A 115343-nucleotide genomic window follows, 5' to 3' on the forward strand; every position below is an offset into this window, starting at 1 on the left:
TGGTCTGGATCTGACAAGAGGGGCATTTTTTGTTGTCGGCCTTGCTCCATAATAACTATATCATGATATAGTTATTATGGAGCAAGGCCGACAACAAAAAATGCCCCTCTTGTCAGATCCAGACCAATTCATACCAATCAAATTCGCAGGATTCTGTCGAGCTCGCGACAAAAGCCGCTGTAAAACCATCCGGTTCGGCTGTTTTGGCTACTTTATCCCATTCCAGTCGAATCCACCAAAAAACAGGCGCGCACTCAGCTCTCTATATTTTATATGTTTGCTTCCCTGAAACTCCTCGTATATATCGCGATCGCGACGGGCCTCGCCATTCATGAATGGAATAATATTCTAATAAAAAAGAATATATATACGTAATGATCGGCGCACTAAAGAAATACATTCCTATTATGCACGCAGACCAAAACCAACAAAGCGACCAAGAGGAGAAACAAACAGTGAAGCTGCTCTTGACAAAGCTTTTCATAGGTCAACGAGTGCGATGCGCTCAGGCCGTCCATCCGCCCCCATCGCGACCTTCTCTTTCTCATCGCCTGCGCAGCTTTTTTCGGTCATTACTCCCAAAAGATGGGAATTAATCGAACATCTCCAGAAGATCTGGTCCATCCAGCATACGCGGGCTTGCCAAATCCGTCCAACGTAATGTCAAACATGTGCATGAGGATGTCTTCGCTTTGTCGGATTGGGGATCTTCGAACAAACCGAAGACGGAAAGGTTCACGGACCCTATGACGTGATCCGCGCAAATTTCGACACCGCACAACAGTAGCAATAAGACTGCGGAGAGTATATTCCTCCGCGCACGACAGATTGGCCAGCGCGCTGTTTTCTGTCTCACTGTCGTCGCTTCACCATCGAGATTCCTGACGCCTTGCCGGAGTGGGATTATGACGTATCCTCCCAAGAAGCACGCTCGTGCCATAAAAGGTATGGGCGCTACAGCCCTGTATCTATTTGGATCAACGGCCCGTGGTGAAGGACGATACTCAAGTGACCTCGATCTCTTCATTGATTACGATCCGGCCAAGAAGTTTTCGCTTCTGGAACTGGTTGGCATCAAGCAATTCCTCGAAGAAAAGCTAGCTGTAGAGGTAGACGTCACCACCCGTAACAGCCTCCATCCGATGCTTCGCCGAGACATCGAGCGATCTGCTGTTGGGTATTTTAAAGGTAAAGCGAAAAGTCGCGCCAGTTCAGGCCGAAATACTGGAAGCGACAGAGGACATTCAGACCACCCGTAAGACGCTAGCGGATTTTGAACGGGACTGGCTTCTCAAGCTTGCCGTCCAGCGGGCGTTGGAAATCGTCTCCGAAGCATCGCGGCACATTCCTGACCAATTGCTCGTGATAGCTCCCGATCGTCATCGGGTGAACCCAAGCGCCGCACAAAAGCAACCGCCTTGCTGCGGCAATTAAAACGATTATTTCAGCAGCATCTGAAGCGATAAAGCATCCAGAGGGCGTTTAAAGTAATAACCTTGACCATAAAGACAGCCCTCGTCGCGCAAAAAATCCGCTTGGTCCACCGTCTCTATCCCCTCAGCAATAACATCGATATCGAGCGAACGAGCGAGTTGGATCATGATTGACACGATAGCACTGTCCTTGGATTGGTGAGGCAAGTTTGTCAGAAACGATCGATCAATTTTTATACACGACAAAGGGAATGTTTTCAGCATGCCAAGGCATGAGTAGCCCATTCCAAAATCATCAAGCGCGAGACTGACACCCATATCCTTGATGGCACGCATGACAATGACGGATGCATCAACGTCCTGGATGATCAGTGTTTCGGTGATTTCAATTTCAAGCGATGATGGATCAAGACCGGTCTCGTCGAGCGCGTCCCTGATTTTCGCCACAAGTCCGCTCTGGAACTGCCGAGGCGAGACATTGACCGCCATTTTTACAGGAGCAAGCCCCAATTGACGCCACAACTGCGCCTGTCGGCACGCTTTCTTCAGCACCAACTCCCCGAGCTCGACGATGAGGCCGGTTTCCTCTGCAAGGTCGATGAACTCACCGGGACCGAGCAGCCCTTCGGATGGATGCTGCCAGCGCACCAGCGCTTCCACGCCGAAGATTTCACCTGTATCGAGATTGACCTGTGGCTGATAGTGGAGAACAAACTGATCGGATTCGAGTGCTGCGCGCAGTTCTTCGATACGCGTGAATTTCTTGCGTAGATCCTCCGCCATTTTGGGCGAGAACGTTACGATACTGTCGCGACCAGCGTGTTTTGCTCCATACATGGCAAGATCAGCAGCAGCGACAATTTCCGCAGTTGTCTCGCCATGCTCTGGAAAGAGCGCCATACCCACACTGCAGGTCACCTTCATATCGTAGTTTCCGACACGAACGGGCTTGGAAACAGCAGTCCTTATTTCTTCAAGCCTCGGTTCGAACCCATCTTGCTGGCATTCGAGTACGATGACAAATTCGTCGCCGCCAACACGTACAACGAGATCGCCGCGCTGCAGGACACGAGCAATACGTTCGGCTGTTTTCGCCAACAGCTCGTCGCCCAGACTGTGGCCGAGTGTATCGTTGATCTGCTTGAAATTATCGAGGTCCAGGAAGCCAATCCCGACGGCCTTAGATGCTTTCGATGCACTTTCGAGGATCTCAGGGAGTTTCGTATCCAGAAATCGGCGGTTGGGCAGGCGCGTCAGCATATCGTGGTCGGCAAGGAACAGAATCTGTGCCGCGGCACGCTTTCTATCAATCGCGAGCCCTGCCATGCGTCCCGCGGCTGCTACAAACTCGACAAGCCCGGCATCCGGGTTACGGTCAGGCAGCATACACCAGACAAAACCGTGTGGCGCACCGTCGCTCGCAGGAATTTCGGAACCGAAAACGGATCCTTCGCTTGGGACGGCGATACCGGATGGCTCGTCGACAACCGAGATCGTATCGACAAGATCCAACGAGATCGTGCTTGTTTCAGAGGCGTAGAGCGTGCGCTCGCCTGGCGCGGCATCGTAGACCCGCACGACGCAATTGAGCCCCGATGCCAGACTTTCGATGGCTTCAACAAACTCACCAAGAAAATGGTCGATATCGGTCGCGGCAACGATCATTTGTAGAATACGTGCCTGCGCCTGCAAAAGGCGTTCCGAGGCTTTCTTTTCGGTAATATCGCGAGAAGCACCGACGACACCGACGACATTTCCGTTCGTATCTCGCAAAGGCACCCGCGACATCATCAGCCAGCGATCGACCCCGCCGCGCATCGCACGCTGCTCGAAGCCGAGATCCGGCTCACCGGTACGCATAACGCGTTCTTCAGTGTCCGGGATCAACGCAAGACTTGCGGCTTCGCCATGGATGTCGACATCGGTCAAACCGATAAGTTCTTCGACAGAAGAAAATCCGTTGTTCGTGACGACGGCCCGATTGGCGAACAGGAAGCGCCCTTCCCTGTCCTTTGCATAGATCAGGTCCGGCACGTGATCGATCATGGCTTCAAGCAGTGCATGGCGACCGGAAACTGTTGTCACGCGCTCGGCCGTCACCGGTCCAGAGCTATTGGCATCCACGATAGCGTCTTCACGCCGTGAAACCGACGCCTGATCATCCAAGGTTGATTTCACATCACTGGAACTCACACGCTCCGCCTCACCGCTCACATCATATGGGCCGGATAGTAAGAATACAGGTATTATGTAAATGTGAACAGGCGCTACCAGTTTACGCCTCGAAGGGCGCAAATATTTATAGTTGCAGCAGATTTTGGGGCAACGAATGCGCGAAGCGCGGCAGGAGATCTTCCTGCCACGACCCGTTTGTTAAAGAACCGGTGTGGGGATCGGCTTACCCGCAAAATGCGCGTCGAGGTTGGCAAGAACGAGATCCGCCATTGCACGACGCGTCTGATGTGTTCCGCTACCGACATGGGGAGCAAGCACAACGTTTTCGAACGCAAAAAGGGCCTCTGGTACGCGAGGCTCATCCTCGAACACATCAAGCGCGGCGCCACCGATCACGCCATTCTTAAGAGCCTCGACAAGTGCTCCTTCGTCCACCAGAGAGCCACGGGCTACATTGACGAGGGTTCCCTGCGGACCAAGTGCCTTTAGGACACCGGCATTGACGATGTGGCGCGTGTCGGCGGTTGCGGCAGCCGCAATCACCAGTACGTCGCAGTTGGCCGCGAGTTCCTCGATTGTCGCATGGTATTCATAGGCGACATCGCGCTTGTTTCTGGCGGTATAGGAAATGCGCGCATCAAAGCCTTCAAGGCGTGTTGCAATCGCCTGACCGATACGACCAAGACCGAAGATGCCGTAACGGCGTCCAGTGACACGCGTTGAAAGCCCCATATCGCCTTTCAACCATGCACCGGTCCGGACATGCTGATCCGCACGCGGGAGCTGGCGAGCCTGTGCGAGAATAAGACCGAGTGCCAGGTCAGCAACGTCGGCGGTCAAAACATCCGGTGTATTCGAGACATGGTAACCACGGCGCTTTGCTTCTTTGAGATCAACCTTGTCGAAACCGACGCCGTTGATCGAAACAATCTCGAGGTTTGGCAGGCCGGCGCCAATATCTGCCGGCAGACCGATATGCCCGCCGGTGACGACACCACGGATCGCGGCACCTTTTTCAGCGAGGTATGCCGCTTTGTCTTCCGCTTCGAAGTAGCGATGAACGGTGAATCGTTCAGCAAGCTCCTTCTCCAGGGCCGGGATCAGCGGGCACAATTGCAAAATTTCGGTTGTCATCAGTCTTCCTTTTGCGCCGATGTTACTTCACATCGGCCTTTACGAATTGCCGGAGTTCCGGCGTTTGCGGATTGGCAAAGAGTTCGGCGGAGGGCCCCTGCTCCCAGATCGTGCCCTTGTGCATAAAGATGGTCTGAGTTGCAACGCGACGGGCAAACGCCATTTCATGGGTAACGAGGATCATCGTCATCCCATCCTTGGCGAGGTTTTCCATGACCGTCAGAACCTCTTCAGTCAGCTCTGGATCGAGCGCGGATGTGACCTCATCAAAGAGCATCACCTTGGGACGCATGGCGAGCGATCTTGCGATCGCAACGCGCTGCTGCTGACCACCCGACAACTGGTCCGGATAGGAATCGAACTTCTCCGAAAGGCCAACAAGCTGCAGCACTTCGCGGGCGATCGTCTGTGTTTCCGATTTCGCGACATCCTTGACGATGCGGGGGGCGAGCATGATGTTTTCGCCAACCGTGAGATGCGGGAAGAGATTGTAGCTCTGGAACACGATCCCGACGTCAGTGCGCAACTTGCGCAGTGCCTTGGCGTCCTCGCCAAGTGCGTGACCTGCTATTTCAATGCGGCCGGAATTGATTTTTTCCAAACCGTTCATGCAGCGCAGGAGCGTACTTTTTCCAGAGCCCGAACGGCCGATCAGAGCAAAGACCTCACCGCGACCGACAGAGAGCGAAACACCCTTGAGCACTTCGAGCGCACCGAAGCTCTTGTGAACGTTTTCAACGATTACTTCCGGCATGAAGCCTCCTTTCCAGCCAACGAGAGAGCTGGGACAACGGGTAGCAGACGATGAAATAAAGAACCGCAACGGCAACAAAGACGCGGAAGGGCTGGAACGTAGCGTTGTTGATCAACTGCCCCGCTCTTGCCAATTCGACGAAACCGATGATCGATGCGATTGACGTATTCTTGACGACCTGGACGGCAAAGCCGACGGTCGGGGGTAAGGAGATGCGCATGGCCTGCGGAAGGATGACGTATCGGTACTGCTGTGCCCTTGTGAGCGCCAGCGATTCCGAGGCCTCCCATTGTTGCTTTGGCACTGCCTGGATACAGCCACGCCAGATCTCTGCAAGGTAGCCTGATGCATAAACCGTCATGGATGCGCCGGCCGCAATCAGGGGCGGCAACTCAAATCCTGCAAGGCTCAGCCCGTAGTAGGACAAGAACAGGATCATCAGTACCGGTATGCCCTGAATGATCTGGATGTATGTACCGGCGGCAAAACGTAGAGCCTTGATGTCGGACGTACGGGCAAGAGCAATCAGGAAGCCGACAATGCCTCCACCGACAAGTGCAAGGATCGTCAAGAGTACGGTCCATTGCAGGGCGGTCAGAAGGAATCCGAATTCGCTCAGACCAAAAGTTCTAAGTGTCATGACTGCACCTCCGGCAAAGCGGACATCGTCCTTCGGGCAACACGGCGGCCAAACAGCCACATGCCAACAAGGGCAAGGACAAGCCGCAGGCAAAGAGCGAGCGCGAGATAGATGAGTGTGGCGACGATGTAGACTTCGAAGGAACGGTAGGTCTGCGATTCCACGAAGGCCGCAGCGGCTGCAAGTTCATGGGTCGAAATCGCCGAGCAGATGCTGGATGCCAGCATCATCAGGACAAACTGACTGCAAAGCGACGGATAGACCTTGGCGATCGCCGGGACAATGATGACATGGCGGTAGATCTGGAATTTTGTAAAACCCAGAGCCTCACCTGCCTCGATCTGCGACTTGTGGACAGCCTCGATGCCGGCCCGGATAATCTCGGTTGAATAGGCAGCGAGGTTGATCGTCATGCCGATCAGGGCAGCCGTGTCAGCACCGACACGAAACCCTAGCCCCGGCAGGCCGAAATAGACGATAAAGAGCTGCACGAGGAAAGGTGTATTGCGAATGATCTCGACGTAGGCATCCACAAGTACGCGGACGATACCGCCATTTATGGAGCGCAGTGAGGCCAGAAGAATACCAAATGCACAGCCGAGCACGATCGACAGGACCGACAGCTTGATCGTCAGCCATATGCCGTTCAGGAGCTCGTTTTGATATTGGGCGAGAGCGCCAAATTGAAACGTATAGGACATGCACCACTCCGTTGACATTTCCCGGCCCGCCGAAAGTTTTTATCCGGCGGGCACGCTGAAAGGCTCAATCAGAAGTTCGGCAGTTGCGGCATTGCGCGACCAGTCCACTTCATCGAAATACGGTCGAGGTCACCGGACATTTTCATGAGGTAGATGGACGTGTTGAGCCACTGACGAAGTTCGAAATCTTCGATTTTCGTGGCCATCGAATTGCCCTGCTGGAAGAACGTAAATCCGACCTGCAGCCCGGCCTCGGGACGTTGCTTGATAATCGCTTCACCTACTGTCGATGGCAACGCAACCGCGTCAACCTGTCCGGCGAGAAGAGCCTGCGCGCTGGTGGAGTCGTCTTCGTAAACGACAACCTCGAGACCTTCGACGTTAGCCTTGCGAAGAGCGGTTTCCTGCGACGAACCACGGTTCACCGAAACGCGCTTGCCCTTCAGGCTCTCCAGATTTTCAAACTTCTGATCCGGACCGGAAATGATATCCATATTGAAGGCGCTGTAGGGCTGCGTGAACATGACGGTTTTCGCACGTTCACCGGTTGGAGCCAGTGTCGCCACCAGGAAATCGACCTTGCCCGTCTGGAGGGCCGGAATACGTGCCGGCGGCGTCAGCGGAACGAGTTCAACGGGTAGATTGAGGTATGTCCCGATGAGGTTAGCAACATCAACGTCATAACCGGACGGGTTCCCCTTCTCATCAACCATACCCATTGGCGGCGCGCCTGTCAGAACACCGATCTTCACCGAACCGCGCGACATGATATCGCTGATAGAGACGGCGTGCGCCGATGTCGTCGCAGCAAACGACGCGGCCGCAACACCAACTGCAATCGTGACGTTCTTCAAAAATCTCGAAATACTCATGGTTTCTCCTCCAACCCTGAAAGCCCCGTCCAACCATCGAACGGCGCCAAGAAAGACCGGCAAAATGTTCTCGATAACATCGAGGCTTCCTTCGCCATAAAACTCCTCCCAAGCGGACGAAAAGATGTGAAATAAGCGAATAACTCCCGATTTCAGCCCGTTTCCGACACGATATCGATTTTCCTCCAATCAACACCCTTCCCCGTTCTTGGCACGATGAATAATGCATGTTATCGGTATCATTGCAAGTACGAACTCAGCTATCAAGCTCTGTTAAATTTCGGGAGGAACCATGTACACGCGCTCAGCCATTTTCGAAGGCACAATTCACCCTGGACGAGAAGACGAGTTTTTCCGCATCGTGGAAGAGCGTCTTTTGCCGGTTTGGAAGAGGATGCCGAATGCACAGGCAGTCCGGGTTATGCGCACCCAGCGCACAGATCCGGATGCAGCACCGATCATCATGGTTCAGGAAATTGACTATCCCTCGATGGAGGCAGTCGAGGAGGCACTCGTGTCCCCGGTCAGACTGGAGGGCCGTGTCCTGACGGATGAGATGATGAGCATGTGCGACGGGCGGTTCTATCACCTCGTTTATAGCCGCGTCGCATAAAAACCGGTGCACGTTGCGTCTGCATAATCCGACGTGACGTGCTTTCTCCCTTAGTCTTCGTGTATGTCTAGCCGAAAGTCGTTTCATATTCGGGAGACATGCCTTGGTGGAGCACACGCCCTTGGCCGCTGCGACAGTCGCATCCAAAAAAGCAACGATGAATGACGTCTCGAAACTTGCTGGCGTCTCGAAGATGACCGTGTCCCGCGTGCTTGGCGATCCCTCGCTCGTCTCTGAAGAGACCCGGCTGAAGGTGATGAAGGCCATTGAAAAGCTCGGATACGTCCCGGACCGGATTGCGGGCTCGCTTTCGTCGCGACGGACGAATTTCATCACCGCCATCCTGCCGACACTGACGAACTCAAACTTTGCTGACAGCGCACAGGGTCTTGCCAATGCCTTGCGCGCTGCAGATTATCAGTTGCTGATCGGTTACACGATGTACGACCTGCAGGAGGAGGAACGCGTTATCAAGACAATGATGGAGCGCCGGCCAGACGCAATCGTTGTCGCTGGCACTGTCCATACAAAGGCCGCGAGTGAAGTTCTCGTGCGTGCGGGCATTCCGATCGTCGAAATCTGGGAGGTGCCGGAGCACCCTATCGATCACGCTGTCGGCTTTTCCAACTACGAGGTTGGAAGAACGGCGGCCAGGCATCTCATGTCGCTCGGCTTTACCCGCATCGGTGCTTTAGGCTCAAGGGCAGACGGCGATGTCAAGGATTGGCGTGGTGAGGCGCGTCTGCTTGGATTTGGCGCGGCATTGCGCGAGGCTGGCCTTTCCGACGAATTCATAACACGCGAGGGCCATGCACCGGTTTCTTACGACCACGGTGGCAAGACGCTTGGTGTCCTTCTCGAAAAGGCACCGGACATCGAGGCCGTTTTTGCGGTATCTGATATTTCTGCCGTTGGCGCACTCATGGAATGTCACCGCCGCGGCATAGATGTTCCCGGCAGGATTTCGATCCTCGGGTTCGGCGACTTCGATATCGGCAGACAGTGTTTTCCCGCAATCTCGACGATCCGCGTCGATGCCCAGACGATCGGTCGCAGGGCTGGTGAACTGCTTTTATCCATTCTGGAGCCGGAGAAAGATGCGACAGCCCCGGAAAACGCCCGTATCGATGTTGGCTTCGAATTGATCATTCGGGATACAACCAAGCGCATTGCCGGTTGAGGCGCGCTCCCGGTCTGTCCATCTTGCAATAGACAGACCGCATCGCATGCGATTGGCGTCTTAACGCGCACCCCATGTGTCGGTGAGACGATAACCTTCCGGCCATGGATCGGAAGGATCGAGCATGTGCTGATGGATTCCCGTCACCCAGCCGCGGCCTGAAATCTCAGGCAGGACGGCCTTGCGATCACCGACCGTCGTTTCGCCGAGAATGCGCCCGCTGAAGGTTGAGCCGATGACGGAGACGGCGGTCAGGGTCTCACCCTGCTTCATTTCCCCACGTGCGTGGAGCACGGCCATGCGTGCCGAAAGCGCGGTGCCTGTTGGTGAGCGGTCAACCTTGCCCGGTTGAATCGCAACCGCAGCTCCTGCCCTCAATCCTTCTGCAGTTCGCTCCACCCGACCTGCAAAAAGGCAAAACGAAAAATGCTTCCAGTCGGGATTTTCCGGATGGCTGAAGCCAAGCGATCGGTTCGCGGCATTGGTGATGCGGACGCCGAGCCGGGCGATATCATGCGCCTCGTCAGGTTTGAGACTAAACCCCAGCGCCTCTGCATCTACGATTACGAAGCTGTCGCCGCCATATGCTGTGTCGACAGTCAAGGTTCCAAGTCCCTCGACGTCAAGTTTCGCATCCAGCCGATCGGCAAAACTCGGCAGGTTCTGAACGAAGATCCGCTCTGCCTTACCATTTTTGCACTCGGCACGGACCCGGACAAGTCCGCCCGGTGCTTCGAGCACCATGTGTGTTTCCGGCTCCTGCATCGGCACAATCCCGCCATCGAGAAGCACGGTCGAGACACAGATCGAGTTCGACCCGGACATGGGCGGCGTATCTTCCGGTTCCATGATAATGAATGCGGCATCCGCATCGCGGTGCTTTGGCGGAACCAGAAGGTTGACATGGCGGAAGACACCGCCGCGCGGCTCGTTCAACACGAAATTGCGCAGTGTCTGGTCGCGGGCAATAAAACGGCTCTGCTCCCAAATGGTGTCGCCAGGCGGCGGCAGAACGCCCCCAACGATGACATCACCCACTTCGCCTTCCGCATGAGCGGAGATCACGTGAACGGTTTTTATGCTTCGCATGAGAAATTCCTTATGAAAGCCAGGTCGGAAGAGAAACGTTGGCGCGTCCTGTCAACGCCGCATCGACGCATTGAGCAAGAGATCCGAACCGGACGGCACGACCGCTGAGGCCTGGACCGTAATGCGCATATTTCCCGGAATTGGTCATCAGGGCGCGTGTCTTCGTTGGGAAAACCGGTTCCGATATCGAGCACCAACAGAGATCGGGAAGGACCTGGATACCGCTTTCCACGAGCCGCTGGAACGTGCCCTCATCTTTTGCCGCATCGATTACCTGTTGGCCTGCGGTGACGATCACTGCGACACCCGCATGGTGCTTTCGGCCGGCAAATGCATCCGCGAGCGCACGGCACTCGGCAAGCGAGGCATGCGGACTGCCGATCGCCACGAGCTGAACGTCCTCCGGCCCTTCATTCAGCAACCTCCAGGCAGCGGCCATGTCACGATCGGTAATCGTCACGAAATCGGCCCCCGCAATGGGTGCGAGCGAGGCTTCGGGGGTGACCCCCTCGATATGGAGCATGGGTGATGCCGATGTTGTTCCAAAGGCCGCACAAAGCGCCTTGAGATCGTCCTTCGACGGGCGTCCTTCACTGAGGCCACGAAGGACGGGGATACAATCGGGCGCAGCCTTGCCTGCGAGATAACCGACGAGCGGCCAGAACGCGTCATCGATGTTGGCTGGCAGGGAGACATCGATAATGCGCTGAGGACGCCGGTTCTCCTCCAGATAGACGCCAGAGAGCGGGGCACGTCCGGTTAGTGCGATACAGAGATCTAGAAAATCCGGATGCTTGGCGGTACGTGCGCCCAGCACGGTATTTGCAAAGATGACGGCATTCGATTCCGCCCAGGCGATTGATTCACCCATCCTTGGGGCACTGTCGAGGAGATAGGGTGAGCAGGTAAAAGTCGGACGGCAACCCATGCGGACGTAGGCGTCGGCCAATCGCGCCGCAGGATCGCCGAATGTCGTCGGCACGCCCTGCGACTGCCAATTCGACTTGTCGACGGAAATCGCATTCATGGTTGTGGGCACGCGGACTTTCGCGCCCATTTCGGCCATCTTCTCCGCGAAGGTTAAGTTGGCAGGGCTCGCATAAATACAGCCGTCGATGTGCCCCTGGGTCACGTCGACAAGACCTGTGGCCCCTTGCTGTGCAGCCATGGCAACAATGATGCGCATCGCCTGTTGAACGGCAACCCCATCGCGGCCATCGAGCATGGCACCGTCGTCTGTCGCGAGGTCAAGCTCGCTCGTTGCTGGCGGCGCTAGAGGTAGCGAGAATTCACCACCTGATATGGAATGACCGTCAATCCGGACTTTCCCTACACCAGAGAATTTATCGAAACTCTGCTGATCGAGGCGCACGACCGGCATGGGGCTGCCGAACATTTCGCCAGCGATCAGCGCACCAAGCGTCAGGACGTCTTCGGCTTCGCAAAATACCAGTGCAGCAGGCCCGCGGCCGGTGAGGATCAGATCGAGCAGGACCCCCGAGCCTGTGCATGAGCCGCGGCTCGTGGGCATGAAAAGGATGGCGCCCGTAAGGCTCTCGTCATGCAGCGGATGATGCACATCGATGACCTTGCCGGTGGCTGGATCGACACCACCCCAGAAGCTGAGCGCTTCGGTTGTCGCAATGACCCGACCTTCCGCTGAGCCTCGAAGAATACTTTGTGCAGCAACAATATCTGAAGTGCGCGCGACCATCGAAATGCTCCTGTCAAAAACGCTGCGGCGAGAATGGCGCCAGATCCACCGGTGGCTTTTGGCCGGTCAGCAGGTCTGCAACAATGCGAGACGTACCCGCCGATTGTGTCAGGCCCAGATGTCCGTGGCCGAAGGCATAGACAACACGGTCTGACTGCCGTGCATGACCGATTGCAGGAAGGCTATCTGGCAAGGACGGACGGAACCCCATCCATTGCCGGCCGCCATCCGATTTCAGCCCAGGAAGGAAAGCCTTGGCCTTATTCAAAAGGGCTTCCGAGCGTGCAAAATTGGCCGGCAGTTCCAGCCCGCCGAGTTCCACTGCGCCTCCGACGCGGATGCCACTCGTCAGTCTCGTGACGACAAAACCGTGCCCGCCAAAGGTAATCTGCGTACGAAGGTCAAATGCCGCGCCTGGCAGCGTGGTATTATAGCCCCTCTCGGTTTCGAGCGGTATTTTTTCGCCAAGGGAACGGGCAATTCTATGGGAGAAAGCACCTGCTGCAACGACGGCCTTTGCGGCTCTCAACTTGCGTCCATCCAGGCCTGTGGCCTCGACCCCTTCACCCTCTATACGAAGGCTAGTGACGTCAAGCTTTTCAATCGTGCCGCCGGTGGCACGGAAATGTTCGGCGAGAGCAAGTGTGTAGAGTTCAGGGTCTGCGATTGAATACCAGCCTGGTGTAAAGGTACCGCTGATAAACCTTGGTGCAATACCCGGTTGGATTTCGGCCATCTGTTCAGCATTGAGGTGCCTGAATTCAATGCCGTGGCGGGTTCGTGCCTTCCATCCGGCCAATGAAGCTTCAAACTCAGCCTCGCTTTCATAGACCTGAAGGTTTCCCTCCTTGCGCAGCATGGAGATTGTGCCTGTTTTTCTCAAAAACGGTTCAAGCTCAGCTCTGGAGAGATCCATTATTGCCGTCTGCGCGGCGGTAGAATGCTCGACCCGCGAGGCAGCGCATGCCCGCCAGAACCGCAACATCCACGGTGCGATTTTCAGAGCATAGGCCGGTGGAACACTAAGTGGCCCAAGGGGGTCCATAAGCCATTTAGGAGCCTTCCACAAAATACCTGGCGAGGCGAGCGGCAGAATATCCGTGAAGGCAAACGCACCGGCATTCCCAGCGGAAGCACCGGCGGCAGGCCCCTGCCTGTCAACGACGATGACGGAAAGGCCGCGTGCCTGTGCGGCGATTGCCGCAGACAGGCCAACGACACCAGCCCCAATGACGAGAACATCGGGACTGGCCATTAACGGACGCTCGCGAGGAACTTCTGTGTTTCTGCCTGTTGAGGTGACCCGAAGAGCTGCTCGGGCGTTCCAATCTCAGCCATGACCCCTTGATGGAAAAATGCGACACGGTTCGACACATCGCGCGCGAAAGCCATTTCATGGGTGACACAGATCATCGTCATCCCCTCTTCAGCAAGCATTTTCAAGGTATCGAGCACCTCGCCCACGAGCATCGGATCCAGTGCCGATGTCACCTCGTCGAACAGCATGTATTCCGGCGACATCGCAAGTGCGCGGGCGATTGCCATTCGCTGCTGCTGTCCGCCAGACATCCTGTTCGGATAGACTTTCAGTTTCTCGCCGAGACCGACATGGGTGAGTTGCTTGACTGCAATCTCTTCTGCCTGCTCTTTCGAAATCCCGAGCACTTTTCGAGGTGCCAGCATAACGTTTTCCAGGACCGTCAGGTGGGGAAAGGCGTTCCACTGCTGGAACACGATGCCGACCTTACGGCGCAGCCTGTTCAGGTCCGTCGTCTTGGCGTGAACCTCGGTCCCGTCAATAACGATCTTGCCGCTGTCGATCGGTTCGAGACCGTTGATGCAGGTGAGAAGTGTCGATTTTCCAGAGCCGGAGCCACCGATGATGGTGACCACCTCGCCTTTGCTGACGGTGAGGTTGATCCCCTTCAGAACTTCCAGTGGGCCGAAGGATTTGCGGACGTTTTCGATCTCAATCATTGGGGGACCACCGTCTTTCGAGATACCCGCCGAACCGGGCGATGGGGAAGCTGATAATAAAGTAGATGGCACCGCAAATCAGAAGGATTGTAAGCGGTTCCTGGAGGCGGGTGACAAGGATTTGCGACGCCCGCAAAAGCTCGATCAGGCCGAGCCACAGCACAAGTGCAGAATCTTTCATGACACCGAGTGTCAGACCGATCCACGACGGGAGTGACACGCGGGTTGCAAGCGGCAGGACGATATAACGCATGTCCTGCGACCACGTCATGCCGAGAGATCGGCAGGCACGCCTTGTATTGGACGGCACTGAGGAAATACCGCCGCGGACGATCTCTGTGCAATAGGCTGCGGTGTAAAGCGACAGCACGACACAGGACGTGGTGAAAGGCGGCCAGCCAAGCTTGGCGATCGACTGAAACGCATTGCCGAGCACGAGTTGGATGAGCAGCGGCACAGAGCGGAACACATCAAGCACGAAGGTCAAAGGCAATGACCAATATGCACCGAGCTGAACGCGGATAATACCGAAGATAATCCCCATGACCGTACCTGCCGTAACGGCAACTGCCGTAACGGCAAGGGTCATTCCTGCCCCTTTGGCAAGAAAGGCGAGATCACTCCAGGTGAGAGCGGTTTCGAACATGGCTCACCTCTCTCAGTAACGGAACAGACGCCATGCCAGAACCCTGGCGGCGAGCGTGACGATCTTGGCAATCACGTAGTAGATGACTGCTGCAAGTGCGAAAAATTCGAAGGTGCGGAATGACTTGGCATTCAGCGCCTGGGTAACACCCGCAAGGTCGGTATTCATTCCCACAGTCACGCCAAGCGAGGTCATGAGGATTGCCCAAACCATCTGGTTGGTGGCCGGCAAGAACGCGACGCGCAGCATTTGGGGCAAAATGATCAGCCGGAAGGTTTGCATCGACGTCATCCCAAGCGATCGGCCAGACCTGGTCTGGGTATCCGGGATAGCTTTCAAAGCACCGCGGAAATTCTCCGCGAGATATCCGGCATTGTTGAAGGCGATGCCAACGAGCAGAGCCGTGTATGGGCTGAGGTGGATGCCGAAGTTACCAAGGCCGAAATGCGCCATGTAGATCTGGAACAAAGCCGGCGTGTTGCGGGCAATTTCGACCCAGGTTGCGGCAAACGCGCCAAGGGCACGATTTTCCGATAACCGGAACAGGGTGAGCATGATTGCGCAGGCCAGTCCGATCACCATGGACAGGATCGCGACCTGGAGCGTCACCACCGCACCGTCCAAGAGCTGCGGCAAAGCCTTAAGCGCCTGGTTCCAGTGGAACGTGTAATTAAACATAACCGTCTCACCTTTCAGAAACGATCAACGGCGCGATCATGTCGATCGCGCCGTTTCAAAAAGTCCTGATTAGCGATAGACGCCGTTAACCGCGAGCGACGGCGCTTCGCCGCCCACCCACTTCTCGTAAAGCTCGGCGTAACGACCTGTACGTACCTGCTGGTTGATGAACAGGTTCAAGTAGTTGATGAGGCCGTATTCGTCGCGGTTGGTGAAAAGCGCAACGTAGTCGATATCGTAGGGCGCCTTACCGACAACGGAGATACCCCCGAATTTGCCGCTCTTGACGTTGGATTGCGCGACAGTCGATGTGGAAACCGTTGCGTCGATCTGACCCTGGCTCAGCGCAAGGAAGACATCGGCTTGCGTCTGATAGGGACGGAACTCGCCAACACCCCACTCCTTGACGGAGTTCTCAAGTGCAATTGCTTCAAACGTACCTGCGGTGGCACCGACTGTCTTGCCCTTCATGTCTTCGAAAGACTTGATACCGGACTTGTCGTTGGCAGTAACAGCCATTTCGAATGCGAAGTACGGAACGGTCATACCGACAGTCTTCGCACGCTCCAGCGTATCGGACGTCGATGCGACGCCCACATCGACACGCCCAGACATCAGAGCCGGAATACGCTCTGGGAAGGGTGTTTCGACGATTTCGGCAGTAACGCCGAGCGCCTTGGCAAGATCGTTGCAGTAATCGACGTCGAAGCCTTCCGGATTGTTGTTCGCGTCACGCGAACCCATCGGCGGGAAATCGAGCACAACAGCGCAACGCAGCGTACCCGAGGAAATGATGTCGTCGAGCTTGTCGGCCTTGGCCGGTGTCATGGCGGATGCGGCGGCCAGCAGGCCGGCGAAGATGACCGTTTTTCTCATTCTTGATTTGCTCCCAGCAATTGGTCTGCCCTTGAAGGCAAGGACACTATTTCCTCAAGAATACGAGAAATCAACATAAAAAATACAACACGTATACAAAAAGAATTTTTGCACCTGCGAACAAAACGCGGACGCCTGCACGAACAAACAGAACTAACGCTCTGAAAACAGACATGCTTCCCTGCGGCTGGACCAGCGGCATGCCGTTTGTCCATCAGACTTTCTAACCATGCCAACGACACATCCGCTGCGAGGAACGTTTGCCTCCCGAAAATCGCACGTTGCATCCCAGTTAGCTTTGTATACTTTATGTATCCAGAAAGACACGAAAGACATTCCAGAGGTAACAATGACAGGTCAAACGAATCTCACGATCGCTTCCCTTGGCGAACGGGTTGAGGCGATTTTTCTGAAGGCCGGACTGAACGCGATCCAGGCCGGGGCTCTGGCAAGGGTTATTGTCGCGGGAGAGCGAGATGCCTGCAAATCTCATGGTATTTTCCGGATTGAAGGCGCGCTGCGCACCGTGAAGGCCGGAAAGGTCAAGCCGGACGCCGTGCCGGAAATACTGCCCGATGAAGGTACCGCGATCGTCAAGGTCAACGCCCGGGGCGGCTTTGCCAATCCCGCTTATGAACTTGGGCTTCCTGTCCTGGTGGAGCGTGCGCGCCGGCTTGGCGTCGCAGCGCTTGCGATCAACGACTGCACGCATTTCTCGGCTTTATGGCCAGAAGTCGAGGGATTGACGACGAACGGCCTCGCCGGTCTTGTCATGTGCCCAAGCTACGCAACCGTCGCACCGACCGGAGGCAACAAGCCGCTTCTTGGAACCAACCCGTTCGCGTTCGGGTGGCCGCGTAAGGATCAGCCACCCTATGTCTTCGACTTTGCCACCTCTGTTGCGGCACGCGGTGAGATCGAATTGCACCGGCGGGCGGGCAAGCAACTGCCAGAAGGATGGGCCATCGATCGCGATGGTAACCCTACGACGGACCCGGATGCCGCCCTCGACGGCTCGATGCTGCCTTTTGGCGGACACAAGGGGTCCGCAATCGGCACGATGATCGAACTTCTCGCTGGCATCATGATTGGCGACCTGACAAGTCCTGAGGTCCTCGACTATCTCGGCACAACCACGCTCGCACCGTTCCACGGTGAATTGATCATTGCCTTCTCGCCGGAAGCCTTTGCAAAGGGCCGCCCCGGAGATCCGTTCCAGCGCGCGGAAATACTTTTCGAAGCGATCGTCGGACAAGGCGCCCGCCTCCCGTCAGGCCGCCGTTTCGCCGCTAGAGCCAAATCCGAAAGCGAAGGGATCACATTGACCGAAGCAGAGCGATCGAGCCTCGATCACCTTCTCGAAAAAGGTCTAGATGCGGTCTCCTGACCGCTTACCTCGCAAAAACGAAGGGCCCGCATGACGGGCCTTTTTTTGCGCGACGATATTAATGGGGCCTCGGCACGGCACTGTCCGTGACAACCTGCCTGGGACTTAGCTAAACAGCCTTGACGTTCGTCATGCCAAATGGCCCCGGACCGAAGCCCGGGGCCATAAAGCGAAGAGAGCGATCAGCTGGCAATCAGGCTGCCTTGCAGGCCTGCACTGCACCGGGAAGCTTGCTCCAGTCGGCATACCAGCTGTTGAACAGCTTGAACTGTGCCTCTACGTAGCCACGCTGGCTGTCGGACAGAACATCCGTTTCGTTGAAGTGCAGCGAATACTCCTTGTCTCCCTTCAGCACCATCATGCGCTTGAAGTAGAGAACGAGATCTGGGCCTTCGTCGAACGACGACAGTACGGCCAGTGCCTGCTCTAGTTCGAGCGCACGTGCGCGCGCATCGGCATCGCCCTTCGCTGCAGCCTGCGACAGATTGCAAAGGTGGATGACTTCCTTCGGAAGAACGTTACCGATACCGGTGATCGCACCCGTCGCACCGCAATTGACGAAGCCGTGGAAAACGGCCGTATCGACGCCGATCATCAACGTAACCTCATCGTCACGGCTGGTGATGTTTTCGGCGGCATAACGCATGTCTGCCGGGCCACCGAATTCCTTGAAGCCGAGGAGGTTCTTGTGTTCTGCGCGCAGCGCGAAGAAAAGATCGGCGCGCGTTGCAAAACCATAATAGGGGCTGTTGTAGATCACAGCAGGAATTTCAGGGGCGGCAGCAAGGATCGCCTTGAAATGTGCTTTCTGAGCGGAAATGACCGAACCGCGCGACAGAACGCGAGGGATGACCATCAGTCCCTTCGCGCCAACCTTCTGTGCGTGCGCTGCATGGGCCACTGCGGATGCCGTGTTGACGGCACCGGTTCCGACGATCACCGGAATGCCTGCCTTCACCAGGCGTTCCACGCCTTCCATGCGCTGTGCATCGGTCAGAAGCGGCCAGTCGCCCATCGAACCGCAGTAAACAACCGCAGACATGCCGTCCGCGATCAGTTCCTTGCCCTTACGGACGAGCGCGTCGAAGTCAGGGGTACGATCGTCCTTGCAGGGCGTCATCAGCGCAGGGATCACACCAGAAAAAATGCTGGCCGTCATTACAAGCTCCTCATCAATGTCTGTTCGTGGCTACGGGCGCGCGCCTGCGCCACCCTTTCGAAGGACACATTATCGTCTTGTATTTTATTTGTCGACAAGAAATCGACAAGTCAGAGCGATATTTCCAGACGATCTTCACGCACCAGCAATTTCTGCACTTGCCGCACAATTTGCTCGGCATGCTCACGGGCAAGTTTCTCTGAAAGAACAATGTCGCGCGCGGCGATCGCGGCAATCATTTCATCATGATCTTCCACGTACCGTTTCGGGAGCCGGTCTTCGTAAGACTGGTAATAAAGCCGCAGGATGCGTCGTCCTTCATCAAGCAGGCGCTTGAACAGCGTGATGAAATACGGATTACGGCCAGCTTCGGCGATTGCAAGATGGAGGGCTGCATTGGTCGATATCATTGCAAGCGCGTCTTGCTTTTCGACCGCTTTAGCAAACTCCGCCTGGTGTGCGCGGATACCGACGAGATCCTCTGGCCGATGATACTGGGCGGCAAGCTGCGTGGTGACGCGATACATCAGCACCAACGCATCGAAATAGGTATGCATGTTGAGAAAATCGATGTTCGACACCATTGTCGACCGGTTCGGCAGGGTATCGATCAACCCCTCACCGGAAAGGCGAACCAAGGCCTCCCGAATGGGTGTCCTGGACATTTTGAACCGCTCGGCAAGTTGAACTTCATCGATAGGACTACCTGGCGGCAGCACCAGATCTAGAATTTCGTCGCGCAGCAGATCGTAGACCATCTTTACGCCAGAGCCGCGCTTGCGCTCGGCAGAAGCACCAGTATCCGTCATCTTTGAATCCTTTTTGTCGACATAAAGTGTACGATCATATTTTTTTGTTATCAACGCTGACGACGCGCTCTTCACCGCTTATGGTGAAACAATCATGCGGCACAAATAAAAAACCGTCGCGAAATTATCCGCAACGGTTGTTTTTTATTCGGAAAATGTCGGTTTGTGGCGATCAGGTCCGCAGGCCGGTTGCAACAACCGAAATCTTGAAACCGCCATCGAGGGTCGGGTCGAACGAAGCACCCATCACGACGTCGGTTTCTTCGCTGACAGCTTCACGGACAAGCGTCATTGCTTCGTCGATCTCGTAAAGGGTCAAGTCGTTACCGCCCGAAATAGAAACGAGCGCCCCGCGCGCTTCTTTCAGGGAAGGCTCGCCGAGCAGTGGATTGGCGATCGCAGCAGCTGCTGCCTCAGAAGCGCGCTTCTCGCCCTTGGCTTGCGCCGTCCCCATCAACGCACGTCCACCGTTCTTCATGACATATCGGACGTCTGCGAAGTCGAGATTCACCAGACCTTCGCGCAGGATCAAATCGGTAATACACCTGACACCGAGTGAAAGAACCTTATCCGCGGTCTTGAGCGCATTTTCGAATGTCGTTCCCGCATCCGCAATTCGCAAAAGGTTCTGGTTGGGAATGACGATCACGGTATCGGCGGTATTGAGCAGATTTGAGAAACCGTACTCTGCTGCCCGCATGCGACGAGCGCCTTCGAAACTGAATGGCAGCGTGACGACACCGACCGTCAGGATGTTTTTGGCACGGCAAGCTTCGGCAATCACCGGCGCAGCACCTGTCCCCGTGCCGCCACCCATACCTGCGGTGATGAAGCACATGTCGTAGCCGCTCAGGTGATCCATGATTTCGTCAAGGGAATCGAGAGCAGCCTGCCGGCCTACCTCCGGATCGGCACCGGCGCCGAGACCGCCTGTCAGTTCCGAGCTGAGCTGGACCAAGCGAGGCGCATTGGTTTTCTTCAGCGCCTGCGCGTCCGTGTTTGCTGCAATGAAATCAACGCCACCGATACCTTCGGCGATCATGTTGTTGATTGCGTTCCCGCCACCTCCACCGACGCCGACAACGGCGATATTGGGCGTATTGCGGGCAATAGAGGCGTGCGGGGACTGGCTCATCGTCTGGTTCTCTTTTCTAAGTCTTCTCGATTCCGGCGCGTTCGGGCCGGAATGCCTGCGGAAAAAGGCGAAAGTCCGGTAGCAGGCATGTTTCTCCGACCACTTCCCCCGGATGAAAACCAAACCGAATCAACTGCTTCGCTTTCGCAGTTGATAGCCCAAAACCGAGAATGTTTACACTCCATTCACCATGTTTCTCTCAAATTGGAACGACCTGCCGTGAAAGGTGTTTGCCTCTTGCCGAGACTAGAGAGCACACAATGGAGGCAAGCATATGTTGGCGAACATTCTCCAGCACGGAAACGATTTGATGGTGAAACAGCCCAAGGTGCTGATCGTCGAAGACGAGTTCCTGATTGCAATGGACATTGAAGATTCCATTCTCCAGGCGGAAGACGACGCCGATGTAATCGGCATTGCCAACCGCCTCGACCAAGCTGTCGCACTCGGTCGTGACGCCGACATCGCCTTTGTGGACGTGAACCTGGCGGACGGTCAAACAGGTCCAGAGATCGCCAAGCGCCTGTCTGACGACGGAGTGATCGTCATTTTCATGACGGCAAATCCAGAAGTGGTTGTTAATCTCGGGATCGGCGCAGGCGTTATTACAAAACCTGTTCCCTTCGACGCCGTCGAACAATGCCTGGCTTATGCAGTCGCCAAACGGAATGGCACACGTGCGGTCACACCTATCGGTATGATGGCATTCGATTGAATATGTCTTGAGAAACAAAAAAGCCTGCCGCGGGAGGAGGTGCGACAGGCTTTTTAAAAAGGTCGAACAGCGAGTTGGGAGGAGGTAACCGCTGTTCAGTGGGCGCCTCTGGGAGGAGGTAGAGACGACCCGTTCACCAAACGGACTGGGAGGAGGAGTGTCCGTCTGATGATCTTAAGATAGCATTTTCTTGCGCGTTTCCTAGGCACAACTACGCAGCACAGACATGCACAATACGCATAACTCGATCAACGCGCAGGCCCTGGAAATGCAAAAACGCCCGCAAAGCGGGCGTTTCAAACATCATCTGATATGATCGTACCTTAGATCAGATACCGACGGCCTGGCGCGCGACACTAGCGATCTGGCTGCGATCGATACCCAGATCGTGCAGTTCACGAGTGCTCATACGGCCGAGTTCGTTGACGGTCTGACGATATTTGCGCCAGTTATTGAAGGAGCGTGCTACGTTCATGACATTACCCTTTCCTGAGGTTTGGTGACGTCAGTAACGTTTTCGTTCCGGCGTCCTTTGATGACCCCTATATGCTCGCTTTCGCGGCGATTTAACAGGCAGATTACGTCAACACACCCATGCGCTAAATGCAGAGGTCATTGCGAATCCCATGCGGAGGACTACCGGTTCGCCAATTTTTCAGCCACCTAAGGGCTAAGTTTACCGTCCGATCGCTCCGTAATCGGTCACAAGTACTCTGTTCGCATTGCTGATCTATCACACCAGCTGCCAAGAAACGGTACATGAAGAAATGACGAGGACAGCCCTGCAGCCGCCCTCCCCGATAGTTCACCCGAACGCCCGTCTTACTGCGAAAGCACGGCAGCTTTGATTGTATCGATATTATTGTTGATCATATCGATATAGGTTGAAGCGGGGCCGTCCATGGTCGAAAGCGCGTCAGAGTAGAGGGTCCCACCAACCTTGAGGCCGGTCTCTTTTGCAATCTGCTCGATCAGTCGCTTGTCGGTAATGTTTTCCACGAAGATCGCCGAGGCCTTATCTTCCTTCACCTGATCCACGAGCTTGGCGACATCCGCAGCAGATGCTTCCGATTCCGTTGAAACGCCCTCGGGGGCCAGAAACTCCAGGCCATATGACTGTTCGAAGTAACCAAACGCATCGTGCGAAGTGATGATCGTGCGTTTCTCTTGCGGAATGGCGGCAACCTCTGTCTTCACATGATTTTCGAGTCCCTGAAGCTTGGCAACATAGGCTTCCGAATTGGCCGTATATGTTGCGCAACCGGCCTTGTCTGTCTCGCAGAATGCGTCGGCAACGTTCTTAACGTAAATGATGGCGTTGCTGACGGATTGCCAAGCGTGGGGATCAAATTCGCCGTGATGATGATGCCCGTCTTCATCGCCGTGGGAATGGTCATGTCCGTGACCGTTTTCCGCCGCCTCATCCGCTTCTGGATGTGCGTGCCCTGCCGGTTCCTCAGAGAGTTTCAGTGGTTCGACACCCTTTGTCAGCTCGACAACCGGTGCCTTCGTTGCACTTGTTTCGATCAACCTTTTCAAAAAACCTTCAAACTCAAGCCCGTTCACAAGTACAACATCGGCTTTGCTGACCGCAACCGCGTCTGCCGGCCGGGGTTCATAGACATGGGCGTCACCATCTGGCCCAACAAGCGTTGTGACCGTCACCCGGTCACCGCCGACATTCTTGGCGAAGTCCGCAATGATGGAGAAGCTGGCGACAACTTTCAGATCTTTTGCCGACGCCTGTGTGGCCAACATCGTCGAAAGCGTGAGGATGCTTGCGCATGTGGCAAAACGTAACGTTGAAAGCACGGGTATATCTCCTTTGAGAGTTTGTATTTCAGGTGGTTTTGAGGCGGATCGCGTTAACGGCATCCCGAACGATGCCGCGTGGCGCGAAAAGAATGGAAAGGACGTAGATCGCACCGGCAGAGAGAATGATCGCCGGTCCAGACGGCAAGGACGCGTGGTAGGAAAGAAGGAGGCCGGCGCAAGATGAAACCATGCCAATGCCGATCGATACGAGGCACATGGGGAAAACCCGGCTTGCCCAAAAACGGCTTGCGGCAGCCGGCAACATCATCAAGCCGACGGAGAGTAATGTCCCCAAGGCCTGAAAGCCGCCAACGAGATTGAGAACGACAGCTGCGAGAAAGAGGAAATGAACCGGCGCACCCCAACGGCTGACTGAACGCAGGAAAAGCGGATCAAGACACTCGGCAAACAGCGCACCACCGAAAAATCCCATGATCGACAGGCTGATGACGCAGATCCCCAAGATCAGACCGAGTGCTTCGTTGTTCAGGGCAAGAACCGTACCGAAAAGTACATGCATGAGATCGATGCTCGATCCACGCCACGATACGAGAAGCACTCCTAGCGCCAGTGAGATGAGATAGAACGCAGCCAAAGATGCGTCTTCTTTCTGAATCGTTACGCGGGAAATTGCGCCTGCGCCTAACGCGACCGTCAGGCCCACAACAAGCCCGCCTATGGTCATCGGCAAGATCTCCAGGCCATAGAAAAGAAAACCGAGAGCAGCGCCCGGCAAAATGGCATGAGACATCGCGTCTCCCGTCAGGCTCATCCGTCGCAACATGAGAAAAACACCGACCGGACCACAACTGACAGACAGAAGCAGGGCGCCTGCCAGCGCACGCTGCATGAAGGCATAATCGAGGAAGGGAGCGAGAAACATTTCAAACAGCGGCATGCAAGCCTCTCACCGAGTGTAAATTCCGATAGGAGGACATTTGCTCGGCCGGTTCGCACCAGAAAGCAGTTTCGCCTTCGGTTTCGTAGAGCCGCCTTGCCTGACGTAAAATGGCGGGCTGCAGAACCTCCTCGGTCGGGCCGAAACCGACGAGACGACGTGCAAGAAGCATACATGTGGAGAAGTGCTGACGAACGATGTCGTAGTCATGGAGGACCGTGATCACGGTCCGGCCTTCTCCGATCCACTCGCCGATGACAGCCATTAGCTCGGCAACGGTCTTCTCATCGACGGCGTTGAAAGGCTCATCAAGAAGGATGAGATCTGCCTCCTGCAGGATGGTCCTGGCGAAGAGCGCGCGTTGAAGCTGCCCGCCGGAGAGCGCATCAATCCCCTTGCGCTCGTAGCCCGCAAGGCCGACTGTCGCCAGCGCCTCGCCTATGGCATCTCGATCACCGGACGTGATCCGGCCAAGAAGGCCTCGTCTCGGCCACAAGCCAAGTGAAACGAGATCACGCACCTCTGCGGGAAAGCTGCGGTCTAATGCAGACTGCTGCGGCAGGTAGGCGACAGAGACACCGGAAGCCTTGAGGCATTCACCCGAGAGCGGAGCGATAATTCCCGCTATCGACTTCAAAAGGGTGGATTTCCCCGAACCGTTCGCGCCGACGATCGCCGTAAGCGAACCCTTTGAGATCTCGGCATGCAGGCGCAGCAAAGCGGGTTGTCCGTTATATCCTAAAGTCAATTCCTTGAATGAGAGGCAAGGATCGTCCATCGATCACTCCGTCGGGTATTCAACTCAGCCTCTTCACTTATGTAATGTTATTACACCGGTCAATCGGGATGTAATGAAATAACATTAAATTTTGGAAATGAAGCGTGCGGGCAGAAATTCCGCAGATTGAGTTTGACAGGATCGCATTATGTTATGTTATTACATAACTGCAATGACATGCGCTCAGGACGAAATCATTTCGCTGTGCGTAAGAACCAGGAAAAGAGAGATCGTGTTAAAAAAACTTCCAGTCACCGTCCTGTCTGGCTTCCTTGGCGCCGGAAAAACAACCCTCCTCAATCATATTCTTGCCAACCGCGAGGGTTTACGGGTCGCACTCATCGTCAACGACATGAGTGAAATCAACATTGACGCTGCCCTCGTCCGGGACGGTGGCGCCAATCTTTCAAGAACGGAAGAGGAACTCGTTGAAATGACCAACGGCTGCATCTGTTGCACATTGCGTGACGATCTCTTGACCGAGGTGCGGGCGTTGGCTGAGCAGGACCGGTTCGACTACCTTCTGATCGAATCGACCGGTATCGCGGAACCCCTTCCCGTCGCGGCAACCTTTGACTTTCGTGACGAGGATGGACGCAGCCTCTCAGATGTCGCAAGGCTCGACACGATGGTGACAGTCGTGGACGCCGCCAATCTCCTGCAGGATTACAGCTCCTCCGATTTTCTGTCTGACCGCGGTGAAACGGCTGGTGACGACGATAACCGCACGATTGTTGACCTTCTGGTCGAGCAGATTGAATTCGCCGATGTCGTGATCCTCAACAAGGTCGCCATGGCAACTGCCGAACAGCTCGATGCAGGACGCAAGATCGTCGTCGGGCTCAACCCGGATGCCAAGCTCCTTGAGGCCGATTTCGGCAAGGTGAATCTGAAGGAGGTTCTGGGGACTGGCCGTTTCGACTTTCAAAAGGCAGAAGAGCATCCCTTATGGTTTAAGGAATTGCATGGATTTAAGGACCATGTTCCCGAAACTGAAGAATATGGGATACGCTCTTTTGTGTATCGGGCGCGCAAGCCGTTCGATCCGGTTCTCTTTCAACGCTTCATCGATCGCTCCTGGCCGGGCGTGGTTCGTGCAAAGGGTTTCTTCTGGCTGGCGACACGTCCCGATTGCGTCGGCGAAATTTCCCAGGCAGGTGCACTGGTTCGTACCGGAAAAATGGGGCTCTGGTGGTCTGCTGTGCCCAAAGAGCGCTGGCCGCGCGAACCCGAATTTCTTGCTATGATGAAGCCATATCTCGATCCGGTTTGGGGTGACAGACGGCAGGAGATCGTGTTTATCGGCGCAGACCCGATGGACGAAAAGGACTTGCGAGCGCAACTCGACGCATGCCTGCTCGATAGTGCTTCCTTCAAACCGGACGACTGGCGTGATCTCCCCGATCCGTTCGCATCCTGGGAGCGAAATGCCGCATAATGCTTTTCAACTGTGCGGTGGTCGTCACCAATTATGGCTACCGCATAGTCTGGCTTCGGGGATACCATTAAACCGGCAATCACCTTGAGAAGCACGCGGGAGCTTAGAGAACGTTCACCGTTATTAGAGCGAGTACGACGTAACGGCCGACTTTGGCCAAGGTGACGAGCAACAAAAAGATCCCGAACGGCTCCCTCATGATACCGGCTGCAACCGTGAGGGGATCGCCGACCAGTGGCGCCCAGCTCAAAAGCAAAGACCATTTCCCGTAGCGGTGATACCAGGCCTGAGCGCGGCCAAGCGCTGCTCCTTTAACCGGGAACCACCGCCGATCGCGTAAATGTTCGATGCCGCGCCCCAGCAGCCAGTTCACGATCGAACCTGCGACGTTTCCGAGACTTGCGACCACAACGAGCAGCCATACGGGGTAAGATTTCAGAGATATCAGAGCGACGAGCGCGGTTTCGGATTGCATCGGCAGGATTGTTGCGGCCACGAAGGCGGCGAAAAACAAACCCGCATAAACCCCCAGACTGGTTATCATTATCCCGGCACTTCCCGATGATCACGTTACGTCAAGGTGACCTGACGCAAACAAAGTCCAGGGTCAAGCACACAGTCAACCCGCCCTAACGGAACCCCGCCATTGAAGCTCGGCATGCAGCAGGATCGACGGCGTCGTTTCGCCCAAATCCGGCTCGCGGCTAAGCCAACTGACAGCCGCATCGGCAATTTGGATCACGGGTTGTGCAAAGGTCGTCAGATCGTACGAGGACCAGCTGCCCTGTTCGATATCATCGAAACCGATGATGCAAAGTTCACCGGGTACGTCGATCCCGAACTTATGGCGTGCCGCATCCATGAAACCGCAAGCGACCAGGTCGGTGACGCAAAAAACTGCATCGGGTCGCTTGGCACCGGTCATGATACGCTGCGCCAACACGACACCGCTCTGATATGAGGTCGGTCCATACCGCTCCACCTTGACTTCAATGCCGTGCTCTCTGGCAGCGCTCAGGAAGCCTTCTTCGCGCGCCATCAGGCTTGGCGTCATTGCCGCAGAATTTGCAAAAGCGAAATCGCGACAACCGGCCCTCATGAATGCGAGTACAGCGCGTCTTGCGGCTTCACGATCATCTAGATTGATCCGTAAAGGCCCGTCTTGCCGATCATCGCGATTGATGAGAACGAGACGCTGCCCGTTGCGAAGGCAAGTATCCGTGATCGATTTGTCAGGCATGCCAGAAAGGATGACAGATGCGTCAGCCCGGTAGCGGATTGCCTGCTTCAAGGCTGCCTCGACACTTCCGTCAGTCCGGTCGGTATCGATCAGCATTGCGACCTTACCTGCGGCTTGCAGCCGTTCCGTGAGCGCACGGATCAGGGAAGAGCGATAGGGCGTACTGAGATCTGAAACGACAAGGCACACAATCCCGCTTTCGTTGCGCATAAGACCACGGGCGAGCTGATTGACATGGTATCCAAGCGCCTCCGCTGCCTCCGTGACACGTCTGCGTGTATCGGGCGATACGCTGGCACCGGGCGTGAACGTGCGCGACACCGCAGAGCGCGAGACGCCAGCGTGCTCGGCCACTTCCTTCGCGCTCACAAAAACCTTGCGTTCCTTCATCGCCCCTCACCGCTCCTCACATCAGCAATGCCATAAGATTGCAAAGCTGTGCAACAAAATGATGTCAAGGTGAGATCCCATTTATTGATTTTAATATCATTAACGATTGACATCCCGCTTACCATGAGGAACTCTTTGCACACGCTTGCAAAGCGTGAGGCGTGGAGGCGCCTTTCAAATCTGGGAGGAAATTATGGGTGCAACGCATATTGCAGCAGCCGGTCTTTTGGCTGGCTTTGCCTTTCATGCTGGCACGGCCTTGGCGGCTGGCGACCTTAATCTCATATGCTCGGCAGATGTTGTTATCTGCGAACAGATGAAGGGAATGTTCGAGAAAGAGAAGGGAATTACCGTCAATATGGTCCGTCTGTCGTCAGGCGAGACCTATGCAAAAATCCGTGCAGAAGCGAGAAACCCGAAGACCGACGTCTGGTGGGCCGGCACCGGCGACCCACACTTGCAGGCCGCATCTGAAAATCTGACGCAGGAATACAAATCCCCAATGCTCGACCAACTTCAGGATTGGGCGAAAAAACAGGCGGAAAGTGCCGGCTACAAGACTGTCGGAGTTTATGCGGGCGCGCTTGGGTGGGGATACAACACCGACATCTTCAAAACCAAGGGCTATGCGGAACCGAAGTGCTGGGCGGACCTGTTGAACCCTTCCTTCAAGGGTGAAATCCAGATTGCCAATCCGAACTCATCGGGCACAGCCTATACGGCACTTGCCTCGCTCGTACAGATCATGGGTGAAGACAAGGCGTTCGAGTATCTCGGCAAGCTTAACGCCAATATTTCTCAGTACACGAAGTCCGGGTCCGCGCCTGTGAAAGCTGCTGCCCGCGGCGAGACGGCCATTGGGATCGTCTTCATGCATGACGCCGTGGCCCAGATCGCCGAGGGCTTCCCGGTCAAGGCAGTCGCTCCTTGCGAAGGAACCGGTTACGAAATTGGCTCAATGTCGATCGTCAAGGGCGCCCGCAATCTGGAAAACGCCAAAATCTGGTATGACTGGGCACTCACCGCCGAGGTGCAGTCGCATATGAAGGATGCCAAATCCTTCCAGCTCCCTTCAAACAAGAACGCGGAAGTCCCCAAGGAGGCTCCGAAGTTCGAGGACATCAAGCTGATCGACTACGACTTCAAAGTCTATGGCGACCCCGAAAAACGCAAGGCATTGCTGTCGCGTTGGGATAGCGAAATTGGCGCCAAAGCCAACTGATCGCTGAGGTCTTAGAGGCGTCGTTGGGAGACCTCGGCGCCTCCATCCACCCGATTTGACGTCGCCATCTGGAAGCGTGCGATCACGTGCGCGTTCATGGCATGCTATCGAAGGGCCCTGCAATATGGATTACCGGAACCGGCGACTGGACTTCACGCTCTGGCTTGGGCTAGCGGCATTTCTCTTGCTGCCATGGTATCGCATTGAGAGTGGATTTTATGCCTTCCGATGGGCTGCAGATTATCCTCTGGCGCCATCCGCATCACCGGCACTGCTCCAGATCCCCCTCCACGGCAAATTGTGGCTCGCCTTTAACCTTGCCCTCTTCCTGGCCTCATGTGCTGCACGCTTTGTCAAAGATCCGACGCTGCGTGCCAGGCTCCTGTGCTGGTCTGGATTGCTCGGTCTGCTTTTCCTTGCTTTGCAGGGACTTGCGATTGGCATCACCGGTTGGAACTGGACGATCGCTGAAACGCTTTTTGGCCAGATTTCCGACGGCCAGCCATCAATGGGCGCCGGCGCCGTACTCGCTGCAATCTCCTATGTCCTTATTTTTTCGTTCGGTCTCGCTGAACGTGGCGCGATGAAGGGCGACGCCTTCATCATTGCGACAATCTCGCTCCTCATTTTCCTCGTCGTGGTTTTCGTTTTCTATCCGATCGGCAGCATGTTCGTTGGCGGCTTCCAGGATTTTGACGGCTCCTTCAATTCGGATGGTTTTTTTCGCAACGTCACGGACGGCTCAATCTGGAGCCTTGGCTGCATCACCGATGGATCGCGTTGTGGTGTTGCCTGGCGTACCCTCGTTCTTGCGATCATGACCGCGAGCGCATCGACATTGCTTGGTCTCGCGTTTGCCCTGGTTGCGACCAGAACCCGCTTTCGGTTCAAGAAGGGGCTACGGCTTCTGACTGTTCTGCCGATCATCACGCCACCGTTCGTCATCGGCCTTGCCCTGACCCTCCTGTTCGGCCGAGCGGGCATCGTCACCACCACACTTTCGGATCTCTTCGGGATTGAGCCAAGCCGATGGCTTTACGGTCTCACGGGCATCTGGATTGCCCAGGTGCTCTCGTTTACACCGATCTCGTTTCTCGTTCTCATCGGAGTTGTCGAGGGCGTTAGTCCTTCGATGGAGGAAGCCTCGCAGACGCTACGGGCCGGGCGCTGGCGTACCTTCTGGGCCGTGTCGCTGCCTCTGATGAAGCCTGGACTTGCCAATGCCTTTCTGATCGGTTTCATCGAAAGCATGGCTGACTTTGGAAACCCTCTGGTCCTTGGCGGCAGCCACGGTGTCCTCTCAACCGAGATTTTCTTTGCGGTCGTCGGCTCACAAAACGATCCATCGCGCGCGGCAGTCCTCGCTATGATCCTTTTGTGCTTTACGCTCACGGCTTTCATTGCCCAGCGCTTCTGGCTAGCCGGGAAAAACTTCGCAACGGTGACCGGCAAAGGAGATTCCGGTCAGCATGCAGCCTTGCCAAAGCCGGTCTCTATTCTCGTTCATATCATCGTCATTCCCTGGATGGCGTTCACGGCTGTCGTCTATGGAATGATTGCGTTCGGTGGCTTCGTCAAAACCTGGGGCCTCGACAATTCACTTACCCTTGATCATTACCGGCGCGCATTTTCCTTCTCGGTTGTAGATGGCGGCATCGCCTGGACCGGTGTTGCCTGGAACTCGTTCTGGACGACAATGGAGATTTCGCTAATTGCAGCGCCCCTGACCGCGGCGGTCGGTCTTGCGACCGCCTATATCATCGTGCGGCAGAAATTTGCGGGTCGCGAGCTTTTCGAGTTCGCACTGATGATGAGCTTCGCCATTCCGGGCACCGTGATCGGCATCAGCTACATCATGGCCTTCAACCTGCCGCCATTGGAAATGACCGGCACGGCCTTAATCCTGATTGCCTGCTTTGTGTTCCGCAACATGCCGGTTGGCGTACGCGGGGGTATCGCGGCCATGTCTCAATTGGACAAAAGCCTCGATGAGGCCTCTGTGACCCTACGTGCCAACAGCTTCCGGACCATCCGACACGTTATCCTGCCGCTGTTGCGACCCGCGATCACAGCAGCCCTCGTCTACTCCTTTGTCCGCGCCATAACGTCGATCAGCGCAGTCATCTTCCTTGTTAGCGCGCAATACAACATGGCGACGTCCTACATCGTCGGACTTGTCGAGAACGGCGAATATGGCGTGGCAATCGCATATTCCTCAATGCTCATCGTCGTGATGATCGTCGTCATCACCGGCTTCCAGCTCGCCGTCGGCGAACGTCGCTTGCGACGCGAGAACCGTGTGGCGGGCGTTTCGCCTGCTCAATCTGAAACTCTGGAGAAAACGGCATGAACAATCGCCCCGGCTCGGTAACCTTCCAGAATGTCAAAAAGCAGTTCGGTGCCTTTACCGCCATCCACGATCTGTCATTGACCATTGAACCAGGAACGTTGGTGACGCTGCTCGGCCCCTCCGGCTGCGGTAAAACCACCACGTTACGGCTGCTTGCGGGGCTTGAACATCCAACCGCTGGCAAGATCGTAATCGGCGGCAAGGACGTCACAATGCTGCCCGCCAATGAGCGCGACGTCTCCATGGTCTTTCAGTCCTATGCCTTGTTTCCACACATGTCGTCACTGGAGAACGTCGCATACGGACTGGTTTCGTCGGGGCTGCCGAAAACACAAGCGCGACAGAAGGCTGAACACGGCTTGGAGCTCGTCGGTCTCGCAGGTATGGGAAACCGGCTTCCTGCTGAACTGTCCGGTGGCCAACAACAGCGCGTTGCGGTCGCTCGCGCTCTCGTGCTCGAGCCACAGGTCCTTCTCCTTGACGAACCTTTGTCCAACCTCGACGCGCGTCTTAGAAGGCGTGTACGTAAGGAAATTCGTGACCTGCAACAGCGCCTGCAATTCACTGCAGTCTACGTCACGCACGACCAGGAAGAAGCGCTTGCCGTATCCGACAAGATTGTCGTGATGAAGGACGGCAACATTGCACAGGCAGGAAGTCCGCGAGACCTCTACGAGGCGCCTGCGTCGGCGTTCATTGCCGACTTCATGGGGGAGGCAAACGTTGTCGATTGCAACGTCCAGGACGTCGATGGCGATAGCGCTATCATCCGTATCCAGGACCTGATTCACCGTGTCCCGAGCCGTCGAGCGAGAACCGGACCGGCGCGCCTTGCCGTCAGACCCAACGCCGTGACCCTGTTTGAAGGCAAGGGTGATTTTACCGGGCATGTCACTCATGCGGCCTATCTTGGCGATCACATCGAGTACGAGATTGAAACTGCGAGCGGAAAGCTTTTCGTTGTTGATTCCGAAGTGGAACGCCCCCTCGCCCCGGCAACAACGGTCGCCATTGGCCTCAAGCCACATGGCATCGCGCTAATTTTCGAACAGTAATCAGACGGATGATTTGAAAAATGTCTATTGCAAAGGCTCACCTCGAACCAAGATTTAGTCTCGCGAAGGAAATAGCGGACGAAGCCGGTAAGCTGGCGCTCGAGTATTTCCGCAACCGTGAAAACCTTGTCATCGAGACAAAACGCGATCTGCAGGATGTCGTTTCTGTAGCGGACAGGACCGTTGAAGAACGAATAAAGGAGCGAGTACGTCTCCACTTTCCGGAAGACGGGTTCCTCGGGGAGGAATACGGGCTCACGCAAGGCGTTTCCGGATACACCTGGGTCGTCGACCCGATCGACGGGACCAGCCCTTTCGTCAACGGAATGCCCAACTGGTGCGTTTCCATAGCGGTGCTTTTCGACAATGAACCTGTGATCGGTGTCATCTCGGCGCCTTGCCACGACGAACTCTATGCGAGTGCGTTCGGCATGGGAGCAACTTTGAACGGCAAAACCCTCAGGCTTGACCCGTCGCGCAATATCCGGAACTCGGTCACTGGCATTGGCGCCAACAATCACGTCACCCCCGCCTTCGTCGCTCGCATCGTCGAAAACCTACTGGAGGCCGGTGGAAACTTTATCCGCAATGGCTCAGGAGCACTGATGCTGGCCTATGTCGCAGCTGGCCGACTTGTTGGCTATTACGAACCCTACATGCACGCTTGGGACTGCATGGCAGGTTTTTGCCTGGTGCGCGAGGCCGGTGGATGGTTCCACAGCTTCCCAACCGAGGGCGACCGGCTGACAAGAGGTGCACCGGTCATTGCAGCCGCACCCGGCGCGAAAGACGATCTTTCTCGGATCGCCGGACTATGAGCTCGCAATGACGCCTGCTTGCGAAAGAATGATGGAGGCTCTTCGCTCCAGCACTTTCGTTTCAATCGTTCTGCTTTCTGTTGCATTTCTGTTGGAGTTCGCTTTTAATCAAACGGTTAACACAGAAGGACAGGCCGCAGCCTGATCGAGGAGGATCAACTGCGGTAAATAACTGTATCTTTTATGGTTTTCGAAACGGGAGGAATCACCTTGAAAAAAATCAGCTGCCGCCTGGCTGCGGCATCCGCGCTTTCGTTTTTTATTGCGTCAAGCGCATTCGCTGCCACTGAAATTCAATGGTGGCATGCCATGACCGGCGCCAACAACGAAGTCGTCGACGCATTGGCCAAAGAATTTAACGAGAGCCAGCAGGACTACAAAGTCATGCCGGTTTTCAAGGGAACATATCCTGAGACGCTGAATGCTGGCATCGCAGCATTCCGCGCTAAACAGCCTCCGGCCATCATTCAGGTGTTCGATGCCGGTTCGGGCGTGATGATGGGGGCTGCGGGTGCAATCAAGCCTGTTGCCGATGTGCTGAAAGAAGGTGGATACACGTTCAACAAGGACGAATATCTGGCTGGCATCGTCGCCTATTATTCCAAGCCTGACGGCACAATGCTGTCCTTCCCCTACAATTCCTCTTCGCCGATCCTCTATTACAACAAGGACACGTTCGAAAAGGCTGGCCTTGATCCCGCTAAACCACCGAAAACTTGGCCGGAGGTTTTTGAGGCTGCAAAAAAGATCAAGAGCAGTGGTGCCTCTCAATGCGGCTTCACCTCGACCTGGCTCACATGGATCCAGACCGAAAACTTTGCGGCCTGGAACAATGTTTCCTATGGCAGCAATGAAAACGGGCTCGGCGGAACGGATGTTAAACTCGCGGTGAACGCGCCTCTCTTCGTGGAGCATTTCCAGGCAATTGCCGATCTCGCGAAGGATGGAACCTTCCGATACGGTGGGCGCACATCCGAAGCAAAACAGCTCTTCATGTCCGGCGAATGCGGGATCCTTACAGAATCGTCGGGTGGTCTCGGCGATATCATCAAGACGGGCATGAACTACGGTATCGGACAGCTTCCCTACTATGAAGGCCACGGTCCGCAAAACACCATTCCAGGTGGCGCAAGTCTCTGGGTCTTTGCAGGCCGAAGCGACGCCGAATACAAGGGCGTTGCCGAATTCTTCCATTTCCTGTCGCAGACGAAGATCCAGGCACGCCTGCATCAGGTCTCCGGATACATGCCTGTGACGATTGCCGCATACGAGGAAACCAAGAAGTCCGGTTTTTACGATAAAAATCCTGCCCGTGAGACCCCGCTTTTGCAGATGATGGGCAATCCGCCGACAGAGAACTCCAAGGGTGTGCGTCTCGTGAATCTGCCGCAGGTCCGTGACATCATGAACGAAGAATTCGAGGCGATGCTGGCCGGTAAACAGGATGCCAAGGCAGCGCTCGACAAGATCGTCGAACGCGGTGACGCGGCTATCAAGCAAGCTGCAGGCAACTGATCTGATCTCCACATCCGCCCGCTCCTGACAGGTGCGGGCGGCGTTTCACCTCATCAGGAGATCACCTTGCAAAGCGTAGTCTTCCCGAACAAGATTCTGCCCTATCTGTTGGTCGCTCCACAGATCGTCCTCACAGTAATCTTTTTCTTCTGGCCGGCGAGCCAGGCTCTTTACCAGTCGACCATGCGTGAAGACGCATTTGGCCTCAGTAGCAATTTTGTCGGGTTCGCCAATTTCTCAGCGGTTCTCTCTGACAGCAGCTATCTCAATTCGCTTCAGGTGACGGTTGTATTCAGTGCCTTGACTGCATTCGTATCTATGGGCTTTGCCCTTTTGCTCGCAACGGCTGCTGACCGTGTCGTTCGTGGCAGGGGCCTCTACCGTACGATGCTGATCATGCCCTATGCCGTGGCACCTGCCGTTGCAGGCATGTTGTGGCTTTTCATGTTCAACCCTGCCATGGGCACGTTTTCCTACATCCTTCGACGCAACGGGATTGTCTGGGATCCGCTGCTGGACGGAAATCAGGCCATGCTGCTCGTCGTCGTTGCGGCGGCATGGAAACAAATAAGTTACAATTTCCTGTTCTTTGTCGCTGGGTTACAAGCAATTCCTAAGTCATTACTTGAGGCCGCTTCAATCGATGGTGCTCGTGGTACCAGGCGCTTCTGGACGATCATCTTTCCCCTTCTTGCACCCACGACGTTCTTCCTTCTAGTCGTCAACACCGTCTATGCCTTTTTCGACACCTTCGGCATCATTCACGCAGTCACGGGAGGAGGTCCCGCGAAGGCAACGGAAACTCTCGTCTACAAAGTCTATAACGATGGTTTCGTGAACCTGAACCTCGGTTCTTCCGCTGCGCAGTCTGTCATATTGATGGTGATCGTCATTGCCCTGACTGCATTCCAGTTCCGCTTCGTTGAAAAGCGCGTGCACTACGGCTGAGGACATCACATGATCGAAAATCGACCTATAGCGCGCATGATCGCACATCTGATGCTTGTTATCGGCATCCTGATCGTTGCGTTTCCAATCTATTACACCTTTGTCGCTTCATCGATGTCGTCGACCGATATCATTCGCCCGCCAATGTCGCTTGTGCCTGGCGATCAGCTTGGAGAGAACTATAGCGATGCGATGGCCGGGGGCGTCGAAAGGGTGGTCGGCGTAAGCTTGGAACGCCTTCTCTTCAATAGTTTTGTCGTTGCAGTCGCGATTGCAGTTGGCAAAATCGTGATTTCCTTCCTATCGGCATTCGCCATCGTGTTCTTCCGGTTCCCGTTTCGCATGGGATTTTTCTGGATGATCTTCATAACCCTCATGCTTCCGGTCGAAGTGCGTATTCTGCCGACCTACAAGGTGATCGTCGATCTCGGTCTGATTGACACCTATGCTGGGCTGACATTGCCGCTGATGGCGTCGGCGACCGCGACCTTCCTCTTCCGCCAGTTTTTCCTGACCATTCCAGGTGAGATGGTTGAAGCTGCACGAATAGACAACGCCGGTCCCTTCCGGTTCATGCGCGATATCCTGCTGCCATTATCGAAGACGAACATCGCAGCACTGTTCGTGATCCTGTTCATCTACGGATGGACACAATATCTGTGGCCACTCCTCGTCACAAACGATGCGAAGATGAACACCATCATTATCGGTCTCAAACGTATGGTGGATTTCACCGACGCGTCGACGCCGTGGAACTATGTGATGGTGACAGCAATCCTTGCCATCATCCCCCCAATCATTGTCGTAGTGCTGATGCAGCGCTGGTTCGTCAAAGGCCTCGTGGAGACCGAAAAATAATGGCTAAAATTGCGCTGAAAGATGTCCGCAAGGTTTATGGAAGCAATATCGACGCGATCAAAGGCGTCTCGATGGAAATCGACGATGGTGAGATGATTGTACTCGTCGGGCCGTCCGGCTGTGGCAAATCAACCTTACTGCGCATGATCGCCGGACTTGAGAGTATATCAGGTGGCCAGATCATGATTGACGGTCGGGTGGTGAATGACCTTGAACCATCTGACCGCGATATAGCCATGGTTTTTCAGAACTACGCGCTCTATCCGCACATGACGGTGCGACAGAACCTTGCTTATGGCTTGAAGAACCGGAACACCCCAAAAGACGAAATAGATCGCCGCATTGCGGAAGCCGCAAAGGCACTTGAGATCGAGCAATTTCTCGATCGAAAACCGCGGCAATTGTCCGGCGGGCAGCGCCAGCGCGTAGCCATGGGGCGCGCCATCGTGCGAAAACCGGCTGCATTTCTTTTCGATGAGCCACTGTCTAACCTCGATGCGAAACTGCGCGTACAGATGCGTGTCGAAATCAGACGCCTCCAGCGCTCACTGGCGACCACAAGCGTTTACGTCACCCACGATCAGATGGAGGCCATGACGCTGGCAGACCGGCTTGTGGTTTTGAATGCCGGTCGCATTGAACAAATTGGTACGCCGATCGAATTGTACGAAAAACCGGCGACAACGTTTGTCGCGACATTTATCGGTTCGCCTTCGATGAACTTGCTGGACTGCAGCAGATCTTCGAACGGGAGTTGGTCACTTTCCGACACCGTGACCCTATCTGGTGAAGCCGCAACGCTCGGCATCAGACCTGAGGACATCACGCTCGCGGGAAGTATTGACGATCCGGGCCTGACTGCAACGGTCAGCGTCGATGCCGTCGAACTGGTTGGCGCAGAGAGCTACGTGCACGCATCATTTTCCGACGGCGTCACGATTGTTTTCCGTGTTCCCGGCAGATCACAGATCCGGATTGGGGAGACGGTTACGATTGCAGCACAGAAGAAAGACTTTCATCTGTTTGATCGAAGCGGCACGCGCCTCTAACATAGCTGTAGCTATAAAAACGCCCGCGGGAAGCGGGCGTTTTCGTTGGCGCGGATCCGAGCCTTTTCAGAAAGGCGAGTCCGGAAAATAGAACTGCTCGGCATTGTCCTTGGTGATCAAGGTTGCGTCCAGGATGTACTCGCCGCTGACAGGAACCTGGTCGTAGAAATGACCTGCTGTGAGCTCCATCGCCGTCGCAACCATTGCCGGCGGATAGAGAACGTCGACAGGGATCAGCTTATCGCCATCCATGACCTTCTTGATCATATCCTTGGAGCCTGCACCGGCCACCACGTACTGGATATCCGTGCGTTTTGCCTGCTCAATTGCCTGCAGCACACCGACAGCCATGTCGTCGTCCTGGCACCATACGACGTCGATCTTCGGATACTTGGTGAGGTAATCCTGCATCACGCGGAAAGCATCATCACGGTTCCAGTTGCCATACTGGCGATCCAGGACCTTCACGTTTGATCCCGCGATACCCTTGTCAAAGCCATCCTGGCGTTGTTGATCGATCGGGATCGGCAAACCGCGAATAACAACCACTTCTGCATCGGGCGTGGTCTTCTTGATATATTCGCCCGCGACCTGGCCGAGTGCCGGGTTATTACCGGCGACGTAAAGGTCACGGATGGAGTTGTCGTTCACGCTTGGTGCCCGATCCACCAGGGCAACAAATGTGCCCTTGTCCTTGATTTCCTTAATGGCATTCACAAGCGGATCAGGATCTGAAGGCAGGACGACCAGTGCATCAAGTCCTTGCACTGCAAGATCCTGCAGCGCGTTTGCCTGGTTTGCAGCGTCTGGCGACGTTTTGACGATGACGTTCAGACCCGGATGTTCGGCCATCAGGAGTTTTGCGACACGCTCTGCATGATAAACAACGCCAGCCGTCCAACCGTGGTCGGCTGCAGGTATCGAAACACCAATGGTGACCTTCTTGTCCTGTGCCTGGGCCGCTCCGGTGAACGCCACGGCGAGCGCAGCAAAAGCCACACCAATGAATTTTCTACGCATTCTCTCTCCTCCGAAGATCAGGGCATTCCTCCTCTACGCACCGCGCCTGCCCCAGAACTGCACGGTTGTATTTTTTGGTACGACTCACATCACCGGCGGCTTAACGACCGCTGCACAAGCATGGCTATGATGATAATCGCACCCTGAATGGCTCCGATCAGATACTCGCTGACGAAATTCGACAGGATCATGATGTTTCCAACAATCTCCAGAATGAAGGCACCGCAGATCGTTCCCCAGATGCGGCCGACACCACCTCTGAGCGCAGTACCTCCAACGACGACTGCGGTAATGGCCTGCAACTCCCAAAGCATACCTGTCGTGGCAGAGGTCGAGGCAAGGCGCGGCACGTAAAGCAGGACTGCAATTGCCACGCAGAGCCCCTGAACGACATAAGCGACGGTCCGCACGCGCGCGACCGAAATGCCAGAATAACGCGCGACATCCTCACTCGAACCGACAGCGATGAGATGTCTGCCGTAACGGGTACGATAAAGCACGAAGGCCGCAATCGCCGCGGTGACGAAAATGACGATTATTGGCACGGGTATTCCGGCGAAGCTCCCGAAATAAACCGGCCGGTATAATGTCTGGATTTCCGGATTGCGTAGGGTGATCGCACCACCCTGCGACAACCAGGTCGTCAAGCCGCGGTATATTCCCATCGTGCCGAGCGTCGCGATGAACGGCTCTATTCGTCCAACAGTGGTAATGAGGCCATTCACCAACCCGCACGCGGCTCCAATGGCGATGGCAAGCAGCATTGCCGCGATGAGCATCATCAACGGATTGGCAATGGCTCCACTGTTCATAAACAGGATCATCAGACTTGCGACAAATGCAACCATCGCACCGACTGAAAGGTCAAGTCCTCCTGACGTGATAACATAGGTCGCACCAAGCGCGATGATGGCGATGAACGCGCTTCTGGTCACAACGTTAAGAAGATTGTCGATACCGATGAAATTGGGATTGGCGATGGTGCCGAGCACCAGTAGCAGAGCCAGTGCAACGAATGGTGCAACAGCTCGCAGGTCCCAGTCTTTCGATGTTTTGGGCGTCTTGCCTTTTTCGATTGCGGCCTCGGTCATTTTCCCCCTCAAGCAACCTTATCGCTATGAACGCCGGTCGCCAGCGCGACAATCTCGTTCTCGGTCATTCTGTCGCCGCTGACCTCTCCAGCTATCCGTCCTGATCGCATGACAAGAATACGGTCGCATATGCCGATCAGTTCAGGCATTTCCGATGAAACAACGATGATTGATCGTCCCTCCTCCGCAAGTTCTGCGATGAAGCGATAAATCTGTTCCTTGGTGCCAATATCGATGCCCCTCGTTGGTTCATCGATGATGACAATCGAAGGATCGAGTAACATCATCTTGGCCAGGAGCAGTTTTTGCTGATTTCCGCCCGATAGCTGACCAGCGAGCAGGTCTTTACGGCCCGTTCTAATGTCAAAATCCCGCACTGCCGTGTCGAGCGCAGCATTTTCGCGCGTTTTATCGATGCGCAAGAAACTGCTGAACCGTTTGAGCGACGCGAGTGTGAGGTTGATCCGGAGATCCTTGCCGAGCAGCAGTCCCTTCCCCTTGCGATCCTCACTGAGGTAGACGATGCCGGCTGCGAGACTATCCCTGGCACTGGTAAAATGTGCGGGCTTGCCCATGTGTCGAACCGCGCCACGGCCCGCTCGAAGCCCAAGAACCCCTTCCATCAGTTCGGTTCTGCCCGCTCCCACAAGACCGGCAAACCCTAAAATCTCGCCTTTGTGCAGCTTGAAGGATGCCGAGCTCACAAATCCTGGCACGGCAAAATCGACAGCCTCCAGCACGGCTTGCTGCTCTTCGGCTGCGATCCGGTCCGGATAAAGCTTCGCGACATCTCGGCCGACCATCAGCCTCGCCATATCAGCCGGTTCCAAATCAAGGGCCGAGTGCGAAGCAACAAGCTTACCATCGCGAAGCACGGTCACGCGATCGGCAATCTCTTTCACCTCGGGCAGACGATGCGAAATATAGAGGACTGCGACACCCTTTGCCCTGATTTCACGAATGACATTTAGGAGTGCATCTGTCTCAACCGGCGTCAGACTTGCGGTTGGCTCATCGAAAATTACAACGCGGTGGGGAACGAGCAAAACGCGGGCAATCTGGACCAGTTGCCGCTGGGCGATCGAGAGGCTACCGACTAGCGCGTCGGGATCGATCTGACCACCCAATCCGCTAACAGCATCGCGAGCACCCGCCCGCATTGCACGGTCATCGACGACAGGGCCCTTTACGAGTTCCCGTCCAAGGTAAATGTTCTGAGCGACTGTCAAATCTGGTGCCAGCAGGATTTCCTGATGGACGAGAACGATACCACGTTCTTCCGCGTCGACCGGTCCAGTAAACGAAACAGGAGTGCCATCTATTCTAATCTCCCCTGAGCTCGGCTTTTCATTGCCTGCCAGGAGCTTCATCAGCGTTGATTTGCCTGCGCCATTTTCGCCGATAATGGCGTGAACCTCGGCAGCGCGAACTTCAAGACTAATTTCTCTTAAAACCTGGACAGGGCCAAATGACTTCGACAGACCCGCAGTTTCAACCACTGGCGGTACGGACTGAACACCCGTTGATACCATGGAGCGTCACCCGTCCAGACAACAGACAGGCGTCGACACTATTTCCAACCGAAAATTTTTGATCATTATCGAACTCCTCCCAAAGCTCGAAAATGAAGCTAGCGCCCGATTTGAGGTACGTAAAGCAAATTTCGTACATCTATTCGGATACACTTAAATTTGAACAGTATTGTCCATCGACATCGTATGTAGAGAGCTGATCAAGCCGTGGGGTAGCGCTTGAAGCTCGTCAGGAGGCGGTTAACGGCCACGGCGCCTTCTTGTGCTAAATCAAAGCGCTTTCCGAACAACAACCAGTCAGAGCACATACCTTTGATGAGCCAGTAGATTGCCCCGAAGGCGGATGTCGCGGTCCAGTTTTCATTGAAAGCGCCTGCTAACTCAAGCCTTTCGAACACTGACTTCAGGAGCGACTTGTGGCGGCTGTCCAATTCTTCCTGAGCACGCAGGACGGGTGCGAATTCGTCCGAATAATTTGTCCGCAGGGTGATCGTCATGATGCGCTGGCGTTGTTCATCACGTGAGAGGAGTGCCAGCCAGCTGCAGCACGCCTGCTCCAGCCGCGCGAACAGATCGCTACCGCTCAAATCGGGATCGCCTAGATCTAGGAGATCAGCCTCCGGTAACGAAACCGATTCGTAAAGCCCAAGGAAAAGGTCGACCTTGCTGGAAAAATGCCAGTAAATCGCACCGCGTGTTACGCCGGCCGCCGCAGCAACCTCATCAAGCGAACTGTTCGCCACACCTTTTTTGAAGAATACCAGTTCGGCAGCAGCAAGGATCGCCTGACGGGTCTCTTCTGCTTCTGCTTTGGTTCGTCGCATCGTGACGCCTCCCTCATCAAAAGCACGGCGCGTATGCGCGCCGTACTTCTTGTTGGACATTGGTGTAATCCGCACCGCCAATGTCCTGTCCTGTTTATCTCCGCAACCCTTAAGTTCTATTCCGCCGGAGATGGCGCGTCAGCAGTAATCTGGCTGTCTTTTTGTTTCCCGCCGAAAATCTTCATGATGAACACGAAGAATGCCGGAACAAAGAAGATGGCAAGTACAGTCGCTGAGATCATACCGCCCAAGACGCCCGTACCGATCGCGTTCTGGCTTGCAGCACTGGCACCCGATGCAATTGCCATTGGCAACACACCCAGCGAGAAGGCGAGCGATGTCATAAGGATGGGACGGAAGCGCAGGTGCGCTGCCTCTACCGTCGCATCATAGATAGACTTACCCTCTGCGCGGAGATCCTTGGCGAATTCGATGATAAGGATCGCGTTCTTCGCCGAGAGGCCGATGATCGCGATGAGACCCACCATGAAGTACACATCGTTAGACATGCCCCTCAGCATCACAGCCGCGACCGATCCAATAACCCCGAGAGGAACGACAAGCATGACGGATAACGGGATAGTCCAGCTTTCGTAGAGGGCCGCAAGCAGCAGGAACACGAAGAGGACACTGAGCCCGATCAGAGCTGGCGCCTGAGATCCGGACTGAATTTCCTGCAAGGACTGCCCGGTCCACTCGAAGCCGAAACCTGTCGGCAATTCCTTGGCAAGGCGCTCCATTTCGGCGATTGCATCACCAGACGAGAAGCCTGGAGCTGCCTGTCCGCTGATACGGATCGAGGGATAACCGTTATAGCCGACGACCTGCGACGGCCCACGCACCCACTCGACAGACGCAAAGGACGCCATAGGGACCATTCCGCCGTTGGCATTGCGGACGTTGAGGTTCAACAGATCCGCGGTCTTCATGCGCTGGCCCTGCTCGGCCTGCACGGTCACACGCTGCATACGGCCTGCATTCGGGAAGTCATTGACATAGGATGACCCCATGTTTGCGGAAATGGTGGCATTGATGTCGCTGAAGGTCACGCCGAATGTGTTGGCCTTCTCACGATCGATGATGAGGTTGACCTGCGCTGCGTCAGGCATCCCCTCAATACGCAATCCGGCAAGGACGGGGCTCTGGCGCGCCGCTGCCATCAGCTGTCCGCCCGCGGCACTCAGCGCCGTCTGGCCTGCGCCCGACCGATCCTGCAGGCGGAATGTGAAGCCGCTTGAGTTGCCAAGCCCCTGGATTGGTGGCGGCGAAAGGGCAAAGGACATCGCATCAGGCAGCCCCCAGAGCTTGCCATTGACGCGCGCAGAGATGGCTGCGGCGGAGTCCTCAGGTCCACGCTCACTCCAGTCCTTCAGCGTTGCGAAGGCAAGACCTGCGTTCTGACCGGATCCGGAGAACGAGAACCCGGTCACGGCAATTACACGCTCTACAGCTGGCTCTTCCATGAAGATCTTCTCGATCTGCTGGATGGTCTGGAGAGTACGTTCACTGCTTGCTTCGGCCGGCGCCTGAACGTCGACAATAAGATAACCCTGGTCCTCGTTCGGCAGGAACGATTTCGGCAATTGCAGAAACGCCCAGCCGAGCCCGACCAAAAGCGCGACGTAAATGAGCATGAAGCGCCCGGAACGCTTGATAATTGCACTGACAGAAGACGAGTAACGATGCGATGCTTTGTCAAAACCACGGTTGAACCAGCCAAAGAACCCGCGCTTCTCGTGATGTCCGCCGGTGATTGGTTTGAGGAAGGTGGCGCAAAGTGCTGGTGTGAGCGAAAGCGCGAGGAAACCTGAAAACAGGATAGAAACCACCATCGTCAGACTGAACTGTTGATAGATGATCCCCACGGCTCCCGGGAAGAATGCCATTGGCACGAATACCGCAGTCAGAACCAGCGTGATCCCGATGATGGCACCGGATATCTGCCCCATCGCTTTCCGCGTCGCTTCCTTCGGCGAAAGGTGTTCTTCCGCCATGATGCGTTCGACATTTTCCACCACAACGATGGCGTCATCGACAAGGATGCCGATGGCAAGCACCATGGCAAACATCGTCAGCACGTTAATCGAAAATCCAGAGACGTACATGATCGCGCAGGTCCCGAGCAAAGCGACGGGAACGACCAATGTCGGAATGATTGTGTAGCGAATGTTCTGGAGGAACAGGAACATCACCACGAAGACGAGAATCATCGCCTCGATCAGCGTGTGAATCACCTTCTCGATCGATACCTTTACGAACGGGCTCGTATCGTAGGGAATTTCAAACTCGATGCCCGGCGGGAAATATTGTGACAGCTCCTCCATCGTTGCCCGTACGCCCTCGGACGTCTGCAATGCATTGCCGGTAGGAGAAAGCTGGACACCGATCGCCGCGCTTGGTTTTCCATTCAAGCGGCTGGAGAAGTTGTAGCTTTCGCCACCGACTTCTACGCGCGCAACGTCTCTTAAGCGAACGGATGACCCATCCGGATTGGCACGAAGCACGATCGATCCGAACGCTTCAGGCGATGTAAGCTGCCCTTGAACATTCACTGTCGCCGATATCTGCTGGCCGACCGGGTTGGGTGACGCACCGATACGGCCGGCCGCGACCTGGGAATTCTGCGCTTGGATAGCACCGATGACATCGGCTGACGTCAGTTTGAGCCCCAGCATCTTGTCCGGATCCATCCAGATACGCATGGACCGCTGGGTAGCGAAAAGCTGAGCGCTGCCGACACCCGGCACGCGACGGATTTCTCCGACGACATTGCGGCTGAGGTAATCACCCAGGCCGATAGCATCCGTGTTGCCGTCAACGGAGGTTAGCGCCACCATCATCAGGAACGACGTGCCGGCCTGTTCGACGCGCATACCTTGTTGCGTCACAGCTTGCGGAAGGCGTGGTTCAACACGAGCAATACGGTTTTGAACCTCAACCTGCGCCTCGCCGATGTTGGTCCCCGGCGCGAAAGTGACGTTGATCGAAATACGGCCGGACGATTCCGAGGTCGACTCGAAATAGATGAGACCAGGAACACCGTTCAACTCTTCTTCGATCGGACGCGTGACGCTCAGGTAAATATCCTCTGGCGACGCACCAGGATAGGTCGTCGATACCGAGATCTGCGGCGGTGCAACGTTTGGATACTGGGCGATCGGCAGCATGGGGATCGCAAGCAGACCCGCCAACATGATGAAGATCGCGACGACCCATGCGAAAATCGGGCGGTCAATAAAAAAGCGTGCCATTTGGCCAGTCCTTGTTAGTTCGTGGCCGGGGCAGCGGAACCTGCATTTGCCTCAACGGCATCTGTCCATGGCTCCGGCTTGACCTTGGCGCCTGGCGCCGTTTTCTGGAAACCTTCTGCAACAACCCGATCGCCGGTGTTGATGCCTTCGGAAATAACCCAGCGGTCACCGACGGCGCGATCCACGCTGACGCGACGCTGCTCCACAGTGTCTTCGGCGTTAACGACAAGCACGCTTGCCTGCCCGCCTGCATCGCGTTGCACCGCTTGCTGTGGAACTGCGATTGCCGCTTTCTGGATGCCCTGCTGGATCTGCACACGAACATACATGCCAGGAAGGAGGTCACCGTGAGGATTGGGGAATTCGCCGCGCAAGGTTACCTGCCCCGTAGTTTCGTCGACGGCGGCCTCGGAAAACAGAAGCCGGCCTGCGACGGGATAACGGCTTCCGTTATCGAAAAGGAGATTGACCTCGGCTTCATTTGGCCCGGTCATCAGCTGTCCATCCTGGAGTGCCTTACGCAACCGGATGAGGTCAGCCGCAGGTTGGGTAAAGTCCGCATAGATCGGATCAAGCTGCTGGATGGTCGCAAGATTTTCGGATCCGGTAGCACTGACCAGCGCCCCTTCCGTAATGAGCGCCCTACCAATGCGGCCGGAAATCGGTGCAGTTACATTGGCATACTGAAGATTGAGCCTTGCCTCGGCAACGCCAGCCTCAGCGACAGCAACTTCGGCGTCCGCTTGTGCAAGCATGGCGATCGCATTGTCGAATTCCTGCTGAGAGGCAACATTCGAGCGTCGCAACTGCTGCTGTCGGTCAGAGGTTTGGCGCGCTTGTAGTTGCGCAGCCTGTGCGCGTCTGAGAGTAGCTTCCGCGCTGTCGACACGAACCTGGAACGGAGCTGGATCGATCTTGTAGAGGACATCTCCTTCCTTCACCAGAGAGCCCTGCTCAAAGACGCGTTCGACGATAATTCCCGAAACGCGTGGCCGGACCTCGGCGAGCCTGGTCGGAGCGATACGACCCGGCAAGTCGTTAGTGATCGGAAGCTCTTCCTGTTGTGCCGTTACAACCTTGACGACACCCGGCGGCGGCGCACCTGGGGCAGACGCCGTCTCCTCGCTGCACCCCGCCAGCGCCACGCCCGCCAAAAGCACCGCGAAAACCTGCCCCATTCTCTTCGCCATCATTCGCTCCGAATTCAAAAAAAAATACACAAATTGTTACATACATTCTAACACGTATGTAAAATTTAACAATTGACCTTTCGCAGTGCAGCAGAAGTCTCACAGCCTTGTGAAAGGCAGTGAGAGCCCTTCTGTCATCCAAGGTATGAAAAGGGAGCTTTGAAATTGACGCAAGGTAAAGCGAGCACGCGTGACCGGGCCACCCGAAATTGAGACAATCGCAAGAACTCGTTGGAAATTAACGGAAAAAATTCATGTAAATTCGCGCTTCTTGGAAACCAAGAAGAGTGAAACGCTCACAGCACTACTCGTGGTATGCGGTAAAGGCTATCGCTTCAGAGACAAATTCCGCTCTGTGACGATCGGCTGTTTGACATCATCTGATGGCTCAGCGGCGAGGCGCGCCCGCGCGGCAGCATAATAGGCCTTCTTCTGTTCGTACATGCTGATGTCGGCACGCCGAACCAGCGATTCCATTGTTTCGCCTGCCTCGCTGGTCGCCACACCCAACGAGATACTGAGAGGCGCACTGGAATAAAACTGGTTGTTGATTTTCAGGAGTTCGTTGATCGTATCCACGACCGATGCTGCAATCTGCTTATCGGCTCCGGGCAAGAGGATTGCGAATTCATCGCCACCGATGCGAGCCGCATGGTTTGGCGCTTTTGCCACACCATTCAGGACCTCGCCGACGCGACGGAGAAGCGAGTCCCCCGCGTCGTGCCCGAGACTATCGTTGGCGTCCTTCAACCCATTCAGATCGATAACGATGGCGGAGACCGGGCGAAGCGAATTTCGCTCCAGCCGGTTGAGTTCCTCTGAATAAAATGCCCGGTTATGGAGTTTGGTCAGCACGTCATGCTTGCCGAGATATTCAAGGTAAGCCTCAGCCTTCTTGCGGGCTGTAATATCCGTCAAGGCAACCTGAACAAGCGACCAATCGTGTTCATGCCCGGGAAACACGGAGAAATGCAGCAGCACGTTCCTCATCGAACCGTCAAGCGCGTAGTTCACCACCTCGCGATGATGATTGAGGTTCTCGTTCCAGAGCTCCATCAGCTGCTCGCGGAATGGTTTTTCCATCTCGTCACGGAAGATATCGCGAAGTCGCTGTAGAAGTACCTGGCGATCCGGAGCGCAAAACAGGTCGAGCGTCGCCTGGTTTACGTCAATCACCCTAATCTCGCTCATGCACTGGCGGACGAATTCCGGATGGACATCCATAAACACGCGGAAATCGACGATCCCACGATCGCGCACTTCATCGATAAGGCGCTTGATCCGGGAGAAATCCTCCACCCACAGAGATACAGGCGAGTGCTGGAAAAGACCCTCTGCATAATGACGGTTGAACCGCTCCCGACGTCGGGCTTCTTCACGCTCCGTCACGTCTTCCGTTGTCAACAGAAGACGGGCGAGCGTCTCCTCGTGCCCCGGAACGACCGTCGCCTTCAGCTGGATATCGAGCCGTTTGCCGCCGATGGAATAGTTGACCGCATTACTGGTGAATTCTGACTTCCCGTCCCAGAGCTCAGAAAGCTCGTTGACATGGCTTTCAAGCATGTCGTCGCGGAAAATCCGGTGGAGGTTATCAATAAGGTGCTGCCGATCGTTTGCTTCGAAAAGCTCGAGTGTTCTCGGATTGACGTCCAAAACCCGAATTTTCTGGGAGCAAGTCGCCACCCGCGATTTATCCTCAAGCAGGAAACCGCGTAGGTCTTCGACACCTTCTGCACGCCAGCGGTCGAATTGCTGTTTTACGTCGCTGAAATCCTCGATCCACATCGCTACAGGCGCGAGATTGAAGACATTGGTATCGCTTGTCTCACTCATCCGATGCAATCTTCTTTCTCACGTCGACGCCCCACTGCCGTTCGTCTTGATGGGCAAGCAAAGACTTCGCGCCAACCCAATTCATGACCGTCACCAACTGCGGCAAGCGCCCAGTTGGCATCGGTCGGCAACGTCCGTCACCAGAGTTTAACGTGACGATTGACGTCCTTGTAAAGCAAATAACGGAACCTGCCGGGTCCGCCCGCGTAACAGGCCTGCGGGCAATAGGCGCGCAGCCACATGAAGTCTCCTGCCTGCACCTCCACCCAGTCTTCATTCAGACGATAGACTGCCTTGCCCTCCAGCACATAGAGGCCGTGCTCCATGACGTGCGTTTCCATGAAAGGAATGGTCGCACCCGGCTCGAATGTTACGATATTAAGGTGCATGTCGTACCGAACGTCGGATGGATCGATAAAGCGCGTTGTCGCCCACTTTCCGTCCGTGTCCGGCATTGCAGACATGGTGTGATCGTCTTCATGAGTGAAGATCGCTGGTGGCGGTTCGATGCCGTCTACAGCCTGGAATGCCTTGCGCACCCAGTGGAATTTTACAGCGACGCTCCCGCTATTATGGAGCTTCCATGTCGAGCCTGCCGGCAGAAATGCGAATGACCCGGCGCGGAGTGCGTGCGTCTTGCCATCAAATTCGATTGTCATCTCACCGTCGACGACGAAGATTGCCGCCTCGGCGCGCTGATCGGGCTCTGGCCGGTCACTGCCGCCGCCTGGCGAGACCTCGACAATGTACTGCGCAAAAGTCTCCGAAAATCCGGTCATCGGCCTTGCGATGATCCAGGCACGCGTTTCCGTCCAGTGAGGCAAAACGCTCGTCACAATATCGGACATCACAGTTTTCGGAATAACGGCGTAAGCCGTCTTGAAGACAGCCTTGCTCGAGAGCAGTTCACTCTGCCCTGGCAAGCCACCCATTTCCGAATAGTATTTGCTCATGCTTTCGTTCCATTCCCCAAATGTTGTTGCAAAACCCTTATGCGCGGCGTGACCATTAGGCAACGACAATATCGATTGAACGAGGTCGTATGCGGCCTCAGTTGCCGACGGGCAAAGGATGAAATGCAAATGCAGGCGCTCCCCCTCGCCCGCTACCTGATGCTTCTTTCGATCAGTCTTTCTTGCGGATCGTCGCGTAAACGATGTTGTGGTTCTCACCGAAGAAAACCTCCGCCTCAACCGACGACGGCTCAGCGCTTTCGTTGACGATCTTCCACATATCCGCCTTCGAACGAAGCAGGAGCGCCCAGTTCATGAAGGTCTCCATATATCCATCAACAACAATATCCTCGGAGAAATTGGCGAACAGGAACATCCCGCCCGGTTTGAGCATCTCCATGCACCGTTTCGTCAACTTGATGGCGACCTTGTCGTTAAGGTAGTCGTAGAGCCCAGCGGCGTAGATGAAGTCGAACGTACCGAGTTCTTGTGAGCGCAACACAATATCCCGGACGGATCCATCAATCGCCTCAATGCAGGTGCCGTGGAAATCACGCATCACGGATCCAACACTGATAGGATCCTGATCGAGCGCCACCCACCGCTTGATCCGCTTCTCCTTGAGTGCTGTCGAGTTATTCGCCTCGCGTAGATGCCCCGATGCGATGGTAAGGATTTCCGCATCCCCTGCATGCCGCTCGGCAGCCTCGTCAACGAAGCGTGTCAGGAGATCGCGTCGCTCACGCACCGCAACCGAAGAACTCGCGTCCTTGGTGTAGTCATAAAGAGCAGCCCCAACCGGCGAGGCATTACGGACCAAGCCGGCAACACTCTCATGGCCGTAGATGAAATCGAGAAGCTGGGCATCCCCCGAGTAACCCCGAGGTTTTTCGAACGACCAGCGGGTGAAGGGATCTTCGAGAAAAAAATCAGAAATGGCGTGATTCTGAACGATCGGAATGAGTTCGGCCCACACGCTTGAGTGGATTTTGTCGCGCAAACCATGTAGCGCGCCCGCCGTGAAGTGTATTACTTCCTGGGCGGCAAGACCCTTTTCAATTTGCTGCTGTGCCATTTCGAGAATGAGGGCAATTTCTGCTTTTGCGACAATAAAATTGTCGTCGAATGATTCCGTTCTGCTCGAGAAAATTTCTTTTGCTACAGTATCAGGGGTAATGAGACTTTGGCCGTCCAGATTTCTTTTCTTTATCTGCTTCACATGAGCCTCCAGCGTTAACGCATTGTTAACCATACGTTTCTGGGACAGCGAAGGCCACTCGCTTTCAACTTTTACACATAGTACGAATTTGTTTGGCCCTGATCGTGCCATTTTGGTCACACTCGAACTGTGCCAAAATGCACCTTCAAAATTTAGCAAAACTTAATGCGGCGACCGTATGTTGCGTTTGCCGCTCATTGAGTGATCGTACCCATGGGAGGAACTGGGAGGCATTCAAGACGCCTGCTAAAATACACGGGAAAGTGGAAGATAGAGGCGCCAGCCCACAGTTTTACTAAAACAACATGGGAACGTGCATGAAGCACAACTACGGAGATGTGACAGGCTTACAGAGCCATCGACAGGTTGATGGACAACTGTACGAGGAACTTCTTGCTCTATACCAGCAAGAAGGCGAAAGAACGCGTCGAGGCTCTATTCGCCAGGGTCTCTGGATAGCCGTTGTTGTCTATATTCTTTTTGTCGTCACCGATGCCATTCTGATCCCCGACGTAACTATATACACATTCGTCTCGCGTATGCTTGTCGGCGCAGCGTCGCTGGCAACCCTTGAAATACAATTTCGGCGGAGGGCGAAGACTGCCTCACTCGACCTGACCTGCGCCGCGGCGTTGATCATGGGTTACATTGGCTGGCTAGTACCCGCGCTTTTGACGGAATACGTCGAAAACATGTCTTATTACATGGTGTTCGGCGCAATCTTCATGATGGGCGCTAACCTGTTCTTCAGTTTCCGCTTCTTTCTTTCCCTGATATCGTCCGGCATTATCCTTTTTACTTATTTTCTGGCACTGACCCTCTTTCCTGAGGACATATTCTACAAGGTCGCATTCGGTACGTTCTACATTTCCTGTTTTGTCTTCACCTCCTATGTGAACTGGAACCTGAACCGCGAACGGTATCATGTCTTCCTCAATGCCCAGGAAGCAAAGTCACAGCAGAAAGCAGCTGAGGAACGGGGACTGGCCCTCCTAAGGCTTTCCCACACAGACTCCCTCACCGGACTTGAAAACCGGCGCGCGGTCGATCAGCGCCTACGACTTCTCTGGGAAAACTGGGGTAAAAAGTCAGAGGGTTTTGCTGTCCTTCTCATCGATGTCGACTTCTTCAAGAAATACAACGATTGCTACGGTCATCAGGAAGGCGACCGCTGCCTGATCACCGTTGCAAATGCGTTGCAGGATGCGATCGCCGATTTCGGCGCATCGATCGGGCGTTACGGGGGTGAGGAATTCATCGTTCTCGTCCCGTTCAAGTCCAGGCAGCAGGTCGGTGAACTGGCAGAGATCATTCGCCACACTGTCGAAGACCTCTCACTTGAGCATGAGCAGCGCAGGGACGGGACGTTCGTCGTCACTGTCAGCATTGGCGCGTCCTTCACACGCCAAAACCCGGATGCCAAACTTGAAAAGGTGATCAACGAGGCTGACAGGGCTCTCTATATTGCCAAGGCGAATGGTCGAAACTGCATGAAGCTGTTCGATCCGAACGACCCTCAAACGAGCGACGAGACGGAAAACATCGCCGCGCTCCTCAAAATCGCGATTAACGAGAACCTCGTCTCACTTGTCTATCAGCCGATCCAGAACATGCGGACGAACGAAATCGAGGGCGCCGAGGCCTTGATGCGCTTGCGCTTGCTTGACGGCACTCCCATTCCACCAAGCTTGTTCATCCCGATCGCTGAGCGGACCGGCATCATCAACGACCTCGGTCTCTGGACGATCCGCACCGTCTGCCGTCAGATCTTGACGGATGACAACGTGCGCGTGATCAGCGTCAACGTTTCACCAATGCAGCTCAAGAATCCCGGTTTTGCGACATCTGTCGCTGCCATCCTCGTCGAGGCGGGAATATCTGGTTCGCGCCTCGCCTTCGAAATCACCGAAGGCCTGGAAATGGAGATGCATTCAGATGTCCTGCGGTGCATCAGCGACCTGAAAACACTGGGTATCAACATCTGGCTCGATGACTTCGGAACTGGATTTGCGGGACTTTCCTGGTTGCGCATCACCGACTTTGACACGGTCAAGATCGACCGCTCGTTCCTGCACGACAGCGAAACCCCTCGCGGAAGAGCGATGCTACAGGACATGATAAGACTTGTCCGCAATCGCGGTCACAAGATCCTTATCGAAGGCGTCGAGACGCGCGAACAACTCGCATTGTCACGTGCTCTCCAAATCGATTATGCACAGGGCTATTTCATTGGACGACCTGAGCCCTTGGAGCAATTCCGTGCAGAGCGGCGCCGTTACGCCAGACCCACGGGGCTCGTAAGACCGGCCTGATTAGGCTTGATCAGCGATATTGTGGGGGCTCCACCGCAAAGCGTTCTGCAAGTTCTGCAAAAGCAGTACGCGTAACGGGATCAACCGGAGCACCTTCCCTTTCACGCCTTGCGGCAACTCCCCATTCGCGGTCACCAGGCGCCATAACCTTGCAATCCTCACGCGCCGGAGATTCTCGCAAGACCTCGAGATAGCGCTTCATGCCTTCGTCGAATATGCTGCGTTCAATGAAGGCCTCAGGCTTCAGTGCTATCACGAACGCTCCAAGCCCGCGCGGCGTGGAGAAATCCGGGCCTGGCATTGGAGCGAGATCAAAGCTTAGCTTCATCCCGGTCAGGACGGCGCTGAAAATTTCGACCATACCGGCAAGCGCAGCGCCTTTGAACCCGAACTCTCCACCGAGCGGAGCAAGCATTTCCGCAGTCTTGGGATCACGCGTATCGATGCCATTCCCGTTCGATGCGACGCCTTCAGGCAATGTCGTGCCAAGGCTACGATAGAGCAGGACCCGATTGTAGGGTACCGCGCTCGTTGCCATATCTAGTAACCAGGGCATACCGTCAGGTGCGGGAACGCCAACCGCGATCGGATTCGTACCATGAAACCGCATGGCGCCGTCGTGGAGCCGGACAAAACTGTCTGAGTTACAGAAAGCGATACCGATGAAGCCTTTTTTTGCAGCCTCAAGCGCGTAAGCGCCGGCCGGTCCAAAATGCGAAGAATTGCGTATTGCGACAGCACCGATACCGAACTGACCGGCAAGCGAGATGGCGTTGTCCATCGCATGAAAGGTGGCGCGTGCGCCGTGAGCATGATCCGCGTCTATGGTTTCTACGGCACCAAACCCGCCAACTCGCTTGATTTCGGGGCGGGGGTTCAGCCTCCCACCCGCAAAGGCTGTGATATAGTGCGCGAGCAGGCGTACCCCATGGCTATCAACACCGAGGCGCGTGCCGTGCATCATTGCCCGAGTTGCGGCATCTGACGTCTCTGGATCGACACCGGCTGCTAACAAGACCGAACGGCAAAAGCGGTCCAGTTCTGAAAGCTTTGACAATACGCTTGTCGGTTCTGCCACCAATTGCATGAAAAGCCCCCTCCCGATTCCTCAGACAACGGGCTCCACGCTATTCACCGGGAGCGATTTTGCAACTGCTATCGCACCCGGGAAGGACAGTTAGCTGTCGCTGCCCATAGCCTCGTAGGCGTCACGCTCACCGGCAATAATAGAACGCTTGCCGACATGGTTTGCTGGACCAACGATGCCTTCCTGCTCCATCCGCTCTACGAGAGACGCCGCGCGGTTATAGCCAATCGAAAGGCGCCTCTGAATGTATGAGGTCGAGCATTTCTTGTCGCGCAACACGACCTTGACGGCTTTTTCATAGAGGTCGTCTGTGTCGTCTTCTGCCATAGCGGTCTTATCGAAAACTGCACTATCGTCCTCAGCCTCGTCCTCAGCTTCTTCAGCGTCTTCCGTGACTGTACCAAGGTACTCGGGACGCCCTTGTGTCTTCAAATGCGCGACGACTTTTTCGACTTCTTCGTCAGAGACAAACGGGCCATGAACGCGAGCAATGCGACCACCGCCCATCATGTGCAACATGTCGCCCTGACCGAGCAGATGTTCGGCACCTTGTTCGCCGAGGATAGTACGGCTGTCGATCTTGGAGGTTACCTGGAACGAGATGCGAGTTGGGAAGTTCGCCTTGATAGTCCCGGTGATGACATCGACCGAAGGACGTTGCGTGGCCATGATCAGGTGGATACCTGCAGCACGCGCCATCTGCGCGAGGCGCTGGATCGCACCTTCGATTTCCTTACCGGCAACCATCATCAGGTCTGCCATTTCATCGACGATAACGACGATGTAGGGCATCGCGCTAAGGTCCATTTCCTCCTGCTCATAAACCGCTTCACCGGTTGCCCGATCGAAGCCAGTCTGAACGTTGCAGAACACCGTTTCGCCTTTGGCACGCGCAGTGGCTGCCCTTGCGTTATAGCCATCGATATTGCGTACACCGAGGCGCGACATCTTGCGATACCGGTCTTCCATCTCCCGCACAGCCCATTTCAGGGCCATGACGGCCTTTTTGGGATCTGTAACGACAGGGGTCAGGAGATGTGGAATACCGTCATACACTGACAGCTCAAGCATCTTCGGATCGACCATGATGAGGCGGCACTCTTCTGGCTTAAGGCGGTAGAGGATCGACAGGATCATGGTGTTGATGGCGACAGACTTACCGGATCCGGTCGTGCCTGCGACGAGCAGGTGCGGCATCTTGGCAAGTTCAGCGATAACAGGCTCACCACCGATCGTTTTGCCCAGGCAAAGGGCCAGTTTCTGACGAGTTTCGCTGTAGTCTCCCGATTCAATCAGCTCGCGCAGATAGACCGTTTCTCTGACCGGATTTGGCAACTCGATACCGATGACGTTTCTGCCGGGCACGACGGCGACACGTGCTGAAAGAGCGGACATCGAGCGAGCGATGTCGTCCGACAGACCGATGACGCGAGAAGACTTGACGCCTGGTGCAGGTTCGAACTCGTAAAGCGTTACGACCGGCCCGGGACGGACGTCGATAATTTCACCCTTGACACCGAAGTCTTCAAGCACGCTTTCAAGAAGGCCTGCGCTCTGTTCGAGCGCTTCCGGCGTCATGGTGGTTGTCTGCTGGACACGAGCCTGCTGCAGCAACTCTATCGAAGGGTATTCGTATTCGCCCTCGGCGAAGACCGGTGCGTCACGGAACATCGGCTGCGACGCTTGAAGGGGCGCACGTGCGACGAAGCGTGGCTCGACCGACGGCGGCGGCTCGCAAGCAATAGCTGCCTCGGGTGCTGGAGCATTGATTTCTACTTCAACCGGAGCAGCATTGCCGAGCGGCAACATGGATGATGCGGCCGCACGAACGCCGATTTCGCGATAAAGGCGGACTGCGGATCCACCCGGAACGGTGATGACGGGTGGTTCTGTAGATAGCTCAATCGCCGGCGCAGAGGCAGGAAACGGCATCGGAAGCGAAATTGTTGAGGCCTGCGGGTTTGGCACTGCACCGGGCACGGGTGCCAGATCGAGATCCATCACCTCGAAGAAGATTTCGTCGGGCAAATTCGCTGCAAATGCCGGGAGTACCATAGTTGGCCTGACGGCCTCGTCGGCGGTTAGTCCCTGCACGGGCACGACAGGTACGACAGGCGCCACTCCCGTCACGTCTGCAATTGCGACGGCGACAGCAACGTCTTCCATCACTGTGCTCTGTTCCGCTTGTTGTTTCAGGGCCAGCTCGCGACGCAACTTGTACGTCAAGGCACGCGCACCCTGAGCATGTGGGGGCTGCGGGAGAACGGGGATACGCGGAGGCTGCGGGACCCTTGGCTCCGGCTTCTTGTAAACGGGCGCGACAGCTTCCTCGACCGGTGTAGCAATAACCGGCTCAACGGTTTCGACCTCAATTTCGGCAGGAACGATGTCTGCTTCGTCTTGCTGAGGCTCGACGGCCCCGCGACGTGAGAACGCGCTTTCTGGCGTCCTTGTAAAACGAACATTTGGCCCCAATACAAAAGCATTTTGCCAGCCGGGCATGTCAGAACGCCCCTCTATTGCGTCAGCCGCGACGACATCTGCATTCTGACGAGGACGACTGGTGGAATGATCGGCGTGTGCGCTCGCGACACGACCGACCCCATCATTGGGTTTGGCATGAGGGCTTACGCCCCCCTCCCCTGCGCTATTGCCGGAATTCGGAAAATTGGATCGGGAGAAGGTCATGGCAGCGTGCACACTCATCATAAACGTACATAATTTCGGTCTCCCTGAAATAAAAAATAAAGGTTAACCACCCCTTTCCAACCAGGACCCAACCACGCAATTTTTTCTCTCGGATACGTTCAGCATAGAATAGGAAAAGCGCCCAAGGTTACCCCCAAGCGCTTGTAATTAATTGGTTAAATTGAATTTGATCGCGCCGATCTTGCCGTGCGTGCCAAGCTCACCCTGCCATGGAGAAGTCTTTGAGGCGTGAGGCCAAGCCTTCGATCGTTTTGGCCCCGGCGTTTGCAAAGGCGAAGCGCAAAAAACCATCCTGGCCCGTGCCGAAATAGCTGCCCGGCAGGCAAACCACACCGAATTCACGCGCCATTTTTTCGGCAACGGCAGCGGATGAAACACCGTCGAAGGGATGCCGCACAAATGCGAAATAGGCTCCCGCCGATGCCAGGCCCCATTCTGGCAGCTCACGCATGACCCGGCGAAGAGCGTCAGCGCGCAATGCGATTTCCGACCTGTTTGCTTCCCGCCACTCGACAAGTGCCGGAATGGCCTTTGCAACAGCTGCCTGCGGCGCTCGAGGCGCGCAAATCTGGAGGTTGTCCATGATCTTGGTGATCTCAAAAAGGGCTTTTTCGCCAGCCGTGATGGCACCAAGGCGGTGACCGGGAATGCAATACGACTTTGAGAAGCTGTAGAGCATGATCAGATTTTTTTCCCAGCCCTCGATCTTCATCAGATCATGGGGCCTGTCGTCTCCTGGTGGAAGGAAGTCACGATAGGTCTCATCGAGGATGAGCCACGCGCCGTGTTTTCTGCATGCATGAAATATCTCTGCAAGCAGGCTGGGGGAGTAGACCGCGCCGGTCGGATTGTTGGGTGTTACGACTGCCAACGCCTTAACTCCCTTCGACAGGACGGCATCGACGTCCTCAATCTTGGGCAAAAATCCGTTCTCGGCCGCACATTCGATCAAAACCCGGTTTATTCCGAGCATCTCAAGCGTCGTATCCTGATTGAAGTAGAACGGATTTGTCAGCGCAACGGTATCGCCTGCTCCCGCAACGGCCATCGCGGCACACATAAAGGCCTGATTGCAACCCGACGTGATGTGAATATTGCCGGCATTGAGGCTTACGCCATAGATCGCACCCACATGTTCCGCGTAGGCATCTCTCAGAAGCGTTTCACCTTCAATCGGGCCATAACCGGTATAGGCGATTGAACCTGATGCCTCTGCCAACCAGCCAAGGATGTCCTTATGCGCCGGGTAGCCCGGAACGGCCTGCGAAAGATCAATTGCCGGCCCCTTGCTGCCGTCATAGGCGCGCGCCCACGCAAAAACTGACGGTACAGGCGGCGGGAGGATTGACGCAACGAGCGGATTGAATACGGCAGACATCTTGTTCTCTTGGAAAAGGGGCAGAAGGGTTTCAGCGGGAGGCGACAATCCGTCATCGCGACCCCACATGCAAGTACTGCGTCCAAAATCATAAGAGGCACGTGGTTACGCCGAATGGCTATCCCCACTTTTTGCGATCCGAAGGATATTGTTTCCGCCAATGACCCAGCTGCGTAAATTCATTGCTGTAACACCAACGATTTAGCGTGGACAGTGGCGAGCCCTCGATCATAAGATCGGTGCGAGCCAAATGCTGTTCAGCCGCGCCCGGCTTCCTATCTTCCGGAGTATGTCCATGTTGCCTGTTTCGATTTCCCGCCGCACGCTTCTCAAGACTTCTTTGATCCTTGCGGCTTCAACTGGGCTCACCGGGATTGCCGCCGCCCAGCAGGCAGGTGGAGGTCGACTGATCGTTGCGGCAGACTCCGAGCCGAAGAACCTCAATCCAGCTATTGTCGCCTCGAACGGGGTTTTTTACATCTCCAGCAAGGTCATCGAGCCGCTTGCAGAAGCCTCGTTCAAAGGAAGAGATGGCCTCGAACCTCGACTTGCAACTGAGTGGACCGGTTCGGACGACGGACTGACTGCCACTTTCAAGCTGCGCGAAGGGGTAACATGGCATGACGGCAAGCCATTTACCTCCGCCGATGTAGCCTTTTCGGCGCTCCAGGTATGGAAGCCACTGCAAAATCTTGGACGTCTCGTATTCGCAAATCTCGAGGCTGTTGAGACGCCGGATGACCACACGGCGATTTTCCGCTTCTCAAGCCCCACCCCGTTCCAGCTCGTCCGCAACGCATTGCCGGCCGTGACGAGCGTCTTGCCAAAACACCTTTATGAAGGGACCGATATTGCGAACAACCCTGCAAACACCAAGCCGGTCGGCACCGGTCCCTACGTGTTTGCGGAACACAAACCCGGTGAATATTATCACCTTGCCCGATACGCGAACTACTGGGACAAAAGCCAGGCCCTTCTTGATGATATCATCTACAAGGTTTTGCCGGATCGCGCCGCTGCAGCTTCGGCACTGGAAGCAGACGAGATCCAGCTTGCTGCGTTCTCGGCAGTGCCGCTTGCCGACCTTGAGAGGATCTCAAAAGTACCTGGCATCAAGGTAATCGCTGACGGCTACGAAGCGCTGACCTACCAGCTTGTGGTGGAGATCAACCATCGTCGTAAAGAGCTCTCTGACCTCAAGGTTCGGCAGGCGATTGCCCACGCAATCGATAAGAAATTCGTCGTCGACACCATTTTCCTTGGTTACGCGTCAGCGTCGACTGGACCAATACCCAAGAACTCTACCGAGTTTTATTCGGATGACGTTGCCTCTTACGATTTCGATATCGCAAAGGCGAATGCCCTTCTCGATGAAGCGGGCTATGCGCGAAAGGAGGACGGGACTCGTTTTGCGCTGAAACTTTTGCCCGCGCCATATTTCAACGAGACAAAACAATTCGGCTCTTACCTACGACAGGCGCTCCAAAAGATCGGGATTGATGCCGAGCTGGTAAACAATGATTCCGCTGCTCATCAAAAGGCTGTCTACACCGATCACAACTTCGATCTGGCTGTTGCACCACCGGTTTTCCGCGGTGATCCTGCGATCTCCACGACCATCCTTGTACGCTCCGGGATCCCTGCGGGGGTTGGCTTCTCCAACCAGGGCGGCTACGAAAACAAGTCGGTTGATGAACTGATCGATCAAGCAGCAATCACCGTCAATGCGACTGCAAGAACGGAACTCTATAAGGATTTCCAGAAACAGGTGGTTGCTGACTTACCAATCATCAATGTCGCTGAATGGGGTTTCATCACTGTTGCCCGCGATAGCGTCCACAACGTCGCCAGCAATCCGCGCTGGGCCGTTTCCAACTGGGCCGATACGACAATCAGCAGATAAATGGGGCTTCAGCCATGGCAGGTGCATTGCTGTTGTTGAAGCGAAGAGCACTCACTGCAATTCCGGTGATGTTGATTGTCCTCGTCTTCACATTTGTGCTGATGGAGAACGCATCCGGAGATGCGGTCGACGCCTATCTCGTCTCTATTGGCGGTGGCGATGCGGGGCTTCGCGACGCGCTTCGCCAACAGTATGGTTTGGACGGTTCGATCCTCGCGCGCTTCTGGCTCTACATCACCTCCGTTTTACGGCTCGATCTCGGCTGGTCAGTTTCTTTTGACCGCCCGGTTCTCAACCTCATTCTCGAGCGGCTGCCAAACACGCTACTTTTAATGGCGAGTGCCACAACGCTCGCCTTCCTGTTTGGAACCGCGCTCGGAATTGTCGCTGGTGCGCGTCCTCGTGGCTTGACCGACCGGTTACTGTCGGCAATGTCACTGGCACTATATTCGATGCCAGGATTTTGGCTCGGACTTGTGATGGCAATCGTCTTTGCAGTGCAGTTGCGGTGGCTGCCAACCTCAGGGATCGAAACCGTCGCCTCCGGGAAATCAGGCTTGCCACGAATGCTCGATGTAACAAGGCATCTCGTCTTGCCGGTCGCAAGCCTCGGTCTCATCTACCTCGCCCTTTTCTTGAGAGTGATGCGGACTGCCATGGCGGCAATCTGGCCACTCGAATTCGTATTGTTTGCACAATCGAAGGGCCTTTCGAAATCAAGGATTGTCATCCGGCATGTAGCACGAAATGCCGCGTTGCCGCTCATCACCGTTCTTGGCCTACAATCTGCCACCATGCTTGGGGGCAGCGTCGTCATAGAGAGTGTCTTTGCAATTCCAGGCTTCGGAAGATTGGCGCAGGAAGCCGTGAGCGGTCGCGACACACCGCTTCTTATGGGAATCATCTTGGTGAGCGCGGTGTTTGTGATCCTGGTCAATCTCGCCGTCGATCTCGTTTTATCTGCGCTCGACCCCAGGATTGGGAATGGAGGACAGGTGGGATGAGCTTCCTTTTCCGATTGCTAAAGACCCCTGAGGGCATTACGGGCGCGTCGATCCTGTTGGTGTTGACGGTTGTTGCAATTTCAGCCCCATTGCTTTTTCCCGGCGATCCGCTGTCGATTGTCGGCGCACCGCTCGTTGCTCCTTTTAAAGACCCAGCCTTCCCGCTCGGCACCGATCATCTGGGTCGCGATGTGATCGCCTGTCTCGCTCACGGAGCACAAACCTCGCTGCTCGTCGGACTGGGTGCTGCCCTTGCTGCGCTGGCGGTCGGAACGGTGATCGGTACCGTCGCCGGATTTTCAGGCGGGCTAGTCGATGAGGCCCTGATGAGGCTGGCAGATGCATTCCAGATCGTACCGAGCTTCCTCCTGGCGCTTGCATTCGTCAGTACGATTGGCGCCTCGATGCCGGTGGTTATCATGGCGATTGCGCTTGGCGCATGGGCCGACCCTGCAAAACTGATGCGGACGCAGGTCTTGTCTGTACGTGAGCGCGACTACGTACAATCGGCACGCGCAATCGGCATGCATCCCCTGGAGATTGCATTTCGTCAGGTCTTTCCGAATGCGTTGGGCCCAGTGCTGGCGCTGGCGGCAATCATTGTCGCTGCCGCAATTTTAACAGAGGCAGCACTTTCATTTTTGGGTTTGGGCGATCCTAACATAGTAACATGGGGTTCGATGATCGCAGAAGGACGCAACGTGCTGCGATCTGCAGCGTTTCTTTCCGTTATTCCTGGCCTCGGCCTGCTCATAACCGTCCTTGGCGTTTACCTATTGGGTGAAGGGATCAACACCGCACTCGCGAACAAGGCGAAGTTAGCATGACAGCAACATCGACGCTCTGCCATATCGACCAACTCAGTGTTGCCTATAGCCGGACAGGCGAACCGGCGTTGATAGATGTAACACTCACGATCACCAGAGGGCGGAAGCTGGCGATAATCGGTGAAAGCGGTTCTGGGAAATCGACGCTAGCCAAGGCGATTGCCAACCTCTTACCAGGCAGCGCCACGGTAACTGGTGAAATCACATGGAAGGGTCCATCCGGCAATATCACCAACGCGCCATTGTCTGGCAAAGACATCGGATATGTCTTTCAGGATCCGGGCGCTTCACTCAATCCGCTTTTGACTGTGGGCGAACAGGTTTCAGAGGGTGCGGTTCGTCATCTGGGACTTTCATGGTCTCAAGCAAGGGAACGCGCCCGCGATCTTCTCGAAAAGGTCAATCTGCCGCACCCCACGCACCTGCTTTCGGCCTATCCGCACCAACTGTCAGGTGGACAGCGTCAGCGCGTTGCAATTGCCGCAGCGATAGCTGCAGAACCCTCCATTCTCATTACCGACGAGGCTACGAGTGCGCTTGATACCGTGAGCCAATCCTCGATTATCTCGTTATTAAATGATCTCGTAGTCGAAGATGACCGCACGCTCGTTTTCGTGACACACGATATTGGACTTGCTTCCAGTCTGGCTGACGACATCGCGGTTCTCAGTCGCGGAAGGATGGTCGAAACCGGTCAGGCGGGACCGGTGCTGACGACGCCGACACAGGACTACACCCGGTCGCTTCTCGCGAACTACATAGACTTCGACACTCCATCCCTGATTGATGGAGCCAGGCCATGAGCCTACTTTCGGTAGAGGGTCTCGGCAAGACATTCGAGAGCCCTCAACGCAAAGTCGCCGCACTTGCAGACGTCACGTTCTCCCTGCAGGCCGGTGAAACACTTGGCCTTGCCGGGCCATCAGGTTGTGGCAAATCGACGTTAGCGCGTATTCTGATGCGGCTTATAACAGCCGATGAGGGCACTGTCCGTTTCGACAAGTACGACTGGCTATCACTTGAAGGCAATGACCTTCGCAGAGCGCGGCCGCGCATGCAGATGGTATTTCAGGATACGCATAGCGCTTTCAATCCAAGCGCGACTGTCGAAAGCTCCATTGGTGAACCGTTACGCATCCATAGAGGCGGATCTGTTGCCAAACGATCGCTTGAGATACACGCACTGATGGATCGGGTGGGTTTGCCCTCGATCTACGCTCAACGTTCGGTCTTTAGCCTTTCTGGAGGTCAAAGACAGCGTGTTGCTATCGCACGGGCGCTTGCACTCAGCCCGGCCCTCCTTATCCTTGACGAGGCTGTTTCCGCGCTCGACATATCGGTCAGAAACCAAATCCTGGAGTTGGTGGTAGAAATCCAGCGCGAGACCCAAGTCGCCTGCCTTTTCGTCTCACACGACCTTGCCGTCATCCACGCGGTTTGTCACCGCGTTGCTATCATGGAGAGCGGGCGCATCGTCGAGATCGGGGACACCGGCAAAATCATAAAATTCCCCCAATCGTCAGCCGCGCGGGCCCTTATTGCCGCAGCGCCGCGGCTGTCGAAGACAAGATAGGACATGACATGCGGATGGATATTTCATCGCTCCTGGACGCCCCACCCTACCCTGCGGAGCGATACGGACGCCTTGCTGACAGACTGGCCCTCCTTCTCGGGACGACGAATGACGTTCTTCTCATTCAGGCTGAGGCCGTACTTGCTCTGGAGGCAGTTGCAACCAGCATTGCGCGTGAAGGAATAAGGGCCCTTAACATTGTCACCAGCCCTTACGGCACATGGTTTGGCGACTGGCTGACAAGAGGAGCCGCTGACGTCGACAATGTCTGCGCCCCACCTGCCAAGCCGATCACACTCGAAGCGGTGAGACGAGCGTTGGACAAGGCAGATTATGATGTCTTGTCTATCGTACATGCAGAATCGGCAACCGGCATCCTCAATCCTCTTCCAGAAATCGCCGCACTCGCGAGACAAAAGGGCGTACTTACCATAGTTGACGCCGTTGCATCGATTGGGGGCCATCCTGTTGACGTTGACAGGCTGGGCATTGATATCGCGGTCGTCGGGCCACAGAAAGCGCTGGCCGGCCCGGCCGGCGTTTCAGCCATTTCGGTCAGCCAGAGAGCCTGGAAAATCCTTGACCACGACCGCGCGCCGACAAATTCCATGCTGTCACTCCTCGATCAGAAGAAGCTCTGGCTGGACTGCGGACGGGCAGCTCTCCCAGGTACACCTGCACCGCTGGAATTCTTTGCGCTCGAGGCCGCTCTTGATCGCATCGAGGCAGAAGGACTTCCAGCCGTTCATCGGCGTCACGCGCAGGCAACCCTGGCCACCCGTGCGGCACTTGAAGCACTTGCGACTTCAGCTTGGGTTGACGTACCCGACAACTCTGTCCTGGTCACTACGGCTATCCTGCCGGATGGGATAGACAGGGACACCTTCCTCACCGCAGCGAACTCTAAGCCAGGCGCCGACATTACCGCTGGCGTTGGACCTGGTGCCGAACGCCTGTTCAGGCTGAACCACACCGGACGTCGCGCGTCAGAAGAAGCCGTGAGGTCGAACATCGCCGCAGTTTCTGCGGCCCTTCGGCAGGCTGGATTGCCATCAGATGACGAAGCTGGTCAGTTGGCCCTTGCCTCCGTCTACGGTGCGTGAAATCCCCTCGATTTTGCGGGGGAAAAACGTAAATTCCATCGAAAGGCCGCAAGGAAGAACAGCTGCGCATAGGTTCTTGTTAAAAATAGTAGACAAATCCCCGGCGTAATCTTGACGAAATCGTGGCAAAACGCGAAACTTAACACAACGTTAAACTGCGTGATAAAGGGGATTGGCCATGGTAGCAGGATTTAATATGCTTTCCTTTGACCTGTTCGGCATCGGCCGGAGAGCACCGATGCAGCCCGAGCGGGCCGAAACAGAATTCCAGAACCCCAAGTCTCCGAAGCCGGACAACGAACCCGATCAGCACGATAAGGATCAGGAATATGAACTGTTCTTCTGGTCGCTTTATCCGGTGATCTGAAGTTACAAATGGAAAAACAAAACCCGGCGGATCGCTCCTGCCGGGTTTTTTATTGTCTTGTCAGAGGTGATGCTGTGCACGGATGACCATGCACAGCAACATTCTTAGTGGTTGTCGCGCGGAAGCCCCTTTGTCTGAGCAATGCGCTGATATTTGACTGCTGGCTCGAGGACAGCACCTGTTTCCATCTGGCTGACGATACCGCGCTGGATTTCCTGCCACGGTGTCTGGTGATCCGGGAACTTGTAACCGCCATCAGCAGAAAGTGCCGCATAACGATTGGCAAGCTCCTCGCCGGAAATCAGGATATCTGCCGTGCCGCGACCGACGTCAACACGAACGCGGTCACCCGTTTGAAGAACAGCCAAGCCACCGCCTGCCGCTGCTTCTGGCGAGGCGTTGAGAATGGATGGGCTGCCTGATGTGCCGGACTGACGGCCATCACCGATGCAAGGCAGTGAGTTGACGCCTTCCTTGAGCAGGTAATCGGGAGCGCGCATGTTGACGACTTCAGCCGCGCCCGGATAACCGATCGGGCCGGCACCGCGCATGAACAGAATGGTGTTCGCATCGATCTTCAGCGACGGATCGTCGATGCGGTGGTGATAGTCCTCTGGACCATCGAACACGACAGCGCGGCCTTCAAATGCTTCGGGATCATTGGGGTTCGAAAGATATCGGTCACGAAATTCTTTCGAGATCACGCTGGTCTTCATGATCGCCGACGAGAACAGGTTGCCGCGCAGAACGCGGAAGCCTGCGCGCTCCTTGAGCGGCTGCTCGTAAGGACGGATAACTTTCTCATCTTCAATGATCGCACCACGGCAGTTATCGCCGATCGTCTTTCCATTGACGGTCATAGCGTCTTCCTTGATGAGCCCTTGGGTCATCAACTGGTTGACGACTGCGGGTACACCACCGGCGTGGTAATAGTCTTCACCGAGATATTCACCGGCCGGCTGCAGGTTGACAAGCAACGGCACGTCTTCGCCGTAGGTCTGCCAGTCGTCGACCGTCAGTTCTACGCCCACATGGCGGGCAAGACCATTCAGATGGATCGGAGCGTTGGTGGAGCCACCGATGGCAGAGTTAACGCGAATGGCGTTGATGAATGCATCCTTCGTCATGATGTCGGACGGCTTCAGATCTTCTTTGACCATTTCGACGATGCGAAGACCTGTCAGGTAAGATACCTCCTGACGATCGCGGTAAGGCGCAGGAATTGCGGCCGAACCGGGAAGCTGCATGCCAAGTGCTTCGGCGAGCGAATTCATGGTCGTTGCCGTGCCCATGGTGTTGCAATAGCCGGTAGATGGCGCAGACGAAGCAACAAGCTTGACGAACCCCTGATAGTCGATTTCACCCTTAGCCAGGAGCTCACGTGCCTTCCAGACGATGGTGCCCGAGCCTGTCCGTTCTCCACGGAACCAGCCGTTCAGCATAGGACCGACGGACAATGCGATGGCAGGAATGTTGACGGTGGCCGCCGCCATAAGACAGGCAGGCGTCGTCTTGTCGCAACCGATCGTCAGAACCACACCATCGAGCGGGTAGCCGTAAAGTACTTCAACGAGACCGAGATAAGCCAGGTTGCGGTCTAGACCTGCGGTCGGACGCTTGCCTGTCTCCTGAATTGGGTGGACCGGAAACTCGATGGCGATACCACCGGCTTCACGGATACCTTCACGCAGGCGATTTGCGAGTTCAAGATGATGACGGTTGCAGGGTGAAAGGTCAGAACCGGTCTGCGCGATACCGATGATCGGGCGGTCGGACTGCAATTCGGCCTGGCTCAGACCGAAGTTCATGTATCGCTCGAGATATAGCGCTGTCATATCCGCGTTCGCGGGATTGTCGAACCATGCGCGCGAGCGAAGCTTGCCCTGGGTTGCGGGTAGATTGTCGGATTTAGTCATGATGCAGGTCTCCAGCCTGAAGTGGCCAACGGTAAAATATTATCAAATGCGACAAGCTTATGTTGCACGCACAGAAAATGGAATCAGCATAAGGAGATCAGGCATAGCCGACAGAGGGCAGAGAGACGAGGCATAACGCGCCTGCTTTCAAATTTAGTCGAACATTTTTCGATGTTTAGTACCATAACGGCACTCCGCAGCTTGGTTCCGGATCACCTGGGCAAACCGTTTTCCCCGGGATTTCCTCATCCCGGACCCAACTGGCTCCACCCGTTATTTGTATTACTATTAAATCCGAGCCTCTGATGTCAAGGTTTCAAACAGGCGAAATCCACCCCGCTCGACAGAAGTACACTTCTGATCCCCTAACATATTATATTATTGATTTATCTAGATCTTAATTGGTTTCACCCCCTCTTTACACCCATGCACGAGCGAACAGCCTCAAAAAACACTTTTCAAAGATATTACTATATGCTCATACTGCCGTGTCAGCTGACTTCATCTCTGGGAGGATAAGATGAGAAAAGCAATCGCGGCAGTCACTGTCGCACTTTCAACATGCCTTGCATCCGGCGTTTCTGCGCAATCGCTCACCGTCGGTTTTTCGCAGATCGGTTCTGAATCCGGTTGGCGCGCGGCAGAAACAACGGTCACAAAGCAGCAGGCAGAAAAGCGTGGCATCACGCTTAAATTCGCTGATGCACAGCAAAAACAGGAAAACCAGATCAAGGCCGTTCGCGGCTTCATCGCTCAGGGTGTCGACGCAATCCTGATTGCGCCAGTCGTCGCCACCGGATGGGATGCTGTCCTGAAGGAAGCCAAGGAAGAAAACATCCCTGTCATACTCCTCGACCGCCAGATCGAGGCACCCGACAGTCTGTATCTGACAGCCGTGACATCCGATCAGGTCCATGAAGGCAAGGTCGCGGGCGACTGGCTCGCCAAGGACGTCGGCTCTAAGGACTGCAAAGTGGTCGAATTGCAGGGCACGACCGGTTCGTCGCCTGCCATTAACCGCAAGAAGGGCTTTGAGGAGGCAATTGCCTCGCACAGCAACATCAAGATTGTTCGTTCGCAGACCGGTGACTTTACCCGCACCAAAGGCAAAGAAGTGATGGAAAGCTTCATTAAGGCCGAGGGCGGCGGCAAGGATATCTGTGCCGTCTACGCACACAATGATGACATGGCTGTCGGTGCAATCCAGGCAATCAAGGAAGCAGGCCTAAAGCCCGGAACCGATATCAAGGTTGTCTCGATCGACGCTGTTCCGGACATCTTCAAAGCCATGGCAGATGGTGAAGCGAATGCAACGGTGGAACTGACACCGGACATGGCAGGACCGGCGTTTGATGCACTGGATGCCTATCTGAAGGACAAGAAGGAGCCGGCTAAGTGGATACAGACTGAATCCAAGCTCTACACGTCGTCCGATGATCCTATGAAGGTCTACGAGGCGAAGAAGGGGCTCGGATATTAATCCAGGCTCCACTTCAGGCGGAGCGGTACAGATGTGCCGTTCCGCACTCTCGATCCATCTGGGAAACTGCGAAATGTCCGAACCGGCCACACTTTTGGAAGCACGCGCGATCGGCAAAGCCTTCCTCGGGATCAAAGCCCTTGATGGCGTCGATTTCTCGGTGCAGCGCGGTGAAATTCACGCGCTCCTCGGCGAAAACGGCGCGGGAAAATCAACTCTCATTAAAATTCTGACGGGCGTATATCATCGCGACAGCGGCTCGGTATTGCTGGAAGGTCAGGAGATCTCCCCGGCCAATGTTGGCGATGCACAGGCGCTCGGCATCGGCACGGTCTACCAGGAAGTGAACCTCCTAGAAAACCTCACGGTTGCCGAAAACCTTTTCCTAGGCCGCCAGCCGCGACGGTTCGGCATGATCGACCGCCGTGAGATGAACAGGCGTGCGCTGGAATTGCTTTCGCGTTATGGCCTATCGATCGATGTGAACGCACTGCTTTCAACCTATTCCGTCGCAATACGCCAGATCATCGCCATTGCCCGAGCGGTCGACCTATCCGGCAAGGTCCTTGTTCTGGATGAACCAACAGCGAGCCTGGATACGCACGAGGTTGAGATGCTCTTCGGGGTCCTCAGGCAATTGCGGAAGCAAGGTATCGGCACCGTCATCATCACGCATTTTCTCAATCAGGTGTATGACATTGCCGACCGGGTGACCGTCCTGCGCAACGGTAAGCTCGTTGGCACCCGAGCCATTGGAGATCTGCCGCGTGCCGATCTGATTTCAATGATGCTCGGGCGTGAGTTACAGCACATCACGCATGATCATGAGGCGACCGAACAGACCATCACAGAGCGCGAGGCATCGATCCGCTTCGAGAATTACGGTAAGCGGGGCAGCGTCGCGCCATTCGATCTTGATGTGCGGGCGGGCGAAATTGTTGGCATCGCCGGTCTTCTCGGATCTGGTCGTACGGAAACGGCGTTCCTGCTGTTTGGCGTTGAACGCCCAGACAGCGGCAGAGCGATCATCGACGGCGCGCCGGTCGCAATCACCTCTCCCGAAGCAGCAATCGCAGCAGGATTCGGTTTCTGTCCCGAAGAGCGAAAGACCGACGGCATCATCGGCGACTTGTCTGTAACAGATAACATCGCGCTCGCCCTCCAGGCGAGGCAAGGCTGGGCCAGACCACTTTCCCGAAAACAGAAATCCGAGCTCGCAAAAGATTTCATTCAGTCCCTCGACATACGCCCCGCCGATCCGGATCGGCCGATCAAGTTTCTGTCTGGGGGAAATCAGCAAAAGGCCATTCTCGCTCGTTGGCTTGCGACCAATCCAAGGCTTCTGATCCTGGACGAGCCGACACGCGGGATCGATATCGGCGCCCATGCGGAAATTCTGAAGATGATAGAGAGGCTGTGCGCAGAAGGCATGTCTCTGGTTGTCATATCGTCCGAACTCGAGGAATTGACGGCGATAGCACACCGCGTGGTCGTCCTGTCGGACAGGCGTCATGTACGTGAGCTCGCGGGAGCAGATGTAACAGCAGACAACATCATGCGTGCCATTGCAGATGCAGCACGAACGGAGGCTGCTTGATGCACGCGATCAAAAAACGCCTGAAAAGACTGTTTCCCCAGATTGCCGCCCTGGTTGTCATTCTCACCGCTATCACGGTGATTTCTCCCGGGTTTCTCAATGTTTCTTTCCAGAACGGGCGCCTCTACGGCAGCCTCATCGACATCCTGGTGCGCGCCGCACCGGTTGCGCTTTTGACTGTCGGGATGACGCTGGTTATCGCGACAAGGGGCATTGACCTTTCCATTGGTGCCGTGATTGCGATTTGCGGCGCGGTTGCGGCGACACTGATCAGTGAAGGGCACTCCATTGCATCTGTTATCGTTATATCTCTTGCCGTCGGCATAGCGTGCGGCATCTGGAATGGTGTGTTGGTTGCAGTTCTCGATATCCAGCCCATCATCGCAACGCTCATATTGATGGTCGCGGGACGCGGGATCGCGCAGCTCATCACCGAGGGTGTCATTCTGACCTTCAACAATGATGGCTTTGCCGCGATCGGTTCAGGCACTCTTGCAGGCATTCCGCTGCCTGTCATCATCTGGGCAGCGACAGCGTTGGTTATCGGACTGCTGGTTCGCAAGACGGCACTCGGGTTTCTGATTGAGGCAACCGGTATCAACCGACGGGCCGCCTCTCTGGCAGGTGTGCGAGCCCGTTTCCTTCTGTTTTTCGCCTACGCCGTATCGGGATTGTGTGCAGCAATCGCCGGCATGATTGTCACCGCCGATATCCGCGGCGCCGACGCCAACAATGCCGGTCTTTGGCTTGAGCTCGATGCTATCTTGGCAGTGGTCATCGGCGGAACGTCTCTGAATGGGGGCCGCTTCTCGATCACGGCATCGCTGATTGGTGCCCTGATCATCCAGACGATCAACACCGGTATTCTGGTGTCGGGATTTCCGCCGGAATTCAATCTCATTATCAAGGCGGGTATCATTATTGTCGTGCTTACACTGCAATCTCCGGCAATTTTGACCCTTCTCGATTTTCTCAAAACCTCTAGGCCGAAGCCTCAAACCCCATCCCATACTGCCAACGGCGTGGGTAAAGAGGGAGCAGCGCGATGATACACAGCCGCAATCTTCCCTTCCTCACCACTCTGACGATCTTCGTCATCGCCTATATTCTTTGCGTCATTCAGTATCCGGCAATCTTCTCAACCCGCGTGATCGGTAACCTTCTGACGGACAACGCCTTCTTGGGGATTGCCGCAGTCGGAATGACCTTCGTCATATTGTCTGGCGGGATCGACCTATCGATAGGGTCTGTTATCGCCTTCACAAGTGTCTTCGTCGCGGTCATGGTTGGAACCTATAACGTCCACCCGCTGCTCGCCTTTGCAGTAGTATTGGCGATCTCAACTCTGTTCGGCTGCCTGATGGGGGCGATGATCCGGTTCCTGTCTATCCCACCATTTGTGGTGACGCTTGCGGGTATGTTTCTGGCACGTGGTGCAGCCTATCTGATCTCGACGCAATCCGTGCCGATCTCCCATCCCTTTATCGATGCGATCCAGGGGTTTTACGTCCGCTTCCCGGGCGGCGGCCGACTGACGGCTCTTGCAATGTTGATGCTCATTGTCTTTGCAGCAGGCATCCTAATTGCAAGCCGCACGCGCTTTGGAGCCAATGTCTATGCACTTGGAGGTAATGTACAATCCGCCGAGCTCATGGGCGTTCCGATCGGGTCCACGACAATTGGTATTTATGCGCTCTCCGGCTTTTTGTCGGGCCTATCTGGCATCGTCTATACGCTCTACACCTCCTCAGGCTATTCATTGGCAACGGTCGGTGTTGAACTTGATGCAATCGCAGCCGTTGTCATAGGCGGTACCCTTCTGACGGGCGGCACCGGATTGGTGGCCGGAACATTTGTCGGGCTTCTTATTCAGGGACTGATCCAGACATACATCGTTTTTGACGGCACACTTTCATCGTGGTGGACGAAAATCGCCATCGGCATTCTGCTTTTCGTCTTCATCGTGTTGCAGCGCGCAATCATCTGGTATTCAAACAGGAGACTGGCCGGGCCACATCCGGCCTGAAACATACGGAGGCGCACTTGGGGCTGCTGGAAACGACGATAAGTGGGCGAAAGCGCCGGAACAGCCACTCTCATGTGGTGTCCGAACTCGGCAGCGCCATCGTTTCGGGCAAAATTGCCGAAGGCGCTCTGCTTCCAAACGACGCCGAACTGTCGATGCGCTTTGGCGTATCACGAACGGTGCTGCGCGAAACGATGAAGACGCTCGCAGCCAAAAGACTGGTGGAACCCAAGGCAAAAGTTGGTACGCGCGTCCTCAACCGTTCGAGCTGGAACTTCTTTGACCCCGACGTACTGGGCTGGCGTTGCGACGCTGGAATAGATCAGGAGTTCGTCAATCATCTCGCTGAAATCCGCTTGGCGCTGGAACCGGCGGCCGCTGCAGCCGCCGCCCTTCAGGCTTCAAATGAGGATATTGTTTCCCTCTACGTAATTGCCGCGAAATTCGACAATCAGCATCACACGCCGGAAAGCATCGCCAAGGTCGATCTCGAATTTCACTTGGCGGTTGCCCATATGTCGGGAAATCCCTTCATGCGTTCGGCCAGTGGACTCATCGAGGCGGCACTTGCAATCTCGTTCAAGCTTTCGTCTCCTGCATCCTCGCCTGAGACAATTGCCGAAATCGCCTCGAACCACCTGCGGATCGTGCATGCGATCGCAGCCAGAGATTCCGATGGGGCGATCAAGGCGATGCGACACGTCATAGAAGTCGGCAAAGATCGCACGCAAAGGGCAATCGACGCCCCCTAAAGAAAAAGGGCCCGCATGTGCGGACCCTCTGATTGCTCGGTACGTTATCCCCTTGAGGCCTCGGCCTGCGGGACCACGCCACGGCGCGAAGCCATGAGGCTCGCGCCCAAAAGTGTTGATACACTGACGAAAACAAACACCATTGTTGCACCATGAAGATCGATCAGCAGCCCACCGAGAACGGCGCCGCTCGAAATGGCGATCTGAAAAGTGGTTAGCAACAGCGCTCCGGCACTCTCTGCTTCGTCAGACGCAACCCGTGTTACAAAACTCTGTACCGTGACCGGCAAACCACCGAAGGCAAAGCCCCAAAATGCGATCGCCACGGATGCAATGACGGGAGAGGTCCCTGCAATCACGAGGACAGAAGCCGATGCAGCGATCAGGATCGCAACGATGGTTACAGCCCACGCCGCATTACGCTCTGCGAGAAACCCACCAAAGAAGTTACCGAAAAAGCCACCGACCCCATAGGCCAAAAGCGCAAAGGAAATCGCCTCGATACCGAATTTCGGAACCTCTTCGAGAAATGGGCGAACATACGTAAACCCTGCGAACTGGCCCGCTACAACCAACATGGTCGTCAGAAGACCGATGCGCAATTGCGGCCGCTGCAACAAACGGAACATTGTCCCTAAGCTCGGTGCTCCGGCCGGGGCGAGAGCAGGTACTGTCAATATCTGGGCAAAGAATGCAACCACGCCGAGGATCGCAGCAACCGCGAACGCAGCACGCCAACCCAGAGTGGCTCCAATCCATGCCCCAACCGGTGCGGCACAAACCGTTGCAAGCGATACGCCCGTGAGGATGATCGACATCGCGCGCGGCAGCTTGTCGAGCGGCACAAGCCTCAGCGCAAGAGCACCTGACATCGCCCAGAAACCGCCGAGCCCAATACCGAGGAGAACCCGCGATACCAAAAGCATTGAAAGCCCGTTTGCGAACGCAGCAAGCGTACTGGAGATGATGAGAAGGAGCGTAAGACCCAGGAGTGTCAATCGGCGGTCGACGCTACGCGTACCGATGACAACTGCGGGTCCGGCAACTGCGGCTACGAGTGCTGTCACCGTGATGGATTGGCCAGCGATACCAGGACTGATCGAAAGATCGGCAGAGACGGGGGTCAAAAGACTGACCGGCAGGAATTCCGCTGTCACAAGTCCAAAAACGCCGAGCGAAAGCGAGAAGACCGCGGCCCATTTCGCGTCAGGTTCGCGAGTGCGAGGGATATATTCAAGTTCGTTGGTCGTCCGGTTGGTCATAAAAATCTCCTGACGGGCGCCGCGCAGATATCGCGGGCATCCCTTGCGGAATAGGGTGAAGACGATGGAAAGGCACGGCGGGATCATCGGGAGGTCATTCCTGCCGCACCAGGGAATGCACGTAACCTACGCGTGACACGCTGGCGTTTCCATGCTAGAAAATCCGTATTTCTTGACATAACGTCCAAACACTGAGGCCAGCATGAACGATGCCCTGACAGAGATGTTGCGCGGTTTGCGCCTTGACGGTGTCGAATATGGTCGTTGCCGTATGGCATCCCCATGGGCGACTGCCTTTCCCGAACAGGAGGCTGCGCGATTTCATTTCATTGGTGTCGGGCAGGCAAAACTGCACAAGCCATCCGGCGATTGGCTCGATCTGAAATGCGGTGATGCCGTTCTGTTGCCACGTGGACACGCGCATGTTTTGGGCAGCAGTGAGAATGTGACAGCCACACCCTTCGATCGATTTGGCAAGAAGGAAGTGTGCCAAGGCATTTTTGACATGCAATGTGCCAGTTCAGGCGGAGACACCGTGGCTTTCACCGCTTCGATGCGGTTCAACATGGATCATCTCCATCCGCTTTTGCAGATGATGCCGGATGTGATGTTGACAAGTGATTTGGCAAAAAGCGATCCGGCTATTCCCCACTTGCTCGAAGCGATGACACGGGAGGTTGAACTTAACCGTGTTGGAGCCGGTGGTATTCTTGCGCGCCTTGCCGACGTGCTGACTGCAACGCTTATTCGAACCTGGGTCGAGCACGGCTGCGGCGATTCCAGTGGTTGGCTGGCGGCGGTCAGGAACCCCGAGCTCGGGAGGGTCCTCGCAGCTGTCCATCTTTCACCCGACAAAGACTGGAGTGTCGAGGAACTCGCAGCACTGATGGGCGCTTCACGTTCAAGTTTCGCTGAACGTTTTACTCGCCTGGTCGGGGAAAGTCCCGCCCGTTACGTGGTACGCGTGAGGATGCACCAGGCGCGGCTTTGGTTGCGAGAGGGAATGCGGGTGACAGCAGCCGCAGAAAAACTTGGTTATGATTCCGAGGCCTCCTTCAGTCGTGCGTTCAAACGTGTTGTTGGCGCTCCGCCAAGCCAGTTCCGAAAGAAGGATTTCGCAAGCGTGGAAGACGCTGCCTGAGCCAATGACCCTAGTGAAAATTTCGCGAGATGACCTTGATCCGCTCCACCGCGTCATTTTCCTGATCGGCCGTTGACGAGCGCTTGCCGGTTCGGCGGCGATCTTCCGGTGGCATCCCATGATGGAATTCGTCACCGCGTCCATGTGGCAGGGGAAACGCCTTGTTTCTTTCTCCCACACTTGCAAGCGCTTCGGAAAGGTCAGTCAGCCGGTGCGCAACCAGATGTACGACATCGCCTTCCCGCTGGATCTTTCCATAAATGCCAACCATGCCGGCGGACAAAACAATGCGCCGGTATTTCTCAAACGTCCTGACCCACAAGACGGCATTGGCAATACCGGTTTCATCCTCCAGCGTCATGAAGATGACGCCCTTGGCGGAACCGGGGCGCTGGCGCACCAGCACCAGCCCCGCGGTTTCGAGCCAGGTACCATCGCGAACACGGATCGCATCACGGCAGGTGACAATGCGGCGGCGAGCGAGATCGGCGCGCAAAAATGACATGGGGTGCTCGCGCAACGTCAATCCGACATGACCGTAATCCTGCACCACCTCGCCGCCATCCGTCATGGGACGAAGCGCCACGGATGGCTCGTCCAATTCAGCAATAACGGCATTCTCCCGACTGGCCGCCGCAGCAAAAAGCGGTAGCGGCTCATCCCGCAACGCCTTGATCGCCCAGAGTGCCTGACGCCTTGATAACTCAAGTGCAGGTAGGAAGGCATCGGCTTCCGCAAGACAAACCAGTGCTGATGACGAAACCCTTGCCCTTCGCCAGAGATCATCGACCGAAGCGAAGTCCCTATCTTCCCGGCAGGCAACTATTTCTGCAGCATGTTTGTTCGAAAGCCCTTTCACCAGTCGCATGCCGAGACGTACGGCAAAGCGTGGATCACCTTTGGCATCTTTCTCGCCTGTCGGTTCCAATGTGCAATCAAAACGGCTTTTGTTGACGCAGACAGGCCGGACCTCGACGCCATGATTTTGCGCATCGCGCACAATCTGTGCCGGGGCATAAAACCCCATGGGCTGAGAGTTCAAAAGTGCCACGCAGAAAATATCAGGATGATGGCATTTCAACCAGGAAGAGGCATAGGCGATCAGCGCGAAGGACGCAGCGTGACTTTCAGGAAAACCGTAACTGCCAAAACCTTCGAGCTGTTTGAAGATACGTTCAGCGAAATCCGCATCGTAGCCGCGTTTTACCATGCCATCGATCAGATCCTGTCTGAACTTGGAAATCGTGCCGACATTCTTGAATGTCGCCATGGCACGACGCAACTGGTCCGCCTTACCCGGTGAAAACCCGGCACATTCGATAGCAACGCGCATCGCCTGCTCCTGAAACAATGGCACGCCCTTCGTCTTTCCCAAGACTGCTCTCAGCTCTTCCTTGGGGTAATGTTCCGGCTCCTTGCCTTCACGGCGACGCAAATAAGGATGAACCATATCCCCTTGAATGGGGCCAGGGCGCACGATGGCGACCTGAATAACGAGATCATAAAATTCCTTGGGCTTCAGACGCGGCAACATCGACATCTGCGCGCGGCTTTCAATCTGGAACGTGCCAAGCGTATCAGCCCTCTGAATCATCGCATAAGTCTCAGGGTCGTCAGCGGGTACAGAAGCCAGATCGTATCGTTTGTTCGTCCTCGCTTCCAAAAGATCGAAACCTCTTTTCATGCAGGAGAGCATGCCAAGCGCCAGGCAGTCCATTTTCATGAACTTGACGATATCGATATCATCCTTGTCCCATTCGATGATCTGGCGATCGTCCATGGCAGCAGGTTCGATCGGCACAAGTTCATCCAGCCTATCATGGGTGAGAATGAAACCACCCGGATGCTGGCTGTGATGACGCGGCGCACCGACAAGCTGGTTGGCGAGCTCGAAAGCAAGCTGGAGACGGCGATCCTCCATATTGAGATTCAGTTCTTTCACCTGTCCCTCGTTTACGCCGTCGCTCCAGCGCCAGACCTGTGAGGCAATGAGCTTTGTCATATCTTCCGGCAGGCCCAAAACCTTGCCCACATCGCGTAATGCGCCACGGCTGCGATAACGGGTAACCACAGAACAAAGAGCGGCCTTGTCTCGGCCATAACTGTCATAAACCCATTGAATGACTTCCTCGCGACGCTGATGTTCAAAATCCACGTCAATATCAGGCGGCTCACGTCGCTCTTCAGAAACAAAACGTTCGAAAAGAAGGTCAACCTTTAAAGGGTCGATGGAGGTTATCCCCAGAACATAGCAGACCACGGAGTTTGCAGCTGACCCGCGCCCCTGGCAGAGAATATCTTTTGACCTGGCAAATCGGACAATCGCATTCACAGTCAGAAAATAGGGGGCGTATTCGAGTTTACCTATCAACGCGAGCTCATGTTTCAGCGCCTTGTCGACCTTATCTGGCAGTCCGTGCGGATAACGTCTCGGCACCGCTTCCTTGACCAGTTTTTCGAGCGCCTCCTGTGCCGTCAGTCCCGGCAACGAGCGCTCTTCTGGATACTGATAAGCCAGTTCCTCGAGAGAAAACCTGCAGCGCTTTGCAATTTCCAAGCTACGGGCCAGCGCCTCCGAATAACGCGGAAACAGCCGGTGCATTTCTTGCGGCGGCTTCATGTAGCGGTCTGCATGGCGCTCACGCCTGAAGCCTGCTTCATCAATGGTACAATTATGCCGGATACAGGTGACGACATCCTGCAACATACGCCGTTCAGGCACATGAAATAGCACGTCATTTGTCACCACGGTCGGCACGCCTGCAGCCGCCGCCATGTTCGATAGCTCATAGAGTCGCATCTGGTCATTCGGACGGCGACGCAGACTAAGCGCCATATAGGCGCGATCACCGAAAGCTGCCCTGAGCCGACGTAGACGAAGGGTGCAAAGTTCGTCCGCAAGGTCGGCCAGCAACACTACAATCTGACCCTCACCCCATTCAACAAGATCGGCCCACTCAAGTGTGCACTTGCCTTTGCCTGCCCGTTTCTTGCCAATGGAAAGCAAACGGCAAAGCCGCCCATAAGCGGCGCGATCCATGGGATAAACCAATACGGAAAGATCATCTTCGAGATCGAGCCTGCAGCCGATGACGAGCCGAACACCATTATTCTTGGCCGCTTCATAGGCGCGAGGAATGGCCGCAAGGCTATTGCGATCGACAATACCAAGCGCCTCGATGCCAAGATGCGCAGCCTGCTCGAACAACTCATCGCAAGAACTGGCCCCACGCAAAAACGAAAAATGCGTCGTGACCTGAAGTTCAGCGTAGCGGTGCGCACTCATGTAAACAGCCCATGAATGAACCAGGCCTGTGAGCCTGTATTGGTGTGTTCACCATCACCAGAGCGGAAGATCCAGAAACGCCCTCCCGTCTCATCCTCCACCATGAAATAATCGCGAACGGCGGATTTTTCCCGGTCGCGTTTCCACCATTCTCCAAAAACCCGCTCCGGCCCGTCAGCGCATTTCACCAGATGGCGTATACCGCGCCAGATGAAATAACGCGGAGGATGATCCGGGAGCAGCGCCAGAGTTTCTATAGGCTCCGGTCTTGAAAAAAGCCGGATCGGACGCGGCCAATGACCCGGCCAGCCGATTGCATCTTCCGGGCAGAGAGCCGGCAGGCGGGCAACGGAGCGTTCCGGCACATCGCTGGCGACAGCGGCATATCGGTAGACACGATGACCGCGATTGATGATGACATCGATCGTATCAGCAACATCCGCACGATTTTCGGACAATAGAGATGTACGTACCTGTCCCGCCACAAGCGGTTCTGCATGGGTTGCCGTCATGACCATTGTCTCGATACCGAAGCCGGGATCGATGGTATTGATACGGTCCGTCAGAAGTCGGGCTATCTGACTTGCGTCACGGACAGGTTTCGATGTCCCGGCCCGGATCGCCTGAAGTGTGCCATCGACACGATTGAGCAAGAGGTCAACACGGCGGGCGCCAAGACCGCGCTTTTCCAGAGCGGCACACAAACCACTTACAAGCTTTTCAGTGTAGCGACCTATCGTCTCCGCAGCAGCGATAGGTTCGGCGAACACGCGACGCACTTCCACGAGTTCGGGCACACGCACCGGCTTGACCGGCTCTGCGACCTGGCCGAATGCCTGATCAAGCCGGCGTGCCAGCTGCGGACCAAAGCGCAATACAAGTGGTGCACGCGGAGCATCGGCCAACTCCCCAATGGAACGAAAACCCAGTACCTTGAGACCACGGATCGTTTCATCTTCAAGCCGTAGCGCGGCAAGCGGCAAGCTATTAAGGGCTTCACGCGCCTTACCCTGTGGAATGACGAAAATCTCCTGACCACCAAAACGGGCGAGCGCATAAGCAGCGCCCCAGCTCTCGGCAATAGCGGCGCGTGCTGCAAAGCCGCTCGCATGCAAGCGGTTGACCATACCGCCCAGCATCAGCGTTTCATTTCCATGCAGATGATCCGCACCCGTCGTATCCATGACCAGTCCATCCGGCAGATCGGTGGCAACGATGGGGGCATAGATGCGCAGAAAATGGAAAGCGAGTTCCTTCAGCGCACTTGCATCAGCATCCGCCTCCAGATGTTCCACAATCAAACCGGGCACCAGCGCCTGCGCCTTGCTGACCGGTGTGCCCAACCGGATGCCGGCGACCTTCGCAGCCTTGTCCAGTGCCAGAACGAGACGGCGGCTTCCTTGCCTTCCGATCATAACAACCGGTTTGTCGGTGGAGGGCGCATCATGCCCGAGCCGCCTCCGGTAGCGATCCGTCGGCCATGTCGGTAGATAGAGCGAGACGACCCTTTGCATCACATGCTTCCACTTCAAATGCTGCAGCTTCACCGCCACGGCAGCGCAAAAGCTCCAGAAACCAGCGTGCCCTGCCTACTCCCGGTACCGGCAGCGAAGCCGATGGCCTGACAGAAACCCGCCACCGGGTAACGGCTGCCGTCGGCTCGCCGAACATGGTCGCCTCTGCCTGACGTCTGAAGCGCCGGATTGCGATGCCTGTCACGCCGGAGGTTTCCGCTGCCAGCTGCAGTCGTCGCGAAGCATTCATCGGCAATTTCGCAATCTCGCCCAGCACAGCCCCGAAACCGTTGCAGCGTAAGCCTTCCTCGAAACAGTCGAGAACGCCTTTTTCATCCCGACACTCAACCATCACGAGCCTGTTGTGAGACAATCCAGCCTGCGCCAGCGCCGGCATGAACAGATCTTGCCGTGTGACGCACCATAAGACCTTGCCCGAAAGCCGCGCGGCGATACCCGCCGCAAACAAAGCTGCCGATGCACCATCAAGAGCTCCATTACCGTTGCCACTTACTTCATGCAGGCAACCAAGACCCAACCCGCCACCTGGGAGCTGGTTATCAATTTGCGCTAGACCGAAGGGGAGAGTTTCGTGACGGCGTACAGAACCACCGGCAAGATTTTCCAGCCGTTCACGCAGTTCTTCAATAACGAGCAACTGTTCCGCGCGCTTGTGCATGGCATGACAGGTTTCAATTCCGACTTTTGTATTGTTCTTGTTTTGTTCTTATTTTGAGAAAGAGTCAAGCAATCCTCGCCGGCATCAAAAGTTTACACACAACAAGTGTCAGCCGACCTTGCAGCCGGAGAGACCATCGTTAAAACAAGAGTGTCGGACGTATTTCTCGAAGACACCGCTCGACAAGGTTTTTGGAGGAAAGCCGCCCATGCTCGCAAATATTCTCATTGCGGTCGTCATCGCAATCCATCTCTATATCGTTGTGCTGGAGATGTTGCTCTGGGAGAAACCCTCAGGTCGCAAGGCGTTTGGCCTCACGGCTGATTTCGCAAGGCAGACAAAGGTGCTTGCCGCAAATCAGGGACTTTATAACGGGTTCATCGCTGCTGGGCTGACGTACGGTCTATTGCTAGGAGACGCCGGACTGACCTTCAAAGTCTTCTTCCTCATCTGTGTCGCGGTCGCAGGGATTTTCGGCGCTATCACCGCGAACATCAAAATCCTCTTCATTCAGACGCTCCCTGCCCTTCTGGCTCTCGGAGCACTTACCTTCGCGACGACGGGAGTTTGATTCCATGACAATCTGGAACGACCTGCAGGCCAGGAATGCGCTCAATCGTATTTTCATGGCTGCTGTTTCCAGCGCAGACCCGGGAAAGGTTTTGCAGCCGCATCTCCCCTCGCCGCCGAAAGGAAAATGTGTGGTTGTAGGTGCCGGCAAAGCGTCTGCCGCGATGGCAGCGGCTCTGGATGCTGCCTGGCCCTCTGTCGATCTCTCCGGCATTGTCGTCACTCGTTACGGCCATGCGGTTCCGGCCGGTCGGATCGAAATCATCGAGGCATCCCATCCGGTCCCTGATGCGATGAGCGAAGAAGCAGCTATCCGCATTCTCGCCGCCGTTCAAAATCTGAGCCCGGACGACATGGTCATCGCCCTGATTTCCGGCGGCGGCTCGGCACTCATGGTCGCTCCAGGCGACGGAATCACGCTTGCTGACAAGATGGCGGTCAACCGGGCGCTTCTTTCCAGTGGCGCGCCAATTTCGGAAATGAACGCTGTACGTAAGCACTTGTCACGCATCAAGGGAGGACGTCTGGCGCTCGCGGCCAAGCCGGCAAAGGTCGTCTCGCTGCTGATTTCGGACGTACCTGGTGACGATCCATCCGAAATTGCATCCGGCCCGACGGTTGCAGACCCAACGGACATTGCCACCGTCCGAGAGATCGTTTCGCGATACGGACTGGATTTGCCCGAAAGCGTACGCAAAGTTCTTGAGAAAGGCGATGAAACACCCAAAGCGGGCGAGATCGAAGAAGATGTCCGCCTTATCGCCGCCCCGTCCCTGGCGCTCCAGGCCGCGGCGGAAGAAGCCCGCAAACTCGGTCTTCAGCCTCTGATCCTTGGAGATTCTCTTGAGGGAGAATCCAAGGATGTCGGTGCGGTGATGGCAGGCATAGCAATTTCTGCCAGCAAGAAAGGCTTGCCCATCAAAGGCCCGGCCGTGCTGCTTTCGGGCGGTGAAACAACGGTCACGATCGGAAAAGGCCCCGCGGGCAAGGGCGGCCGCAACACCGAATTCCTGTTAAGCCTTGCGCTGACGTTGAAGGGCGCGGCCGGGATATGGGCTATTGCTGGCGACAGCGACGGGATCGATGGCGTTGAAGATGCGGCCGGTGCGCTGGTAACACCAGATACGCTTTCGCGCATCTACGCGGCGGGGATTGATGCCCGCCAGTCTCTGGTGTGCCACGACAGCTATACGGCATTTAAGGCCATAGACGACCTCGTCGTGACCGGTCCCACACTCACGAACGTCAACGACATCAGAGCAATCCTCATCGGATGAGAATTTGATGTACAAGCGGCCAATCAAACGCCGCGTGATCGCCGAATTGGCTAAACGGCTACGATCAAACAAAATGGACCGGGGAGTTCCCGGTCCATTTGTTTCAGGTGCTACAGCTTTACCCAGCTTCCGTTCTTTTTTCCGGATTCGATGCATGCTGTGACGAATGCGACGCCTTTCACACCATCGTCAACGGTCGGGTAAATCACCGCTTTGTCGAGTGTTTCACCAGAACGACGCGCTTCGATGGCGTGCGCAGCTTCGGTATAGATCGTTGCGAATGCTTCGAGATAGCCTTCTGGATGACCTGACGGAATGCGCGTGACACGTCCAGCCGCAGCTCCGGCCCCCGCGCCACCGCGGGTGATAAGCTGTTTTGGCTCACCGAGCTTGGTAAACCACAGATAGTTCGGATCGGCCTGCGTCCACTCGATCCCGGCCTTTGTACCGTAGACACGGATCTTCAAGCCATTTTCATGCCCGACGGCCACCTGGCTGCACCACAACAGCCCCTTTGCAGGCTGCGCCGTGCCCTTTGACTTGAAGCGCAACATGACGTGTGCATTGTCATCGAGGCGACGTCCTTCGACGAAAGTGTGCACGTCTGCAGCAAGTTCGTCGGCGTCGAGACCGGAGATAAAGCAACCAAGGTTATAGGCGTGGGTGCCGATGTCACCGGTCGAACCACCCGCACCCGACTGCGCAGGATCGGTCCGCCAGACAGCCTGTTTTGCGCCGGTCTGTTCGATAGGTTCGGCCAGCCAGTCCTGAGGATACTCCATCTGGACAAGACGAATGTCACCAAGAGCGCCACTCTCTACCAGTTCCCGGGCGTGACGCACCATCGGATAGCCTGTGTAGTTGTGTGTCAGGACGAACAGTGCGTCGGCCTTGTCGGCAACCTCTTTCAACTTTTTGGCATCGTCGAGATTGGAGGTCAGCGGTTTATCGCAGATGACGTGAATACCACGCTCCAGAAACGCCTTTGCAGCGGGATAGTGCACGTGGTTCGGCGTGACAATTGCGACAGCTTCAATGCCATCATCCCTTGCGGCTTCCTTCTCGGCCATTTCTTCGAACGAGCCATAGCAGCGATCTTCATCCAGCCCCAGCTCAAGACCGGACGCCCTCGATTTTTCCGGCGTCGAGGACAAGGCGCCGGCCACAAGGTCAAAACGGTTGTCGAGCCGCGCCGCCATACGGTGAACACCGCCGATAAAAGCGCCCGTACCGCCCCCCACCATACCGAGACGAATGCGCTTGCTTGCCGCCTTGTCGGTCGTTTTTCCTTCAATTGCCATAATATTTCCTCACCAATTCCATTACTTACAAACCGAGCATACGACGGTTGGCAGCATCGTCAGTGCCGCTAGATGCAAAGTCGTCGAACGCTTTTTCGGTGACCCGAATGATGTGCGCCTTAACGAACTCAGAACCTTCTCTTGCACCGTCTTCAGGATGTTTGAGGGCGCACTCCCATTCGACAACAGCCCATCCATCGAAATCGTTGGCTGCCATTTTGGAAAAGACCGCACCGAAATCCACCTGCCCGTCGCCGAGCGACCGGAACCGGCCGGCACGATTGACCCAGCCCTGATAGCCGCCGTAAACGCCCTGTCGTCCGGTCGGATTGAACTCGGCATCTTTGACGTGGAACATCTTGATGCGGTCTTTGTAGATGTCGATGTTGTCGAGATAATCGAGGCATTGCAGTACGTAGTGTGATGGATCGTAGAGCATGTTGGCACGCGGATGATTTTTCACGCGTTCCAGGAACATCTCGAACGTAATGCCGTCGTGAAGATCTTCGCCGGGATGAATTTCGTAGCAGACGTCCACCCCGTGCTCATCCGCATAGTCGAGGATCGGCGTCCAGCGTTTGGCGAGTTCATCAAACGCCGTTTCCACCAGACCTGCCGGACGTTGCGGCCAAGGATAGATGAATGGCCAGGCCAATGCACCGGAGAATGTCGCGTGCGCCTTGATGCCTAGATTACGTGAGGCTTTCAACGCAAGCTTGACCTGCTCTACTGCCCATTGCTGACGAGCCTTCGGGTTGCCACGAACCTCGGGGACGGCGAAGCCATCGAACGCTTCGTCATATACCGGATGCACGGCAACGAGCTGGCCTTGCAAATGGGTTGAAAGTTCGGTCACCTCCACGCCGTTTGCGCGGGCGACGCCAGCGAACTCATCGCAATAATCTTTCGATTCAGCTGCTTTTTTCAGATCGATGAGCTGGCTTGCCCAGGTGGGAACCTGGACACCTAGGTAACCTTTTTCCGCCGCCCACTTGGTTATTCCGTCCCACGTATTGAACGGCGCAGCGTCGCCAGCAAACTGGCCAAGGAAAATACCCGGCCCTTTGATCGTCTTCATAAAAAACTCCTCCTGTATCGATACAGATGCGCGATAAAATCGCTTTGGCTCCCGATCGCCAAGCTAACCGCTCGTTATTTTCTGGCAACCCCCAAATGCGATCTGGAGGAGACAAACATCATATTTCGCTCAGAACGTGTGGGCGATTAAGATCACAAAGCGATACCGCTTGCGCGATCAAAGACGTGCACGCGCTCATGACTGATGCTGGCAGCGAAAGGCGTATTGACGCGGACAGGCTGTTCGCCGTCAACGACCGCAGTGACCTGATCTCCTGCAAGCTCGAAAATCACATGGGTTTGCGCACCGGTTGGCTCGACGAGAACCGTTCGACCGGACAGAGCGACGTCGCCTCCTGTGGTCGAGCCGATATGCTCGGGTCTTAAACCTATTGTCACCGATTGACCGCGCTTGACCTTTTTGCCCGTCGAAATGCGAATGGCCGTGCCGTCCTTCAGGCGAGCGGCGGGTTCGTTGCCTTCACCATCAACGACACATTCAATGAGGTTCATCGCCGGAGAACCGATAAAGGCCGCCACGAAAAGATTTGCTGGCGTCTTGTAGAGTTCGAGCGGAGTACCCTGCTGTTCGATGCGGCCATGGTTGAGAACGACAACACGATCCGCGAGCGTCATTGCCTCAATCTGGTCGTGGGTGACGTAAATGGATGTGGTCCCAACTTTCTGATGCAACGCCTTGATTTCGCTTCGCATCTGCACTCGGAGCTTGGCATCGAGGTTTGAGAGCGGTTCGTCGAAGAGGAAGACGGCAGGGTTGCGCACGACCGCACGTCCCATCGCGACACGTTGCCGCTGACCGCCGGAAAGCTGGGAAGGCTTGCGATCCAGCAACTTACCGAGATCAAGCATGCGCGCCGCTTCCGCAACGCGTTCATCGATGACATTTTTCGGCTGGCCAGCAAGCTTGAGGTTAAACCCCATGTTTTCGGCAACGGTCATGTGCGGGTAAAGCGCGTATGACTGAAACACCATCGCAATATTGCGCTCACGCGGTGTCATTCCGTTGACGATGGTGCCACCAATGTGAATGTCACCGTCGGTGATTTCCTCGAGACCGGCAATCATGCGCAGCAACGTGGACTTGCCGCAGCCGGAAGGGCCAACCAGAGCAATGAATTCGCCATCTGCAATATCGAGAGAGATGCCGTGAATGACATCAAGCGCGGCATAGGACTTGCGGATATCCTTAAGTTCAACGGAAGCCAATTTATGCTCCTTTCAAGTCACGATTTGACGGCGCCGGCTGTGAGACCTGCGATGATGTGTTTCTGGGCAAGGAAAAAGACGATGACCGTCGGCAGAATGGTCAGGGTAATAAAAGCAAGAACAAGCTGCCATTCCGTCCCGAATTCGCCGCGATAGACCATGATCCCAAGGGGCCACGGATACTTGGATTCCGAATTCAGCATGATGAGAGGCAGGATGTAGCTGTTCCAGCTTCCGACGAATGACACGATGCCGACAGTCGCTACGATCGGTCGAGAAAGCGGCAGAGATATATGCCAGAAGAAGCGTAAATAACCGCAGCCATCCACGAATGCTGCCTGGAACAACTCCTCGGGCAAATTGCGGAAATAATTGCGAAAAAGCAGGATGCTCATACCTAGGCCGAAAGCCACCTGAGGCAACACGACGCCCCAGTAGGTATCGAGCAGGCCGAGATCGCGGATACGAATGAACAGCGGCAGGATTGCAGTCGCTGCCGGGAACATCAGCCCCAGCAGGAAGTAATTGAGAAGGAACGATGAACCGAAGAACTTGACGTGCGCAAAGGTGAAGGCAGCCATCGCAGACACCGTGAGGGTCAAGAAGACCGTCAGGACTGCGATCACCAGCGAATTGAATATTTGCAGCCAGTAACGCTTGCCAAACAGGATGTCGCCGTAGTTGGCCCACTGCCACTCCTGAGGCACACCGAAGGGATTTACACGCAGGTCGCCCAGCGTCTTGAAGCCGCCAAGCGCAGTTGTCAAAAGCGGCACCAGCACGATGGCAGCAATCAAGCTCAAAGAAACGTAGAGATAGAGCTTCGTCTGAAGCGGCATGCGGACGGAGGTGGATGTATCAGTCATGGCGCATGAAAATCCTTTTGTAACCGAAGGCGAGCGTCACGCAGATAATGAAAAGAACGACGCCAACTGCACTCCCAAGCCCAACCTGCATGCGCATAACGCCGTAGGTATAGAGGAAGGTGACCATGGTCTGTGTTGAATTGGACGGGCCGCCACCGGTGAGCGGCATGATCATGTCGAAGAGCTGCAAGGAACCTATCACTGCAAAAAACACAGAGAGTCGGACGGTCGAGCCCAACATCGGCAATGTGACGTAGCGGAACTTCTGCCAGCCGCTGGCACCGTCGATTTCGGCAGCCTCCAGGACATTCTTGTCTACCGACTGCAGGCCCGCGATGAAAAGCATCATATGGAACCCGAAGTACTTCCAGACGATAACTCCCAGCACGGCGTAGATTGCGACATCCTTGTCCGCCAGAACATAGGGGTTGGCAAATCCGAAGAAGCTGGAAATCGCTGCAAACAGTCCGTAATCGCCATCATAAACGAACCGCCAGATCAGGCCTGCAGCGACGTCAGCAAGTACGTAGGGCAGGAAAAACACAAGTCGGAAGGCAACGACGCCTGGAATCCGGTGCGCCAGCATCATCGCAAGCCAGATGGCGAGCGGGATCTGAATCAACACGGAAATAAGGATGATGAGGCCGTTGTTGAGGAGCGCCTGTGAGAACGCCGCATTGCCGAAAAGAACTTGGAAGTTCCTAAGGCCGACAAACTCGGTGGGCGTGCCATAACCGTTCCAGCGATAGAGGCTGTACCACGCGGCCTCGCCCATCGGCAAAATGACGAAGAGCGTGAAAAGCAACAGCGCCGGCGGGAGAAAAACAAGAAGCGTGAGCGCCCGGTCGTGGGCAACAGAGCTTTGCTTGTGCTTGGCTTTAGCAGCCACGCGCACGGCTGTGGGTGCAGAAGTCATGGAGATGTCCGTCATCGTTATCCGCTTTCTTGAGTGCAGATAGAGAATTTCCCGTGGAGGAGGCGACCCAACAAAGCTCGGCCATCCGCCCCAAAATCAGGTGAGAGTGTTGCCTAACGCCCTGCTGGACCAACGCTCTCAAATCGAGGGATGCCGCGACGGCACGCGACATCCCGTTGGCAGATGTCAACGGAGCTCGAAAGCGTCCTGGATCTGCTGCGCACCTTCTTCCGATGTCATTTGCCCTGAGACGATTTCGACCGACACATCGTTGACGACACGTCCGACAGCAGCACCAAGCGTTTGGTCGAAGAAGTTCTGGTGCCATGTGGACCCGGCGAGCTGTTTCGCGGAATCGGCCAGAAGTGGGTTTTTGACGGCACCATCTGCACCGGTTGCGACCGGCAGCAACATACCCGCGGCCGCCATCTTCTCTTCACTTTCCTTACTGGTCAGGAACGTGGCGAACTCGATGGCCTCCTTCGACGCATTTTTCGTCACCGCCCATCCATTCAGGCCGCCAAGCGTATCCGTGGCCTTTCCAGCACCGCCTTCAACCACCGGAAATGCGAAGCGACCGATATTGTCGGCAGCAAGGCCTTTGCCATCGCCGGCATTCTTGCGCTGGTTGGCTTCAGTGTTGTCGAAACCAAGGATCATCGCGGCCTTGCCGTCGCCAAATACACCGAGCGCCTGGGGCCAGGTAGATCCGAGATAACCTGGCTGAAAGGGCTCGAGCTTGCCGAACTCCGCCAGTTGCTCGCCTGCCTTGATGATTGCGGGGTCCTTAAACCCTTCACCCTCACCCTTGCGCGCCGCCTCAAACACTGTCTGGCCGCCATTGCGCATGACGAGATAGCTCCAGTAAAAATGGATTGGCCATTTTTCACCGCCGCCACCTGCGATCGGAACGATACCTGCGTCCTTGATTTTCTTGACGACACTCCCAAGGTCATCCCAGGTCTTGATGTCGTCTGCTTTTACACCCGCCTTGGCAAAAAGTTCCTTGTTGTAGAAGAAGCTGACCAGGCTTACCTTGTAGGGGACGGCCCATACCTTGCCGTCGAACGAAAGGCCATCGATGGCTGAACCGTTATAAGATTGGCGAAGCTTGCCGCCATCGGCGTCGAATACCTCGGTCAGATCCTTCAGTGCGCCAGTCTGAGACTGCTCCTGGAGGACACCGCCGCCCCAGCTGTAAAAGAAATCCGGGACATCGTTGGATTGCAGGAGTGTGGGAAGTTTTGCCTTGAATGCTTCGTTTTCCAGGAACTGAAGCTGGACGTCGACATCAGGATGTTTCGCCTCGTAGTCCTTGGCGATCTCCTCCCAAACTGCCACAGCCTTCGGGTCAAGCTCCACATGCATCCATTTCACGACAGTTGCCGCTGAAACATTCGCCGCACCCAGCATGAGGGTAATACTTGTTGTCGCGGCAAAGGACATCATCCTGCCGCCCAGGCTAGCGCCTGCGTGCCAATAAGTCATGTCTGTGATCCTCCCTGGGGATTTCCTCACCATTTATTCCCCAATGCGGATTAATTCAGCCGACATGCCGCACATTGTCAAGGCGCCCTGCCAATTTTTTACCCAAACAGCTTGACACGCCCCCTCCATGCGACGTTATTTAATCCGCATCCCGATGTAATTTATCTTCGAGACCCATCAACAGCGCAGCAGGACCCCATGAAGACCGCAGACCCAGAACTGATGCGCGCGATCAACAGGTTAAGCGTACTGGATACCATCCGCCGCCACGGCCCGATCTCACGGGTGGAGATCAGCGAACGGACCCAACTCTCCACGACAACCGTTTCCGCCATCACCGCATCTTTGCTCGACGACGGTCTTATTTTGACGCGCCACATCGGTGACATTCGCGCTGAAAGTGCACGGGGACGACCACGCGTCATGCTTGAACTCAATCCGGATGCAGCGAGGGTCGTTGGTGCTAAAATCGCGGCTAACCGGATGGTCTTTGTCGTCACCGATTTCTGCGGAAACGTCCTTTCCACCCTTTCCCTGCCAATCCGCGTCGATCGCCAACCGATCGGCGTCATTGCAGATCTTGTAGAGGATGGGGTAAGGCGCTGTGTACTTGATGCTGGCCTTTCGCTGGAAGACGTGGATATGGTTTGCCTTGGATTGCCCGGCGTCATCGAACACCGGACAGGCAAGATCCGCAGCAGCCCGATCCTGCGGGAGGTCAACGTCGATTTCGCCGAAGCGATGACGGCCCGACTGACGACCGCCACGATCATTGAAAGCGATGCCCACGCGATAACGCTTGCCCATCATTGGTTCGGGCACGCCCGCGAGCTTGAAGACATGGTTTTGATTTCGCTTGAGCAAACGCTCGGACTAGGCGTGCTACACCAGAACCAGCTTTTTCGAGGCGCAGGCGGTTTAAGCCATAATCTCGGAGATCTCGTTATTCATCTCGCCAGTGAAGGCGCTGTGCGCCTTGCGAGCCAGGCAGGCGAGACAGCCATTCTCGGCTCACGTCCCGTCGACAGTCGCTTTGCTGAAGCAATTCGCATCGGACGCGGTATGCAACACGCTCACGCATTGATCGAAGCGGAAGATGACGGGTTGATCTCGGCAGCGCAACGCGCAGGCGAAGCCATAGGGTTGACACTCGCCAATATCGTTACGCTCTTTGCTCCGCCGCGCGTCATCATAACCGGGTCGAGCCTTGAACTGGGAGAACCCTTCATTGCCGCCATTCGCGACAGCTACACTGCCGCGGTCCCGCCGTCTCTGGCTGGCGTTGCGGAACTCGTCTTCGATCTTTCAAGCGACGAACTGTGGGCACAGGGGGCGGCGGCTGTCGCACTCTATGAGCTTTACGAATCGCCGTGGAATACAACAGGGCCGGCTCTTTAGCAGCGTCCCCAATTCTGATTTACGGGAGGAAATCATATGAAACGTGTAGGTATCGGCATCGTCGGCTGTGGCAACATCTCAAGTGCCTATCTGAAGGCTATGGCGTCGTTTCCCATTTTGGACATTCGCGGTCTTGCTGACATGAATGCGGACGCGGCCAAGGCACGCGCAGAGGAATTTGGTCTTAAAGCGCGCTCAATCGATGAGCTTTTTGCCGATCCCGAAATAGAGATTATCGTCAACCTCACAATCCCAAAAGCGCATGTCGAGGTCGGATTGCGCGCGCTCGATGCAGGCAAGCACACCTATTCTGAAAAACCTCTCGGGATCAATTTCGCCGAAGGCAAGCGCCTGGCGGACGCCGCAAAAGCAAAGAAGCTGCGTATCGGTTCAGCACCCGACACATTTCTCGGAGGCGGACACCAGACCGCTCGCCGGCTCGTTGATGAGGGTGTCCTTGGTATACCGGTTGGCGGGACGGCCAACTTCATGTGCCCGGGACACGAGCGCTGGCACCCAAACCCTGGCTTTTATTACGAGGTCGGCGGCGGTCCAATGCTTGACATGGGCCCTTACTACATCACCGATTTGGTCAATCTCCTCGGCCCGGTATCAAAGGTTGCAGGGTTTGCTACGACACCAAGAAGAGAGCGCCTTATCACCAGCCAGCCCAAGAACGGCGAAAAGATCCCTGTCCACGTGGCAACGCATGTGGCGGGCGTACTGGCATTTGAAAGCGGGGCAGTCGTTCAGGTCGGCATGAGCTTTGATGTCGCCGGTCACAAACACGTACCACTCGAAATCTACGGCACGGAAGGAACCCTTATTGTACCCGACCCAAACCATTTTGGTGGCGAGGTGCAATTGCTGAAAAAAGGTGGCGCGTTCGAAACACAGGATCTCTCCTCGCCCTATGCAGACGGAAATTACCGCTCTATCGGCGTGGCAGATATGGCCTACGCCATCCGCGACGGCCGTCAACATCGTGCCAATGGCGATCTTGCGCTTCATGTCCTGGAAGTCATGGAGGCTTTCCAGACCGCGTCTGATACCGGCAATACCGTATCCATCACCACCGGTGTGGAGCGACCTGCCCCACTCGACATCTCGCTGGTCGACGGCCAGCTCGGTAAATAATCCTGAGGAGGAATTAAATGCGTGAAGCACTGATTGTATGGGGCGGCTGGAGCGGCCATGAGCCGCAAGAATGCGCAGCGATCGTCAAGGATATTCTGGAGGAAGACGGTTTCAAGGTCTATGTGGAGCACAGCACGGAGGCATTTGCCGATCCGTCGGTCCATGATCTCAGCCTCGTGGTGCCCATCGTCACCATGTCCAAGATCGAAAAGGAAGAGATCAAGAACCTGACGGCAGCGGTCGAAAACGGTGTAGGCATCGCCGGTTTCCATGGCGGCGCCGGCGACAGCTTTCGCGAGTGCGTCGAATACCAGTTTATGATCGGCGGACAGTGGGTGGCACACCCCGGCAACATCATCGACTACAAGATCAACATTACCCGCCCCGATGATCCTTTGATGGAGGGGATCTCCGATTTCCCCTACACATCAGAGCAGTATTACATGCACGTAGATCCCTCCAACGAGGTTCTTGCGACAACCACATTTACTGGAGACCATGCCTGGTGGATTGACGGCGTGGTTATGCCTGTTGTCTGGAAACGCAAATACGGCAAGGGCCGAGTTTTCTACTCAGCACTTGGTCATCAAGCCAAGGAGTTTGGCGTCCCCGAGATGAAGACCATGTTTCGGCGGGGCGCAAACTGGGCAGCAAGATAAGTGCCCCATTAAAGTCAAATGCGTCATGCCGGTTAATCCCGGCATGACCATCGACGTCATCCGCGAATTGTTTCTTCTGCAGCAAGCGCGATAGCTAGAAGATGCTCATCCTTACCCAAAAGCGCCGAGAGCATTAGCCCTACCGGCATATCCGCGTCCCCCCTTCCGCATGGGATCGAAACTCCGCACCAGTCAAAGAAATTTCCGATTTGGGTATTGCGTAGCGTCTTTCCGTTCATGGCGAAAAACGCGTCGTCATCGGCCAGAAGCGGTTCTATTTTCGGGGCGACATGCGGCAGTGTCGGCGAAACAAGCAATTCATCCTCGCCCACCAGCTTTGAAAACTCGGCAATCATCTGCTCACGGGCATCGTTGATCGCAATGTAGTCCGGCATGGAGATGTTGGCTCCAAGCCGTGTTCTGGCGACCACACGCGGATCCATTCCTTCGGCTTCAGCGCCTTCCAATCTAGCCTTGTGCAATGCGAATGCCTCGGCGGTTACAAGTGCGCCCTTGTCCTTGATCAGATCGAAGAGTGCCGTGAAGGAAGGAAACGATTGCCGCCGGACCCTGACGCCTTTTCGGGCCAGACGGTCGAGTGCGCCTTCAAAGGCATTCGCGACACCATCTTCTATGCCATCGAAAAAGACCGTCTCGGGCACGACAAAAGATAAATCATTGAGTGACGGCGGACTGACCACATCAGGAGCGGCTTTTCCGCACATGGCAGCGTCGACCCAGATGGCATCCCTGACCGTATGGGTCAGCGGCCCGAGCGAATCGAGGCTTTTCGCCAGTGGAAAGACACCCCGCATGGAGTAACGACCGCGGCTTGCTTTGTAGCCGACCACACCATTGAATGCTGCCGGGATGCGAACAGAGCCGCCGGTATCCGTACCAATCGCCACGGGAACAAGTCCGGCACCGACGGCAGCGCCCGCTCCCGAGGAAGATCCACCAGGCAATCGATGACCATCCTTCGACGCTGAATTGCGCGGTGTCCCGTAGTGCGGGTTAATTCCTAGTCCGGAGAACGCAAATTCACTCATATTGGTTCGTCCGACGCAGACCATACCTGCCTGCTGCAGCGCCGTGACCACATCTGCGTCGCGCTCTGCAGCTACGTTTTGTGCTAGCACCGTCGACCCGGCCGTCGTTGCTCTTCCCTCGAGGTCGAAAAGGTCTTTCCACGCGACCGGGATGCCGTCGAGCAACCCCATGCTTCGTCCCTCGCGGATGCGGCGTGAAGCAGCCTCCGCTTCCTGCTTAGCTCTTTTTTCGGTCAGATCGATAAAAATCGATTTGTCGTCAAACGAGCCGATCGCGTCCAGTGTTTGCTCGATGAGCTCCTGAGGATCGAGCGCACCAGACTGGATCAGGGCGGAGAGTTGCGAGACGTTTTTGCCGGTATGGCTCATTTTGAATTCCTCGATAAACGACATGCCGGGAGCACCTTGCCGGTTCTGATCACCTTGGCAAGGCCACGGTCTTGCCCCGGAGAACAAATTCGAAGGCTCCAGTGACAGAGCTCACTAGGTCATGCGCGCCGGCGCTGAATTATTTTCAGCTTACAAGCGGGGATCGTAAAAAGATGGGCTAATTCTTAATCACATCTAAACTTTGTTGAATTAATTAGCAGGCAGCATTCCAATACATATTTTATGAATTTTCATGACACGCAATCAGGCCACGCGACGGGGGAATATCGCGAATGGACGAGCCTGCCTATTGGCATAGGGATAGACAGAAACAGCACGGGCTAAACCCGGACTCGGCGAAAACGCCGAGGCGTTCCCGTCTGCCCGGTCGCCGCTCGCTCGTCAACAAGATTACGTTTATTTTCCTGGCTGGTGTCGTCTTCTCGTACAGTGTCGGTGCGCTGGTTGGCTGGTACATGTTTGTTGCTGCAGCGGGCGAACAATGGCTAAGTCAAGCGCGTTTGAACTCCCAGATTGCCAGTGCGACACTACGCAGCGTCTACACTTATGTGAGCGTCAACGCCGATCCGGACGGGCAGGTCAACGGCATTTTGACATCCCAGCCAATCGGCGATGACGAATCCATCCTGGTCACCGGGTTTGATCCGAGCGATGTACTGGCCCTTATCAGCGCCCAGACAAAGAAGCCGGCATGGCTTTTCCGCTTCGACGCCGAAGATGCCAGTTTCAAACAAATTGCTGCTGCCTACGACGACAACAATCAGGAGGATGAACGTAAACTGATTGCGCGCCCGACACTTGCCGACAGCGCAGCACGTGGCGAGTTTGCGGCAGATTTTGCGACCATAGGCGACGCCGATCACTACATTGGCCTGTTGCCCATCATAAACAATACCACAAGGCAACCGATCGGCGCGGTTGCCGTCAGTATCGGTGGTGCCGAAGAACTCTACGGGGCGCAACGAAAGCTTTTCTATAACTCTCTGATAGCACTGGTTGCCGTCCTGCTCGTGACGGGAATTCTGGTCGCCGTGATGGCCCGTCGCGTTTTAAAACCCGTACCTGTGCTCGTTCAGGCGACGCTGCAAATCGCTCGCGAGAAAACCGACATGGTAACGCCGTTCCAGGATCGCCGTGACGAGATCGGCGATATGGCGGTCGCCATCGAGACGCTTCGCGAGGCCGTCGTGGAGCGCAGTCATCTCAGACAAATCCGCGACATGGCCCAACAGATGGAACACATGGCGCATCATGACGCGCTGACAGGCCTCCCCAATCGTGTCCTTCTGATGAAAACCCTTGATGCATGCCTTGATCAACTTGCCGCGACAGGCACCCGCGTAAACGTGATGCTTCTTGATCTGGATCGCTTCAAAGCGGTCAATGACACATTTGGGCATGCATCCGGGGACGCTTTGCTAGTGGCGGTAGCAGCACGAATTTCCCCAGTTCTCGGCCCAAATGACATGGTCAGCAGGCTGGGCGGAGACGAGTTCGCAATCATTCAGGCTGTCGATAAAGATCAAGAGAAAGAAGGCCAAGCGCTGGCAAGGCGGGTGGTAGAAGCCGTCTCTCAGAACTTCAGCCTCGGCAGTACAACTGTGAGCATTGACACGAGCATCGGCATTGCCTGCGCGCCGGATCACGGCACATCATCCAGCCAGCTTCTGCAGCACGCTGACCTTGGTCTTTATCGTGCAAAGTCTATGGGATGCGGTCTATTTGTCTTTTACGAGCCGGGCATGGACATGGCGACGCAAGACAAACATGCGCTTGAGATAGACATGAAGGCGGCGCTGCAAAACCACGAATTCGAGCTCCATTACCAGCCGATCATCGACCTGAAAACAGGCCGGATCGCGGCTTACGAGGCACTTGCAAGGTGGCGCCATAACACGCTCGGCGTCATTTCTCCGGAGCGCTTCATCGCTCTCGCAGAAGAAAGCAACTTCATCAAACCATTGGGTGAATGGGTCATATCGCAGGCCTGCCGCGATGCCATGGCCTGGCCGCAGGATATCCGTCTCGCCGTCAACCTCTCGGCCGTACAGTTGTCCCACGACGATATAGTCGAGATTGTCGACAGTGCCCTCGCCAAATCGGGCCTGCCAGCAGCGCGACTTGAACTCGAGGTCACTGAGACGGCCATGCTGGAAAAAGACAGCGGCGTCAGGGCCCTCAAGCGGTTGAAAGACCGCGGCGTGCGCCTCGCTCTTGATGATTTTGGAACGGGCTACGCGGGCTTGAGCAGTCTCACACACATAGCCTTCGACAAAATCAAGATCGATCGCGAGTTCGTCTCCGGACTTCCTGGCAATCCAATGTGCTCAGCAATCGTTCGCACCATAACGGATATGGCTGAACAGATCGGCCTCGAAGTAACAGCCGAAGGGGTCGAAACCGAGGCACAGGTCGAAGCACTCAGGCTCCTCCAATGCGACGAGGCGCAGGGATATTATTTTGCCGAACCTGCTCCACTTGCCGAAATTACAAAGAACCGGACTGCAGACACTTTGCCCTCGCTGGCGCATCGGCACATCGATCCGTCGCCGGAGAGGGAATATGAAATTTCAGCACAAGCAATTTGAAACTTGATCGAACGAAGCGCAATCGCGCTGAGCAAAAGGAAAATGACATGCGTTATTTCATGCCTTGCCTTTTCCTCCTGACGTCCTTGGCCCCCAACAACGTCTCGCATGCCGCTGATGACACAGGCACGCTGGAGCGAATTTCGCAATCCGGAAAGATCAGGATCGGCTATCGCGAAGCCGAGCCGCCATTCTCCTATCAATTGCCGGACGGAAAAATTGTCGGCTTCTCAACCGATCTTTGCCAAACGATCGCAGAGGACGTCCGAAAGAAACTCGGGCTCAACAAACTTGATATCGAATATGTCAAGGCAACGCCGGCGACACGGTTTATCCTCGTCAAATCCGGCCAAATCGACCTTGAGTGCGCTGCTACGACCAACAATGCAGAGCGCAGAAAAATGGTCGATTTTTCATACCCGAATTTTATGACCGCGACCCAGTTCCTCTCCCGGAGCGCCGATCATCTTACAAAGATTTCGGATCTTGCCGGCCGTTCCGTCACGTCGGCTTCTGGAACCGTCAATATTGAGCAACTCAACGCAGTCAATCGGCAGAAAGGGCTCAACATTTCAGTCATGCCAACCAAAACCAACGAGGAGTCCTTCGAGCTTGTTGCGTCCGGCAAGGCTTCGGCGTTTGTCATGGATGGCATTTTACTTGCAGCTCTCGCAGCAACGTCCGAAAATCCAGACCTCTACAGCCTATCCGAAGATACGCTGAGCGCACCTGAGCCCTACGGCTTGATGTTCAGACGCGATGACCCTGCATTCAAAGCAGCCGTGAACACGAGCTTGAGGAGGATATTCACCAGTAAGACAATCAACGATCTCTACACGAAATGGTTCACCTCTCCGATCCCCCCGAACGGAATGAACCTGAAGCTCCCAATGACCAGCACTCTCAGGCAAGCCTACAACAATCCAAGCGAATATCAGGAATGATCGAGGCGGGACAAAACCGGTTGTCACTTAACTTCAATCTCGATGGATCACGTGTCTGGAGCCCCCTTATGAAGCGTTCGGCATTGTGGGTTGCCTTAATCATCATCCCCACCACACCAGTCTTCGCATCTGACGGCGAAGCACAGCCCCCTACCCTCGATACGATAGCGCGAAACGGTGTCATTAAAATCGGTTACGGCGACAACAATATGCCGTTTTCCTATCTCGCGGCGACCCCGAGCCCGATCGGTTACAGTATCGATCTTTGCCTCCTTGTGACTGAGGCAATCAGAGAAAAGCTCGGCCGCCCGGACATCAGGATCGAATTCGTTGAACGGACACCTAGTAACCGGGTCATGATGCTCAATAGCGGAGCGATCGACCTCGAATGTGTCGCCAGCACCAATACGGAAGAACGGCGTAAGGCCGTCTGGTTTTCTTACGGCATTTTCCTGACAGGAACCCGATATGTGGCGCTGAGCTCAAGCAACCTGCAGACGGTCGACGATCTCGCCGGGAGAACCGTTTCAGTGACTACGGGGACAATCAATATCAGTCAATTGAATGCTTTGAACCGGCGCAAGAACATGAGCATCGCCGTCCTTCAGAACGACAGCACAAAGGGTGGCTTCGACATGGTGACAGAAGGTCGTGCGTCGGCCTTCATTATGGACGATATACTGTTGAGGTCATTCGTCGCAGAGACCGGAAAACCTGCCGACTACACCATTTCAAGTGACTACCTTGCCCCTCCCCAACCATATGGATTGATGATGCGGCATGGTGACACTGACTTCAGAGATACAGTAAATGGCGCTCTGGCTAAAATCTATTCCAGTGGCGAGATCGACAAGATCTACGACAAATGGTTCAACGCACCGATCCCGCCCGACGGAATGAACCTTCGGCGTCCTCTGCCCGACGATCTTGCAGCCACGTTCCGAAACCCGATTGATACGACCGTTGAATAAGGAGACGCCGCCGATTGATGAACCGACGGCGCTGTTTGAACGAACGATCAAGCCGCCTTCAGGTCTGTCCCAAGCGGGATCTCGACATCGATTTCCAGCACAGATACGTGCTCGTCCCGGTCCATTCGAACCTGAACCTTATCGTTGTCGATTTGCACATGTTTTGAAATCACTGCGAGGATTTCTTCCCTCAGGATTGCGACAAGATCGGACCCTGACGATGCCCGCTCATGCGCGAGCAAAACCTGCAGACGTTCGCGCGCAAGTGGCGCAGACTTCTGCTTGCGAAAAAGACTGAAGATGCTCATGCAGCCCTCCTTGCGAAGATCTTCGAGAAGATACCACGCTTCTCACCTGGTACGACAACAGGGATCTCTTCACCGGAGAGGCGTCGCGCGGCATCAAAATAAGCCATCGCCGGTGCGCAGCGTGCATCGGCCAGCGTTACCGGGGAACCGACATTCGACGCCCGAAGAACATCCGAGCTTTCTGGAATGATGCCCAGCAGCGGAATGGAAAGGATTTCCAGGACGTCATCGACCTTCAGCATATCGCCCCGTTCGGCGCGAGCGGGATCATAGCGGGTAAGCAGAAGGTGCTTTTCCATGCGCTCGCCACGCTCGGCTTTCACGGTCTTGGAATCGAGCAGCCCGATGATGCGATCGGAATCGCGGACGGAAGACACTTCCGGATTGGTGACAACGACAGCGACATCGGCGTGGCGCATTGCGAGCGTTGCACCCCGCTCGATACCCGCAGGACTATCACAAATTACCCAGTCGAAGTGTTTTCTGAGTTCGTTGATGACCCATTCGACGCCTTCGGGTGTCAAATTGTCCTTGTCCCTTGTCTGGGAGGCTGGCAGGAGAAACAACGTTTCGAGGCGCTTGTCACGGATAAGCGCCTGGGTCAGCTTCGCATCACCCTGGATAACGTTGACGAGGTCATAGACAACGCGACGCTCGGCACCCATGACGAGATCGAGGTTGCGCAGGCCGACATCAAAATCCACGACGACGACTTTCTGCTTGTTCTGTGCCAGAGCAGCGCCCAGCGCAGCAGTCGAGGTGGTCTTGCCGACCCCGCCCTTTCCGGAAGTTACGACGACTACCTTCCCCATATTGCTCTCCTGTCCTGTTTTCTGGCCATTTTGGCTCAATTGAGTTTTTCTGCTTTGATTGTATCGTTCTCCAGCCAAAGCTGGACCGGCTGACCGCGCAGCTTCTCGTCTATATCTTCTGCAACCTTATAGACGCCGTCGATTGCGAGAAGCTCGGCTTCAAGTTTGCGGCAAAAAATGCGTGACGTAACATTGCCAAGTGACCCCGCCATGGCTCTGCCCCTCAGGGCCCCATAAACGTGGATAGAGCCACCCGCGATGATCTCTGCTCCTGAGGCAACCGAGCCAATAATCGTCACATCGCCTTCCGGAAACATGATCGACTGGCCGGACCTGACAGGTTCGTTGATGACAAGCGACTGGACGACGGCACGAACTTCGTTGATCGATCGCGGTTTTGGCTCTTCAGCCTCAACAGGTGCTGACGCTACAGGCTCAACCTCGACATCGGATGCAGGCTTGCCGCCCTTCAAGGCAGGCGGCATGCCTGGCTCAATCATCGACGGACGCACACCCTCAATGCCCATGATGCCGACATTGCGTTCCGTCAGCGCAGCGAGAAGCGCCTTCAGGCCCGCTTTATCGACCTGGAGATCTGCAACATCAAGTACGACTGGCCGCGCAAGGAAAAAGCCTGCTGAGCGAGCCGCCAGATCGTCGAGCCTCTCCAACCACTGCTCGACAGGCGCCTCAGGCGATAGGACAACGGCCAGAAAGGAGCGGCCTTTAATACGGATCGAACGCTGGTCTGTTAGCACTTTGGTCATCTTGGTAAACAAATCGTTGACATCAGGTAGCTCTAATATGGTTAACAAAAGGTTAACGTTATGGCGGAAATGATCTCGTCGTTAAGAAAACGCCGCGCCAGAATGCTTCTTTAAAAACATTGAAAAATCCGGCTCATCCATTGATTTTAATTCCATATCTTCATTTTGAAACGAGCATGACAAAGCTCAGTCAATGCCCATCTCTTCTCAACCTGAAACACTGGACCCGTGCAAAGGGCAACGAAGCGTGTCGAGTCAGAGGTATCATCAATTGTCCGATTCTGGGACGGCAAGCTTGCGCCAGGCTTGGGTTAAATCTTGCCCATCAGAGACTGCGGTTGACGGGTAGGTCGAGGAAAATGATTCCGTCGCTCTAAGCTATACGATAGAGAGGAGTGCAGTCCGCCAACGAACAGGCAAGAACATCAGGAACTCACATGCACAACAAAGTAACAAAGGCTGAGGCCGCCTTGACGCGCGAACATTCCGCGTTCCTCTTCGATATGGACGGAACGTTGGTCAATTCCATTGCCGTTGTGGAACGTGTCTGGCGTGAATGGGCTGTCGCGAACGGCATCGAACCCAACGCCTTTCTCAATCGCATCCACGGCATGCGGGCATCAGAGGTCGTTCGGCGCGAAGCAGTGCCTGGCCTTGATGTCGATGAACAGGCGGCCATCCTACTGCAAAAGGAAATGGATGACGTAGATGGCATCGTCCAGATCCCGGGTGCGGCCGAGTTCCTGAAGAAACTCCCTGTCGGCACGTGGGCCATCGTCACCTCTGCAGCGCGTGCACTTGCCGAACGCAGGCTGGCGGCGGCCGGATTGACACCGCCCGAAGTCATGATATGCGCCGAAGATGTTGTAGACGGAAAGCCTGATCCCGAGGGCTATAAAAAAGCGGCGGCGATGCTTGGAATACTGCCCGAGAACTGTGTGGTCTTTGAAGATGCGCCTGCGGGCATCCAAGCCGGCGAGCGAATGGGAGCCACTGTTGTCGTTATCAACACAACACACTCCCACCCCATCGACGCGCCGCATCTCTCGATCGGCGATTACGCCGAACTTGGCCTCATCGTTAGCGAGGACGGGAAACTGAAGCTTACGTCGGCCACCACCTGACCCACCTTGGTGCAGCCGTCATAAGGCTTACGAGTCGTATGACGGCCTAGCCACCTGACCAATTTCCCGCAACGTTCGCACAATAACAATACATCAGAATTTCTAAATTACTCATTTAAAACAACGATTTGTATCGATCTAATTTTTTAGCACCTCTCGGATTGACTTTATCAAGCTGAACGATCACAAATTAAATTGGTAAGACAATCTTACCGCTTGCGCGAAGGGGGGAGACTTTCGCGTCGGGAGGAAATCATGTTCGTGGCTTTGGAGCCGCGCCGCCTTTACAGGCTGGTCGCGGAGCGAATTCGTTTACTCATCGAAACCGGAGAGTTGGTAGACGGTCAGCGTCTACCGGCGGAGCGTGATCTTGCCGAACGATTTGGCGTTTCCCGTCCGACGGTCCGTGAAGCGCTTATTGTTCTAGAAGTGGAAGGCCATATCCATATTCGTATGGGTTCAGGCGTCTACGTCAACGCAGCGGGACGGCCGCAGGAGCAGGTTTCCCCGGTCCCCGACGCCCATGGCCCCTTCGAGATCCTGCAGGCGAGATGCATCATCGAGAGCGCGATCGCTGAAGAGGCCGCGCGCATTGCGGGTCCTGATGCCATCGCCAGACTGGATGACATCATCGAACGCATGGCCAATTCAGTCGACAATTCGCCGCAGGCACTTCACTTAGACCGCGCCTTCCACACCGCTATCGCCGATATAATCGGCAATTCCGCGCTCAACCGATTTACGGGCCTAATTTATGACGAGCGCAGCCTTTCCCCCTATTTCCAGAAGCTCGCCAGCTATTTTGAAGGGCCCCACAGTTGGAACCTCGCTGTTGATGAGCATCGGGTTGTCCGTGACGCAATCGCCGCGAACAACCCGCAGGGCGCGCGCGAGGCAATGCGGCAGCACCTGACCTTGTCGCAAAAAAGATTTTCCGAAAGTTTCGGGGAGGAAACGATCGGAGAGGAGTGATCGCTACCGAATGCGGTGGCGGGACAATGCAACTGATCTGGCTTTAATTCGGGAGGAGTTAAGAATGAAAATCAGATTGACAACTTTGATGGGTGCAACAGCAGCAATTTTATTGTCGACCTTTGCTGCACAGGCTCAAACCGCTCTTAAGTGGGCACACGTCTATGAAACATCCGAACCGTTCCACACGGACTCGGTCTGGGCGGCAGAAGAGATCGCCAAGCGTACCGATGGTCGCTACAAGATCGACGTGTTCCCGGCCTCCCAGCTCGGCAAGGAAGCCGATATTAACCAGGGCCTGAAGCTCGGTACGGTCGATATCATCATTTCCGGCTCAAGCTTTGCAGCCCGTGATCACAAGCCGATCGGCGTCACCTATTTCCCTTATATTTTCCGTGATCCGAGCCACCTTATTGCCTACACCAAGAGTGACGTCTTCAAAAAACTCGCAAAGGGTTATGAAGACAAGACGGGCAACCACATCGTCGCGGTCAGCTATTACGGTACTCGACATACAACCTCGAACAAGCCGATTGCGAAATGCTCGGATATGGCCGGGTTGAAGATGCGCGTTCCCGACGTTCCTGCATATCTCGCGATGCCGCGCGCTTGCGGTGCGAACACGACGCCGATCGCTTTTGCAGAAGTCTATCTCGCGCTTCAAAACGGCACTGTGGAGGCACAGGAAAACCCGCTGACGACGATTGAGGCGAAAAAATTCTACGAGGTCCAGAAAAACATCGTCCTAAGCGGTCACATCGTTGACCACCTCAACACCCTGGTCTCCAAGACACGCTGGGCAAGCCTCTCGGATGAAGACAAAAGGATCTTCACCGAGGTCATGCAGGAAGCGGCTGCGCGTACGACAAAGACAATCGAAGCCCGTGAACTCGCACTCGTCGACGAGTTCAAATCCAAGGGTATCAATGTCGCTGAAGTCGACAAGGCAGACTTCGAGAAGAACGTCATCGAAAAGGTGAAGCTCGAAGACTTCGGCTACGAAAAAGCCGACTGGGACGCAATTCGCGCCATCAAGTGATGCATGTGAGCATCCCGGCTCCGACTGGGCCGGGATGCACCCCATCAAGACCTTCTGCCTGGAGTCCCTCAATGACTGACCATCAGCACGCCCCTGTCAGCGTCGAAGAAATGGCGCACGCTTTCGAGGAAGAAGTCGGCCCGGTTGATCTTTCCCCCTATGCGCTAGAGGACTGGCTGACCCTTGCCGTCTTCTGGGGTATGGGGCTGTGCGTCTTCCTGCAATTCTTCACCCGTTATGTCCTTAACGATAGTTTCGCATGGACGGAAGAAATTGCCGCCAATTGTCTCGTTGTCGTGGTTTTTCTCGGTTCGGTCATGTGCGTGCGCATGTTCCGGCACATTCACGTCGACCTGATTTACCGTTTCCTGTCAAAACCTGTCGGTCGCGCCTTGGAGCTTGTCGTCGACCTGATCACCATCAGCTTCTTTGCCTACATAACGTGGCTTATGTGGCGGTATCTCGAAATCGTCGGCGACGAGCGCATGGTCACTATAGACCTCCCGCGTGGCATCGTTTTCTACACCGTTTTTGCAGCCTTCGCGCTGATGTTCGTTCGCGCCCTGCACAACTTCATCAAGGACATCACAGGCAAACAGACAATCCGTGAGAAGGCTCAGGAAGCCGTCAGCACACAGGGAATATAGATTATGCTTCTGCTCATCGGCTCCTTTCTTCTGCTTCTCATCATCGGTACGCCCGTTGCGGTTTCAATGGCTGTCTCGTCGCTACTTTATCTCGTCATTTACGACGTCGCGCCCGACATCATCGCCGCCCAGCGCATGATCGCAGGTGTGGAGAGCTTTCCACTGATCGCGGTTCCCTTCTTTATTCTCGCCGGAAATCTGATGAACATCGCGGGAGTGACAAGTCGTATCTACCGATTTGCGCTTGCCCTGGTCGGCTGGATGAAGGGTGGTCTTGCTCAGGTGAACATTATTGGCTCCGTCGTTTTCTCCGGCATGTCTGGAACGGCACTTGCCGACGCCGCCGGCATCGGGACGATCGAAATCAAAGCAATGAAAGATCACGGCTACCCGGTTGAGGCAGCCGTAGGCGTGACTGCAGCCTCGGCCACGCTTGGGCCAATCTTCCCTCCATCCCTGCCCTTCGTGATCTACGGAATGATGGCGAACGCCTCGATCGGTGCCCTATTCATGGCTGGCATCATACCCGGTGTTGTCATGACCGTCCTCATGATGCTGACGGTTTATGTCTTTGCCAAGCGCAAGGGCTGGGGGTCGGATACGCCCTTCGAACTCAAACAGCTCCTTTCAGCATCGATGGAAGTTGTGATCGTTCTCGCGTTTCCTGTTGCTGTTTATCTGATGATCGTCGCTGGGCTGTCCATCAATGTGGCCGTACTGCTTGGACTTGTCGTGCTTGTTGCACTCGACTGGTATTATGACTTCTCGGCAGTGATGGCCTTGATGACACCTGTCCTCCTCATTGGCGGCATGACGATGGGATGGTTCACGCCGACAGAAGCTGCGGTAGCGGCTGTGCTGTGGTCGCTCTTTCTTGGCCTTGTGCGTTATCGTACGATGACTTTCAAAACGTTGTCGAAGGCAACGTTCGATACAATCGAGACGACTGCATCCGTCCTTTTCATCGTAACAGCAGCGTCAATCTTCGCATGGCTTTTGACCGTCAGCCAGGCGGCCCAGCTCTTTTCAGACTTCATGTTTTCGATGACCAGCAATTGGTGGACGTTCCTTATCATCGTCAACATTCTGCTCCTGGTGGTGGGAGCATTCCTCGACACGATAGCGGCGATCAGCATTCTCGTGCCTATTCTCATGCCGGTTGCGGCACGTTACGGCATTGATCCTGTCCATCTTGGTTTGATCGTGACCCTCAACCTCATGATCGGCCTCCTTACACCGCCTGTCGGGATGGTGCTTTTCGTCCTGTCCCGCATCTCCAAAATGTCGGTTGAACGGACAACGTTGGCGATCCTGCCATGGATGATCCCGCTCTTCATTGCCCTGGCACTGATTACCTTCATTCCGGCGGTCACCCTCTGGTTACCGACACAGCTTGGTCTGATCCGTTAAGACAATGGGGGCGCGGCCATCCCGCGTCCCTCCTTACTTCATGAGAGAAGGGCATCAGTCATGCAGACACGCGTGGCACGTCTTTACGGCAGGCGGCATCTGGAAATAGAAACTCAAAGTGTCGCAGGTCCAGGACCAGGCGAAGTCCTACTGCAGATGGCCGCGGGCGGGATCTGCGGATCGGATCTTCATTATTATCAGGATGGGGGGTTCGGACCGGTGCGCGTCCGTGAACCGATCATCTCAGGTCACGAAGCCTCAGGCTATGTTCAGGCTCTTGGGAGCGGCGTAAGCAATTTGGTGATCGGCCAACTTGTGGCCGTCAACCCATCGCAGGCCTGCGGCCATTGTCTTTTCTGCAAGAAGGACCAGCCAATTCACTGCCTTGAAATGCGGTTCATGGGAAGTGCCATGCGCATGCCACATGAACAGGGCATGTTCAGGGACAGGCTGGTTGTGTCGGCCAAACAATGCGCTCTCGTTAGCAAGGATGTGACGGCTGCAGAAGCGGCCTGTACCGAACCGCTTGCGGTATGCCTGCATGCCGTCGCGCAAGCAGGCGACCTCGCCGGTCTAAACGTGCTGGTGACCGGCGCTGGACCGATCGGACTATTGACCGTTGCGGCCGTGCGCCACGCTGGAGCGTCTGAGATCGTTATTACAGACCTTGCGGACGCAGCACTTGCACGAGCTCCTTCAATGGGTGCGGATCGTACGATCAACGTTGCCACCAATGCCGAAGACCTCATCCCCTACCAGGACAACAAGGGTTACTTCGACATCATTTTCGATTGCTCTGCTGCAGCGCCCGCCCTGAGGAGCGCACTTGCCGCAATAAAGCCGCGTGGTACCATCGTTCAGGTGGGAGTGACAGGTGACATCACCATCCCGCTCAATGCGCTTGTCGGGAAGGAAGTGCTCTGGCGTGGATCGCAACGTTTCCACGAAGAGTTCGCAATCGCTGCTGCGTTGATCTCATCCCGTGAGATCGATGTGCGGCCAATCATCTCGCACAGCTTTCCGTTGGAAGAAGCGGCGGCGGCCTTCGAGCAGGCCGGCGACAGGACCCGCGCCTGCAAGGTGCAGCTCACTTTTTCCCAAGCATGACATCGAAGGACATACAATGAGACATACGTGGCGCTGGTTCGGACCGGTCGACAAAGTAACAGTTCAAGATGCAGCACAGGCGGGCGCACAAGGCATTGTCAGTGCACTGCACCACATAACGACGGGCGATGTCTGGCCGGTGGAGGAAATCAGCAAGCGGCATGAGGCGATCAAGGCAGGCGGGCTGGTCTGGGACGTGGTCGAAAGTGTGCCTGTTTCTGAGGATATCAAGACCCAGAAAGGTGAATGGAAACGCCACGTCTTGAACTGGCAGGAAACGCTGCGCCGATTGTCGGCCTCCGGTATTCGTACTGTGTGCTACAATTTCATGCCAGTCCTGGATTGGACCAGGACCGATCTGCGGTGGGAGACCAGGCATGGCGCGAGAGCCATGCGGTTCGACCTAGTCGACTTCGCAGCCTTCGATATCCACATTCTCAAGCGGCCAGACGCTCGAGCGGACTACCCCGACTGGCTCCAGGATCAGGCTGCACAACGTTTTTCGGGAATGGCCGGTGAAAAGATCGCGGCACTCGGCAAGAACATAGGTGCCGGCCTGCCCGGCTCCGCAGATGGTTATACGCTAGAACAACTCCTTGAAAAACTCAGCTCCTATCAAGGTATTGATCGTACCAGACTGCAACAGAACCTCATCGACTTCCTGTCGGAGGTCGTTCCAGTGGCAGAAGAAGTCGGTATCAATATTTGCGCCCACGGCGATGATCCGCCGTGGCCCCTGCTAGGCCTGCCACGGATCTTGTCGACCGAGGCGGATTATGCCCACATGCTGTCTCAGGTCGACAGCCGGGCAAACGGTGTAACTCTGTGTACCGGTTCGCTCGGTGCACGTGCAGACAACAATCTTCCCTTCATCGCCAAACGCTTTGCCGATCGCATTCACTTCGTTCACCTGCGTAATGTAACGCGCGACACCGATACGGTGCCCTGCTCCTTTTTTGAAGACGAGCATCTGGAAGGGGGCACGGATATGGTGGCGGTCATTGCGGCGCTCATCCAGGAGGAATCGCGACGCCGCGCTGAAGGGCGCCAGGATCACCAGATACCGATGCGACCGGACCATGGACAGGAAATCCTCGACGATCTCAGGCGAGGTGCCCAGCCAGGTTATCCTGCCATCGGCCGCCTGAAGGGGTTGGCGGAATTGCGCGGGATCGAGCGAACCCTGATGCACAGCCGTTTCGGACTGAGCGACACATCCACAACCTGATCCACCATCCATCATATTCACCCAGGACCGGATCTGAGTGGAAAAGGCCAGCCAATCAGCTTCACCTTCCTGCAGGCATACGCAGGAAGGTGTGGCGGTGGCTGTTGTACGTTGTCGTCAAATAATCACACTTTTCGAGCAAATAAAGTACAAAGCGTCTTTCGCCAGAGCCCCACAAGGGTTAAGGCAGAGGGCAACCGGACAAGGATCGTCAGGTCGGCAAATTGCCTGCTGCCTGCGGTCCAGTCGTACGGTCTCGGGTGGACGTTCCACACAGGTTTCGATTTTCAGGGAAGAGCACAATGAGTTTCAAGCCGCATGGCAAACATCTCGTCGCAGGAGAATGGGTCGCAACGGAAACAAAGTTTCGTAGTGAACCGGCTCAAGGCGAAGCATTCGACTTTTCGGTCGGTACGGTCGACCTGGTAAACAAGGCGTGCGAGGCCGCAGAAGACGCCTTCTGGAGCTACGGTTACACCACTCGGGAAGAGCGCGCCGCGTTCCTCGACACCATTGCTGACGAGATCGAAGCCCGCGCCGACGCAATCACCGAAATCGGCTCTGCCGAAACGGGCCTGCCGGCAGGCCGTCTTCAGGGCGAACGTGGCCGCACGACCGGTCAGTTGCGCCTCTTCGCATCGCACATTCGCAATGGCGAGTATCTCGATCGCCGCCATGACGTGGCACTGCCGGATCGCCAGCCGCTGCCCCGTCCGGATATCCGCCTTATGCAGCGTCCAATCGGCCCGGTTGCCGTTTTCGGCGCATCCAACTTCCCGCTGGCATTCTCTGTTGCCGGTGGCGACACCGCAGCAGCGCTTGCTGCCGGTTGCCCGGTGGTCGTCAAGGGTCACTCGGCTCACCCTGGCACTGGCGAGATCGTTGCAGAAGCCGTGCTTGCTGCCGTCAAGAAGCATAACCTTCACCCAGGCGTTTTCTCGCTGATCCAGGGCGGCCGTCGTGACGTTGGCTCTGCCCTCGTCCAGCATCCACGCATCAAGGCAGTCGGCTTCACAGGGTCGCTGGCCGGTGGACGCGCCCTGTTCGACCTGTGTGCACAGCGTCCAGAGCCGATCCCGTTCTTCGGTGAACTAGGCTCTGTCAATCCGATGTTCCTTCTGCCGGAAGCGATCAACGCACGCGGCGAAGCCATCGCAAAGGGCTGGGCAGGTTCGCTCACCATGGGTGCTGGCCAGTTCTGCACCAACCCCGGCATCGCTGTCGTCCTGTCGTCTCAGGCTGACGCCATTGCCGAGACGGCACGTGCTGCGCTGTCCGAGGTCGGCCCACAAGTCATGCTGACGGACGGGATTGCCTCTGCCTATCGCGACGGCCGCGACCGCATCGCAGCCGGTAACGGCGTTCGCGACGTTCTGACCACCACCTGCAATCTGCGCAACGCCACACCTTACCTGTTCCGCGTTTCCGCTAAGGACTGGCTTGCCAACCATGCACTTGCGGAAGAAGTCTTTGGGCCACTCGGCCTGATCGTGACGGTCGACAGCGCCGAGGAAATGATCGAAGTGGCAAAAAGCTTCGAAGGTCAGCTTACCGCCACGCTTCATCTCGATGCGGGTGACGCCGAACTGGGTCGCAAGCTTCTGCCGATCCTCGAGCGCAAGGCTGGTCGTGTCCTTGCCAACGGCTTCCCGACGGGTGTCGAAGTCTCTGATGCCATGGTTCACGGCGGCCCCTACCCGGCCTCGACCAACTTCGGTGCGACCTCGGTTGGCACCATGTCGATCCGTCGCTTCCTGCGCCCGGTTTCTTACCAGAACATTCCGGCTGACGTTCTCCCGTCCGACATCGGTTGATTTTTGAGTTCACGCCGGCAAAACAGTTTGCCGGCGTGATCCCGCATCCTCGGCGCGCCGAACATGCGTGGCCACACCTCCGCTCGCCTATCTAAAATGGCGTCTGGGCGCTCCGCCCGTTGACGGCGTCGTTGCCTTCTGATTTTCCAACACTTTTTTGAGTCCATTTTTCCCACAACTGGCGCCACACGGGTTGACAGTCCGCGCCATCGTAATGTTATTACATTTCGAACTGAACGTAATAACATTACCGATCCGATGCCCGCGATATCGCGAACGGACCTTAACTGTCGGAAGGACACTCATGGCACCTCCTCTTCAGAATTTCCTCATGTCTGCGCTTGCGTCATCTCTGGTGTTTGCGCCCTTTGCCACACTCAATGCATCAGCGGAGGAAAGCCAGGACAGCCGCACGGAGTGGCGCCTTTTCGTCGCAGACCATTCCCAACCAATTGTCCGCGCGATCAATTTCAAAGACGGGAAGGAACTGGCGCGCTATGATTTAAAGGGTTACGCAGCGCTCACTGCAAGTGCCACCGGACAGACGGTGTTCGCGACGCAGTCGGACGCAGACGTCGTCAACATCATCAAAACCGGCATTATTTTATCCGACCACGGCGAGCACCGAGATCTCGATGTGGAAGAGACCGCCCTCCTGCCTGTGATTTTCGAAGGAAAACGTCCGTTCCACGTCGTGCCCCACGATGATCACGCTATTCTCTTTTACGATCGCGGCGGCAAGGCCGACGTTATCGACGAGGCAGCTCTACTGGAAGGAAAGGCAAAGGTCCGAACAATCGACACAACGGCAGCCCATCACGGTGTCGCGGTCACGATGGGGCGCTACGTCCTTGTATCGGTCCCCGATCGGAACGCTGAATTGAAGCCCGATGCCTTGCCGCCGCGTGTCGGAGTGCGCGTCCTCGACAAGGACGGAAAAGAAGTCGGTCAGCAGGCAAAGTGCACGGATCTGCATGGCGAGGCAACTTCCGCCAGACTAGTCGCATTCGGTTGCAAAGAAGGCGTTCTGGTTGCCCGGCCTGGCGGCATCGACGGTCCAGAATTTGAAATGCTCCCATACCCGGAGCATTTCCCGAAGGCGAACACCGGTACGCTGCTTGGGGGTAAATCCATGCAGTTCTTCCTCGGCAACTACGGCGAAAACAAAGTGGTTCTCATCGATCCGGACGGCGAGGAAAAGTTCCGTCTCATCGAGCTACCGACACGACGTGTCGACTTCATCCTCGATCCCGCCAACCCGCGCAATGCCTACATCCTGACAGAAGACGGGGATCTGCACGTCCTTGATATTCTTGAGGCGGCTATCGTACGAAAATCGAAGATAACCGAGCCTTACAGCAAAGACGGCCATTGGCGTGACGCGCGCCCGCGCCTTGCAGTCGCCGACGGCAAGATCGCTCTTTCGGATCCACACCACTCGCTGATACGGGTGGTGGACGCCGAGACCCTGAAAGAAACGCGCACGATCCCCGTGGAAGGCCAACCGTTCTCGATCGTCGCAGTTGGCGGTTCGGGAGTTTCGCACTAAATATTGCCTATGTGGCGGACAGATCACCCTGTCCGCCATTTCTCAAACGCTCACTCCGCCACTTCGAAGCGGATCGGGTGTGCCCCCTCCCAAAGAACTTTCGGCCCAAGTTCCGCCAGCTTGTCCAGATTGGACGTCAGCGTAATGAAATGGTTTCCCGCGAGCTGCCCGACTTTCGAGGAGAAATCCACGCCTCCATACGCCAACAAGATTTCCGTTTCACTGATACCGCCTGGATAAAGAATGAACTGTCCAGGGGCCGGATGGCTGGTATGGTTTTCGTATCCGACGCCAAACTCATAGTCTCCAAGCGGAATCCAGACACCTTCACCGGACCAGCGCACGTGGACGATCTGGCCTTCGAATGGCATGCGAGCAAGGAATGCCTCACAGGTTTTAGGGGCTTTTTCCATCTCCAGCACAGCGTCGAATACGTAGGGGCCGGCGGTTACCTTCAGCTTCATTAGTTATTGTCTCCAGTGTGTCAGTTTAAAATTATTCATGCCTTTCGGCGGGTACTCGCGGCGCGATAAACACCGTCGCCTTTCTTGCCCTTAAGCACCCCGTCCTCGACCATGATACGTCCGCCCAGAATGACGGTCGTCGGCCAGCCCGCGACATCCATTCCCTCATAGGGCGAATAGTCTGCCCCATCGTGGAGTTCGGCATGGCGGATTGTACGTTTTTCTTTCGGATCCCAGATTGCAAGATCGGCATCGGAGCCAATTGCGATGGTTCCCTTCTGCGGATACAAACCGTATGTTTTCGCGTGATTTGTCGCTGTAAGGGCAACAAATCGTTGTAAATCAATCCGACCCTTCATGACGCCCTCGGAAAATAGGATCGGCATCCGTGTTTCCACGCCGGGAATACCGTTCGGGATATGGCGAAAGCTCAGGCGCCCTCTCGGATTGAGCTTGCCGCGCTCGTCGTCATAACGGAATGGGCAATGGTCAGAAGAGAACAGATCGAAGACGCCGTTCTCGATACCAAGCCAGCACTCATCCTGTGCAGCTAGATCGCGTGGCGGTGGAGAGCAGACAAATTTTGCACCCTCCCAATCCATGCCCGAAAGATCGTCTGCCGTCAGCACCAGATATTGCGGGCAGGTCTCGCCGACAACCTTCACCCCGCGAGCCCGCGCACGACCAATCTCTTCCATCGCCTGCCCGTTCGAGACATGAACGATAACAACCGGCACATCGACGATTTCTGCGAGTGTGAGCGCCCGGTGCGTCGCCTCGCGTTCAACAGCAGCTGGACGCGTCGTGGCATGGGCACGCGGCGCGACATCACCTGCAGCCTCGTGTTTTTCGATGAGGAAACGGATCGCGTCTTCATTTTCACAATGGACCATGACCGTTGCCCCGGTCTCACGAGCAACATCCAGTGTCTTGAGAATCTCCGCATCGCTGAGGCGGAGATCGTCGTAGGTCATAAAGACTTTCAGCGACGAATATCCATCCTCTATCAATGCTGGAAGTTCTTGACCGAGGACAGCTTCGGTTGGCTCGTTGACGATTAGGTGGAAGCTGATGTCTGTGTAGCAGTTGCCATCAGCGAGAGCGTGGTACGCCTTTAGCGCTTCGCGCAAGGATTTTCCCTTCTCTTGCAGGCAAAAGGGCATAAGCGTGGTATTTCCACCGAACAATGCCGAGCGCGTGCCGCTTTCGAAGTCATCAGCCATGACAATTCCATCACCCGAAGGCTGCGAGATGTGGACATGGCTGTCTATTCCACCCGGCAGGACAAATTTACCTTCAGCATCGACAACCGTTCCATCGGCATCAATATGTTCGGCGATCTGTACGATGCGCCCATTTTTGATGCCAATATCGGCATGGAAAACGTCAGACGCTGTTGCGATGGTTCCGTTGCGTACGATGAGATCGAGTTCACCCATGGCGCACTCCTTTCCAATTTTCGTCAATGCTGGAGAATCTTGCTGAGAAACGCCTCAGTGCGCGAATTGTGGTGTTCGTTGAAAAACGCCTCCGTGGGACGATCCTCAACGATTTCGCCCTGATCGATGAAAATCATTCGGGTGGCTACACGGCGCGCGAAGCCCATTTCATGGGTAACCACCATCATTGTCATCCCGTCACGGGCAAGCCCGGTCATGACATCGAGAACCTCTGAGATCATTTCCGGGTCGAGTGCGGATGTCGGTTCGTCAAACAGCATTGCCATCGGGTTCATCGCCAGGGCGCGAGCTATCGCCACGCGCTGCTGCTGACCGCCGGAGAGCTGACCGGGGTACTTCAGCGCATGTGCCGTCAGGCCAACCCGGTCCAACAATTCCATTGCCTTTTTGCGAGCGGCGTCTTCATGGCGACCAAGCACGATCTGCTGTGCGAGCATGATGTTCCCCTCGATCGTCAGATGCGGGAAGAGCTCGAAATTCTGGAAAACCATACCGACACGGGAACGCAACTCCGGAAGGTCTGTCGCCGGATCGCCGACCTCGATTCCGTCGACGCGGATGGACCCTTTCTGAAACGGCTCTAGAGCATTGACACATTTGATGAGCGTCGACTTTCCAGAGCCAGAGGGGCCACAAACGACCACAACCTCGCCCTTCTTGACGGTGGTCGTGCAGTTCTTCAGAACCTCGAACTCGCCGTAATATTTTGAAACTTCGGTGATTTCGATCATTGTCGCCTCACTGGAAACGGGAAATGGAAAATGCCGACAGATCGCGGCCTGGGTCACGGCCGGTGACCATTGCGGCCGTGAGTTGTCCGACGAGCGGACCGAGCGTATAGCCGTTGGACGTAACGGCATTGAAGAAACCGGGCATGGCGGGATGTTCGCCGAGGATTGGCGCACCATCGATGTTAATGTTCATCGCCGCCCAACTGCGGATCACATGCAGTTTACGCAGTCCAGGCACCACGTGCTGTGCCACCCAGAGGTTACCTTCAAGGCTGGAAAACAGTGGGCGCGGATGGCTATGAATGGGGTCAAGGCCGGCAGTCCAGCCGCCCCCAATCAGAAAATTACCGTTGGCCGCCTGCTTCAGTGTCAGGTGGCGGTCGGCATGAGCGACCAGATGGGAGATTGCTGGAGCCGCAGCCTCTGTAACAACCATCTGCAGTGGTGCACCGAAAACGGGCACGTTGAGGCCAAGCATGGCACCGATGCGCGACGCGAACGCGCCGGCTGCGTTGACGATACGTGTAGCCGAAATCGTTCCTCGTGACGTTTTGACAAGAAAGCGATTGCCGGCGGCCTCAATTGAAAGCACTTCGGTACGGTCGAAAATGGACGTACCGGCCTTCATGGCGGCATCTGCCATGTGACGCGTCGCGATCAACGGATTGATCTTGCCCTCCTGAGGGCAATACGCAGCACCGATCATCGCGGACGAGAGGGCCGGTTCAAGCCGGTGGAGATCCTGTTTTCCGATGACATGACAATCGATCCCCGAGGCCCGTTCCATGGCCGTCTTTTCCTCAAGAAACCGGAGATGGGCCTCCGTCTCGGCGACCATCAGTCCACCGGTTATCTTCATCTCGAAGTCGACACCAAAGCGCTTCTCAAGGCTCAGCCAGAGATCGATGGAATCGCGCTGCAGTGAGAGCGTGCGGGCGGCAGGACCACCGCCGCCTTCAGCACGAGCGCCATGATCGAAGGAGAGAAGTTGCGCATGCAAGCTGCCTGCATTTCCGCCGGACGCCAGGCCTCCGGGAAAGCCACGCTCCACGACGACGACATCGTCACCGGTCTCTGCAAGAAAGTAGGCTGTGGAAAGGCCAGCTATACCGGCACCGATGACGAGTGTACCAACCTCGGTTCTTGGCAATGGCTCCTGGTTC

Annotated in this window: 99 protein-coding genes and 1 pseudogene (1 of these 100 running past the window's edge); 47 read left to right on the forward strand and 53 right to left on the reverse strand. The window is 55.7% G+C overall.

Annotation, left to right across the window (positions count from 1 at the left end; translation table 11 throughout):
* Positions 1-629 precede the first annotated feature (629 nt).
* From HWX89_RS26635 to HWX89_RS26505, 3 genes and pseudogenes are all read left to right on the forward strand, one after another.
* Entirely contained in the window at positions 630-755 is a 126-nt protein-coding gene (locus tag HWX89_RS26635) for an HVO_A0114 family putative DNA-binding protein (RefSeq protein WP_502707588.1), read from the forward strand.
* A gap of 150 nt (positions 756-905) precedes the next feature.
* Positions 906-1184 (forward strand): annotated as a pseudogene (locus tag HWX89_RS04700) (nucleotidyltransferase family protein); the annotation flags it as partial.
* On the forward strand, positions 1174-1434 hold the full coding sequence (locus tag HWX89_RS26505) for a HepT-like ribonuclease domain-containing protein (RefSeq protein WP_353505654.1): 261 nt from the start codon (positions 1174-1176) through the stop codon (positions 1432-1434). The pseudogene HWX89_RS04700 and the gene HWX89_RS26505, both read left to right, overlap by 11 nt.
* 5 nt (positions 1435-1439) lie before the next feature.
* On the opposite strand, the gene HWX89_RS04705 is transcribed toward HWX89_RS26505, so the two are convergent.
* From HWX89_RS04705 to HWX89_RS04730, 6 genes are all read right to left on the reverse strand, one after another.
* Positions 1440-3479: a putative bifunctional diguanylate cyclase/phosphodiesterase gene (locus tag HWX89_RS04705; protein ID WP_138793521.1), complete on the reverse strand. Its 2040-nt coding sequence runs from the start codon at positions 3477-3479 to the stop codon at positions 1440-1442.
* Positions 3480-3806: 327 nt separating this feature from the next.
* Positions 3807-4742, reverse strand: a complete 936-nt coding sequence (locus HWX89_RS04710; RefSeq protein ID WP_138793235.1) for a 2-hydroxyacid dehydrogenase — start codon at positions 4740-4742, stop codon at positions 3807-3809.
* A gap of 22 nt (positions 4743-4764) precedes the next feature.
* Entirely contained in the window at positions 4765-5496 is a 732-nt protein-coding gene (locus tag HWX89_RS04715; RefSeq protein WP_138793236.1) for an amino acid ABC transporter ATP-binding protein, read from the reverse strand.
* The gene (locus HWX89_RS04720; RefSeq protein ID WP_138793237.1) at positions 5477-6136 is read right to left on the reverse strand and encodes an amino acid ABC transporter permease; all 660 of its coding nucleotides are present in this window, start codon (positions 6134-6136) and stop codon (positions 5477-5479) included. Before HWX89_RS04720 ends, HWX89_RS04715 begins: the two co-directional genes overlap by 20 nt.
* Positions 6133-6837 (reverse strand): amino acid ABC transporter permease, encoded by a 705-nt coding sequence (locus HWX89_RS04725; protein WP_138793238.1) that lies wholly within the window; start codon positions 6835-6837, stop codon positions 6133-6135. The genes HWX89_RS04720 and HWX89_RS04725 overlap by 4 nt, the downstream gene beginning before the upstream one ends.
* A 68-nt stretch (positions 6838-6905) precedes the next feature.
* A complete protein-coding gene (locus HWX89_RS04730; protein WP_138793239.1) occupies positions 6906-7709 on the reverse strand; it encodes a transporter substrate-binding domain-containing protein in 804 nt (267 codons plus the stop codon).
* A gap of 292 nt (positions 7710-8001) precedes the next feature.
* Between HWX89_RS04730 and HWX89_RS04735 the strand changes: the two genes are divergently transcribed.
* Both HWX89_RS04735 and HWX89_RS04740 read left to right on the forward strand, forming a co-directional pair.
* A complete protein-coding gene (locus HWX89_RS04735) occupies positions 8002-8322 on the forward strand; it encodes a hypothetical protein (protein WP_138793240.1) in 321 nt (106 codons plus the stop codon).
* A 157-nt stretch (positions 8323-8479) separates the two neighbouring features.
* The gene (locus HWX89_RS04740; protein WP_138793522.1) at positions 8480-9502 is read left to right on the forward strand and encodes a LacI family DNA-binding transcriptional regulator; all 1023 of its coding nucleotides are present in this window, start codon (positions 8480-8482) and stop codon (positions 9500-9502) included.
* A 60-nt stretch (positions 9503-9562) separates the two neighbouring features.
* On the opposite strand, the gene HWX89_RS04745 is transcribed toward HWX89_RS04740, so the two are convergent.
* The 7 genes from HWX89_RS04745 to HWX89_RS04775 form a co-directional block, all read right to left on the reverse strand.
* Entirely contained in the window at positions 9563-10591 is a 1029-nt protein-coding gene (locus tag HWX89_RS04745; protein ID WP_138793241.1) for a trans-3-hydroxy-L-proline dehydratase, read from the reverse strand.
* 10 nt (positions 10592-10601) lie between these two features.
* Positions 10602-12305 (reverse strand): cis-3-hydroxy-L-proline dehydratase, encoded by a 1704-nt coding sequence (lhpI, locus tag HWX89_RS04750; protein ID WP_138793242.1) that lies wholly within the window; start codon positions 12303-12305, stop codon positions 10602-10604.
* 13 nt (positions 12306-12318) lie between these two features.
* Complete coding sequence (locus HWX89_RS04755) at positions 12319-13560, reverse strand: NAD(P)/FAD-dependent oxidoreductase (protein ID WP_138793243.1); 1242 nt, start codon at positions 13558-13560, stop codon at positions 12319-12321.
* On the reverse strand, positions 13560-14282 hold the full coding sequence (locus tag HWX89_RS04760) for an amino acid ABC transporter ATP-binding protein (RefSeq protein WP_138793244.1): 723 nt from the start codon (positions 14280-14282) through the stop codon (positions 13560-13562). The genes HWX89_RS04755 and HWX89_RS04760 overlap by 1 nt, the downstream gene beginning before the upstream one ends.
* On the reverse strand, positions 14275-14928 hold the full coding sequence (locus tag HWX89_RS04765) for an amino acid ABC transporter permease (protein ID WP_138793245.1): 654 nt from the start codon (positions 14926-14928) through the stop codon (positions 14275-14277). Before HWX89_RS04765 ends, HWX89_RS04760 begins: the two co-directional genes overlap by 8 nt.
* A 12-nt stretch (positions 14929-14940) precedes the next feature.
* Positions 14941-15606, reverse strand: a complete 666-nt coding sequence (locus HWX89_RS04770) for an amino acid ABC transporter permease (RefSeq protein ID WP_138793246.1) — start codon at positions 15604-15606, stop codon at positions 14941-14943.
* Between the two features lie 69 nt (positions 15607-15675).
* Complete coding sequence (locus HWX89_RS04775; RefSeq protein ID WP_138793247.1) at positions 15676-16482, reverse strand: ABC transporter substrate-binding protein; 807 nt, start codon at positions 16480-16482, stop codon at positions 15676-15678.
* Positions 16483-16831: 349 nt separating this feature from the next.
* Here HWX89_RS04775 and HWX89_RS04780 point away from each other — a divergent pair, with 349 nt between their 5' ends.
* Positions 16832-17869, forward strand: coding sequence for an Ldh family oxidoreductase (locus HWX89_RS04780; protein WP_138793248.1), 1038 nt, complete (start codon positions 16832-16834; stop codon positions 17867-17869).
* 193 nt (positions 17870-18062) lie between these two features.
* Here HWX89_RS04780 and HWX89_RS04785 read toward each other — a convergent pair whose 3' ends face one another.
* From HWX89_RS04785 to ftsZ, 3 genes are all read right to left on the reverse strand, one after another.
* Entirely contained in the window at positions 18063-19028 is a 966-nt protein-coding gene (locus tag HWX89_RS04785) for a dihydrodipicolinate synthase family protein (RefSeq protein ID WP_138793249.1), read from the reverse strand.
* A gap of 110 nt (positions 19029-19138) precedes the next feature.
* The gene (locus HWX89_RS04790) at positions 19139-19837 is read right to left on the reverse strand and encodes a GntR family transcriptional regulator (RefSeq protein ID WP_138793250.1); all 699 of its coding nucleotides are present in this window, start codon (positions 19835-19837) and stop codon (positions 19139-19141) included.
* Between the two features lie 172 nt (positions 19838-20009).
* A complete protein-coding gene (ftsZ, locus tag HWX89_RS04795) occupies positions 20010-20972 on the reverse strand; it encodes a cell division protein FtsZ (protein WP_138793251.1) in 963 nt (320 codons plus the stop codon).
* A 274-nt stretch (positions 20973-21246) separates the two neighbouring features.
* Between ftsZ and HWX89_RS04800 the strand changes: the two genes are divergently transcribed.
* Positions 21247-21687, forward strand: a complete 441-nt coding sequence (locus HWX89_RS04800) for a response regulator (RefSeq protein ID WP_138793252.1) — start codon at positions 21247-21249, stop codon at positions 21685-21687.
* 328 nt (positions 21688-22015) lie between these two features.
* Here HWX89_RS04800 and HWX89_RS04805 read toward each other — a convergent pair whose 3' ends face one another.
* The 4 genes from HWX89_RS04805 to aztA all read right to left on the reverse strand — a co-directional run bounded on the left by HWX89_RS04805 (position 22016) and on the right by aztA (position 25178).
* On the reverse strand, positions 22016-22162 hold the full coding sequence (locus HWX89_RS04805; RefSeq protein WP_138793253.1) for a DUF1127 domain-containing protein: 147 nt from the start codon (positions 22160-22162) through the stop codon (positions 22016-22018).
* A gap of 347 nt (positions 22163-22509) precedes the next feature.
* Positions 22510-23499, reverse strand: a complete 990-nt coding sequence (aztC, locus tag HWX89_RS04810; protein ID WP_138793254.1) for a zinc ABC transporter substrate-binding protein AztC — start codon at positions 23497-23499, stop codon at positions 22510-22512.
* Positions 23500-23527: 28 nt separating this feature from the next.
* Positions 23528-24400 (reverse strand): zinc ABC transporter permease AztB, encoded by an 873-nt coding sequence (gene aztB / locus HWX89_RS04815; RefSeq protein ID WP_178340624.1) that lies wholly within the window; start codon positions 24398-24400, stop codon positions 23528-23530.
* Positions 24387-25178, reverse strand: a complete 792-nt coding sequence (aztA, locus tag HWX89_RS04820; protein ID WP_138793255.1) for a zinc ABC transporter ATP-binding protein AztA — start codon at positions 25176-25178, stop codon at positions 24387-24389. The genes aztB and aztA overlap by 14 nt, the downstream gene beginning before the upstream one ends.
* Positions 25179-25410: 232 nt before the next feature.
* On the opposite strand from aztA, the gene zigA reads away from it, so the two are divergent.
* Positions 25411-26616: a zinc metallochaperone GTPase ZigA gene (gene zigA / locus HWX89_RS04825; RefSeq protein ID WP_178340625.1), complete on the forward strand. Its 1206-nt coding sequence runs from the start codon at positions 25411-25413 to the stop codon at positions 26614-26616.
* 103 nt (positions 26617-26719) lie between these two features.
* Here the strand turns inward: zigA and HWX89_RS04830 are convergent, their stop codons facing one another.
* Both HWX89_RS04830 and HWX89_RS04835 read right to left on the reverse strand, forming a co-directional pair.
* A complete protein-coding gene (locus tag HWX89_RS04830) occupies positions 26720-27157 on the reverse strand; it encodes a YqaA family protein (RefSeq protein ID WP_138793524.1) in 438 nt (145 codons plus the stop codon).
* 78 nt (positions 27158-27235) lie between these two features.
* Positions 27236-28246: a LacI family DNA-binding transcriptional regulator gene (locus tag HWX89_RS04835; protein ID WP_138793257.1), complete on the reverse strand. Its 1011-nt coding sequence runs from the start codon at positions 28244-28246 to the stop codon at positions 27236-27238.
* A 193-nt stretch (positions 28247-28439) separates the two neighbouring features.
* Between HWX89_RS04835 and HWX89_RS04840 the strand changes: the two genes are divergently transcribed.
* The 8 genes from HWX89_RS04840 (at position 28440) to HWX89_RS04875 (ending at position 38061) form a co-directional block, all read left to right on the forward strand.
* Positions 28440-29468, forward strand: a complete 1029-nt coding sequence (locus HWX89_RS04840) for an ABC transporter substrate-binding protein (protein WP_138793258.1) — start codon at positions 28440-28442, stop codon at positions 29466-29468.
* Between the two features lie 124 nt (positions 29469-29592).
* Complete coding sequence (locus HWX89_RS04845) at positions 29593-31818, forward strand: ABC transporter permease (protein WP_138793259.1); 2226 nt, start codon at positions 29593-29595, stop codon at positions 31816-31818.
* Positions 31815-32873: an ABC transporter ATP-binding protein gene (locus tag HWX89_RS04850; RefSeq protein ID WP_138793260.1), complete on the forward strand. Its 1059-nt coding sequence runs from the start codon at positions 31815-31817 to the stop codon at positions 32871-32873. The genes HWX89_RS04845 and HWX89_RS04850 overlap by 4 nt, the downstream gene beginning before the upstream one ends.
* 20 nt (positions 32874-32893) lie before the next feature.
* Positions 32894-33691 (forward strand): inositol monophosphatase family protein, encoded by a 798-nt coding sequence (locus tag HWX89_RS04855; protein ID WP_138793261.1) that lies wholly within the window; start codon positions 32894-32896, stop codon positions 33689-33691.
* 204 nt (positions 33692-33895) lie between these two features.
* Positions 33896-35206, forward strand: a complete 1311-nt coding sequence (gene ugpB / locus HWX89_RS04860; protein ID WP_178340673.1) for a sn-glycerol-3-phosphate ABC transporter substrate-binding protein UgpB — start codon at positions 33896-33898, stop codon at positions 35204-35206.
* A gap of 66 nt (positions 35207-35272) precedes the next feature.
* A complete protein-coding gene (ugpA, locus tag HWX89_RS04865; protein WP_138793263.1) occupies positions 35273-36154 on the forward strand; it encodes a sn-glycerol-3-phosphate ABC transporter permease UgpA in 882 nt (293 codons plus the stop codon).
* A gap of 9 nt (positions 36155-36163) precedes the next feature.
* A complete protein-coding gene (gene ugpE, locus HWX89_RS04870) occupies positions 36164-37012 on the forward strand; it encodes a sn-glycerol-3-phosphate ABC transporter permease UgpE (protein WP_138793264.1) in 849 nt (282 codons plus the stop codon).
* Complete coding sequence (locus HWX89_RS04875) at positions 37012-38061, forward strand: sn-glycerol-3-phosphate import ATP-binding protein UgpC (protein ID WP_138793265.1); 1050 nt, start codon at positions 37012-37014, stop codon at positions 38059-38061. Before ugpE ends, HWX89_RS04875 begins: the two co-directional genes overlap by 1 nt.
* Positions 38062-38127: 66 nt before the next feature.
* Here the strand turns inward: HWX89_RS04875 and HWX89_RS04880 are convergent, their stop codons facing one another.
* The 9 genes from HWX89_RS04880 to HWX89_RS04920 form a co-directional block, all read right to left on the reverse strand.
* Entirely contained in the window at positions 38128-39081 is a 954-nt protein-coding gene (locus HWX89_RS04880; protein ID WP_138793266.1) for a substrate-binding domain-containing protein, read from the reverse strand.
* An 89-nt stretch (positions 39082-39170) separates the two neighbouring features.
* The gene (locus tag HWX89_RS04885; RefSeq protein ID WP_138793267.1) at positions 39171-40172 is read right to left on the reverse strand and encodes an ABC transporter permease; all 1002 of its coding nucleotides are present in this window, start codon (positions 40170-40172) and stop codon (positions 39171-39173) included.
* An 8-nt stretch (positions 40173-40180) separates the two neighbouring features.
* Entirely contained in the window at positions 40181-41704 is a 1524-nt protein-coding gene (locus HWX89_RS04890) for a sugar ABC transporter ATP-binding protein (RefSeq protein WP_138793268.1), read from the reverse strand.
* 200 nt (positions 41705-41904) lie between these two features.
* Positions 41905-42528, reverse strand: a complete 624-nt coding sequence (locus HWX89_RS04895) for a TetR family transcriptional regulator (protein WP_138793525.1) — start codon at positions 42526-42528, stop codon at positions 41905-41907.
* Between the two features lie 116 nt (positions 42529-42644).
* Complete coding sequence (locus HWX89_RS04900; protein ID WP_138793269.1) at positions 42645-45779, reverse strand: multidrug efflux RND transporter permease subunit; 3135 nt, start codon at positions 45777-45779, stop codon at positions 42645-42647.
* Positions 45780-45793: 14 nt separating this feature from the next.
* Positions 45794-46969 carry an efflux RND transporter periplasmic adaptor subunit gene (locus HWX89_RS04905; protein WP_138793270.1) on the reverse strand — a complete coding sequence of 392 codons (1176 nt, stop codon included), beginning with the start codon at positions 46967-46969 and terminating at the stop codon, positions 45794-45796.
* Between the two features lie 327 nt (positions 46970-47296).
* Positions 47297-48802: a sensor domain-containing diguanylate cyclase gene (locus tag HWX89_RS04910; protein WP_138793271.1), complete on the reverse strand. Its 1506-nt coding sequence runs from the start codon at positions 48800-48802 to the stop codon at positions 47297-47299.
* A gap of 137 nt (positions 48803-48939) precedes the next feature.
* The gene (locus HWX89_RS04915; protein WP_138793272.1) at positions 48940-49755 is read right to left on the reverse strand and encodes a bifunctional allantoicase/(S)-ureidoglycine aminohydrolase; all 816 of its coding nucleotides are present in this window, start codon (positions 49753-49755) and stop codon (positions 48940-48942) included.
* Positions 49756-49927: 172 nt separating this feature from the next.
* Positions 49928-51007 carry a class I SAM-dependent methyltransferase gene (locus HWX89_RS04920; protein WP_138793526.1) on the reverse strand — a complete coding sequence of 360 codons (1080 nt, stop codon included), beginning with the start codon at positions 51005-51007 and terminating at the stop codon, positions 49928-49930.
* A gap of 284 nt (positions 51008-51291) precedes the next feature.
* On the opposite strand from HWX89_RS04920, the gene HWX89_RS04925 reads away from it, so the two are divergent.
* Positions 51292-53286: a putative bifunctional diguanylate cyclase/phosphodiesterase gene (locus HWX89_RS04925; protein WP_138793273.1), complete on the forward strand. Its 1995-nt coding sequence runs from the start codon at positions 51292-51294 to the stop codon at positions 53284-53286.
* Between the two features lie 10 nt (positions 53287-53296).
* Here the strand turns inward: HWX89_RS04925 and HWX89_RS04930 are convergent, their stop codons facing one another.
* The 3 genes from HWX89_RS04930 to HWX89_RS04940 form a co-directional block, all read right to left on the reverse strand.
* Entirely contained in the window at positions 53297-54373 is a 1077-nt protein-coding gene (locus tag HWX89_RS04930; protein WP_178340627.1) for an Ldh family oxidoreductase, read from the reverse strand.
* Positions 54374-54463: 90 nt separating this feature from the next.
* Complete coding sequence (locus HWX89_RS04935) at positions 54464-57082, reverse strand: DNA translocase FtsK (RefSeq protein WP_138793274.1); 2619 nt, start codon at positions 57080-57082, stop codon at positions 54464-54466.
* A gap of 199 nt (positions 57083-57281) precedes the next feature.
* Positions 57282-58460 carry an aminotransferase gene (locus tag HWX89_RS04940; protein WP_138793275.1) on the reverse strand — a complete coding sequence of 393 codons (1179 nt, stop codon included), beginning with the start codon at positions 58458-58460 and terminating at the stop codon, positions 57282-57284.
* A gap of 295 nt (positions 58461-58755) precedes the next feature.
* Here HWX89_RS04940 and HWX89_RS04945 point away from each other — a divergent pair, with 295 nt between their 5' ends.
* From HWX89_RS04945 to HWX89_RS04975, 7 genes are all read left to right on the forward strand, one after another.
* Entirely contained in the window at positions 58756-60363 is a 1608-nt protein-coding gene (locus HWX89_RS04945; RefSeq protein WP_138793276.1) for an ABC transporter substrate-binding protein, read from the forward strand.
* A 14-nt stretch (positions 60364-60377) separates the two neighbouring features.
* Entirely contained in the window at positions 60378-61367 is a 990-nt protein-coding gene (locus tag HWX89_RS04950) for an ABC transporter permease (RefSeq protein ID WP_138793277.1), read from the forward strand.
* A complete protein-coding gene (locus HWX89_RS04955; protein ID WP_138793278.1) occupies positions 61364-62194 on the forward strand; it encodes an ABC transporter permease in 831 nt (276 codons plus the stop codon). Before HWX89_RS04950 ends, HWX89_RS04955 begins: the two co-directional genes overlap by 4 nt.
* A complete protein-coding gene (locus tag HWX89_RS04960; protein WP_138793279.1) occupies positions 62191-62997 on the forward strand; it encodes an ATP-binding cassette domain-containing protein in 807 nt (268 codons plus the stop codon). The genes HWX89_RS04955 and HWX89_RS04960 overlap by 4 nt, the downstream gene beginning before the upstream one ends.
* A complete protein-coding gene (locus HWX89_RS04965; RefSeq protein ID WP_138793280.1) occupies positions 62994-63767 on the forward strand; it encodes an ABC transporter ATP-binding protein in 774 nt (257 codons plus the stop codon). The genes HWX89_RS04960 and HWX89_RS04965 overlap by 4 nt, the downstream gene beginning before the upstream one ends.
* Before the next feature lie 8 nt (positions 63768-63775).
* Complete coding sequence (locus HWX89_RS04970; RefSeq protein ID WP_138793281.1) at positions 63776-64870, forward strand: pyridoxal-phosphate-dependent aminotransferase family protein; 1095 nt, start codon at positions 63776-63778, stop codon at positions 64868-64870.
* A 178-nt stretch (positions 64871-65048) separates the two neighbouring features.
* On the forward strand, positions 65049-65237 hold the full coding sequence (locus HWX89_RS04975; protein WP_138793282.1) for a hypothetical protein: 189 nt from the start codon (positions 65049-65051) through the stop codon (positions 65235-65237).
* 104 nt (positions 65238-65341) lie between these two features.
* Here the strand turns inward: HWX89_RS04975 and HWX89_RS04980 are convergent, their stop codons facing one another.
* On the reverse strand, positions 65342-67153 hold the full coding sequence (locus tag HWX89_RS04980; RefSeq protein ID WP_138793283.1) for an IlvD/Edd family dehydratase: 1812 nt from the start codon (positions 67151-67153) through the stop codon (positions 65342-65344).
* 520 nt (positions 67154-67673) lie between these two features.
* Between HWX89_RS04980 and ytfQ the strand changes: the two genes are divergently transcribed.
* The 5 genes from ytfQ (at position 67674) to HWX89_RS05005 (ending at position 73008) form a co-directional block, all read left to right on the forward strand.
* Positions 67674-68633 carry a galactofuranose ABC transporter, galactofuranose-binding protein YtfQ gene (gene ytfQ / locus HWX89_RS04985; RefSeq protein ID WP_138793284.1) on the forward strand — a complete coding sequence of 320 codons (960 nt, stop codon included), beginning with the start codon at positions 67674-67676 and terminating at the stop codon, positions 68631-68633.
* A gap of 73 nt (positions 68634-68706) precedes the next feature.
* Positions 68707-70230 (forward strand): sugar ABC transporter ATP-binding protein, encoded by a 1524-nt coding sequence (locus HWX89_RS04990; RefSeq protein WP_138793285.1) that lies wholly within the window; start codon positions 68707-68709, stop codon positions 70228-70230.
* Entirely contained in the window at positions 70230-71279 is a 1050-nt protein-coding gene (locus HWX89_RS04995; protein ID WP_178340628.1) for an ABC transporter permease, read from the forward strand. Before HWX89_RS04990 ends, HWX89_RS04995 begins: the two co-directional genes overlap by 1 nt.
* The gene (gene yjfF / locus HWX89_RS05000; RefSeq protein ID WP_138793287.1) at positions 71276-72256 is read left to right on the forward strand and encodes a galactofuranose ABC transporter, permease protein YjfF; all 981 of its coding nucleotides are present in this window, start codon (positions 71276-71278) and stop codon (positions 72254-72256) included. The genes HWX89_RS04995 and yjfF overlap by 4 nt, the downstream gene beginning before the upstream one ends.
* Before the next feature lie 17 nt (positions 72257-72273).
* Positions 72274-73008 (forward strand): FadR/GntR family transcriptional regulator, encoded by a 735-nt coding sequence (locus HWX89_RS05005; RefSeq protein ID WP_138793288.1) that lies wholly within the window; start codon positions 72274-72276, stop codon positions 73006-73008.
* Between the two features lie 44 nt (positions 73009-73052).
* Here the strand turns inward: HWX89_RS05005 and HWX89_RS05010 are convergent, their stop codons facing one another.
* Positions 73053-74270: an MFS transporter gene (locus HWX89_RS05010; protein ID WP_138793289.1), complete on the reverse strand. Its 1218-nt coding sequence runs from the start codon at positions 74268-74270 to the stop codon at positions 73053-73055.
* A 202-nt stretch (positions 74271-74472) separates the two neighbouring features.
* Between HWX89_RS05010 and HWX89_RS05015 the strand changes: the two genes are divergently transcribed.
* On the forward strand, positions 74473-75411 hold the full coding sequence (locus HWX89_RS05015) for an AraC family transcriptional regulator (protein ID WP_138793290.1): 939 nt from the start codon (positions 74473-74475) through the stop codon (positions 75409-75411).
* 10 nt (positions 75412-75421) lie between these two features.
* Here the strand turns inward: HWX89_RS05015 and HWX89_RS05020 are convergent, their stop codons facing one another.
* From HWX89_RS05020 to HWX89_RS05030, 3 genes are read right to left on the reverse strand one after another with little or no spacing between them, the layout of a single operon-like run.
* A complete protein-coding gene (locus tag HWX89_RS05020) occupies positions 75422-78697 on the reverse strand; it encodes an error-prone DNA polymerase (RefSeq protein WP_138793291.1) in 3276 nt (1091 codons plus the stop codon).
* Positions 78694-80211 (reverse strand): Y-family DNA polymerase, encoded by a 1518-nt coding sequence (locus tag HWX89_RS05025; protein WP_178340629.1) that lies wholly within the window; start codon positions 80209-80211, stop codon positions 78694-78696. The genes HWX89_RS05020 and HWX89_RS05025 overlap by 4 nt, the downstream gene beginning before the upstream one ends.
* Positions 80141-80890: an ImuA family protein gene (locus HWX89_RS05030; protein ID WP_138793292.1), complete on the reverse strand. Its 750-nt coding sequence runs from the start codon at positions 80888-80890 to the stop codon at positions 80141-80143. The genes HWX89_RS05025 and HWX89_RS05030 overlap by 71 nt, the downstream gene beginning before the upstream one ends.
* A 208-nt stretch (positions 80891-81098) precedes the next feature.
* Here HWX89_RS05030 and HWX89_RS05035 point away from each other — a divergent pair, with 208 nt between their 5' ends.
* Together HWX89_RS05035 and HWX89_RS05040 are read left to right on the forward strand one after the other, a co-directional pair.
* Entirely contained in the window at positions 81099-81461 is a 363-nt protein-coding gene (locus tag HWX89_RS05035; protein WP_138793293.1) for a DUF1304 domain-containing protein, read from the forward strand.
* A gap of 4 nt (positions 81462-81465) precedes the next feature.
* Positions 81466-82737: a glycerate kinase type-2 family protein gene (locus HWX89_RS05040; RefSeq protein WP_138793294.1), complete on the forward strand. Its 1272-nt coding sequence runs from the start codon at positions 81466-81468 to the stop codon at positions 82735-82737.
* 110 nt (positions 82738-82847) lie between these two features.
* Here HWX89_RS05040 and HWX89_RS05045 read toward each other — a convergent pair whose 3' ends face one another.
* The 6 genes from HWX89_RS05045 to HWX89_RS05070 all read right to left on the reverse strand — a co-directional run bounded on the left by HWX89_RS05045 (position 82848) and on the right by HWX89_RS05070 (position 89612).
* On the reverse strand, positions 82848-84038 hold the full coding sequence (locus tag HWX89_RS05045) for a Gfo/Idh/MocA family protein (protein ID WP_138793295.1): 1191 nt from the start codon (positions 84036-84038) through the stop codon (positions 82848-82850).
* 25 nt (positions 84039-84063) lie between these two features.
* Complete coding sequence (locus HWX89_RS05050) at positions 84064-85116, reverse strand: sugar phosphate isomerase/epimerase family protein (protein ID WP_138793296.1); 1053 nt, start codon at positions 85114-85116, stop codon at positions 84064-84066.
* A gap of 152 nt (positions 85117-85268) precedes the next feature.
* Positions 85269-86342: an ABC transporter ATP-binding protein gene (locus HWX89_RS05055; protein ID WP_138793297.1), complete on the reverse strand. Its 1074-nt coding sequence runs from the start codon at positions 86340-86342 to the stop codon at positions 85269-85271.
* Between the two features lie 17 nt (positions 86343-86359).
* Positions 86360-87208: a carbohydrate ABC transporter permease gene (locus HWX89_RS05060; protein WP_138793298.1), complete on the reverse strand. Its 849-nt coding sequence runs from the start codon at positions 87206-87208 to the stop codon at positions 86360-86362.
* Positions 87201-88139 (reverse strand): carbohydrate ABC transporter permease, encoded by a 939-nt coding sequence (locus HWX89_RS05065; RefSeq protein WP_138793299.1) that lies wholly within the window; start codon positions 88137-88139, stop codon positions 87201-87203. The genes HWX89_RS05060 and HWX89_RS05065 overlap by 8 nt, the downstream gene beginning before the upstream one ends.
* A 171-nt stretch (positions 88140-88310) precedes the next feature.
* Positions 88311-89612 (reverse strand): ABC transporter substrate-binding protein, encoded by a 1302-nt coding sequence (locus HWX89_RS05070; RefSeq protein ID WP_138793300.1) that lies wholly within the window; start codon positions 89610-89612, stop codon positions 88311-88313.
* Between the two features lie 198 nt (positions 89613-89810).
* Between HWX89_RS05070 and HWX89_RS05075 the strand changes: the two genes are divergently transcribed.
* The 3 genes from HWX89_RS05075 to HWX89_RS05085 are packed head-to-tail and all read left to right on the forward strand — an operon-like array spanning position 89811 to position 92806.
* The gene (locus tag HWX89_RS05075) at positions 89811-91010 is read left to right on the forward strand and encodes an ROK family transcriptional regulator (RefSeq protein ID WP_138793301.1); all 1200 of its coding nucleotides are present in this window, start codon (positions 89811-89813) and stop codon (positions 91008-91010) included.
* A gap of 36 nt (positions 91011-91046) precedes the next feature.
* Positions 91047-92147, forward strand: coding sequence for a Gfo/Idh/MocA family protein (locus HWX89_RS05080; RefSeq protein WP_138793302.1), 1101 nt, complete (start codon positions 91047-91049; stop codon positions 92145-92147).
* Positions 92148-92164: 17 nt separating this feature from the next.
* Complete coding sequence (locus tag HWX89_RS05085; protein WP_138793303.1) at positions 92165-92806, forward strand: ThuA domain-containing protein; 642 nt, start codon at positions 92165-92167, stop codon at positions 92804-92806.
* Positions 92807-92862: 56 nt separating this feature from the next.
* Here HWX89_RS05085 and HWX89_RS05090 read toward each other — a convergent pair whose 3' ends face one another.
* On the reverse strand, positions 92863-94224 hold the full coding sequence (locus HWX89_RS05090) for an amidase (protein WP_138793304.1): 1362 nt from the start codon (positions 94222-94224) through the stop codon (positions 92863-92865).
* A gap of 293 nt (positions 94225-94517) precedes the next feature.
* On the opposite strand from HWX89_RS05090, the gene HWX89_RS05095 reads away from it, so the two are divergent.
* From HWX89_RS05095 to HWX89_RS05105, 3 genes are all read left to right on the forward strand, one after another.
* Entirely contained in the window at positions 94518-96833 is a 2316-nt protein-coding gene (locus HWX89_RS05095) for a putative bifunctional diguanylate cyclase/phosphodiesterase (RefSeq protein ID WP_138793305.1), read from the forward strand.
* A 47-nt stretch (positions 96834-96880) separates the two neighbouring features.
* Positions 96881-97777, forward strand: a complete 897-nt coding sequence (locus HWX89_RS05100; protein WP_138793306.1) for an amino acid ABC transporter substrate-binding protein — start codon at positions 96881-96883, stop codon at positions 97775-97777.
* A gap of 68 nt (positions 97778-97845) precedes the next feature.
* Positions 97846-98748, forward strand: a complete 903-nt coding sequence (locus HWX89_RS05105) for an amino acid ABC transporter substrate-binding protein (protein ID WP_138793307.1) — start codon at positions 97846-97848, stop codon at positions 98746-98748.
* A 47-nt stretch (positions 98749-98795) separates the two neighbouring features.
* Here HWX89_RS05105 and minE read toward each other — a convergent pair whose 3' ends face one another.
* From minE to minC, 3 genes are read right to left on the reverse strand one after another with little or no spacing between them, the layout of a single operon-like run.
* Positions 98796-99056 (reverse strand): cell division topological specificity factor MinE, encoded by a 261-nt coding sequence (gene minE, locus HWX89_RS05110; protein ID WP_138793308.1) that lies wholly within the window; start codon positions 99054-99056, stop codon positions 98796-98798.
* Entirely contained in the window at positions 99053-99868 is an 816-nt protein-coding gene (gene minD, locus HWX89_RS05115; RefSeq protein ID WP_138793309.1) for a septum site-determining protein MinD, read from the reverse strand. Before minD ends, minE begins: the two co-directional genes overlap by 4 nt.
* Positions 99869-99903: 35 nt before the next feature.
* A complete protein-coding gene (gene minC, locus HWX89_RS05120) occupies positions 99904-100635 on the reverse strand; it encodes a septum site-determining protein MinC (RefSeq protein ID WP_178340630.1) in 732 nt (243 codons plus the stop codon).
* Positions 100636-101072: 437 nt separating this feature from the next.
* Between minC and HWX89_RS05125 the strand changes: the two genes are divergently transcribed.
* The 9 genes from HWX89_RS05125 (at position 101073) to aztD (ending at position 111525) form a co-directional block, all read left to right on the forward strand.
* Positions 101073-101759: an HAD family hydrolase gene (locus HWX89_RS05125; RefSeq protein ID WP_138793311.1), complete on the forward strand. Its 687-nt coding sequence runs from the start codon at positions 101073-101075 to the stop codon at positions 101757-101759.
* A 255-nt stretch (positions 101760-102014) separates the two neighbouring features.
* Entirely contained in the window at positions 102015-102731 is a 717-nt protein-coding gene (locus tag HWX89_RS05130) for a FadR/GntR family transcriptional regulator (RefSeq protein WP_138793312.1), read from the forward strand.
* Positions 102732-102795: 64 nt separating this feature from the next.
* Positions 102796-103770 (forward strand): sialic acid TRAP transporter substrate-binding protein SiaP, encoded by a 975-nt coding sequence (locus HWX89_RS05135; protein WP_138793313.1) that lies wholly within the window; start codon positions 102796-102798, stop codon positions 103768-103770.
* 71 nt (positions 103771-103841) lie between these two features.
* On the forward strand, positions 103842-104417 hold the full coding sequence (locus HWX89_RS05140; RefSeq protein ID WP_138793314.1) for a TRAP transporter small permease: 576 nt from the start codon (positions 103842-103844) through the stop codon (positions 104415-104417).
* Between the two features lie 3 nt (positions 104418-104420).
* Positions 104421-105827: a TRAP transporter large permease gene (locus HWX89_RS05145; RefSeq protein WP_138793315.1), complete on the forward strand. Its 1407-nt coding sequence runs from the start codon at positions 104421-104423 to the stop codon at positions 105825-105827.
* 60 nt (positions 105828-105887) lie between these two features.
* Positions 105888-106934, forward strand: a complete 1047-nt coding sequence (locus tag HWX89_RS05150; protein ID WP_138793316.1) for an L-idonate 5-dehydrogenase — start codon at positions 105888-105890, stop codon at positions 106932-106934.
* A gap of 16 nt (positions 106935-106950) precedes the next feature.
* Positions 106951-108162: a mannonate dehydratase gene (uxuA, locus tag HWX89_RS05155; RefSeq protein WP_138793317.1), complete on the forward strand. Its 1212-nt coding sequence runs from the start codon at positions 106951-106953 to the stop codon at positions 108160-108162.
* A gap of 302 nt (positions 108163-108464) precedes the next feature.
* Positions 108465-109976: an aldehyde dehydrogenase (NADP(+)) gene (locus HWX89_RS05160; protein ID WP_138793318.1), complete on the forward strand. Its 1512-nt coding sequence runs from the start codon at positions 108465-108467 to the stop codon at positions 109974-109976.
* Between the two features lie 304 nt (positions 109977-110280).
* A complete protein-coding gene (gene aztD, locus HWX89_RS05165) occupies positions 110281-111525 on the forward strand; it encodes a zinc metallochaperone AztD (RefSeq protein WP_138793319.1) in 1245 nt (414 codons plus the stop codon).
* Positions 111526-111575: 50 nt separating this feature from the next.
* Here the strand turns inward: aztD and HWX89_RS05170 are convergent, their stop codons facing one another.
* The 4 genes in view from HWX89_RS05170 to HWX89_RS05185 are tightly spaced (at most 35 nt apart) and all read right to left on the reverse strand, a layout consistent with a single transcriptional unit that may run on beyond the window.
* Positions 111576-111989 carry a DUF3830 family protein gene (locus HWX89_RS05170; protein WP_138793320.1) on the reverse strand — a complete coding sequence of 138 codons (414 nt, stop codon included), beginning with the start codon at positions 111987-111989 and terminating at the stop codon, positions 111576-111578.
* 35 nt (positions 111990-112024) lie between these two features.
* Positions 112025-113428: a dihydropyrimidinase gene (gene hydA, locus HWX89_RS05175; protein ID WP_138793321.1), complete on the reverse strand. Its 1404-nt coding sequence runs from the start codon at positions 113426-113428 to the stop codon at positions 112025-112027.
* A 23-nt stretch (positions 113429-113451) separates the two neighbouring features.
* On the reverse strand, positions 113452-114180 hold the full coding sequence (locus HWX89_RS05180; RefSeq protein ID WP_138793322.1) for an amino acid ABC transporter ATP-binding protein: 729 nt from the start codon (positions 114178-114180) through the stop codon (positions 113452-113454).
* 7 nt (positions 114181-114187) lie between these two features.
* On the reverse strand, positions 114188-115343 hold the 3' end of the coding sequence (locus HWX89_RS05185; RefSeq protein ID WP_138793323.1) for an FAD-dependent oxidoreductase. It continues 1736 nt past the right edge of the window; only the last 1156 of its 2892 coding nucleotides appear in the window; its start codon lies beyond the right edge, outside the window; the stop codon is at positions 114188-114190.

Source organism: Rhizobium sp. RM (assembly GCF_013390595.1).
In the GTDB taxonomy this organism is placed as follows: Bacteria; Pseudomonadota; Alphaproteobacteria; order Rhizobiales; family Rhizobiaceae; genus Agrobacterium.

Bases quoted from the DNA above. Each gene is read 5' to 3' on its own strand.
- HWX89_RS04705 (WP_138793521.1), bottom strand. From the start codon at position 3,479: ATGATCGATCACGTGCCGGACCTGATCTATGCAAAGGACAGGGAAGGG.
- HWX89_RS04710 (WP_138793235.1), bottom strand. From the start codon at position 4,742: ATGACAACCGAAATTTTGCAATTGTGCCCGCTGATCCCGGCCCTGGAG.
- HWX89_RS04715 (WP_138793236.1), bottom strand. From the start codon at position 5,496: ATGCCGGAAGTAATCGTTGAAAACGTTCACAAGAGCTTCGGTGCGCTC.
- HWX89_RS04720 (WP_138793237.1), bottom strand. From the start codon at position 6,136: ATGACACTTAGAACTTTTGGTCTGAGCGAATTCGGATTCCTTCTGACC.
- HWX89_RS04725 (WP_138793238.1), bottom strand. From the start codon at position 6,837: ATGTCCTATACGTTTCAATTTGGCGCTCTCGCCCAATATCAAAACGAG.
- HWX89_RS04730 (WP_138793239.1), bottom strand. From the start codon at position 7,709: ATGAGTATTTCGAGATTTTTGAAGAACGTCACGATTGCAGTTGGTGTT.
- HWX89_RS04735 (WP_138793240.1), top strand. From the start codon at position 8,002: ATGTACACGCGCTCAGCCATTTTCGAAGGCACAATTCACCCTGGACGA.
- HWX89_RS04740 (WP_138793522.1), top strand. From the start codon at position 8,480: ATGAATGACGTCTCGAAACTTGCTGGCGTCTCGAAGATGACCGTGTCC.
- HWX89_RS04745 (WP_138793241.1), bottom strand. From the start codon at position 10,591: ATGCGAAGCATAAAAACCGTTCACGTGATCTCCGCTCATGCGGAAGGC.
- lhpI (WP_138793242.1), bottom strand. From the start codon at position 12,305: ATGGTCGCGCGCACTTCAGATATTGTTGCTGCACAAAGTATTCTTCGA.
- HWX89_RS04755 (WP_138793243.1), bottom strand. From the start codon at position 13,560: ATGGCCAGTCCCGATGTTCTCGTCATTGGGGCTGGTGTCGTTGGCCTG.
- HWX89_RS04760 (WP_138793244.1), bottom strand. From the start codon at position 14,282: ATGATTGAGATCGAAAACGTCCGCAAATCCTTCGGCCCACTGGAAGTT.
- HWX89_RS04765 (WP_138793245.1), bottom strand. From the start codon at position 14,928: ATGTTCGAAACCGCTCTCACCTGGAGTGATCTCGCCTTTCTTGCCAAA.
- HWX89_RS04770 (WP_138793246.1), bottom strand. From the start codon at position 15,606: ATGTTTAATTACACGTTCCACTGGAACCAGGCGCTTAAGGCTTTGCCG.
- HWX89_RS04775 (WP_138793247.1), bottom strand. From the start codon at position 16,482: ATGAGAAAAACGGTCATCTTCGCCGGCCTGCTGGCCGCCGCATCCGCC.
- HWX89_RS04780 (WP_138793248.1), top strand. From the start codon at position 16,832: ATGACAGGTCAAACGAATCTCACGATCGCTTCCCTTGGCGAACGGGTT.
- HWX89_RS04785 (WP_138793249.1), bottom strand. From the start codon at position 19,028: ATGACGGCCAGCATTTTTTCTGGTGTGATCCCTGCGCTGATGACGCCC.
- HWX89_RS04790 (WP_138793250.1), bottom strand. From the start codon at position 19,837: ATGACGGATACTGGTGCTTCTGCCGAGCGCAAGCGCGGCTCTGGCGTA.
- ftsZ (WP_138793251.1), bottom strand. From the start codon at position 20,972: ATGAGCCAGTCCCCGCACGCCTCTATTGCCCGCAATACGCCCAATATC.
- HWX89_RS04800 (WP_138793252.1), top strand. From the start codon at position 21,247: ATGTTGGCGAACATTCTCCAGCACGGAAACGATTTGATGGTGAAACAG.
- HWX89_RS04805 (WP_138793253.1), bottom strand. From the start codon at position 22,162: ATGAACGTAGCACGCTCCTTCAATAACTGGCGCAAATATCGTCAGACC.
- aztB (WP_178340624.1), bottom strand. From the start codon at position 24,400: ATGCCGCTGTTTGAAATGTTTCTCGCTCCCTTCCTCGATTATGCCTTC.
- aztA (WP_138793255.1), bottom strand. From the start codon at position 25,178: ATGGACGATCCTTGCCTCTCATTCAAGGAATTGACTTTAGGATATAAC.
- HWX89_RS04835 (WP_138793257.1), bottom strand. From the start codon at position 28,246: ATGAAGGAACGCAAGGTTTTTGTGAGCGCGAAGGAAGTGGCCGAGCAC.
- HWX89_RS04840 (WP_138793258.1), top strand. From the start codon at position 28,440: ATGGGTGCAACGCATATTGCAGCAGCCGGTCTTTTGGCTGGCTTTGCC.
- HWX89_RS04845 (WP_138793259.1), top strand. From the start codon at position 29,593: ATGGATTACCGGAACCGGCGACTGGACTTCACGCTCTGGCTTGGGCTA.
- HWX89_RS04850 (WP_138793260.1), top strand. From the start codon at position 31,815: ATGAACAATCGCCCCGGCTCGGTAACCTTCCAGAATGTCAAAAAGCAG.
- HWX89_RS04855 (WP_138793261.1), top strand. From the start codon at position 32,894: ATGTCTATTGCAAAGGCTCACCTCGAACCAAGATTTAGTCTCGCGAAG.
- ugpE (WP_138793264.1), top strand. From the start codon at position 36,164: ATGATCGAAAATCGACCTATAGCGCGCATGATCGCACATCTGATGCTT.
- HWX89_RS04875 (WP_138793265.1), top strand. From the start codon at position 37,012: ATGGCTAAAATTGCGCTGAAAGATGTCCGCAAGGTTTATGGAAGCAAT.
- HWX89_RS04880 (WP_138793266.1), bottom strand. From the start codon at position 39,081: ATGCGTAGAAAATTCATTGGTGTGGCTTTTGCTGCGCTCGCCGTGGCG.
- HWX89_RS04885 (WP_138793267.1), bottom strand. From the start codon at position 40,172: ATGACCGAGGCCGCAATCGAAAAAGGCAAGACGCCCAAAACATCGAAA.
- HWX89_RS04890 (WP_138793268.1), bottom strand. From the start codon at position 41,704: ATGGTATCAACGGGTGTTCAGTCCGTACCGCCAGTGGTTGAAACTGCG.
- HWX89_RS04895 (WP_138793525.1), bottom strand. From the start codon at position 42,528: ATGCGACGAACCAAAGCAGAAGCAGAAGAGACCCGTCAGGCGATCCTT.
- HWX89_RS04900 (WP_138793269.1), bottom strand. From the start codon at position 45,779: ATGGCACGCTTTTTTATTGACCGCCCGATTTTCGCATGGGTCGTCGCG.
- HWX89_RS04905 (WP_138793270.1), bottom strand. From the start codon at position 46,969: ATGGCGAAGAGAATGGGGCAGGTTTTCGCGGTGCTTTTGGCGGGCGTG.
- HWX89_RS04910 (WP_138793271.1), bottom strand. From the start codon at position 48,802: ATGAGTGAGACAAGCGATACCAATGTCTTCAATCTCGCGCCTGTAGCG.
- HWX89_RS04915 (WP_138793272.1), bottom strand. From the start codon at position 49,755: ATGAGCAAATACTATTCGGAAATGGGTGGCTTGCCAGGGCAGAGTGAA.
- HWX89_RS04920 (WP_138793526.1), bottom strand. From the start codon at position 51,007: ATGGTTAACAATGCGTTAACGCTGGAGGCTCATGTGAAGCAGATAAAG.
- HWX89_RS04925 (WP_138793273.1), top strand. From the start codon at position 51,292: ATGAAGCACAACTACGGAGATGTGACAGGCTTACAGAGCCATCGACAG.
- HWX89_RS04930 (WP_178340627.1), bottom strand. From the start codon at position 54,373: ATGCAATTGGTGGCAGAACCGACAAGCGTATTGTCAAAGCTTTCAGAA.
- HWX89_RS04935 (WP_138793274.1), bottom strand. From the start codon at position 57,082: ATGATGAGTGTGCACGCTGCCATGACCTTCTCCCGATCCAATTTTCCG.
- HWX89_RS04940 (WP_138793275.1), bottom strand. From the start codon at position 58,460: ATGTCTGCCGTATTCAATCCGCTCGTTGCGTCAATCCTCCCGCCGCCT.
- HWX89_RS04945 (WP_138793276.1), top strand. From the start codon at position 58,756: ATGTTGCCTGTTTCGATTTCCCGCCGCACGCTTCTCAAGACTTCTTTG.
- HWX89_RS04950 (WP_138793277.1), top strand. From the start codon at position 60,378: ATGGCAGGTGCATTGCTGTTGTTGAAGCGAAGAGCACTCACTGCAATT.
- HWX89_RS04955 (WP_138793278.1), top strand. From the start codon at position 61,364: ATGAGCTTCCTTTTCCGATTGCTAAAGACCCCTGAGGGCATTACGGGC.
- HWX89_RS04960 (WP_138793279.1), top strand. From the start codon at position 62,191: ATGACAGCAACATCGACGCTCTGCCATATCGACCAACTCAGTGTTGCC.
- HWX89_RS04965 (WP_138793280.1), top strand. From the start codon at position 62,994: ATGAGCCTACTTTCGGTAGAGGGTCTCGGCAAGACATTCGAGAGCCCT.
- HWX89_RS04970 (WP_138793281.1), top strand. From the start codon at position 63,776: ATGCGGATGGATATTTCATCGCTCCTGGACGCCCCACCCTACCCTGCG.
- HWX89_RS04975 (WP_138793282.1), top strand. From the start codon at position 65,049: ATGGTAGCAGGATTTAATATGCTTTCCTTTGACCTGTTCGGCATCGGC.
- HWX89_RS04980 (WP_138793283.1), bottom strand. From the start codon at position 67,153: ATGACTAAATCCGACAATCTACCCGCAACCCAGGGCAAGCTTCGCTCG.
- ytfQ (WP_138793284.1), top strand. From the start codon at position 67,674: ATGAGAAAAGCAATCGCGGCAGTCACTGTCGCACTTTCAACATGCCTT.
- HWX89_RS04990 (WP_138793285.1), top strand. From the start codon at position 68,707: ATGTCCGAACCGGCCACACTTTTGGAAGCACGCGCGATCGGCAAAGCC.
- HWX89_RS04995 (WP_178340628.1), top strand. From the start codon at position 70,230: ATGCACGCGATCAAAAAACGCCTGAAAAGACTGTTTCCCCAGATTGCC.
- yjfF (WP_138793287.1), top strand. From the start codon at position 71,276: ATGATACACAGCCGCAATCTTCCCTTCCTCACCACTCTGACGATCTTC.
- HWX89_RS05010 (WP_138793289.1), bottom strand. From the start codon at position 74,270: ATGACCAACCGGACGACCAACGAACTTGAATATATCCCTCGCACTCGC.
- HWX89_RS05015 (WP_138793290.1), top strand. From the start codon at position 74,473: ATGAACGATGCCCTGACAGAGATGTTGCGCGGTTTGCGCCTTGACGGT.
- HWX89_RS05020 (WP_138793291.1), bottom strand. From the start codon at position 78,697: ATGAGTGCGCACCGCTACGCTGAACTTCAGGTCACGACGCATTTTTCG.
- HWX89_RS05025 (WP_178340629.1), bottom strand. From the start codon at position 80,211: ATGCAAAGGGTCGTCTCGCTCTATCTACCGACATGGCCGACGGATCGC.
- HWX89_RS05030 (WP_138793292.1), bottom strand. From the start codon at position 80,890: ATGCACAAGCGCGCGGAACAGTTGCTCGTTATTGAAGAACTGCGTGAA.
- HWX89_RS05035 (WP_138793293.1), top strand. From the start codon at position 81,099: ATGCTCGCAAATATTCTCATTGCGGTCGTCATCGCAATCCATCTCTAT.
- HWX89_RS05040 (WP_138793294.1), top strand. From the start codon at position 81,466: ATGACAATCTGGAACGACCTGCAGGCCAGGAATGCGCTCAATCGTATT.
- HWX89_RS05045 (WP_138793295.1), bottom strand. From the start codon at position 84,038: ATGGCAATTGAAGGAAAAACGACCGACAAGGCGGCAAGCAAGCGCATT.
- HWX89_RS05050 (WP_138793296.1), bottom strand. From the start codon at position 85,116: ATGAAGACGATCAAAGGGCCGGGTATTTTCCTTGGCCAGTTTGCTGGC.
- HWX89_RS05060 (WP_138793298.1), bottom strand. From the start codon at position 87,208: ATGACTGATACATCCACCTCCGTCCGCATGCCGCTTCAGACGAAGCTC.
- HWX89_RS05065 (WP_138793299.1), bottom strand. From the start codon at position 88,139: ATGACGGACATCTCCATGACTTCTGCACCCACAGCCGTGCGCGTGGCT.
- HWX89_RS05070 (WP_138793300.1), bottom strand. From the start codon at position 89,612: ATGACTTATTGGCACGCAGGCGCTAGCCTGGGCGGCAGGATGATGTCC.
- HWX89_RS05075 (WP_138793301.1), top strand. From the start codon at position 89,811: ATGAAGACCGCAGACCCAGAACTGATGCGCGCGATCAACAGGTTAAGC.
- HWX89_RS05080 (WP_138793302.1), top strand. From the start codon at position 91,047: ATGAAACGTGTAGGTATCGGCATCGTCGGCTGTGGCAACATCTCAAGT.
- HWX89_RS05085 (WP_138793303.1), top strand. From the start codon at position 92,165: ATGCGTGAAGCACTGATTGTATGGGGCGGCTGGAGCGGCCATGAGCCG.
- HWX89_RS05090 (WP_138793304.1), bottom strand. From the start codon at position 94,224: ATGAGCCATACCGGCAAAAACGTCTCGCAACTCTCCGCCCTGATCCAG.
- HWX89_RS05095 (WP_138793305.1), top strand. From the start codon at position 94,518: ATGGACGAGCCTGCCTATTGGCATAGGGATAGACAGAAACAGCACGGG.
- HWX89_RS05100 (WP_138793306.1), top strand. From the start codon at position 96,881: ATGCGTTATTTCATGCCTTGCCTTTTCCTCCTGACGTCCTTGGCCCCC.
- HWX89_RS05105 (WP_138793307.1), top strand. From the start codon at position 97,846: ATGAAGCGTTCGGCATTGTGGGTTGCCTTAATCATCATCCCCACCACA.
- minE (WP_138793308.1), bottom strand. From the start codon at position 99,056: ATGAGCATCTTCAGTCTTTTTCGCAAGCAGAAGTCTGCGCCACTTGCG.
- minD (WP_138793309.1), bottom strand. From the start codon at position 99,868: ATGGGGAAGGTAGTCGTCGTAACTTCCGGAAAGGGCGGGGTCGGCAAG.
- minC (WP_178340630.1), bottom strand. From the start codon at position 100,635: ATGACCAAAGTGCTAACAGACCAGCGTTCGATCCGTATTAAAGGCCGC.
- HWX89_RS05125 (WP_138793311.1), top strand. From the start codon at position 101,073: ATGCACAACAAAGTAACAAAGGCTGAGGCCGCCTTGACGCGCGAACAT.
- HWX89_RS05130 (WP_138793312.1), top strand. From the start codon at position 102,015: ATGTTCGTGGCTTTGGAGCCGCGCCGCCTTTACAGGCTGGTCGCGGAG.
- HWX89_RS05135 (WP_138793313.1), top strand. From the start codon at position 102,796: ATGAAAATCAGATTGACAACTTTGATGGGTGCAACAGCAGCAATTTTA.
- HWX89_RS05140 (WP_138793314.1), top strand. From the start codon at position 103,842: ATGACTGACCATCAGCACGCCCCTGTCAGCGTCGAAGAAATGGCGCAC.
- HWX89_RS05145 (WP_138793315.1), top strand. From the start codon at position 104,421: ATGCTTCTGCTCATCGGCTCCTTTCTTCTGCTTCTCATCATCGGTACG.
- HWX89_RS05150 (WP_138793316.1), top strand. From the start codon at position 105,888: ATGCAGACACGCGTGGCACGTCTTTACGGCAGGCGGCATCTGGAAATA.
- uxuA (WP_138793317.1), top strand. From the start codon at position 106,951: ATGAGACATACGTGGCGCTGGTTCGGACCGGTCGACAAAGTAACAGTT.
- HWX89_RS05160 (WP_138793318.1), top strand. From the start codon at position 108,465: ATGAGTTTCAAGCCGCATGGCAAACATCTCGTCGCAGGAGAATGGGTC.
- aztD (WP_138793319.1), top strand. From the start codon at position 110,281: ATGGCACCTCCTCTTCAGAATTTCCTCATGTCTGCGCTTGCGTCATCT.
- HWX89_RS05170 (WP_138793320.1), bottom strand. From the start codon at position 111,989: ATGAAGCTGAAGGTAACCGCCGGCCCCTACGTATTCGACGCTGTGCTG.
- hydA (WP_138793321.1), bottom strand. From the start codon at position 113,428: ATGGGTGAACTCGATCTCATCGTACGCAACGGAACCATCGCAACAGCG.
- HWX89_RS05180 (WP_138793322.1), bottom strand. From the start codon at position 114,180: ATGATCGAAATCACCGAAGTTTCAAAATATTACGGCGAGTTCGAGGTT.